Origin of the sequence: Mesorhizobium sp. M1396 (assembly GCF_040317725.1) — a bacterium.
Classification (GTDB): Bacteria; Pseudomonadota; Alphaproteobacteria; order Rhizobiales; family Rhizobiaceae; genus Mesorhizobium.
This window is the reverse complement of sequence record NZ_JAMYLA010000030.1, coordinates 1-83,593: the sequence shown is the minus strand read 5'-3', so window position 1 is coordinate 83,593 and position 83,593 is coordinate 1. Positions and strand designations below refer to the sequence as shown.

Annotated in this window: 79 protein-coding genes, 1 tRNA gene and 2 pseudogenes; 47 read left to right on the top strand and 35 right to left on the bottom strand. The window is 62.3% G+C overall.

The features are described from left to right. On the bottom strand, positions 1-210 hold a 210-nt coding region (locus NKH02_RS20260; protein ID WP_352880961.1), incomplete at its 3' end, for a transposase family protein. A 228-nt stretch (positions 211-438) separates the two neighbouring features. Between NKH02_RS20260 and NKH02_RS20255 the strand changes: the two genes are divergently transcribed. From NKH02_RS20255 to NKH02_RS20225, 7 genes are all read left to right on the top strand, one after another. Further along, the gene (locus NKH02_RS20255) at positions 439-1,527 is read left to right on the top strand and encodes a hypothetical protein (protein WP_352866031.1); all 1,089 of its coding nucleotides are present in this window, start codon (positions 439-441) and stop codon (positions 1,525-1,527) included. Positions 1,528-1,558: 31 nt separating this feature from the next. Then, positions 1,559-2,704 carry a hypothetical protein gene (locus tag NKH02_RS20250; RefSeq protein WP_352866029.1) on the top strand — a complete coding sequence of 382 codons (1,146 nt, stop codon included), beginning with the start codon at positions 1,559-1,561 and terminating at the stop codon, positions 2,702-2,704. A 24-nt stretch (positions 2,705-2,728) separates the two neighbouring features. Further along, positions 2,729-4,639, top strand: coding sequence for an AAA family ATPase (locus NKH02_RS20245; protein WP_352880960.1), 1,911 nt, complete (start codon positions 2,729-2,731; stop codon positions 4,637-4,639). 69 nt (positions 4,640-4,708) lie between these two features. After that, entirely contained in the window at positions 4,709-5,119 is a 411-nt protein-coding gene (locus NKH02_RS20240; protein ID WP_352880958.1) for an endonuclease domain-containing protein, read from the top strand. A 67-nt stretch (positions 5,120-5,186) separates the two neighbouring features. Beyond that, the gene (locus NKH02_RS20235; RefSeq protein WP_352880956.1) at positions 5,187-6,485 is read left to right on the top strand and encodes a DUF6638 family protein; all 1,299 of its coding nucleotides are present in this window, start codon (positions 5,187-5,189) and stop codon (positions 6,483-6,485) included. 105 nt (positions 6,486-6,590) lie between these two features. Further along, positions 6,591-7,715 (top strand): DUF2333 family protein, encoded by a 1,125-nt coding sequence (locus NKH02_RS20230; protein WP_352866021.1) that lies wholly within the window; start codon positions 6,591-6,593, stop codon positions 7,713-7,715. Between the two features lie 313 nt (positions 7,716-8,028). Next, complete coding sequence (locus NKH02_RS20225) at positions 8,029-9,708, top strand: formate--tetrahydrofolate ligase (protein WP_352866019.1); 1,680 nt, start codon at positions 8,029-8,031, stop codon at positions 9,706-9,708. Positions 9,709-9,774: 66 nt separating this feature from the next. Here the strand turns inward: NKH02_RS20225 and NKH02_RS20220 are convergent, their stop codons facing one another. Beyond that, the gene (locus NKH02_RS20220) at positions 9,775-10,419 is read right to left on the bottom strand and encodes a cysteine hydrolase family protein (protein ID WP_352880955.1); all 645 of its coding nucleotides are present in this window, start codon (positions 10,417-10,419) and stop codon (positions 9,775-9,777) included. 127 nt (positions 10,420-10,546) lie between these two features. Here NKH02_RS20220 and NKH02_RS20215 point away from each other — a divergent pair, with 127 nt between their 5' ends. Beyond that, on the top strand, positions 10,547-11,539 hold the full coding sequence (locus tag NKH02_RS20215; protein WP_352866013.1) for a GlxA family transcriptional regulator: 993 nt from the start codon (positions 10,547-10,549) through the stop codon (positions 11,537-11,539). Between the two features lie 15 nt (positions 11,540-11,554). Here the strand turns inward: NKH02_RS20215 and NKH02_RS20210 are convergent, their stop codons facing one another. Beyond that, the gene (locus NKH02_RS20210; protein WP_352880953.1) at positions 11,555-12,112 is read right to left on the bottom strand and encodes a sugar O-acetyltransferase; all 558 of its coding nucleotides are present in this window, start codon (positions 12,110-12,112) and stop codon (positions 11,555-11,557) included. Between the two features lie 185 nt (positions 12,113-12,297). Here NKH02_RS20210 and NKH02_RS20205 point away from each other — a divergent pair, with 185 nt between their 5' ends. From NKH02_RS20205 to NKH02_RS20190, 4 genes are all read left to right on the top strand, one after another. Then, entirely contained in the window at positions 12,298-12,759 is a 462-nt protein-coding gene (locus NKH02_RS20205; RefSeq protein WP_352866008.1) for a DUF4126 domain-containing protein, read from the top strand. Then, complete coding sequence (locus NKH02_RS20200) at positions 12,756-14,132, top strand: FAD-containing oxidoreductase (RefSeq protein WP_352880951.1); 1,377 nt, start codon at positions 12,756-12,758, stop codon at positions 14,130-14,132. The genes NKH02_RS20205 and NKH02_RS20200 overlap by 4 nt, the downstream gene beginning before the upstream one ends. A 124-nt stretch (positions 14,133-14,256) precedes the next feature. After that, positions 14,257-15,435, top strand: coding sequence for an MFS transporter (locus NKH02_RS20195; RefSeq protein ID WP_352880950.1), 1,179 nt, complete (start codon positions 14,257-14,259; stop codon positions 15,433-15,435). A gap of 88 nt (positions 15,436-15,523) precedes the next feature. Further along, complete coding sequence (locus NKH02_RS20190) at positions 15,524-16,579, top strand: M14 family metallopeptidase (RefSeq protein ID WP_352880948.1); 1,056 nt, start codon at positions 15,524-15,526, stop codon at positions 16,577-16,579. A 1-nt stretch (position 16,580) separates the two neighbouring features. Here NKH02_RS20190 and NKH02_RS20185 read toward each other — a convergent pair whose 3' ends face one another. Continuing rightward, complete coding sequence (locus NKH02_RS20185; protein ID WP_352880947.1) at positions 16,581-17,351, bottom strand: isocitrate lyase/PEP mutase family protein; 771 nt, start codon at positions 17,349-17,351, stop codon at positions 16,581-16,583. A 322-nt stretch (positions 17,352-17,673) separates the two neighbouring features. On the opposite strand from NKH02_RS20185, the gene NKH02_RS20180 reads away from it, so the two are divergent. Both NKH02_RS20180 and NKH02_RS20175 read left to right on the top strand, forming a co-directional pair. Further along, positions 17,674-19,863 carry an anthranilate synthase gene (locus NKH02_RS20180; RefSeq protein ID WP_352880946.1) on the top strand — a complete coding sequence of 730 codons (2,190 nt, stop codon included), beginning with the start codon at positions 17,674-17,676 and terminating at the stop codon, positions 19,861-19,863. Between the two features lie 5 nt (positions 19,864-19,868). Further along, complete coding sequence (locus NKH02_RS20175) at positions 19,869-20,816, top strand: cation diffusion facilitator family transporter (protein ID WP_352865993.1); 948 nt, start codon at positions 19,869-19,871, stop codon at positions 20,814-20,816. A gap of 6 nt (positions 20,817-20,822) precedes the next feature. Here the strand turns inward: NKH02_RS20175 and NKH02_RS20170 are convergent, their stop codons facing one another. From NKH02_RS20170 to NKH02_RS20160, 3 genes are all read right to left on the bottom strand, one after another. Beyond that, positions 20,823-21,209: a type II toxin-antitoxin system VapC family toxin gene (locus tag NKH02_RS20170; RefSeq protein ID WP_352865991.1), complete on the bottom strand. Its 387-nt coding sequence runs from the start codon at positions 21,207-21,209 to the stop codon at positions 20,823-20,825. Further along, complete coding sequence (locus NKH02_RS20165) at positions 21,206-21,451, bottom strand: antitoxin (RefSeq protein ID WP_352866090.1); 246 nt, start codon at positions 21,449-21,451, stop codon at positions 21,206-21,208. Before NKH02_RS20165 ends, NKH02_RS20170 begins: the two co-directional genes overlap by 4 nt. Before the next feature lie 66 nt (positions 21,452-21,517). Continuing rightward, on the bottom strand, positions 21,518-22,621 hold the full coding sequence (locus NKH02_RS20160) for a hypothetical protein (RefSeq protein ID WP_352880945.1): 1,104 nt from the start codon (positions 22,619-22,621) through the stop codon (positions 21,518-21,520). A gap of 102 nt (positions 22,622-22,723) precedes the next feature. On the opposite strand from NKH02_RS20160, the gene NKH02_RS20155 reads away from it, so the two are divergent. The 6 genes from NKH02_RS20155 to NKH02_RS20130 all read left to right on the top strand — a co-directional run bounded on the left by NKH02_RS20155 (position 22,724) and on the right by NKH02_RS20130 (position 27,097). Beyond that, positions 22,724-23,161, top strand: a complete 438-nt coding sequence (locus NKH02_RS20155; RefSeq protein ID WP_352880943.1) for a DsrE family protein — start codon at positions 22,724-22,726, stop codon at positions 23,159-23,161. A gap of 62 nt (positions 23,162-23,223) precedes the next feature. Beyond that, positions 23,224-24,006 (top strand): SDR family NAD(P)-dependent oxidoreductase, encoded by a 783-nt coding sequence (locus tag NKH02_RS20150; RefSeq protein ID WP_352865986.1) that lies wholly within the window; start codon positions 23,224-23,226, stop codon positions 24,004-24,006. A gap of 63 nt (positions 24,007-24,069) precedes the next feature. After that, positions 24,070-24,378: a putative quinol monooxygenase gene (locus tag NKH02_RS20145; RefSeq protein WP_352880941.1), complete on the top strand. Its 309-nt coding sequence runs from the start codon at positions 24,070-24,072 to the stop codon at positions 24,376-24,378. 38 nt (positions 24,379-24,416) lie between these two features. Beyond that, the gene (locus NKH02_RS20140) at positions 24,417-24,662 is read left to right on the top strand and encodes a type II toxin-antitoxin system Phd/YefM family antitoxin (RefSeq protein ID WP_352865982.1); all 246 of its coding nucleotides are present in this window, start codon (positions 24,417-24,419) and stop codon (positions 24,660-24,662) included. Positions 24,663-24,733: 71 nt separating this feature from the next. Continuing rightward, positions 24,734-24,928 carry a hypothetical protein gene (locus NKH02_RS20135; protein ID WP_352880939.1) on the top strand — a complete coding sequence of 65 codons (195 nt, stop codon included), beginning with the start codon at positions 24,734-24,736 and terminating at the stop codon, positions 24,926-24,928. A gap of 63 nt (positions 24,929-24,991) precedes the next feature. Beyond that, complete coding sequence (locus NKH02_RS20130; protein ID WP_352880937.1) at positions 24,992-27,097, top strand: TonB-dependent siderophore receptor; 2,106 nt, start codon at positions 24,992-24,994, stop codon at positions 27,095-27,097. Between the two features lie 8 nt (positions 27,098-27,105). Here NKH02_RS20130 and NKH02_RS20125 read toward each other — a convergent pair whose 3' ends face one another. The 5 genes from NKH02_RS20125 to NKH02_RS20105 form a co-directional block, all read right to left on the bottom strand. Further along, positions 27,106-28,089, bottom strand: a complete 984-nt coding sequence (locus NKH02_RS20125; RefSeq protein WP_352880935.1) for an ABC transporter ATP-binding protein — start codon at positions 28,087-28,089, stop codon at positions 27,106-27,108. Continuing rightward, a complete protein-coding gene (locus NKH02_RS20120) occupies positions 28,086-29,105 on the bottom strand; it encodes an ABC transporter ATP-binding protein (protein WP_352880933.1) in 1,020 nt (339 codons plus the stop codon). Before NKH02_RS20120 ends, NKH02_RS20125 begins: the two co-directional genes overlap by 4 nt. Beyond that, positions 29,095-30,069 carry an ABC transporter permease gene (locus tag NKH02_RS20115; RefSeq protein ID WP_352880931.1) on the bottom strand — a complete coding sequence of 325 codons (975 nt, stop codon included), beginning with the start codon at positions 30,067-30,069 and terminating at the stop codon, positions 29,095-29,097. The genes NKH02_RS20120 and NKH02_RS20115 overlap by 11 nt, the downstream gene beginning before the upstream one ends. Continuing rightward, entirely contained in the window at positions 30,069-31,097 is a 1,029-nt protein-coding gene (locus tag NKH02_RS20110; protein ID WP_352880964.1) for an ABC transporter permease, read from the bottom strand. The genes NKH02_RS20115 and NKH02_RS20110 overlap by 1 nt, the downstream gene beginning before the upstream one ends. 100 nt (positions 31,098-31,197) lie before the next feature. After that, positions 31,198-32,871, bottom strand: coding sequence for an ABC transporter substrate-binding protein (locus NKH02_RS20105; RefSeq protein ID WP_352880929.1), 1,674 nt, complete (start codon positions 32,869-32,871; stop codon positions 31,198-31,200). A gap of 291 nt (positions 32,872-33,162) precedes the next feature. Between NKH02_RS20105 and NKH02_RS20100 the strand changes: the two genes are divergently transcribed. Beyond that, positions 33,163-33,924 (top strand): helix-turn-helix transcriptional regulator, encoded by a 762-nt coding sequence (locus NKH02_RS20100; protein WP_352865966.1) that lies wholly within the window; start codon positions 33,163-33,165, stop codon positions 33,922-33,924. Between the two features lie 111 nt (positions 33,925-34,035). Next, positions 34,036-34,935: a proline iminopeptidase-family hydrolase gene (locus NKH02_RS20095; RefSeq protein WP_352880928.1), complete on the top strand. Its 900-nt coding sequence runs from the start codon at positions 34,036-34,038 to the stop codon at positions 34,933-34,935. A gap of 43 nt (positions 34,936-34,978) precedes the next feature. On the opposite strand, the gene NKH02_RS20090 is transcribed toward NKH02_RS20095, so the two are convergent. From NKH02_RS20090 to NKH02_RS20080, 3 genes are all read right to left on the bottom strand, one after another. Further along, entirely contained in the window at positions 34,979-36,052 is a 1,074-nt protein-coding gene (locus NKH02_RS20090) for a siderophore-interacting protein (RefSeq protein ID WP_352865963.1), read from the bottom strand. Between the two features lie 332 nt (positions 36,053-36,384). Then, positions 36,385-37,161 (bottom strand): esterase family protein, encoded by a 777-nt coding sequence (locus NKH02_RS20085; RefSeq protein ID WP_352865962.1) that lies wholly within the window; start codon positions 37,159-37,161, stop codon positions 36,385-36,387. A gap of 4 nt (positions 37,162-37,165) precedes the next feature. Continuing rightward, positions 37,166-38,332: an ATP-grasp domain-containing protein gene (locus NKH02_RS20080; RefSeq protein ID WP_352865960.1), complete on the bottom strand. Its 1,167-nt coding sequence runs from the start codon at positions 38,330-38,332 to the stop codon at positions 37,166-37,168. 677 nt (positions 38,333-39,009) lie between these two features. Here NKH02_RS20080 and leuA point away from each other — a divergent pair. The 4 genes from leuA to NKH02_RS20060 all read left to right on the top strand — a co-directional run bounded on the left by leuA (position 39,010) and on the right by NKH02_RS20060 (position 44,417). Continuing rightward, a complete protein-coding gene (gene leuA / locus NKH02_RS20075) occupies positions 39,010-40,764 on the top strand; it encodes a 2-isopropylmalate synthase (protein WP_502910977.1) in 1,755 nt (584 codons plus the stop codon). 184 nt (positions 40,765-40,948) lie between these two features. Next, positions 40,949-42,697, top strand: a complete 1,749-nt coding sequence (locus NKH02_RS20070) for a tetratricopeptide repeat protein (RefSeq protein WP_352880927.1) — start codon at positions 40,949-40,951, stop codon at positions 42,695-42,697. 183 nt (positions 42,698-42,880) lie between these two features. After that, on the top strand, positions 42,881-43,684 hold the full coding sequence (locus NKH02_RS20065; RefSeq protein WP_352880926.1) for an alpha/beta fold hydrolase: 804 nt from the start codon (positions 42,881-42,883) through the stop codon (positions 43,682-43,684). A 115-nt stretch (positions 43,685-43,799) separates the two neighbouring features. Then, positions 43,800-44,417: a hypothetical protein gene (locus tag NKH02_RS20060; protein WP_352880924.1), complete on the top strand. Its 618-nt coding sequence runs from the start codon at positions 43,800-43,802 to the stop codon at positions 44,415-44,417. On the opposite strand, the gene NKH02_RS20055 is transcribed toward NKH02_RS20060, so the two are convergent. After that, positions 44,401-45,330 (bottom strand): metallophosphoesterase family protein, encoded by a 930-nt coding sequence (locus NKH02_RS20055; protein WP_352880923.1) that lies wholly within the window; start codon positions 45,328-45,330, stop codon positions 44,401-44,403. The genes NKH02_RS20060 and NKH02_RS20055 overlap by 17 nt on opposite strands. Positions 45,331-45,383: 53 nt before the next feature. Between NKH02_RS20055 and NKH02_RS20050 the strand changes: the two genes are divergently transcribed. Then, positions 45,384-45,878: an NUDIX domain-containing protein gene (locus tag NKH02_RS20050; RefSeq protein WP_352880921.1), complete on the top strand. Its 495-nt coding sequence runs from the start codon at positions 45,384-45,386 to the stop codon at positions 45,876-45,878. A gap of 1 nt (position 45,879) precedes the next feature. On the opposite strand, the gene NKH02_RS20045 is transcribed toward NKH02_RS20050, so the two are convergent. Next, positions 45,880-46,872 (bottom strand): glutathione S-transferase family protein, encoded by a 993-nt coding sequence (locus NKH02_RS20045; RefSeq protein ID WP_352880919.1) that lies wholly within the window; start codon positions 46,870-46,872, stop codon positions 45,880-45,882. Between the two features lie 268 nt (positions 46,873-47,140). On the opposite strand from NKH02_RS20045, the gene NKH02_RS20040 reads away from it, so the two are divergent. The 6 genes from NKH02_RS20040 (at position 47,141) to NKH02_RS20015 (ending at position 51,967) form a co-directional block, all read left to right on the top strand. Next, the gene (locus tag NKH02_RS20040; protein ID WP_352880917.1) at positions 47,141-47,674 is read left to right on the top strand and encodes a GNAT family N-acetyltransferase; all 534 of its coding nucleotides are present in this window, start codon (positions 47,141-47,143) and stop codon (positions 47,672-47,674) included. Between the two features lie 62 nt (positions 47,675-47,736). Continuing rightward, positions 47,737-48,498, top strand: a complete 762-nt coding sequence (locus tag NKH02_RS20035; protein ID WP_352627527.1) for a 3-hydroxyacyl-CoA dehydrogenase — start codon at positions 47,737-47,739, stop codon at positions 48,496-48,498. 6 nt (positions 48,499-48,504) lie between these two features. Continuing rightward, the gene (locus tag NKH02_RS20030) at positions 48,505-49,680 is read left to right on the top strand and encodes a CaiB/BaiF CoA transferase family protein (RefSeq protein ID WP_352880915.1); all 1,176 of its coding nucleotides are present in this window, start codon (positions 48,505-48,507) and stop codon (positions 49,678-49,680) included. A 35-nt stretch (positions 49,681-49,715) separates the two neighbouring features. After that, positions 49,716-50,495, top strand: coding sequence for a HugZ family pyridoxamine 5'-phosphate oxidase (locus NKH02_RS20025; protein ID WP_352880913.1), 780 nt, complete (start codon positions 49,716-49,718; stop codon positions 50,493-50,495). 155 nt (positions 50,496-50,650) lie between these two features. Continuing rightward, on the top strand, positions 50,651-50,995 hold the full coding sequence (locus tag NKH02_RS20020; protein WP_023760638.1) for an ArsR/SmtB family transcription factor: 345 nt from the start codon (positions 50,651-50,653) through the stop codon (positions 50,993-50,995). A 168-nt stretch (positions 50,996-51,163) separates the two neighbouring features. Next, positions 51,164-51,967 (top strand): TrmH family RNA methyltransferase, encoded by an 804-nt coding sequence (locus tag NKH02_RS20015; protein WP_352880911.1) that lies wholly within the window; start codon positions 51,164-51,166, stop codon positions 51,965-51,967. 2 nt (positions 51,968-51,969) lie between these two features. On the opposite strand, the gene NKH02_RS20010 is transcribed toward NKH02_RS20015, so the two are convergent. After that, the gene (locus NKH02_RS20010; protein WP_352880909.1) at positions 51,970-53,100 is read right to left on the bottom strand and encodes a coiled-coil domain-containing protein; all 1,131 of its coding nucleotides are present in this window, start codon (positions 53,098-53,100) and stop codon (positions 51,970-51,972) included. Between the two features lie 252 nt (positions 53,101-53,352). Further along, positions 53,353-53,889: a DUF1134 domain-containing protein gene (locus NKH02_RS20005; RefSeq protein WP_352880907.1), complete on the bottom strand. Its 537-nt coding sequence runs from the start codon at positions 53,887-53,889 to the stop codon at positions 53,353-53,355. Positions 53,890-54,302: 413 nt separating this feature from the next. On the opposite strand from NKH02_RS20005, the gene chpT reads away from it, so the two are divergent. Beyond that, on the top strand, positions 54,303-54,932 hold the full coding sequence (gene chpT, locus NKH02_RS20000) for a histidine phosphotransferase ChpT (RefSeq protein WP_352865932.1): 630 nt from the start codon (positions 54,303-54,305) through the stop codon (positions 54,930-54,932). A 79-nt stretch (positions 54,933-55,011) separates the two neighbouring features. Here chpT and NKH02_RS19995 read toward each other — a convergent pair whose 3' ends face one another. Then, positions 55,012-55,251 (bottom strand): hypothetical protein, encoded by a 240-nt coding sequence (locus tag NKH02_RS19995; RefSeq protein WP_352880967.1) that lies wholly within the window; start codon positions 55,249-55,251, stop codon positions 55,012-55,014. On the opposite strand from NKH02_RS19995, the gene NKH02_RS19990 reads away from it, so the two are divergent. Beyond that, positions 55,166-55,570 (top strand): response regulator, encoded by a 405-nt coding sequence (locus NKH02_RS19990; protein WP_352880905.1) that lies wholly within the window; start codon positions 55,166-55,168, stop codon positions 55,568-55,570. The two genes, NKH02_RS19995 and NKH02_RS19990, sit on opposite strands and share 86 nt — an antisense overlap. A gap of 106 nt (positions 55,571-55,676) precedes the next feature. On the opposite strand, the gene ctrA is transcribed toward NKH02_RS19990, so the two are convergent. After that, positions 55,677-56,372, bottom strand: a complete 696-nt coding sequence (gene ctrA / locus NKH02_RS19985) for a response regulator transcription factor CtrA (RefSeq protein WP_006203583.1) — start codon at positions 56,370-56,372, stop codon at positions 55,677-55,679. A gap of 451 nt (positions 56,373-56,823) precedes the next feature. Between ctrA and NKH02_RS19980 the strand changes: the two genes are divergently transcribed. Continuing rightward, positions 56,824-57,201, top strand: coding sequence for a hypothetical protein (locus tag NKH02_RS19980; protein WP_056595903.1), 378 nt, complete (start codon positions 56,824-56,826; stop codon positions 57,199-57,201). Here the strand turns inward: NKH02_RS19980 and NKH02_RS34555 are convergent. Then, positions 57,094-57,885 (bottom strand): winged helix-turn-helix transcriptional regulator, encoded by a 792-nt coding sequence (locus NKH02_RS34555; protein ID WP_502913838.1) that lies wholly within the window; start codon positions 57,883-57,885, stop codon positions 57,094-57,096. The two genes, NKH02_RS19980 and NKH02_RS34555, sit on opposite strands and share 108 nt — an antisense overlap. Here NKH02_RS34555 and NKH02_RS19970 point away from each other — a divergent pair. Next, complete coding sequence (locus tag NKH02_RS19970; protein ID WP_352880965.1) at positions 57,812-58,216, top strand: hypothetical protein; 405 nt, start codon at positions 57,812-57,814, stop codon at positions 58,214-58,216. The genes NKH02_RS34555 and NKH02_RS19970 overlap by 74 nt on opposite strands. A 183-nt stretch (positions 58,217-58,399) precedes the next feature. On the opposite strand, the gene sciP is transcribed toward NKH02_RS19970, so the two are convergent. Continuing rightward, positions 58,400-58,675 carry a CtrA inhibitor SciP gene (gene sciP / locus NKH02_RS19965; protein WP_013529904.1) on the bottom strand — a complete coding sequence of 92 codons (276 nt, stop codon included), beginning with the start codon at positions 58,673-58,675 and terminating at the stop codon, positions 58,400-58,402. Positions 58,676-58,984: 309 nt separating this feature from the next. Between sciP and mnmA the strand changes: the two genes are divergently transcribed. Continuing rightward, positions 58,985-60,175, top strand: a complete 1,191-nt coding sequence (gene mnmA, locus NKH02_RS19960; RefSeq protein WP_352880904.1) for a tRNA 2-thiouridine(34) synthase MnmA — start codon at positions 58,985-58,987, stop codon at positions 60,173-60,175. 185 nt (positions 60,176-60,360) lie between these two features. On the opposite strand, the gene NKH02_RS19955 is transcribed toward mnmA, so the two are convergent. Then, positions 60,361-61,320, bottom strand: coding sequence for a Gfo/Idh/MocA family protein (locus tag NKH02_RS19955; protein ID WP_352880903.1), 960 nt, complete (start codon positions 61,318-61,320; stop codon positions 60,361-60,363). A gap of 239 nt (positions 61,321-61,559) precedes the next feature. On the opposite strand from NKH02_RS19955, the gene NKH02_RS19950 reads away from it, so the two are divergent. Continuing rightward, positions 61,560-61,636, top strand: a tRNA-Met gene (locus NKH02_RS19950). Positions 61,637-61,681: 45 nt separating this feature from the next. Here NKH02_RS19950 and NKH02_RS19945 read toward each other — a convergent pair. The 10 genes and pseudogenes from NKH02_RS19945 to NKH02_RS19900 all read right to left on the bottom strand — a co-directional run bounded on the left by NKH02_RS19945 (position 61,682) and on the right by NKH02_RS19900 (position 68,679). Further along, positions 61,682-62,908, bottom strand: coding sequence for an MFS transporter (locus NKH02_RS19945; RefSeq protein WP_352880901.1), 1,227 nt, complete (start codon positions 62,906-62,908; stop codon positions 61,682-61,684). Further along, a complete protein-coding gene (locus NKH02_RS19940; RefSeq protein ID WP_352865624.1) occupies positions 62,905-64,293 on the bottom strand; it encodes an FAD-dependent oxidoreductase in 1,389 nt (462 codons plus the stop codon). Before NKH02_RS19940 ends, NKH02_RS19945 begins: the two co-directional genes overlap by 4 nt. 45 nt (positions 64,294-64,338) lie before the next feature. After that, complete coding sequence (locus tag NKH02_RS19935) at positions 64,339-64,659, bottom strand: ArsR/SmtB family transcription factor (protein ID WP_352865621.1); 321 nt, start codon at positions 64,657-64,659, stop codon at positions 64,339-64,341. 57 nt (positions 64,660-64,716) lie between these two features. After that, positions 64,717-64,896: pseudogene (locus tag NKH02_RS19930) on the bottom strand (arsenical resistance protein ArsH); the annotation flags it as partial. A gap of 8 nt (positions 64,897-64,904) precedes the next feature. Further along, positions 64,905-65,315, bottom strand: coding sequence for an arsenate reductase (glutaredoxin) (gene arsC / locus NKH02_RS19925; RefSeq protein WP_352865619.1), 411 nt, complete (start codon positions 65,313-65,315; stop codon positions 64,905-64,907). Continuing rightward, positions 65,312-66,421, bottom strand: coding sequence for an ACR3 family arsenite efflux transporter (gene arsB, locus NKH02_RS19920; RefSeq protein ID WP_502910976.1), 1,110 nt, complete (start codon positions 66,419-66,421; stop codon positions 65,312-65,314). The genes arsC and arsB overlap by 4 nt, the downstream gene beginning before the upstream one ends. Before the next feature lie 103 nt (positions 66,422-66,524). Further along, positions 66,525-66,650 (bottom strand): annotated as a pseudogene (locus NKH02_RS19915) (arsenate reductase/protein-tyrosine-phosphatase family protein); the annotation flags it as partial. 16 nt (positions 66,651-66,666) lie between these two features. After that, complete coding sequence (locus NKH02_RS19910) at positions 66,667-66,999, bottom strand: ArsR/SmtB family transcription factor (protein WP_352880899.1); 333 nt, start codon at positions 66,997-66,999, stop codon at positions 66,667-66,669. An 85-nt stretch (positions 67,000-67,084) separates the two neighbouring features. After that, the gene (gene chrA / locus NKH02_RS19905; RefSeq protein ID WP_352880963.1) at positions 67,085-68,251 is read right to left on the bottom strand and encodes a chromate efflux transporter; all 1,167 of its coding nucleotides are present in this window, start codon (positions 68,249-68,251) and stop codon (positions 67,085-67,087) included. Positions 68,252-68,337: 86 nt separating this feature from the next. Continuing rightward, a complete protein-coding gene (locus NKH02_RS19900; RefSeq protein ID WP_352880897.1) occupies positions 68,338-68,679 on the bottom strand; it encodes a PadR family transcriptional regulator in 342 nt (113 codons plus the stop codon). Between the two features lie 198 nt (positions 68,680-68,877). On the opposite strand from NKH02_RS19900, the gene NKH02_RS19895 reads away from it, so the two are divergent. The 3 genes from NKH02_RS19895 to NKH02_RS19885 all read left to right on the top strand — a co-directional run bounded on the left by NKH02_RS19895 (position 68,878) and on the right by NKH02_RS19885 (position 71,614). Next, the gene (locus tag NKH02_RS19895) at positions 68,878-70,095 is read left to right on the top strand and encodes an MFS transporter (RefSeq protein ID WP_352880895.1); all 1,218 of its coding nucleotides are present in this window, start codon (positions 68,878-68,880) and stop codon (positions 70,093-70,095) included. Between the two features lie 243 nt (positions 70,096-70,338). Beyond that, on the top strand, positions 70,339-70,986 hold the full coding sequence (locus NKH02_RS19890) for a helix-turn-helix domain-containing protein (protein ID WP_352865615.1): 648 nt from the start codon (positions 70,339-70,341) through the stop codon (positions 70,984-70,986). A gap of 106 nt (positions 70,987-71,092) precedes the next feature. Continuing rightward, complete coding sequence (locus NKH02_RS19885; protein WP_352880893.1) at positions 71,093-71,614, top strand: GNAT family N-acetyltransferase; 522 nt, start codon at positions 71,093-71,095, stop codon at positions 71,612-71,614. Between the two features lie 276 nt (positions 71,615-71,890). On the opposite strand, the gene eglC is transcribed toward NKH02_RS19885, so the two are convergent. Beyond that, entirely contained in the window at positions 71,891-73,282 is a 1,392-nt protein-coding gene (eglC, locus tag NKH02_RS19880; protein ID WP_352880891.1) for an endo-1,3-1,4-beta-glycanase EglC, read from the bottom strand. Positions 73,283-73,831: 549 nt separating this feature from the next. Between eglC and NKH02_RS19875 the strand changes: the two genes are divergently transcribed. From NKH02_RS19875 to NKH02_RS19855, 5 genes are all read left to right on the top strand, one after another. Further along, the gene (locus tag NKH02_RS19875; protein ID WP_352865610.1) at positions 73,832-74,479 is read left to right on the top strand and encodes a response regulator transcription factor; all 648 of its coding nucleotides are present in this window, start codon (positions 73,832-73,834) and stop codon (positions 74,477-74,479) included. 299 nt (positions 74,480-74,778) lie between these two features. Continuing rightward, entirely contained in the window at positions 74,779-78,411 is a 3,633-nt protein-coding gene (locus NKH02_RS19870; protein ID WP_352880889.1) for a DUF5801 repeats-in-toxin domain-containing protein, read from the top strand. Positions 78,412-78,489: 78 nt separating this feature from the next. After that, positions 78,490-80,268, top strand: coding sequence for a type I secretion system permease/ATPase (locus NKH02_RS19865; RefSeq protein WP_352880887.1), 1,779 nt, complete (start codon positions 78,490-78,492; stop codon positions 80,266-80,268). Beyond that, positions 80,265-81,614, top strand: a complete 1,350-nt coding sequence (locus NKH02_RS19860; RefSeq protein ID WP_352880885.1) for an HlyD family type I secretion periplasmic adaptor subunit — start codon at positions 80,265-80,267, stop codon at positions 81,612-81,614. Before NKH02_RS19865 ends, NKH02_RS19860 begins: the two co-directional genes overlap by 4 nt. Before the next feature lie 327 nt (positions 81,615-81,941). Next, positions 81,942-83,593, top strand: a 1,652-nt coding sequence (locus tag NKH02_RS19855; RefSeq protein ID WP_352880883.1) for a hypothetical protein, incomplete at its 3' end; no start/stop codon positions are given.

The window sequence follows — 83,593 nt, the reverse complement described above, 5'->3', positions numbered from 1 at the left end:
GCGCAAGAGATCAAGCTTCCTGTCACCAAAGCGGGCGATGTCGGTGATGGTTTCCGCCCCGGCGATCACCGCCACAAGACACAGCAGCAGCACCTCATCCAGCGGATATCTTACCTTCGCACTCTGCCGACCATCAGGCAGATCCTTGAAATGACTCAGAAAAACAACCGTTTCCGCCAACGCACCGGCATCGCAAGCCACATCGTCCATCCAGTGCATCCTCCAAAGAATCAGATGCTCTCGACAGATTCAGCTCCCAAACCCCTTGTCACGCGTTAACTCACCCGATTGCCCTGCGCCTCCATTGCCTTTCAAGACCGTGACCGAATATTTTGTTTTCGGGGCGGGTCTTGTCTTGCGTCTTTCAATCCCCGGATGCCCCACATATATTCGCCGCTGTTCGCGACCAGCGACGTGATGCCGAAGCGGGAGGCCCCAATGGCGACATTGCAGAATTTCGACGCCGAAATTGCCAAGACCAAGCAGGTCGTGCAGGACATGCGCACCAAGATCGAGCAGTCCGGCACCGTGCTTGATACGCTCGCCACCGCCGACAAGAAGATCGGCGACGCCAATTTCGACATCGAGAACGCCCGCATCGAGGATGTGCTGAAGCAGCAGAAGGTGATGGAAGGCAACATCGCCGACCTGATCATCGGGCTGGAGGACGCCACCAACGTCTTCGGCGCCGAGTTCGAGAGCATGAAGAACTACACCGGCTGGGAAAAATTCATCGGCGTCTTCTCCAGCCAGAGCAAGCAGCGCATGCGCACCGACCGCGTCCGCAACATGTCGCTGGCCGGCAATCTGCAGGAACTGCTGGTCAAGTCCGACACCATCGTCGGCATCCTGAAGGCGCAGAAAGGGGTCCTCGACCAGCGCTACAAGACCTCCGAGACCAGCCTGTCACAGGTCATCGAGCGCCGTAAGACCACCATGACCAACCTCGAAGCCGTGCAGAAGCGCATCGAGGAACTCAACCCGATGCTGCTCGACATCGAAAACAAGATCGCCGCTTCGACCAGCCAGAAGGAGCGCACGCAGCTCGAAGGCGAGCGCTCCAAGCTGGCGACGGAATACAATGAAAAGCAGGCCAAGGAACAGGAGCTGCTGGCCGAGAGCCAGACGCTCGAGCGCTACACCTCGATGTTCCAGACCTTCGTCGATTCGCTCAACAACCAGATCGCCGCGCAGTCGACGCTGATCAACAAGCTGACCATCGACACCGAGCAACGCATCGTCCTCTACAAGGCGCTCGAAGATTCGCTGAAGACCGCCGCCCAGCAGGACGTCGCCCACAAGATCAACACGCTGGGCAGCCAGGTCGACAACACCGCCGAGGAAACCATGGCCGGCATCGGTGCCGCCTCGCAAAAGCACATCGGCGACCTGCTCGAGATGCACGAGAAGAACATGGTCGCCACTGCCGACATCCAGCGCCGCAAGAAGCTGGCCGACGATGCCTTTGCCCGCCGCTTCGACGAGGTGCTGAAGAAGCACAATTCGGCGAACTACGTGCAGTCTTAGGAGTGACAGGACTGCCCGCGAGCACACAAGCATGACCCGCGAAAACGAAGCGGCGGCACGGTATTTCTCCGCCATCACGGCCGCGCTCAGTGGCCTTGAAGTGTTCATGCGCGACGATCGCTCGCCGCTGTACCGGCATGGCATCGTCGCCAAGATCGTCGCCGAATACATCGCCCGGCTCGACAAGTCATTCGCCTGCTGGCGCAACCGGCTGGGCTTCATGGACACGTTCCGCATTTCGCGGGCCGAAAGCGGCTTCCCGGTCTTCCAGAACCTGCTCGAACTGGAAAATGACCGCCGCCAGGCCGATGCGCGGCTGGCCAACATTCCGCTGGCCGGCGAGTTGCGCGAGGAGATGGCCGACTTCATCCTGCGCCACAAGGAATTCCCCGAGGCGCTGCAGAAGTCGATGGCCGAGAGGCTCTATCTCGAGGACGTGAAGAGCGAAAACACGTTCGGCCCGTTCACCCTGGCGCAAACGGCCAAGGTCTCGGTCAACCCGAAGACGGGGCGTCCCTACTATCTCGTCCACTGGGCGACGTTCGACGGCAGCGCCAACCTGCCTCTGGTCTACATGGTGACGGTGGAGGATTCTTCCGAAGACATGGTCCGACAGCTTGTCGACAGAAACGGCAAACTGAACGAGACGATCGACATTCCGCTGCCGGTCGACGGCCTGCTCAATCCCGAGCTCGCCCACCGTTTCGACGATTTCACCGAGAAGAACTCCGCCTATACCCTGTCGCCGGCGACCATCGCGGTCAACCTCGACAAGGATTTCGAGCCGCTGCATCCCAAGCAGCTGCGCCGCGTCGTGCTCGGACCATTCTATTCGGCTGGCATTACCGACAACAATTCGACGGTGACCGAGGTGCTCGCCAAGGTGCGCAAGCCCGAAAATGCCTGGCTGCTCACCTGGACCATCCAGGAGGTCTATTCCAAGGCTGAGAAGCCGGGCCGCAAGGGGCTGTTTTCAAGCGAGAAGACAACGCAGGAATTCTTCATCAACACCGACGATCTGGAAGCCGCCCGCCAGGGCGTGTCGAGCTACGAAAACCACGCGCTGATCCCGCACGAGGCCTATCAGGCGCTCTATGCCGTCGGCGAGGCGCAGAAGATTTTTGCCGGCTACAAGGTTCACATCCTGTCCAACGGGCAGGTCATCTCAGACGTCTGACCGTCACACCACGGAGCAACCTTCATGGATACCGGCCTGACCACCATACCGGAAGCTGCGATCGAAAAGCACCGCGCAACCGCGCAAAGCTTCATCACCCGCATCGTCGTGCTGGAGGATCCGTCACGCGAATCGGGCACGGCACTTGCCGGCACCAACCGCCGCTTCGTCTCGACCGTCTCGGTCGGTTCGGTGCGCCGCACGCGCGAAGTCGAGCTAGCCAAGACCGTCGGCGCCGTCCATCCCGACGACCAGTTGCTGACCATCCCGCAGCACACGCTCCTGTTCCGCGCCCGGCGCGGCACGGCGATCGCGCTCGCAATATCTGATGTTTTCGCCGAAGGCTCGGACCTCGAAAGCCTGCAGGCCAAGAACACCCGCGCCCCGCTCGAAGGCGACGAGGCGTCCACCTTCAAGAAGCTTCTGTCGGCCTCGGCTTACATCTCCGCCTTCAGCCTCGCCTCCTATCTGTTCCAGCTGATCGACAGCGACGGCGAGGCGCCCAACGATATCCCCGAGCCCGACTTCCTGTTCGACACGCCGCAGGATGCGGTGAAGTCGATCCTCGCTGGCCTCGACAAGGCGATCTCAGGATCGTCCGACGACGCCGACTTGATGACCCGGGCGCGCGCCTTTGCCCGCGTCGCCATCGACGGGCTTCTGGCGCGCAAGGGCCGCTTCGACGGCATCGGCCCGTTCGAGAACGCCCATATCCGTATCGATGCCGACGACTTCACCCTCGATGGTTTCGACGTCGCGCCGGGCAAGCGCTCCAAGCCGCTGGTGATGACCTTCAAGAAGCCGGAGGAGGTCGTCGGCAACCACATTGCCAAGTACCAGTCGGTCAAGCTCGCCAAGATGCTGATGGCCTACGACTTCGAGCGCGAGATGAACCCGTTCGTCGAGCTCGGCGGCTTCCTGTTCACCTTCATCGGCGACGGCGCGCCCGGCACCGGCAAGACGACGCTGATCCAGATGATCGCCGGCCTCGTCAACGGCTATTGCCAGGTCGCCGGCTATCCCTTCGCCTATGAGAATTTCGGCGTTGACCAGATCTCGTCCTATCAGGGCAAATCCGGCCAGAACTGCCGCCAGTTCATCAACAATGTCTTGAACCCGCGCGTCATCGGCTTCGGCACCATCGACGACATCGACCAGGTGGCGGCGCGCCGCTCCGACGACCGCGCCTCGGCCGGCCAGCAGGAGATAACCGGCGTTTTGATGGACGCCTTCGCGGGCGCCGCCACCGTGGTGCGGGGCAACTGCTCGTTCGGCATGTTCTCCAACTATCCCGAGAACGTCGACGACGCGCTGCGCCAGCGCGCCGGCGCCCGCTGGCTGGTCGACGGACCGCAGAGCCGCGACGACTACATCGACATCTTCGTGCTGCTTGCCGGCAAGAACCACAAGATCCCGCTCGGCGACCATAAGCTCTACGCCGCGCAGGAAATCCAGCGCGCCGTGACCGAGGCCTATGAGGAGCACGAGAAGCCGCGGGAAGACGGGCTGATGAAGGTCTACGAACGCTACATGAAGGAGAACGGCGCGCCGAAATCGATGGCCGACATCGGCACCTATCTGCACCTGATCAAGGATGCCGAACCGCGCTTCACCGGCCGCGCCATCAAGAACGTCACCGATGCCATCAAGATGCGCGCCATGGACATCGAGCTGCCCGACGACTGGTTCGAGAAGCCGGAAGTCTTCATGCACAAGGGCTACGACGAGAAGAAAACGATGATCGAGGAACTGCGCGGTCCGTTCTCGATGGACATGGTCATGCAGGAAATCAACCGCTACGCCGACTCTGAGTTCCGCTATTCCGACAAGTCCGACGACTCCGCCGTGGAAAAGCTGCTGCGCGACGCGCGCCTGCGCGAACGGGCTGCGCGGGAGATGGAAGAGATGAAGAAGAAGGGGCTTTGGAATGCGTGAGCTTGACGCCTCTTCCTTCTCCCCGTTCACGGGGAGAAGGTGCCCGAAGGGCGGATGAGGGGCAGCGCTATGCGAGGCAGTAATGAGCCAAAGGTAGCAAGAGCCCGTCAGCTCCGAAAAGTCGAGCATGATGCCGAGGAATGGCTGTGGCACGAACTGCGTGGGCGACGATTGAATGGTCACAAATTTATTCGCCAACTGCCGATCGGACCCTACTTCGCCGATTTCGCCTGCCGAGAAACCAATCTTGTTGTGGAAGTCGATGGAAGCCAGCACGCAAATCGATCTCATGATCGATACAGGGACGAAACCATGAACAGGAATGGCTGGTCGGTGTTGAGGGTCTGGAACGCTGATGTCCTCACTGACCGCAGGAGCGTGCTGGAGACGATTGTTGCAGCCCTGGACGGTCGGTTGGATGAAAAAATGATCGGTATCGACGCGAAATTTCTGCCGTCAGCCACGCCAGAGGAAAGATGATGAGCGTTTGCGCCGCCCCTCATCCGCCCTTCGGGCACCTTCTCCCCGTAAACGGGGAGAAGGGAAGATGATCAAGAAACCCGACCTTTTGCGCGACAATGAGCTGATTTATGGCCGGCTGCTGACGGTCGACGAGTCGCACCTGATCCAGCGCTACAACAAGGCGCTCGCCGCGTTCGGCCTGAACCCCACCAAGCTGAAAAGCTTTCAGATCGACCGCACCGGCTTCTCGCCCGAAGTGGCCGAGGAATGCGGCGACTACGATTATCTCGATCCCAACGAGGTCAACCGCCGCTTCATCATCCTGACGCCGTCGCAGATCGACCTGCCGGTGGTGCACACGGCCTTCTCCAACACCTCGCAGCTGATGTTCGAGTTCATGTCCAAGAACCAGCGCGCCATCGACGCGCTGACCATCAAGGACGTGATCTACGGCGAGATCGAGGATTCCATTCCCAAGGTCAACGACATCGAGGATCTGCTGTCGATCAGCCAGGTCGAGTTCAAGGTGCTGTCGGCCGAGAATGTGCTGGGCAAGGCCGCCGAACTCGGCAAGCTCGTCGACCGGCTGAAGCAGGAGCCCGACGCCTGGCGCGACAACGCCATGCTGACCCGCATGGTAGAGCTCGCCAAGATCTGCGGCGACATCCGCGAGAACGCGCTGGTGCCCGACCAGGTGATCTTCCGCCACAACGCCTACTGGACCAGCCATTTCGGCGGCCTCTACGTGTTCGTCGACCCTGATATGACGACCGTGATCAGCGATCCGGCGGCTCCCGGTTTCCGCCGTTCGCGACCGTGGCAAGTGAGCTATATCTCGATCAGCGATGCCGACAAGGTGTTCAAATTCCTCGCCACCACCGGGCGCATCGAGCTGCCGCGCGCCTCCTGGGTCGAGACATCGGGTTATCTCGAGCATCGCGCCGAGATGGTGGTGCGCGCGCTGATCCGGGACGCCGACCCGAACCGCAACCTGACCGACGTCGACAAGGTCTGGCTGCAGACCTGGATCCAGAGCCATGCCGACATGATCACCAAAGACGGCAACTTTCCCTTTCTCAACGCCGCCAAGCGCGAGATCGCCCAGCTCGGCCACCTCAAGATCGAGGATGTCTTCCCGCAGCAGCGCTTCCTGGTGATCCGCGCCAAGCCCGATCATCCCGACGCCTGGCTGACCAACCGGCTGATCTCGGATTTCGTGCCGTCGGACTTCGTCTCGCGCTACATCTTCAACAAGCAGGGCTTCTACAAGGACTATGACGGCTTCAGCGACGCCTGGCGATCGCATGTTGTGGACGTTCTCAAAACCACATATTTGAAGGACAAGGTGGCGTTTCGCACACGCCTTTACGGTCTGACTGACTAGAACGAAATGAACCGTCACTTCGTTCTAACTTACTGTTTTGGCGCATGATGTTATCCAAAAAGTCTGCAACTTTTTGGCATCGTGCTTTGAGGGGATGACATTGCCATGCTCGATCCGATCGTGAACTTCTTCACCCGGATTTTCCAGTGGATCGGCCGCGGCATTGGGCTTGTGATCGGCGCGATCCTGTGGCCGTTCCTGTGGGCCGGGCGCTGGTACACGCAGCGCGGCTGGATCCTCAAGGCGGCGCTCGGCCTGGCTTTGCTGGTGCTGATCGGCCTCTACGCCAATTTCTTCTACGCCACCCAGTGGTGGAACAATTTCAACCCGAACTACCCCGACACATACACTTTCGAGAAACGTAACGTCTCCGCCGGCGAACAGCTCTCTGCGGGCTCCGGCACCGACACGGCCAAGACCTGCGGCAACTCCGGCATCGCCCAGGTGGCGGCCGACCTGACCGATTTCAACGTCAACCAGAATGCCTGGATCTCGTCGATGATCCTCTACAAGCTCGGCCTGTTCGGCATCGACTGGGACAACACGCCGTGGATGGATAACAAGGCCTCGTTCCAGCGCGGCATCAACCAGGCAGTGCGGCGCACCGCGACCGAACTCGCCGACAATCTCGGCCGTGTGCGCACCACCTCGCAGATCGACAGCGATCTGCAGAATGCCCGCGGCAATCTGCAGTTCGACGAGGAGACCTGGTATTTCGGCCTGAACCCGTTCGGCCCCAAGACGCCGACGCCAAGCTACTATCGCGATGCCGTCCGCATGCTGCGTTCCTTCAACGCTCGCCTTGCCACCTGCCAGGCGACGTTCGACGCCCGCGCCGACAATTTGAAACAATATATCGACCGTATCTCGTCCGACATCGGCTCGACCTCGGCGATCCTCAAGGAACGAGCTGAAAACCACAACAATGGCTGGTTCGATTTCCGCGCCGACGACCGCTTCTGGTTCGCCTATGGCCAGCTCTACGGCTATTACGGCCTGATGAAGGGCGCCCAGGCGGACTTCGACGACGTCATCAAGGAAAAGCATCTGCAGAACCTGTGGGACACGATGGACTCGCAGTTCGTCTCGGCGCTGCGCATCCAGCCCTTCATCATCGCCAACGGCCGCGAGGACGGCTGGATCCTGCCGACGCACCTGACGACAATGGGCTTCTACGTGCTCAGGGTGCGCTCCAACATGGTCGAAATCAGCAACGTGCTGACTCAGTAACGCTGTTCCATTGGGCACCACGCGATGGCGAATTTGCGCCGTCGCCTCTGTCGCATTCCGTGCATTGTGCGGCTGTTTTGAGACGGCGGAACGACGCGTCCTCTGGCTTCTATACGGCGCGGCAACGGAGCTAGGAAGAACCGATGACAGGTCGGCCGGTCCGCAGAGGAATTTTCTCTATAGGAAACTTAGTTGCATACAAGTTGACGCCGCGGCAGCGACAGGGTTAGAACATGCCCGCGCCCGGTTCCAACCTGCTTGCGAGTGACATCAAACCCGTCCCCTCCACCGTCCAATCCAGAGGAAAGCCGTCATGGCCGAAGTGAAGTCCGACATCGAGATCGCGCGCGGCGCCAGGAAAAAGCAGATCCAGGAGATCGGCCAGAAGATCGGCATCCCGACCGAGCATCTGCTGCCCTATGGCCACGACAAGGCCAAGATCTCCGCCGAGTTCATCAAGTCGGTGAAGGGCAACAAGGACGGCAAGCTGATCCTCGTCACCGCCATCAACCCGACGCCGGCCGGCGAAGGCAAGACGACGACCACGGTCGGCCTCGGCGACGGCCTGAACCGCATCGGCAAGAAGGCGATCGTCTGCATCCGCGAGGCCTCGCTCGGCCCGAACTTCGGCGTCAAGGGCGGTGCTGCCGGCGGCGGCTACGCGCAGGTCGTGCCGATGGAGGACATGAACCTCCACTTCACCGGCGACTTCCACGCCATCACCACCGCGCATAACCTTTTGTCGGCGCTGATCGACAACCACATCTACTGGGGTAATGAGCTCGGTATCGACAACCGCCGCGTGGTCTGGCGCCGCGTCATGGACATGAACGACCGTGCGCTGCGCGAAATCATCTGCTCGCTCGGCGGCGTCGCCAACGGCTTTCCGCGCGAGGGCGGCTTCGACATCACCGTCGCCTCGGAAGTCATGGCCATCCTGTGCCTGGCCACCGATCTGAAGGACCTGGAAAGGCGCCTCGGCGACATCATCGTCGCCTACCGTCGCGACAAGTCTGCGGTCTATGCCCGCGACCTCAAGGCAGACGGCGCCATGGCCGTACTGCTGAAGGACGCCATGCAGCCGAACCTGGTGCAGACGCTGGAGAACAACCCGGCCTTCGTGCATGGCGGCCCGTTCGCCAACATCGCGCATGGCTGTAACTCGGTCGTCGCCACCACGACGGCGCTCAAGCTTGCCGACTATGTCGTCACCGAAGCCGGCTTCGGCGCCGATCTCGGTGCGGAAAAGTTCTTCGACATCAAGTGCCGCAAGGCTGGGCTGAAGCCAGCGGCCGCCGTCATCGTCGCCACCGTGCGCGCCATGAAGATGAATGGCGGCGTCAAGAAGGAAGACCTCGGCAAGGAAAACGTCGAAGCGGTGAAGAAGGGCTGCGCCAACCTTGGCCGCCACATCGAGAACATCCGCCAGTTCGGCGTGCCGGCGGTGGTGGCCATCAACCATTTCTATTCCGATACCGACGCCGAGATCCAGGCGATGAAGGACTATGTCGCTTCGATGGGTGAGGAAGCCATCCTGTGCAAGCACTGGGCCCATGGCTCGGCCGGCATCGAGGACCTCGCCAACAAGGTGGTGGCGCTGGCCGAATCCGGCGCCTCGCAGTTCGCGCCGCTCTATCCCGATGCCATGCCGCTGTTCGAGAAGATCAACACCATCGTCCAGCGCATCTATCGCGGCTCGGAGGCGATTGCCGACAAGTCGGTGCGCGACCAGTTGCACGCCTGGGAGCAGGCCGGCTACGGCCACCTCCCAGTCTGCATGGCCAAGACCCAGTATTCGTTCTCGACCGACCCGAATTTGCGCGGCGCGCCGACCGGCCACACCGTTCCGGTGCGCGAAGTCAGGCTTTCGGCTGGTGCCGGCTTCGTCGTCATCATCTGTGGCGAGGTCATGACCATGCCAGGGCTACCCAGGGCGCCGTCCTCGGAGAAGATCTTCCTCAACGAAATGGGTCAGATCGAAGGCCTGTTCTGAGATTTTGCAGTTTCGACAAAAAGGGCGCCGCAGCGATGCGGCGCCCTTTTCTCTTTTCGGACAGTCCTAAGCAGCACTGCGCGACAGCGCCCGCTGGTTGGAGCCGAAGATGGTATCGCGTTCCGGCAGAGCGCCGGTCTTCAGGCACTCGACCCATTCGGCGGTCTTGAGCACGGCGGCGAAGCGCGACTGCAGGATGATCGTGACCACGCGGTGGATCTCTTCGGCCGAGGCGTAGCCGGCGCTGTTGGCGTAAGGCACCGAGCCGGTGGCGTCGGACAGGAACTCGACGGCAAAGCCCATATGCACGGCGTGTATGATGGTCGACAGGTCGCAATTGTGCGTCATGTAGCCGACCACCGTGATCGTATCGATGGCGTTGGCACGCAACCAGTCCTCGAGATCGGTGCCGGTGAAGGCGCTGGGCAGGTTCTTTTCGACATAGTGGTCGCGCTCGCGCCTGGCGATCTCGGGATGCAGTTCGCCGCCATGGCTGCCCTTGGCGAAGATCGGCGATGTCTCCGGCGCCATCTGCTTGATGACCACCACCTTGATGCCGGCCGCTGCCGCCGCATCCATCGCCCGCGCCACATTGACGACGCTGTCGCGGAATGGCGGATGCTGGATGGCGAGATTGCCGCCGTCATAGTCGTTCTGCACATCCACGACGATCAGCGCCCGTCGTGGCGTGGTGTTGGCTGGGTCAGACATTGTGTTTTCCTTTCCTGCTTGAATGCGATGGGCCGAAAATAGGCGGACCGCCGGGCCGCTAAAAGTGGCCCGATTTACATCATCCGAAAGAATTGGGACAATCCACGCTCACTCGCTGGAGGCACCCATGACCGACCCGATCATTGCCGTCCTCGCCTTCGACGGCATCAGCCCATTCCATCTTTCCGTGCCGTGCCTGGTGTTCGGTGAGGACAGGACGGCGCTTGGTCTGCCGCGCTTCGACTTCCGCATCTGCGCGGTCAAGGCCGGCCCGATCCACACCGAGGCTGGCTTGACCGTTGCCGCCCCACATGGGCTCGAAGGGCTTGATGGCGCCGACATCGTCATTATCCCAAGCTGGCATCATCTCGGCGAGCCGGCGTCGCCGCTGCTGATGGAGGCGCTGCGCCAGGCACACCGGCGCGGCGCTTTGATTGTCGGGCTGTGCCTCGGAACCTTTGCCATCGCCGCAGCCGGGTTGCTGTCGGGCCGCCGTGCCGCCACGCACTGGGCTTATTCCGAACAGTTGCAAACACTCCACCCCGACATCACCGTCGATGCCACGGTGCTTTATGTCGACAATGGCGATGTCGTGACATCGGCCGGCGTCGCCGCTGGTCTCGACTGCTGTCTCCACATCGTGCGCGCCCGCTATGGCGCGGAAGCCGCCCTGCGGCTCGCCCGTCAGATCGTGCTTTCCCCGCATCGGCAGGGCGGGCAGGCACAGTTCATCGAGCATCCGGTGGCGAGGAGCGCGGATGCCGACCGTTTCGCCCAAGCCCTCGACGCGGTTCGCGCGACGCTCGGAGAGAGGCACAGCCTGGACAGCGTCGCCGATGCCGCCGGTCTGACAAGGCGCACCTTCACCCGCCGCTTCCAGAAATCGATCGGCACCAGTTTCGGCGAATGGCTGACCGGTCAGCGGATAGAACTGGCGCAGCGGCTGCTGGAGGCGACGGAAAAGTCGATGGACATGGTGGCCTTCGAGGCCGGCTTCGGCAGCGCCACCTCGCTGCGCCAGCATTTCGCCGCGCGGCTCAAGACATCGCCGGCGCAATACCGGCGCGAATTCTCCAGGCGGCCCGATCAGAGGGACGAGCGCATGGCACTTTCCTGCTGATCTGTTCAATCCTGCTCAATCCCGCTTGACCGCCCGCGCGGGGTTGCCGACCATCGTGGTGTTGGCGGCCACGTCGCGGGTCACCACCGCACCGGCACCGACGATCGCGCCGTCACCGATGCCGACGCCGCCGAGGATGACGGCACTACCGCCGATCCAGGCATTGGCGCCGATCTCGACCGACCTGGCGATCTCCAGTCCGGCTTGCCGCCCGCTGGCCTCCTTGTGATGCTCGGCGCAGTAGATCTGAACATTGGGACCAAGCAGCGTTCCCTTGCCGATGCGCACGCTCGCCGTATCGAGGATGGTGCAGCCGGCATTGAGAAAGACGCCGTCGCCGAGAAAGATGTTGAAACCGTAGGCGCAATGGAACGGCGCCTCGATACGGGCGCCCTCGCCGGCTTTGCCGAGCAGCACCTTCAAGCCCGGTCCGAGGTTGCCGCGCTGACGCGGCGGCAGGCAATTATGCTCGAACACCGCGTCGCGCGCTATCGCCCGCAAAGCCTCCAGTTCGTCGTCGAGGCACGTATACCATTCGCCGGCCGCCATCCTTGCGCGCTCGCTTCCAGCCATGACGATGTCTCCATGTGACGTCACTGCCAAAGCACAATTGCAGTGAACGGGGAAGTGCCAGCGCCCCGGCAGCACCAGCGCAAATCCATTCGGATTTTTCGCAGTCATGCGCTGGTCAAATGCCGGACCTATGCTAGCCTGCTCTTGCCGGACTGTCCTGGCCCGGCGATCGAGGGGGATCGACGATGCTTTACATTCTCGCACTTCTGATCGGTATCATTGCCGGTCTTCGCGCCATGACCGCGCCGGCCGCGGTTGCCTGGGGCGCTTGGCTCGGCTGGCTGTCGGTTGCTGGCACCTGGGCGAGCTTCATGAGCCATTGGGCAGCCGTCGGCATCTTCACCATACTGGCCATCGTCGAGCTGGTCACCGACCAATTGCCGTCTACGCCAAGCCGGAAAGTGCCGCAGCAATTCGGCGCCCGCATCATTTTGGGTGCCTTCGCTGGCGCGGTGATCGGCGCGACAGGCGGCGCCACCATCGGCGGCCTGATCGCCGGCGCCATCGGCGCTGTCATCGGCACGCTGGGCGGCGCCGAAGCACGCGGACGGCTGGCGGCAGCCTTCGGCAAGGATCGGCCCGCCGCCTTCATCGAGGACGCGGTGGCGATCCTCGGCGGCTTGCTGATCGTAGCGGCGGTGGCATGACAACGAAAACCTTCGACGCCATCGTCATCGGCGCCGGACAGGCCGGCCCTTCGCTGGCCGGCCGGCTGAATGCGGCAGGCATGAGCGTGGCGCTGATCGAACGCAAGCTGGTTGGCGGCACTTGCGTCAACACCGGCTGCATGCCGACCAAGACCATGGTCGCCAGCGCCTATGCCGCGCACTTGGCGCGGCGTGCGGCCGACTATGGCGTCACGCTCGGCGGCCCAGTCGGCATCGACTATGCCAGGATCAAGGCGCGCAAGGACAAGGTGACGATCGACGCCCGCACCAATCTGGAGACCTGGATCGCAGGCATGGACAAATGCACGCTCTACCGTGGCCATGCTCGGTTCGAATCCGCCAACACGGTCCGCGTCGGCGACGACCTTCTGACCGCCGAGAAAATCTTTCTCAACACCGGCGGCCGAGCCACGGTGCCCGACCTGCCCGGCATCCACGACATCGACTATTTGACCAATTCCTCGATGATGGATCTCGACGTGCTGCCGCGCCATCTCATCGTCGTCGGCGGCAGCTATGTCTCGCTCGAATTCGCGCAAATGTTCCGCCGCTTCGGCTCGGAAGTCACCGTCATCGAGAAGCGCCTCCGCCTGACCGGCCGCGAGGACGAGGACGTCTCGGCCGCCATCCTGTCGATCCTCGAAAACGAAGGCATCACAGTCCATGTCGGTGCCGACGACATCAGCTTCGCCAAACAGGGCGGGGATATTGCCGTGACCTTCTCGGCCGGCAAACCGCCGGCGGTCGGCTCGCATTTGCTGCTGGCCCTGGGGCGGACGCCCAACACCGACGACCTCGGCCTGGAAAAGGCCGGCGTCGAGGTCGACCGGCGCGGCTTCGTCATTGTCGACGACCAGCTGCGCACCAGCGTGCCCGGCATCTGGGCGATGGGCGACTGCAACGGCAAGGGCGCCTTCACCCACACCTCCTACAACGACTACGAGATTGTCGCCGCCAACCTGCTCGACAACGATCCGCGTAAGGTCAGCGATCGCATCGAAGCCTATGCGCTCTACATCGACCCGCCGCTCGGCCGCTGCGGCATGACCGAGGCTGCGGTGAGGAAATCCGGCCGTCGCGCACTCGTCGGCCAGCGGCCGATGACCCGCGTCGGCCGCGCCATCGAAAAGGGCGAGACGCAAGGCTTCATGAAGATCCTGGTCGATGCCGACACCAGGCAGATCCTCGGCTGCTCGGTGCTCGGCCCCGGTGGCGACGAGGCGGTGCATTGCGTGCTCGACCTGATGTACGCCAAAGCGCCCGTCGACACGCTCGCGCGCGCCGTGCACATCCATCCCAATGTCTCGGAATTGCTGCCGACCATTGCCCAGGAGCTGAAGCCGCTGGTTTGAGAGCAGCGGCGACCTATTTCAAAGCCCTTTCTTTTCTGCATTGCTGCAATGCAGCAATGCAGCTTGCGAACGGTGGCGTCCTTCGCGCAGTCTCAATTTTGAACCGATTCAGTCTGGACGCCCCATGCCCTTGCCGATCCTTGCGCTTGCTATTGCGTCCTTCTGCATCGGCACCACCGAATTCGTCATCATGGGCCTGCTGCCGGAGGTCGCCGCCGATCTCGGCGTGTCCATCCCTTCCGCGGGCCTGCTGGTCACCGGCTATGCGTTAGGCGTCGTCTTCGGCGCCCCGATTGTCGCCATGGCCACCGCGCATTTGCCGCGCAAGCCGGTGCTGGTTGGCCTCGCCGTGCTGTTCGTCGTCGGCAATTTGTTTTGCGCCATCTCGCCCAATTACTGGACGCTTATGGCCGCGCGCGTCTTCACTGCCTTCGGCCATGGCGCCTTCTTCGGCATCGGCTCGGTCGTTGCCGCCAGCCTGGTGCCGCGCAACAAGCGCGCCAGCGCCATCGCGCTCATGTTCGCCGGACTGACGCTGGCCAACATCCTTGGCGTTCCGGCTGGCACCGCGCTTGGCGAAGCCCTCGGCTGGCGCGCCACCTTCCTGGCCGTGGTCGGCATCGGCCTGATCTCGGTCGCGGCGATCGCCTGGCTGGTGCCATCCGATGTCACTGAACCGAGCGGCGGCGGCCTGCGTGGCGAATTGCGCGTGCTGGGCAAACTGCAGGTCTGGCTGGCGATGCTGATCGCCGCCCTGGCCTCGGCCAGCCTGTTTGCCGTCTTCACCTACATCAAACCCTATTTGACCGACGTATCCGGCCTGTCCACCTCCGCGTTCACCTGGGTGCTGCTGCTGTTCGGAGCCGGCATGACCATCGGCAACATCATCGGCGGCAGGCTGGCCGACTGGAAACTGATGCCGACGGTCATCGGCACCCTGCTGTTGCTGGCGTTGCTGTTTGTCGGCTTCATGCAGTTCGGCGCCATAGCCAGCGTTGCCATCGGCATCGTCTTCCTTTGGGGTCTGCTCATCTTCGTCGTCGTGCCGCCGCTGCAGATCCGCGTCGTCGAGGCGGCCTCCGAGGGGCCGAACCTGGCCGCCACGCTGAACCAGGGCGCCTTCAATGTCGGTAATGCCAGCGGCGCCTGGATCGGCGGCGTGGCCCTTTCCACCGGTGTCTCCTATGCCAATTTGCCGCTGGTCGGCGCGGCACTTGCCCTGCTGGCGGTCACCGTCGCTGTGCTGTCGCAGGCGCTGGATCGCCCCGCGCCCGTCATCCCTCTCCAGGCTCCCGCGGAGTAGCCGCTTGCGCCCATAGCGCGGCAGTCTGGACCAATCGACATCGGCACCTTCAAATGGGCATGTCTTGTCGCTCTTGATGGAGGACGTCATGCAGAAATCGATCGAGCGCATCGCCGGCGAAAGCGAAGGTGTTTCCTACGAATTCCCGCTGTTCCGCTTTGCGGGTGCGGACAAGGCCGCCCCATCCGCCTATCTGCAGGCAGCGCTCCATGCCGGCGAATTGCCGGGCGTCGTCGCCATCGACGCGCTGATGCCGATGCTCAACAAGGCCGAAGCCGAAGGCCGCATCAAGGGCAACCTCACCATCGTGCCCTGGGCCAACCCGGTCGGCCGGGCGCAATATCATTTCGGCGAACATCAGGGCCGCTTCCATCTGGGCACCCGCACCAATTTCAACCGCGGCTTTCCGCTACTGGCCGCGCCCGACACAGCCCTCTTGCACGACACCGCACTTGGCACGGTCGACCAGCGGCTGAAGAGCCGGCTGGTGCAGTTGTCGCTTGGCCATGACATCGTGCTCGACCTGCACTGCGACGACGAGGGCCTCGCCTATCTCTACGTCCACACCAGCCTGTGGCCGGCGATGGCCGATTGCGCCGCCGCCATGGGCGTCGATGCGGTCGTGCTGTGGAGCGAGGACACCGACGGCACCTTCGAAGGCGCCGCGATCATGCCCTACCAGAACGTTCCCGCCGATGTGGCGAAGCTCGACCGCCGCGTCGCCACCACGGTCGAATATCGTGGCATCCTCGATGTCGACGGCGCCTTGGCCGCCGCCGACGCCGAAGGGCTCTACCGGCTGCTGGTGGGGCGCGGCGTGATCGCCGATAACACCCTGTCCGCGCCCGGTCCCTTCACCGGCACCGTCGCGCCCCTGGAGAACATCGACATGATGCCCGCACCCCGGGCAGGCGCGGTGCTCTACGACGTGAAGCCCGGCGACCGCGTCGCCAAAGGCGCAAGGCTGGTCACCATCGTCCATGCGCCGGGCGAAGCCGATGGCCGCACCGAAGTCTTCGCGCCGCAGGGCGGCGTCATCCTGACCCGCCGCTCGCGCCGCATCATCCGCGCCGGCGAGGATCTGCTGAAGCTGGTCGGCGACAGGAAGAGCGCGGACGCCAGGTCGGGCACGCTGGAAGATTGATCTAGCCAGAAATGGCCTGCCGCGCCTTCGCCTCCAGCCATTCCGCCATCTGCCGGTAGGGCACCGGTCCGTGGCTGATGCGGGCGACGCCGAGTTCGGCCAGCCGCTGGCGCGGCGGCACATGCGCCAGCGCGATGATGTTGACCGGCAACGCGATTGCCTTGCAGAGCGCCTCGATGAGGCCCTCATCGCCAAGGCCCGGCGCGAAAAAGCCGTTCGCTCCGGCCTTTTCATAGGCCCGCGCCCGTTCGATCGCCTGATCGAGCAGCGCCTTGTCATGCGCATCCGGCTTCGCCTTGAGAAAGATGTCGGTCCGGGCGTTGAGGAAAACCGGTATACCCGATTGCCTGACGGCGGCCGCCGCGGCCTCGATGCGTTTCACCTGCACGGTGATGTCATGCAGGCCGGTGCCGCCGACGATCTGATCCTCGAAATTCAAGCCGATGGCCCCGGCCTGCAAGGCGAGCGTCACCGTGCGGGCGACGATGTCCGGGGCGACGCCGTAGCCGCCCTCGAGGTCCATCGTCACCGGCAGGTCGACCGACCCGACGATGCGCCTGATGTTGTCGATCGCCAGTTCCAGCGGGATCTTCTCGCCATCGGCATATCCGAAGGCGGCCGCCACCGGCCAGCTTCCGGTGGCGATGGCCTTGGCTCCTGCTTTCTCGACGATCTTGGCCGAGCCGGGATCCCATGCATTGTAGAGAACGATCGGGTTTCCCTTGACGTGGAGGGAATGGAACGTGCGCGCGCGCTCGATCTGCTCGGTCATTGGTATTTTCCCATGTTCCTGCTGTTTGGATGAACAATCTAGGCCGCACTGTCGGCTCTGGCGATCTGCCATGAGATGCAGAAGCGGCGGCCACCGGACAGGCTTTTCAAACCAGTTGCGTATCCTCCCTTTCGCAGCTATGGATTTCGCCATGAATATGCGTTCGACCAAGACCATTTGGTGGTGGGCCTGCTGACAGCGGCCTGTTCGAACGCGCGTGCGCGAAAAGAGAGGGTGGCCGCAACGGAAAGTCCGGGCGGCCATTTGTTTTTTCCAAGCCATTCCCGGGTCCGTTGCCCCAAAGAAGCTGATGGAGACGGCAATGACGATGAAGGTTCTGGATAACGGGGCGGAAAGTTTCGTGACCGCGGGTGGCGTGACCATCACTCGCGAGCGCCACGACCGGCCCTATGCGGGCGCGATCGACGCTTACGTCGACGGCCTGAATTCGCGCCGGGGCGCCGTGTTTTCCTCGAACTATGAATATCCCGGCCGCTACACGCGCTGGGACACCGCCATCATCGACCCGCCGCTGGTCATCTCGGCACGTGGCCGCGCCATGCGCATCGAGGCGCTGAACCGCCGCGGCGAGGCGCTGTTGCCGGTCATCGGCAAGGCGCTGGGCGGCCTCGCCGACGTCACAATCGCCGAGACATCGAATAAGCTCATCCGCCTCGACGTCGCCAAACCCGGCCGTGTGTTCACCGAGGAGGAGCGCAGCCGCGTTCCTTCGGTGTTTACTGTCCTGCGCGCCATCACCGCGCTGTTCAAGACCGAGGAAGACGCCAATCTCGGTCTCTATGGCGCCTTCGGCTACGACCTCGCCTTCCAGTTCGACCCGGTCGACTACAAGCTCGAGCGCAAGCAAAGCCAGCGCGACCTGGTGCTGTTCCTGCCCGACGAGATCCTCGTCGTCGACCATTATTCGGCCAAGGCCTGGACCGACCGCTACGACTATGCCGGCGACGGGTTTTCGACGGAAGGGTTGCCGCGCGACGAAATCGCCGAGCCGTTCAAGGGCCCTGACCGCATCCCGCCGCGCGGCGACCATGAACCTGGCGAATACGCCAATCTGGTACGCAAGGCGATGGATTCGTTCAAGCGCGGCGACCTGTTCGAGGTCGTCCCCGGCCAGATGTTCTATGAGCGCTGCGAGACGCAGCCATCCGAGATTTCGCGCAAGCTGAAGTCGATCAACCCCTCGCCCTATTCCTTCTTCATCAATCTGGGCGAAGGCGAATATCTGATCGGCGCCTCGCCCGAAATGTTCGTGCGCGTCAACGGCCGCCGCGTCGAGACCTGCCCGATCTCGGGCACCATCAAGCGCGGCGACGACGCCATTTCGGACTCCGAGCAGATCCTGAAACTGCTCAACTCCAAGAAGGACGAATCCGAGCTGACCATGTGCTCGGACGTCGATCGCAACGACAAGTCGCGGGTCTGCGAGCCGGGTTCGGTGCGCGTCATCGGCCGCCGCCAGATCGAGATGTATTCGCGCCTGATCCACACCGTCGACCACATCGAAGGCCGGCTGCGCGAAGGCATGGATGCCTTCGACGCCTTCCTGTCTCATGCCTGGGCGGTTACCGTTACCGGCGCTCCGAAACTGTGGGCCATGCGCTTCATCGAACAGAACGAGAAGAGCCCGCGCGCCTGGTATGGCGGCGCGATCGGCATGGTCAACTTCAACGGCGACATGAACACCGGCCTCACCCTGCGCACCATCCGCATCAAGGACGGCATTGCCGAAGTGCGCGCCGGCGCCACATTGCTCTTCGACAGCATTCCTGAGGAAGAAGAAGCCGAAACCGAACTGAAGGCATCCGCCATGCTCTCCGCCATCCGCGACGCCAAGACAGGCAATTCCGCCAGTACCGAGCGCACCACCGCGCGCGTCGGCGACGGCGTCAACATCCTGCTCGTCGACCACGAGGATTCGTTCGTCCACACGCTGGCCAATTATTTCCGCCAGACCGGAGCCAATGTCTCGACCGTGCGCACGCCGGTGCCGGAGGAAGTGTTCGACCGGCTGAAGCCCGACCTCGTCGTGCTGTCGCCCGGCCCCGGCACGCCGAAGGACTTCGATTGCGCCGCGACCATCAGACGAGCGCGCGCCCGCGACCTGCCGATCTTCGGCGTCTGCCTTGGCCTGCAGGCGTTGGCCGAAGCCTACGGCGGCGAGCTCAGGCAGTTGCATGTGCCGATGCACGGCAAGCCGTCGCGCATCCGCGTCTCGAAGCCGGGCATCATCTTCTCCGGCCTGCCCAAGGAGGTCACCGTCGGCCGCTACCACTCGATCTTTGCCGACCCGGTGCGGTTGCCCGATGACTTCATCGTCACGGCCGAGACCGAGGACGGCGTCATCATGGCCTTCGAGCACCGCAAGGAGCCGATCGCCGCGGTGCAGTTCCACCCGGAATCGATCATGACGCTCGGCCACAATGCCGGCATGCGCATCATCGAGAACATCGTCGCCCACCTGCCGCGCAAGGCCAAGGAAAAGGCCGCCTGACAATCATGGCCGAAGCCGAGAACACAATGGCGATCGCGGCCAAGGCGGCCGCGAAGCGCAAGGTCGCCAACCTTGCCTTCTGGTCGATCATCATTGCGGCAATCGTGCTAGGTCTGAAGCTCGTCGCCTGGTACGTCACCGGCTCCGTCGCGCTCTATTCGGACGCGCTGGAATCGATCGTCAACGTCATCGCCTCGGTCGCCGCCTTCTGGGCGATCCAGGTCAGCTACAAGCCGGCCGACCAGGATCACCCCTTCGGCCATCACAAGGCGGAGTATTTCTCGGCGGTGCTTGAGGGCGTGCTGATCGTGCTCGCCGCGCTTTTGATCCTCAACGAGGTCTGGCGGTCCTGGCAGAGTCCCGCGCCACTCGAACAGCCCTGGGAAGGTCTTGCCGTCAACGGCGTCGCCACGGTGATCAATGCTTTCTGGGCCTGGACGCTGATCCGTGCCGGCAGGGCCGAGAAGTCACCGGCGCTGGTCGCCGACGGCAACCACATCATGACCGACGTGGTGACCTCGATCGGCGTCTTCGGCGGTCTCGTCGGAGCGATCCTGACCGGCTGGCAGATCCTCGATCCGGCGCTTGCCGTCCTCGTGGCGCTGAACATCCTGTGGCAGGGCTGGCATGTCATCGGCTCGTCGATGAACGGCCTGATGGACCGCGCCGTCGACACGCAGGAGCACATGCGCATCCGCGACGTCATCTCGGCCAACTGCAAGGGCGCGCTCGAGGTGCATGACCTCAAGACACGCATCGCCGGCCGCGCCACCTTCATCGAGTTCCATCTGGTCGTCGATGCCGACATGTCGGTCGGCGCCAGCCATGTCATCTGCGACCGCATCGAGGACGCCCTGAAGGCCGAGATCCCCTCGGTGCGCGTCACCATCCATGTCGAGCCCGACGACGAGGCCAAGCTGCCGAAGGGCACGACGGCCGTGCCGTTCGCTTGAGGCGGTTCACCAGGTCTCGATTGAAAGATTTTTGATCCGCTCGAATTCCCGGACATTACGGGTCATCAGCGTAAGGTTCCGAGCGCGCGCCTGCCCGCCGATCAACGCATCGTAGGGACCGATTGGAGTTCCCAACGTCGCAAGCGTTGCCCGAATCTCGCCGGCATGTCTCGCGTCTTCCCGGTCAAATTCGAGGACGGGGAACTGCAGAGCTTCGATGCGTGCCAAATTTTCGGGCCTTCGCTGGCTCTTTTCAGCACCATAGTACAATTCGTGTACCACTATCGCCGAGAGGGCAAAATCCTGCGGCGTGCGCTGTTTGAGTAGTGTCAGCAGACCATCATCGCCCTTGATGACCGCAATAACGGCATTGGTGTCGAGCAGGTAGATCACTTGAAGACGTCATCCAAGGCGGGTCTATCCTGGCCGTCCTGACGTTCCAGTGCTGCCTCGGCGAAATCGTTATCAAGTGGTCCGATCACTTGGTCGAGCCACGCCCAATCCTGCGCAACCGGTTCCAGGATAACGGTCTGTCCGTGACGGCGGATCGAAACCTCGTCTGTTTCGAAACGGAATTCCTTGGGCAGGCGTACAGCTTGTGACCTCCCCGACCAGAACACTTTTGCTTTTTCCATCATGCTATCCTCAGATGAGATATAGCAAAGATATATTCCTTCATGGCGATGTAGACAAGTCCGGGCTCATGGCGCGCAGGCCGATTGCGGCATCGGCTGCAGCCGATAGACCTTGTCGTCGGATTTGGTCTTGCCGTCGGCGGCCTTCGAACACAGGTCGACGATCGCGAGAGCGCTGTTGGGATTGGCCAGCATCATCGTGCCGTCGGCGCCGCGCTTGAGGAAAATCTCTTTCCGCGCGATGTCGCAGGAGAAATCGCTCATCTTCGAGCTCGCCGCGCAGCGCCACTGGTCGGCCTCGCCCTGGCAGGAATAGGTCTGCGTCACCTCAGCCGATTTACGCCGTGTGGTGACGGCAACGGCAATATCGGCACCGTCTGGCCAGTTGGCGGCGTCGCCGCCCGAGGCAAAGGACGCCAGTTCGACCGATCCGCGGAAAACCCGGATCGACTGCGTCAGCTGGTCGGGATGCGAGGCAAGGTGCGATCCGTCATAGTCGCGGCCATAGCAGAACGCCTGGTCCGGCTTCAGCCGCTCGCGCAGCGGCGGACCGAGTGCCGGGTCGATCGGATCGATGCGCGCGAACTCCGCCTTGCAGGTCGCGGCCGGCATCGGGTCGAGGCGGAAATTGTCGTCCTCCGAGCCGAGCGCCTGCCTGTCATACTCAGCCTCGCCAAGTTCGTCTTCCGATCCCGCATCGAGATAAAGATCGGGGGACACACCGGTGACAATCAGGCGGCCATTCTCGTCGAGCTTCAGCGAGGCCATGGTGCGGTCGCAGTCCATGCCGCAACGGATCGGGCCGGACGTGTCATCCTCGGACTCGTGATTGCACCAGCCGCCGGCCCATTCCGGCGCCTTGGCGCCGCGCACGGTGGTGGCGATGAAGCCGTTATAGGACGAGTCGGAACTTGCGGCGGGCTGCTCATTGGGACGGCTCACCGGATCATGACCATAGAGGAAGAAGATCCGCCCCACCTTCTGCTTCGGATGCGCCTTGAGGTGCGCCGCGTCATAGACGCGGCCGAAACAGGCGTCAGTGCCGTCGGGACTGAGTTCGGCGAGCTTGAGCGCATCATCGGCGAAGGCCGAGCCGGCAAACGTGGCAAGCAGCGCCACACCAAACCCGGCGCCGGCAATTGTCTTCCATTCCCCCACCCCGAACGCCATGTGATCTCTCCTCCGCATCGACAGGACGCAACGTCAATTTATGCTAGTATTGTGGCCGCGGCCACGCAATTCGCGGTGGGCCGCCAAGCCGAGGAGGATGCCATGCGCCGGCGCGAAATGTTCCGCGCGGTTCTTGCCGGAACCGGAACGCTTCTTGGCCTGGGGTCGGGGCAGGCAGCCACCATCGAGCCTGCCAGGCAGAAGGTCGCCTATCACTTGAGCGACGTCGAAAAGGTCAACTTCGTGCTCGGCAACATCAAGAACCACTATGATGGTACCGGCGGCGATGTCGACATCGTGCTGGTCGTGCACGGTCCTGCCTTGGCGGCCTTCAAGTCGAAAGGCATATCGGCAGCGATTTCCGGGCGCTTCGCCGGTCTGGTGCGGCAGGGGCTGGAATCCCATGCCTGCGCCAACACCATGCAAGGCATGGATATTACGCTCGCCGACCTGCTCGCCGGTTTCCATGCCGCCGACAAGGGCGGCGTCGTCAAACTCGCCGAACTGCAAGGCCAGGGCTACGCCTATCTGCGCCCGTGAGGCTTGAACACCGGGGCGGCAAGGGCCTACGAAGGACGGGCCGACATCCCGGAGGAAGAACCGTGCCAGCCACAACCACACTCAGCATACCCGATCTTGCCGGCAAGGCGGTGCTGGTCACCGGTGCGTCGACCGGCATCGGCGCGGCGCTCGCGCTGGCTTATGCCGCGCAGAAATGCAAGGTGGCGCTGCATTATAACTCGAGCCGCGACGCCGCCGAAAAGGTCGGCTTGGCGATCGCCGACAAGGGCGGCGAGGTGTTTCTCGTCCAGGGCGATTTCTCCGTTGCCGCCGATGTCGAACGCGTCGTCGAGGACAGCGCGCGGTATTTCGGCCGCCTCGACGGGCTGGTCAACAATGCCGGCGGCATGCTTGGCCGCGTGCCCTATGCCGAGCAGACCGAAGCGCATTACGACGCGGTGATGGATCTCAACGCGCGCTCGGTGCTGACCGCCTCGCGCAAGGCGATCCCATGGCTGAAGAAACAGGGCGGCTTCATCGTCAACACCTCGTCGATCGCCGCGCGCAATGGTGCCGGCGGCGGCGCCGGGCTTTACGGCTCGGCCAAGGCCTTCGTCTCCAATGTGACGCGCGGCATGGCCAAGGAGCTGATCGGCTTCGGCATCCGCGTCAACGCGGTGGCGCCCGGCACCATTCTCACCCCTTTCCACGAGCGCTATTCGACCGACGAGCAGATGAAAGGCATGATCGCCACGATTCCGCAGGGGCGTGCGGGCACGGCGCAGGACTGCGTCGGCGCCTATCTGTTCCTCTCTTCCGATCTTTTGAGCGGCTACATCACCGGCCAGGTGATCGAGGTGAATGGCGGCCAGTTGATGCCTTGAGCGGCTATCTGCATACTGGCGATCTGCATGTTCTTGTCGAAAACCTCAAAGGGAGACAACGGAATGTACGGACTGATCGGCAAGATGCGGGCGGCGCGCGGCCAGCGTGACGCGGTCATCGAACTTCTGCGCGCCAGCACCGGCGCCCTGCCGGGTTGTCTGAGCTACATCATCGCCCGCGACCCCGCGGATGCCGATGCGATCTGGGTGACCGAAGTGTGGATCGACGCCGAAAGCCATAAGACGTCGCTGCAGCTTCCGGAAGTCCAGGCGACGATCGCCAAGGCGCGGCCGTTCATCGCCGGCTTTGAATTCCAGGTCGAAACCCACCCAGTCGGCGGCTTCGGCCTGGTTGACGGCAAGACCGGCTGACCAGGACAGACGGCGCCATGCCAACGGAGCCAACTGCGATGCAGACCGTGAACATTCACAATGCAAAGGCCAATCTTTCACGTCTCGTTGACCAGGCCGCCAAAGGTGAGCCGTTCATCATCGCCAAGGCGGGCAAACCATTGGTCAAAGTCGTGCCGATCGACCAGCCTGCATCGGCGCAGGCACGACGGATCGGTTTTATGGCCGGCCAGCTTTCCGTCCCCGACGATTTCGATCGCATGGGCGACGGAGAGGTCGAGCAACTGTTCGGCACCAACGCGTGAAACTATCACTCGACACCCACTTGCTGTCGCTCGGGCAATCGTGGAAGACGTCCTTTTGCTGAGGACGGACTATGGTCGCTGCAATCGGCACGATTTCTGATCGTGCTGCTGGTCGGCCCGAGCGTCGCACGCCTGGTGGCGAGAAGCGTCAGGCATTAGTCAAAGCCGCCGCCCCAGAAACTCAAAACCGATCGGTCGAATCCGTTAGCAGTGCCGCTCAGCAACAGCCCATGACAGCCTGGGCCGATGCGGAGAAAAATACTTGACTCCTATACTCATATTTGAGAACGCGGGAACGCAATCAAGCATGAGACGGTGGAGACGGGTTGATGCGAACAAGGCCGATGACATGGCGCCAGGGGATCTCATTGTTGGGCGGCGCGGCAATGCTCGGCCAGTCCGGCGCCGCGCATGCCCAGGACGGCGAAACGGCCACCATGCTCGGCAAGATCGAGGTCACCGCGCAGAGCAACGAGATCCTGAAGCAGGATGGCTACGTCGCCAAGAAGGACCGCATCGGCACCAAGACCGACACGCCGCTCGCCAGGATTCCGCAGGCCGTTTCGGTCGTTACGCAGAAGCAGATCGAAGACCAGAAGCCGCGCACGCTGAACGAAACGCTCGGCTACACGGCTAGCGCCAATCCCAACAGCTTCGGCTTCGACACCCGCTACGACGCGTTTTTCCTGCGCGGCTTCCAGGCCTTCTATAATGGCATGTTCCGCGACGGGCTGCGCCAGTACAACGGCCCCTCGGCCTGGTTCAGGACCGAGCCCTACGGCATCGAGGGCGTCACCATCCTGAAAGGCCCGGCATCGTCGCTTTACGGCGTCAGCGGCCCGGGCGGCATCGTCAATGTCGTCACCAAGCGCCCCAAGGATGAGCCGTTCCGCGAGATCGAACTGCTTGCCGGCGAGCACAACCGGTTTCAGGCAGCCCTTGACGCTTCCGGACCCGTGAACGAGGATGGCAGCATCCTCTATCGCTTCACCAGCCTCGGCCGCAAAAGCGATACCGAATTGTCGGGCTATCCCGACGACAAGATCTACCTGGCGCCGGCCGTCACCTTCAAGCCGGACGAGGACACCAAGCTCACCATTCTTGGGGAATATTCGAAATCGGTCACCGGTGGCACGGCGGCCTTCTACAATTCAGGCTATGGCGTGCTGTCCAACCTCTATGAGGGCGATCCGGCCTGGAACGATTTTGCCCAGAGCCAGGGCCGCATCGGCTACGAGTTCGAGCATCGTTTCAACGACCTGCTGACGGTGCGCCAGAACCTGCGCTACAACGCCGTCGACAGCGACATCGAGTACAGCGGCCACTATCCGGACGGCGCCGACTTGAGGCGCTACTGGGGCCACTACACCGAGACCATGAAGAACTTCGTCGTCGACAACATGGCGCAGTTCGAGTTCGACACGGGACCGGTCAAGCACACCGCCGTCGGCGGCATCGACTACGCCTGGTCGGACTATGATGCCGCCAGCGGCCTGTCCTATATCTCTGTCGATGACATCAAGGCGATGCCGGTTCCCCACTCCGGCGGACAGCAGATGAACCAGCTCGGCGTCTACCTGCACGACCAGATGGAGTGGAACGACTTCACCCTGTTCACCAGCGGCCGCTACGACTGGGTCGACACCACCTCCACAGCGGCCGACGACAGCACGTCGAAGCAGAAGGACAGCGCCTTTTCAGGCCGTCTCGGCCTGTCCTACCAGACCGAATGGGGCATCACGCCCTATGTCAACTATTCGACCTCGTTCTCACCCAACATCGGCTTCGTCTATGACGACGTTGCCAGCCCTGTCGGCCGCGTCGCCCGCCCGACCATCGCGACGCAGAAGGAGATCGGCGTCAAATACGAGATCCCGAACTACAATGCGACCGTCAGCGCCGCGCTGTTCGACATCGACCAGAAGGACGGTGTCGTCTTCGATGCCTCGACCGGCATCAACAAGCAGCGCCAGCTCGACCTGAATTCGCGCGGTATCGAACTGGAAGCCAGTGCCTCGCTCGACAATGGCTTCAGCTTCATCGCTTCCTATACGTATCTTCGCGTGAGGATCGAGCAGGGCGCCGAAGGAACCGATGGCAAGGAGCTATCAGCGACGCCGAACCACATCTTGTCGCTGTGGGGCCACTATCAGTTCGAGAACGGCACGCTGGAAGGGCTGGGGCTCGGCACGGGCGTGCGCTTCGCCGGTTCGAGCTATGGCGACGACACCAACACGTTCAAGAACAGCGCCCGCGCCTTCGTCGACGCCTCGCTCTCCTATGATTTCGGCAACCGCAATCCGAAGCTCGAAGGCGTCAAGCTGCAGGTCAACGCCAAGAACCTGTTCGACAGCCAGAAGACCATCTGCTCCGCCGGCTATTGCTACCGCGACGAAGGCCGCTCGCTGTTCGCCAGCCTGCGCTACCGCTTCTGACGGAGAGCCTAGCCCGCCCTCGGATGATGGCAGGCGACGAAGTGGTTCTTGTCGACGAGCGAAAGTACCGGACGCTCGTGGCGGCAGACCGAAGTCGCCGCCACGCAACGCGTATGGAAACGGCAGCCTGACGGCGGGTCGAGCGGGCTCGGCAGATCACCCTTGAGCATGATCCGCTGGCCTGGCCGGTTGTCGACGTCGGGTACCGGCACCGCCGAGCGAAGCGCTATGGTGTAGTGATGCCGCGGCGCTGAAAAGACAGCGTCGACGGGCCCTGTTTCGACGATCGAACCCATATACATGACCGCCACCCGCGACGAGAACTGCCTGACCACCGAGAGGTCGTGGGCGATGAACACATAGGTCAGGTTGAATTCGTCACGCAGGTCGCAAAGCAGGTTGATGATCTGCGCCTGGATCGACACGTCCAGCGCCGACACCGGCTCATCGGCAACGATCAGCCGCGGCCGCAGCGCCAAGGCGCGTGCGATGCCGATCCGCTGGCGCTGTCCGCCCGAGAATTCATGCGGGAAACGCTGGGCATGCTCGGGAAGCAGTTCGACGCGGACCAGCAATTCCTCGACGCGATCCGCCATTTCCGATCGCGACAGTCTTTCATGCACGCGGAAAGGGTCCGCCAGCAGGTCGCCGACGCGGCGGCGCGGGTTGAGCGAAGCGGCGGGATCCTGAAACACCATCTGCATCTGGCGCCGTATCGGCCGAAGCTGCCGCTGCGAGGCTCTGGTGATATCGAGGCCTTCGAATTCCAGTGACCCGGAGGTGATTTCCGTGAGACGGACGAGGCAGCGCCCCAGTGTCGATTTTCCGCAGCCCGACTCGCCGACGATACCAAGCGTCTCGCCCGGGAAGATGTCGAGCGAGATCTGCTCCACGGCATGGACGATCCGCCGTTGAAAGGGCGGGCGCCCGACCGGATAGTGTTTCGACAGATCGCTGGTCCGCACCAGCGGTTTCGGCCTGGTTTCGCTCATGCCGGCACGGCCCTGCCAGCCAGCGTCCGGCGCAGATCCTGGCGGCCGTCCTGCGGAAGAAAGCAAGCCGACCGATGCCCGCCCGCTCCACCGAGCGCAGGCTGGGCGGCACAGGCTTCATGGCGGAATGTGCAACGCGGCCCGAAAGCGCAGCCCTGCGGCATCTGGCTCAGTTTCGGCGGGCTGCCGGGAATGGCCGTCAGCCGTGCGGGCCGCGGACCGTGCATCGGCGGGATCGACCCGAAAAGCCCCCACGCGTAGGGGTGAAGCGGCTCGCGGAAAAGCTGCCCCTTGCCGCCCTCCTCGACAACGCGCCCGGCATACATCACCAGCACGCGGTCGGCGACTTCGGCGACCACGCCGAGGTCATGGGTGACCAGGATGACGGCGGATCCGAACTCATTGCGCAATCGGCCGATCAGTTCCAGGATCTGCGCCTGCACCGTCACGTCGAGCGCCGTCGTCGGCTCATCGGCGATCAGCAATGCCGGATTGCATGACAGCGCCATCGCGATCACGGCGCGCTGACGCATGCCGCCTGACAGCTGGTGGGGGTAGCGGTCGACGGCGCTGTCGGGGCTCGGCAATCCAACCGCGTCGAGCAAGTCCACCGCCCGCTTGCGCGCGGCGGCGCGCGACACCCGCTCATGCGCGCGGATCTGCTCGATGATCTGGTCGCCGATCGTATGTACCGGCGTCAGCGCCGTCATCGGATCCTGGAAGATCATCCCGATCTGCCGGCCGCGAATGGCGTCGAGGGCCCGGCGCTTGAGCCCAAGCAACTCCTGGCCGAGAAAACGCACCGACCCGGTGACGACGGCGTTGGGACTGCTGATCAAGCCCAGAATGGCGAGCAAGGTCTGGCTCTTGCCCGAACCGCTTTCACCGACGACGCCTAGGATCTCGCGCTGCGCGAGCGAGAACGAGACGCCGCTGACGGCAGGCACCGCACCGCCCTCGGTGCGGAACGAGACGCACAGATTCTCGACGACCAGCAGCGGCTTGTCAGTGGGCATCTCTAACCCTCGGATCGATGAAGACAAAGACAACGTCGACAATGAAATTGGCCATCACCACGAAGAACGAGGCGTAGATGACCGTCGCCAGGATCATCGGCAGATCGAGCGTCTGCAAGGCCCCGTAGGTGAGCTTGCCGACCCCTTGCAGGCCGAACACCACCTCCGTCAGCAAGGCGCCGCCGCCGACCAAGGCGCCAAAATCGAGCCCGAACATGGTGACGAAGGCGACGAGCGAGGTTCTTAAGCCGTGATGCAGCAGCACCCGCCGCTCGCCGATGCCCTTGGCGCGCGCGGTGCGGATGAAATCCTCCTGCATGGTCTCGATGATCGAGGCCCGCAGCACGCGGCCGTAAAGTCCGATATAAAGCGTGGCGAGCGTGAACCAGGGAATGACAAGCGCCTTGAACCAGCCCCAGGGATCCTCGGTGAAGGGGATATAGCCGAGCGGCGGCACCCACGAGAACAGCCAGCTGTCATGCCAGCGGCTCTGCGTGACCAGATTGGCGACCTCGCCCAGCCAGAAGACCGGTATCGACACGCCGATCAGGCTGAGGATCATCAGCGTCCGGTCGAGCCACGTGCCGCGCGTCGCGCCGGCGACAACGCCGACGATCAGCCCGCCGAGAACCCAGAAGACGGCGGCGCCAAGCACCAGCGACAGAGTGATCGGGATCGCCTCGAGCACCGTTGGAACGACCTTCTGCCCGCGATTGACGAAGGAGGTGAGATCGCGGCTGATGAACAGCCGCTTCATCATCAGCGCGTATTGTACGGGCAGCGGCCTGTCGAGGCCGAAATCGTGCCGCACTTGGACCAGCGTCTCCTGCGATGCGTTGCGCCCAGCGATGCGCGCCGACGGATCGGCGCCCGGGGTAGCGAAAAAGATCAAGAAGGCGACGACGCTGATGCCGAACATCACCAGCACCATTTGGCCGAGCCTGGAAATGAGCGCCGTCAGCATCAGACGACCCTGATCGACGACTTCGGGTCGAGCGCATCGCGCACACCATCGCCCAATATGTTCAGCGCCAGCACCGTGATGACGATCGCCAGTCCCGGCGCCAGGGCGACGATCGGGCGTGAATAGAGAAGCCCCTGCCCGTCCTGGATGATGGTACCCCAGCTCGCATCGGGCGGCTGCACGCCGATGGACAGGAAGGAAAGCGAGGATTCCGTCATCATGTTCAGCGCCAGGATGAGCGGCACGAAAACGATGACCCGGGTGATCACATTGGGGAGGATATCATAGAGCAGGATACGCCACGGCGACGCGCCAATGCCGATCGCGGCCGTGACGAACTCGGCCTGCATCAACGACAGGACATGACCGCGGATGGGCCTGGCGACGTAAGGCACATAGACGATGCCGATGATGAAGGTCGGCAGCCAGAGACTGCCGGAGCGGATTTCGATCGGGCCGATGGTGATGCTTTGCGTGATCAGGACGATCGACAGCGAAATCGCCAGCAGGAAGATGGGAAACGCCCATAGCACGTCGAGAATGCGCGACAGCAAGGTGTCGACAAGACCGCCGAAAAAGCCGGAGACGACGCCGAGCAATGTCGCCAGGCCAAGGCATATCAGCGCCGCGGCGCCGGCAATCAGCAGCGAATTGCGACCGCCGTAAAGCAGGCGCGCTGCGACGTCACGACCCTGATTGTCGGCGCCCAGCATATAGGGTCCGAAATCCCAGGTCGGGCCAAGCGGCGTGAATCCGAGGCCAAGGCCCTCGGTCGAAGGCTCCAGCACCTGCCGGATCTGGCCGTCTATGACGATCTCGCCATTGAGGTTGGTGGCGAAAGGATCGCTCTGCGCCACATGGCGGGCATAAAGCGGGGCTGCCAGCGAAGCGGCGGTGATCAGCACCAGCACGCCGAACGCCATGATGGCAGCCCGGTCGGCCCTGAGCTTGCGCCACGCCGTCCGCCATGGCCCCTCGGCGCCCCGGCGGCTCCGAACCAGCGCTTGCCCACCACTCGAATTGTCCATGATGGGTATGAATTTCAGATCGGCGGGAAAAGCAACCGCGGCGGAGGATTGCGCATCGTTCCGCCGCGGATCGGACTTGGCCTGATCACTCAACCCCCGGTCACTCGACCCATGACTGGCTCATGATCCAGTAGAATTGCGGGCTGAAGACGAAATTCTTCAGCCGCGGCGAGATCAGGTCGACGCGCTTCGGCGTGAACAGCACGGCCACCGGCGCTGCGTCGGTGACCGCCTTGTCGACGGCGGTCCACAGTTGCGCGCCCTTGGCAGGATCGGCGATCGTGGCGGTCTGAGCCTCGCCCATCTTCTGGTCGATCGACTTGTCGCAGAAGCCGGAAATGTTGACCGAGGCGTCCGAGCCGGGTGTGAACGAGGCACAGCTGAACAGCACCTGCAGGAAATCCGATGGCGCGGGATAGTCCTGGAACCACTGCGAGACGGAAATCTGCACCTTGTTGTTGGTGTTCTGGATATAGGTGAACTGGATGTTCTGCGAGATCGGCTTGATCGAGGTCTTGTAGCCCAGCCCGTTCAGCACATCCTGCAGATACACGCCGATCGACTTCGACACTTCGGTGTCCTCGGTGATGATCGTCACCTCCTGTCCAGCCGTGCCAGAGGCGGCGACCAGCGCTTTGGCTTTCTCCAGGTCAGGCGCCGACCACTTTTCGCCGGGATTGGCCGTGAACGGGCAATAAGGAGCGTAGGACGGGAAATCCGGCGGCAGGATCTGGCAGGAAGGCTGCGCCAGATTGCTGCCGCCGAACAGCTTGACGATGGCCGACCGGTCGATGGCGTAGTTGACCGCCTGCCGCACGCGGATGTCGTTGAACGGCGCGAGATTGGTATTCATCGGCGCATACCACATCGCCGTCAGCGGATGCACGGACACCTGCTTGGCGTATTTCGTGCCCAGTTCCGCCAACCGGTCCGCCGGCGGCGGATCGAACATCCAGTCGGCCTGGCCATTCTCCACGGCGGTGACCGCCGCCTCGTCGGTGAGACCGAAGCCATAGTCTATCTCGTCGGGATAGCCTGCCGGCTGCGCCTCCTTGCTCCATTCCTTGAAATGCGGGTTGCGCACCATCTTGAGCAGGCTGTTGGGATCGTAGGTGGCGATCATGTAGGGCCCGGTGCCGGGAATGGGCGCGGTCCCCGAATCCTTGAGAGGCGCCTCGGCGGGCAGGATCGCGGCGTGCGGGATCGAGATCTTCTGCAGGAAGTCCGGATCGGGCGCCACCAGATTGAAGGTGACGGTGCTTGCCGCCTCATCGGCGACGACGCCGCCGTCGAGCCTGCAGGTCGCCGGCGTCTTGAGACATGTGTCGACGCCGACGATGCCATTGTAGAGCGTACCCGTCGTGGGACCGCTGATCTTGAACATGCGCTGGAACGACGCCACGACATCGGCCGTCGTCAGGTCCGATCCGTCGGCGAACTTGATGCCCTTGCGCAGCTTGAAGACGTATTTCTTGCCGCCGTCTTCCGGCTTGGGCAAGCTCTCGGCCAGGTCCGCCACCACCTCGAAACCGGTCTTGTCGCCGGTCTTGCGGAAGGTCACCAGCCCATCATAGAGGACGTAGTTGATCTGGAAATATTGCAGCGTGTAGTTGATTTGCGGATCGATCGTGCCGGCAGCGGCGTTGGCGAGAAGCTTCAGCGTCCCGCCAGCCTTGCCTTCTTGCGCGGCCGCACCTGTCACGGGCGCCATCAGCATCAGGCCAGCCAGGCCGACACCGGCCATCATTGCGCTAAAAACATTCCGGGACCGCATCGTCTTGCTCCTCTGGGGAAGTGGGTGATTGCAAACCACGATGTGCGCCGTGGCACACGCCGGACCGCGATCCATTGTACACAGCGTATGGCGCACGAAACCCGCCGGGATAGCTGTGAATTAAGATAGTTTTGTCCCTCCAGACGCGTCGCGGACAACAAGCCGTGATCGTGCTGTGCTCATTTGTTGAGCATTTTACGAACATGCCTGTTTGACAAACATTGGCTGGCGAGTAAGCTTTTGCTCATGCAAGGCGTGTCCGGCGATTTCGAGAGCGAATTTCACACAGGCATGGGAATCGACGCCGCGATGGCGGCGGCGATGCGCGTGCTTGCGCCCGCAGGTTTTACCTCGCTGATTTATGACTATACGCCGGTCCCGGTCAGTCATGAAGGCGAGTTGATCACGCCTTCGCTGATGGCCCTCGCCAACGTGCCGTCCGACATGCAGGACCTGTGGTGCAAGGGTGGTTACTATCAGCTCGATCCGGTGCAGGAGGCGGCACTCGCGGTGTCACGACCATTTCTGTGGTCGCATAAGGGCTCGCAGAGCCCGGTCATGCGACGCATTCTGCAACGCAAGCATGACCCGGTGATAGGCTATCTGCTGGACACCAAGATGACATGCGGCGTGACGGTGCCGATCCGCTTCGACGGCGGCGATCTCGCCACCTTCACCGCCATCCGCCTCGATCCGGAGCCGAATTTCGAAGCCGAGGCACAAGGGATGCTGCCCGGCATTGGCGACCTCGGTCACCTGTTCCACGATTGCGTCTATGCCGGTTTCGATCAGCGCACCCGGACAAGTCAGTATTTCCACCTGACGTCACGGGAACGCCAGTGTCTGAGCCTCGCCGCTTGCGGGTTGACGGCCAAGCAGATCGCCCATGAAATCTGCCGCAGCGTGCCGACCGCGACGCTGCATCTCAACGCCGCCAGCCGCAAACTCGGCGCCCGCAACCGCTTCCACGCCATCGCTTTGGCGGCCCACTACCGGTTGCTCGGGCCGATCAGCCAGGACCAGGACCTGTCCCGCCGGCGCCATCAAAACTAACGTTATTGCTAGCTGGTCGCTTGCCGGTCCGCCTCTGTACCCTTTGCCGCGAACACCGTCGGAGACCGTTGATGAGCGGCCGCCGATGAGCCAGCCAGGCGGAGGGACACGATGGACGACCTTGCAATATCGGAAGGGTTCAGCGCCCACGGGCCATACAGGACCTGGTACCGCGTGACGGGAGACCTGGGGTCGGGCAGGCTGCCGCTGGTCGTTGCCCATGGTGGACCCGGCTGCACCCACGACTATGTCGACAGCTTCAAGGACATTGCCGGCTTCGGCCGCGCGGTGGTCCACTACGACCAGATCGGCAACGGACGATCCACCCATCTGCCGCACAAGTGCGGCGACTTCTGGACGGTCGAATTCTTCCTTGGCGAACTGGATGCGCTGCTCGCCCATCTCGGCATCCAGCAGCGTTACGCCCTGCTCGGGCAATCCTGGGGCGGCATGCTCGGCGCCGAGCATGCGGTGCGCCGGCCAGCGGGCCTCAAGGCACTGGTGCTCGCCAACTCGCTCGCCTCGATGAAGCTGTGGGTCGAAGGCGCGGGGCAACTGCGCGCGCAGCTGCCGGCAGCAGTGAGACAGGCGCTCGATCGCCACGAAGCGGACGGGACGACGGACCATCCTGATTACCTCGCGGCGACGCAGGCGTTCTACGACCGGCACGTCTGCCGCGTCGTGCCTTGGCCGGTCGAGGTGGCGCGTACCTTTGCCGCCATCGACGCCGATCCCACCGTCTATCACACGATGAACGGCCCCAATGAATTCCACGTTGTTGGCACCATGCGCGACTGGTCGATCATCGACCGCCTGCCGCTGATCGAAGCGCCGACACTGGCCTTTCGCGGCCTTTTCGATGAAGCCACGGCCGCCTGTGTCCAGCCCTTCCTCGACCACATTCCCACGGTCGAAGGCCATGTCTTCCCACTCTCGAGCCACATGCCGCATGTCGAGGAAAGGCAGGATTGCATCGCGGTCACCGAGGCGTTTCTGGCCCGCCATGACTGACCGCCGCTTCGCGCGGTAGCGAACGTCGACAGGAGATCGACGGTTACTCGCCGTCGCCCTCGCTGTGCGCGTCCCGGCGCCAGTAGGCCGTGACCAGGTGTTGGTCGCGCGACAGGTTCCATTGCTTGCGCACGATCTTGCGGATCTCCCGGAAATCGCCGAATTCGCATCCGGCCCAGACATAAAGGCCGTCGGCAAGCGCGATGTGACTGCGCTCCCGCAAGGCGGCCGGCAACAGGCCGGCGGTGCCGGCTTCACGGCCATGCCGGTAAAGCCAGGTGATGTCGATATTTTCCCCTTGCGCCAGCGCGATCCGGTCATCCGGGCCATCGACCTCGATGAGTACCTCGGCGCGGGTTGACGGCGGCAGATGCTCGAGGATCCTGGCCATGGCGGGCAATGCGGTGTCGTCGCCGAGCAGAAGCAGGGTCCGCGCCACCGGGGTGTCGCCGCCGCCGGGTCCGATCATACCGATGACGTCTCCCGTCCGTGCGTTTTGCGCGAAGGTGGCGGCGGGCGTGTTCTGGCCAGGGTGCAGGACGAAATCGACATCGAGCCAGCCGTGTGCGGCATCCACCGCCCGGATCGTGTAGACCCGCACGGTAAGGACATCGTCGCCCGAGGGCCAGACAAGCAGCCCGTCGGCACCCATCGACGGCCAGACCGGCCGTCGCCCATGCGGCGGCAACAGCAACCGCATGTGCAGGCCGCCATGGGTGAACCGGCCGAGATCCTTGCCGGCGAAGCGCAGGCGCTGCATATGCGCCGAGATCCGCGTCGACGCCATCACCATGATCTCGCGAAAGAAGACCGGCGTGCCGGCGTCAACGCCGTCGCCTTGCCAGCGCAGCCCGCTGGCCGTGCCAAGATGTTCGGCGACATGGCCGGCGACCGTCATCTTCATGTAGGACAGGCAGGTTTCGTCCATTGCCGCGACACGGATCAGCATGCCGTCATCCTCGAGCGTGGCGATCAGCGACCCATAATGCAGGCGAAGCTCCCATCGGTCGGCGACGCCGGTGTCGATCTCGAATTCGCCGTGTTCGGCACGCAGCCTGTCCATCGCCGACCTGATCGCCTCGTCGCGGATACGGGTTTGCGCGCTCAGTTGGTCCATCACTCAAGTCCTTCGAAACGGTTCGGGACAAGACGCCACGCGGCGCCATCGCCGCCACCGCCATGCCACAGCCGCTCCGGTGTTTCCACAGAAACATGATTAGAATAGTCATATTTTTCTGGACGGCGCTCTACGAGCCGCTTGCCGCCGCCGCAAGCCGTTCAGGAAGGAAATCGACGAACACGCGCACCTTCAGCGACAAATGGCGATGGAGGGCCACAGCATCCTGAACTGGACACGGCCAAGTCGGATGTGCTCATTCGTCCGCGCCCGAGGTGTGTTGAGATTCAGGCCGAGCCGTCTTTCGCAGGCCGGCTGAATATCAACGCACGTCAGTCCAGCCTGTGCATCAGGTCTTCATCCAGCCAGCGGCCGAAGAAATAGACCAGTTGCTTGTGCCACCACGGCCAGTCATGGCTGACATCGCCGCCCCAATAATCGACCCAGGCGGGAATGGATTTGTCGCGCAGGATCTGTTCCAGCTTGCGTGTTTCGACCAGCATCCGCTCTTCCCAGGCGCCCTGCCCGCAGCAGAAGATCAGCCGCAACGCCTTCAGGCGGGCAAGCAGCTTGGGGTCGACGATGCCGGGCAGATAGTCGAGCGGCGAATTGTAGAAGATGTCGCCTTCCAACGCCTTGCCGAAGAAGTCGCGGGCCGAATAGACGCCCGAGAGCGCAATGACGCCGCTGGCCAGTTCGGGAAAGCGGAAGACGAAGTTCGACGAGTGGTAGCCGCCCATCGAACAGCCCGAAAACAGCGGCTTCAGCTTGCGTCCGCCATTGGCTTGCTCGGCTGCCGACAGGAATTCCGGCAGCGCCTCCTCGCGCACATAGCGGAAATAGGCCTCGTGGCGGGCGATGCGGTGCGCGGCGTCCGCATGCTTGTCGAAGAAGGATTCCGAATCGACGCCATCGACCGTGAACAGCTGGATGCGGCCGGTGTCGATGAACTCGGCCAGTGCAGCCACCCCGCCGGAATCCTCGAACTGGTAGAACCGTCCCTGCGAGGTCGGGAACACCACCACCGGCCGGCCGGCGTGGCCGTAGCGCTTGTACTCCATGTCGCGGCCGAGCTTGCCCGAGGAACTCTTGTGATAGGAGATGTCCATCGCCTCACACCTTTTCCGCGTGGATATAGGCGACCGCCTCGCGCAGCGCTGCTTCGTCCTTCGAGCGCATCTGGTAGGCGTAATTTCCCATGGCGCGGCTGAAAACCTCTTCGATGGCCTGATGATGGACGATCTTGTCGCCATGGGCGGCTAACACGTCCTCATGGCTGTGCAAATAGTGGAGGCGTCGCTTGCGGCTGGCGTAGGCGGTGAAATACTTGCCCTCATAGGGACCGCCGGCGGCATCCCTGACCACCATGTCGGCCCATGCCGCATAGACGTCGATGTCGAAGGTGTAGTTGATGGCATCGGTCATCCAGGCGCCGGGCGGGCGCATGTTGACCTCCAGCGCGATGACCCGGTCGTCCTTGGTCTCGAACAACTCGATATGGAAGAAGCGCTCGCGCACGTCGAATGCCTTCAGGATCTTGCGGCCGGCCTCCTCGACCGCCGGGCTGATCCTGGGAAAACAAAGGTAGCTCATGTGGCGATCCTTGTTGACCACCTCCATGACGCTCTGGTCGTAACGATGGCTCGCCGCCAGCACCACCTCGCCGTCGCGATTGACCAGCCCGTCGAAGGTCACCACCAGCCCCTCGATGAACTGCTCCATGACGAACGTCACGTCCTCGGGCTTGTCCCTGAAGAACTGGTCGAGCTCCTTGGCGTTGGAGATCTTGAAGGTGTTCGAGGCGCCCGAGCCGCTGTCTGGCTTGACCACCACCGGGTAGCCGACGCGGCGGATAAAGGTCATGGCCCCAGCGCGGTCGGAGCATTTGCGCTGCGCGATGGTGTCGACACCGCTCTTGCGGAAGAAGGCGCGCATGCGGCTCTTGCGCTTCAAATTCTTCACGAAATCGAGCTTGGTGCCATAGATGTTGAAGTCGGTGCGGATGTTGGCTTCGAGTTCCAGCCAGTGTTCGTTGAGCGATTCGAAACGATCGATCCGGCCCCATTTGTGTATGAAATACCCCATCGCCCGGAACACCGGATCGTAGTCCTCCATGTCGGCGACACGGTAATATTCCGAAAGCGCCGCCTTCAGCTTGGCGTCGAGCGCGTCATAGGGTGCGTCGCCGATGCCGAGCACCCTGGCTCCGGCCTTCTTCAAACGGTCGCAGAAATCCACGCCATTGGCGGGAAAATGCGGCGAGAAGAACACGAAATTCATGGACGACTCCCTCCCGGCGACAGGACATCGCAACCCTGTCGACGCCCAAGTCTGGCGCATTTGCCGCGCCTGGGGAAGAGCACGTGCGGTAGGGATAATATCCAGCAGATCCGGCCAGCAATGCCAGGGCAACGAACTCGGGTTAACGGGTTCCTTCGCCGGCGCGTTGGCTGACGGAGCGTCAAATGAAAAACCCGCCTGTGCGGCGGGTCACTGGCGCAAATCAGCACCATGGACGAACATGTACCATAGCTGAGGTCACGGAATCAAGAAAAAATTCCTATCGTGAAAAGCTGCCGGCACAAAAACTGCCAACACCGCCGAACTGGCTGTCGTCAGGTCTTTTGTTAGCCTGAGTTCGGAGCCCTACCCGCCATGGGCCCCACTTGCCTCCCACAAGCCGCTCCTATATGAGATCAGCCATGAGCACGCGCGCCACCAACGCTTCCCGTCCGACCGGTTTTTCCGGCGAGACCGTGCGCGCGCTGACTTCGACCCTGCTTCTTCTCGGCCTTATCGGCGATCGCCGGGTTCGCTGAAGGAGCGCCCGGCGGTCGAACCGCCGCGCAAGCGCATGCTCCTTGGCAATCACATCAAGCGAACGAAATTCTGGTAAAGGCGCCGCTCGCCATCAATCCACCCGAGGGTGGATCCATGAGCCGCCGGGAGAAAAGACGATGAACGCACGAGAAGAGATCCGCTCCGATGCCGAGATAGCTGGCAAGGGTGTGGAAAGAAGCATCCAGAACAGGGGCATGCCTGACGCGGCCCGCAAATATCAGCCCTATCCGACCGTCGGCCTCACCGACCGCACCTGGCCCTCGAAGGTCATCGACAAGGCGCCGATCTGGTGTTCGGTCGACCTGCGCGACGGCAACCAGGCGCTGATCGACCCGATGGGCCACGAGCGCAAGGCGCGCATGTTCGGCCTGCTGCTCGACATGGGCTTCAAGGAGATCGAGATCGGTTTCCCCTCGGCCTCGCAGACCGATTTCGATTTTGCCCGCTGGTGCATCGAGCAGGGCAACGTGCCCGCCGACGTCTCGCTGCAGGTGCTGGTTCAGTGCCGGCCGGAGCTGATCACCCGCACCTTCGAGGCGCTCAAGGGCGCCACCAACCCGATCGTGCATTTCTACAATTCGACCAGCGAATTGCAGCGCCGCGTCGTCTTCGAAAAGGACGTCGGCGGCATCAAGCGCATCGCCACCGATGCGGCCAAGATGATCACCGACATGGCGGCCAAGGCCGGCGGCGGCTTTCGCTTCGAGTATTCGCCGGAGAGTTTTACCGGCACCGAGCTCGAAGTGGCGCTGGAGATCTGCAACGCCGTCACCGAGATCGTCAGGCCGACGCCGGACAACAAGCTGATCGTCAACCTGCCGTCGACGGTCGAGATGTCGACACCCAACATCTATGCCGACCGCATCGAATGGATGTGCCGCAACCTCGACAACAGGGAGAACCTGCTGGTCTCGCTGCATCCGCACAATGACCGCGGCACCGGCATCGCCACCACCGAACTCGGCCTGATGGCCGGCGCCGACCGCGTCGAGGGCACGCTGTTCGGCAATGGCGAGCGCACCGGCAATGTCGACATCGTCACGCTGGCGCTCAACATGTACACGCAAGGTGTCGATCCCGGGATCGACTGCTCCGACATCAACCGGATGAAGGACGTCTACGAGTATTCGAACCAGTTGAAGATCCCCGAGCGGCACCCCTATGTCGGCGAACTCGTCTACACCGCATTTTCCGGCTCGCATCAGGATGCCATCAACAAGGGCATGAAGGCGCTGAAGAAGGCCAATACGAGCCTGTGGGAAGTGCCGTATCTGCCGATCGATCCGGCTGATGTCGGGCGCAGCTACGAAGCCATCATCCGCATCAACTCGCAGTCCGGCAAGGGCGGCATCGCCTATGTGCTGCAGGCCGATTACGGCCTCAACCTGCCGCGCAATCTGCAGATCGAATTCAGCCAGGAAATCCAGGCGATCACCGATGCCGAGGGCAAGGAAGTGCCGGTAAGGCGCATCTACGAGCGCTTTCTCGATACTTATGTCGATCAGCCTGCCGCGCGGCTGAAATTCCTCGACCACCACACCTATCCCAGCACCGAAATCAAGGGCCGGCGCATTGTCGAGGCGGTCATCCTCGACAATGGCAAGGAAGTGACGATATCGGGCACCGGCACCGGTCCGATCGACGGCTTCGTCGATGCGCTGTCGCGCCATCTCGGCGTCGAGATGTCGGTGCTCGACTATTCCGAGCACTCGTTGCAGCGCGGCTCGAACGCGTCGGCCATTTCCTATGTCGAGATGGAATATCCTGACGGCAAGCTGTTCGGCGCCGGCATCAACACCAACATCGTCGCTGCCTCGCTGGAAGCGGTGATGTCTGCCGCCAACCGGATCGTTGGCAAAAAAGCCGGCTGACGCACGACCAGAGCGAAGATCGGGACTGCCGCAACCTGGTGATCGGTTCCGATCTTTCGGGACATTAACCACCGAAGAATTATCCGGTGGGGTATGTGATCGCATAATGGGTGTATACTTGTGTGGCGGTGCGGGACCTATATGATCGCGCCTCAACCTGTGCCGACTTCGAGAGGATCGACACTTGCAGCATGCCACGCCTGCCGCCCCCGCAGTGCGCGAGACACTGGAGCGACTGCTTGCCAGCCAAACGTTCGGACGATCCGAACGCGCGCGCAAGTTGCTCCGTTATCTTGTCGAACGTGAACAAGCCGGAGAAGCCGACAGGCTCAAGGGCTTCTCCATCGCCATGGATGTTTTCGGCAAGGATGGCGATTTCGATCCGTCCACCGATGCCGTGGTGCGGGTGCAGGCAGGCAGGCTGCGCGAGCTTCTGCAGCACTATTTTGCCAATGAGGGCGTTGCCGAGCCTGTCCGCATCGCCATTCCGCGCGGCGGCTATGTTCCTGCCTATGAATTGAACGCCATAAGGCTGCCGGACCTGAAGCTGGACGGCGCTGCATCCGCCGATCGACCCGACGACGCCAGTGTGCCGGATGCGGCGCTGCTGACTTCCGCGACGCCCTCGCCCACGCCCTCGGTGGTGCGCCATCTCCGTTTCTTCTGGATGGCGATCGCCCTGGTCATCGCCATGCTGGGTGTACTGATCCTTCGTCAGGGCGGGAGTGCCTTGCTGACGGGCGGCGATATGTCGGCAACGCTCGAGACCGCCCGCGCGACCGGAAGCATCGCGTCATCGGCAATGGCTGACGACCTGCCGCAAGTCTATATCGGCCTCAAGGCCGAGGGCACGTACGCCAGCCGTGTCGCCGCGTCGCTGCGCGCCGGCTTGAGCGGCTTCGATACGATCGACTTCATCGGCCGCGACACCGTGGCCGATCCGGCCGAAGATGCCACAAACTTCATATTCGACATCCTGCCCGGGCCGGACACGGGCGACATCACGATCGAACTGCAAAGCATGGCGTCCGGACGGGTGCTTCTTTCGCGCAATCTGACCGCTGCCGACAGCGCTCCTGCCGCGATCGAAGACCGTATCGCCGACATGCTGAGTTCAGCGCTTCCCGCCTCGGGCACGATCTACAACTATATCGAGCAGACCGGTGCGCCAAATGGTCTGACGCAATGCCTGCTGCTCAACGACAAATATTATCTCGATCAGAACGCCAGAACCCATGAGGCTGCCTATCGGTGCCTTGAGAAGCTGGCCAATGGCGGCACGAAATCCTCGCTCGTCTATTCGGAACTGGCCTCCCTGCATCTCGAGGCGGTCTCCGATCACTATACCTATCCGCCCAATGCGACGATCGAGAAGGCGGTGGAGTTTGCCCATCGCGGCGTGCAGATGGGGCCGACCAGCCCTTATGCGCATCGCGCCTACGGCTACGTCAGTTCGCGCCTCGGCAATACGGACGAAGCGATCCGCTGGATGCGCAAGGCCTACGAACTCAATCCCTACGACCTCGGCATGGCCGCTGCTTACGGCTATGGGCTGATCTTCGCCGGCCGATACGCGGAGGGAACGCCGATCCTTGACCATGCAGCGGAGACCTTCAGCGGGCACTCGACATGGTGGGATTACGGGGTGTTCGTCGGTGAGTTCATGCTCGGCGACATGAACAAAGCCATCGCGGCCAGCATGGCGTTGAGAACGACGGCAACGAAATCGCACTATCTGGCGGCGCGGCTGATCGGCGCCAAGGCTGCCGGACAGGACCATCTGGTGAGCACGCTGCTGAACCAACTGACCACCGAGTTCCCTAAATTTGCCGCCGATCCACGTGCGACCTTCGTCGAGCGGAAATATCCAGCCGACCTGACCGACCGGCTGGTCCAGGCGCTGCGCGCGGCCGGGCTCGGCAACCCAGGCTGACACCAATCGACATCCGCGGATTGGGCGCCACGTTCCGGTGGATTTGATCGCCACTACCGGCTGGTCGCCGAGTTCTGTCCGCAACCGTACAAATCGCGAAAATTTTACTGGCCATCACGCTAGACTCGGAGCAATTCAGCACAATTAGTGTCGCGCATCCCGCAATAACAAAAATCAGTTTTCATGACCGCATCGCTTTTTGCCGCCGAACAAGGTGTTGGCTCGAAGGCCATCGTCCTGCTGCATGGTTTCGGCGGTTGCCACGATGTCTGGCGCGAGGTGATTTCCTCCCTGGCGCCTGCAACGCACACGCTGGCCTATGATCTGCCGGGGCATGGGCTATCGCTCGATTTTCCCGCCGCTGGTCCGGCCAAGGTGGCGGCAAGGGCCGTGCTCGCCGATCTCTCGGAGCGACGCCTGAGGCGCGTTCATCTCGTGGGCCACTCGATGGGCGGTGCGGTGGCAACGCTGATGGCGTTGGCCGAGCCCGGAAAAGTCGCTTCGCTGACGCTTCTGGCGCCGGGGGGCATTGGCCAGGAGATCAACGGACCCCTGTTGCGCCGCTATGCCGGTGCAGCGGATCGGTCCGAGATACGGTTCTGCCTCGCCGCCATGTCGGGACCATCAGCCCGGCCGCTCGATCACACCGTGGACATCCTCTGGGAAATGCGCGGGCGGCCCGGCCAGCTGGAAAAACTCGTCGAGATCGCAGCCGCCATGACCAAGGACGACCGGCAAGGCGTCATCCCGCATGATCGCCTCGATGGGCTGAACATACCCGTGATGGTGGCGTGGGGAACCGACGACGCGGTGCTGCCCTTTACCCAGGCGCATGATCTGCCGGCGCATTTTCATGTGCACCATGTGCTGGAGGCCGGCCATATGCTGGCCGAGGAAGCACCCGGCCTCGTCGCCGAGATCATTCGCCGCAACACCAACCGCCGCGCCAGGCTGCATCGCCAGAAATTCGCGGCGGCGGCCAGCTGACCTTTTTTCGCGCACAACAACCTTCGTGCGCGCCTCGATCCCGTCCATCTCGCCAGTGCATTTTGCCGGCGGCTGTGTTAACGCCATGTTAACCAAACCCGCGAGGCAAACGCCGATGAAGGAAGCAGGCGAGAAGACCATCGACCAGTCGAACAAGCTGTCCGATGCCATCCGTGATGTGAAGAATGCCTTCGCCGACCGCGATGACGTCGTCGTCGATATGCGCGAGGCGCATCGCATGCGCCTCGATCTGCTCGCCGCCGATCTGGCGCCGGTTTTTGCCGATGTTCCGGCCGACATGGACAATTTCGACTTTGTCGTCTCGTCCGGCTTGCAGCCGCGCCTGTGGATCGACGCCGTCAGCCATGTCGCCATGGGACGCGACCGCCGCACCTATCGCTTCCTCAAGGACACCCGCATCGGCCGGGTGGTGCTTGCCGAATCCACCGAAATGAAGTCGGTTGCCGATTCCGTGACGCGCTATGTCGCCGAGCGCATCGTCGAGCGTCAGAGGATGATGGAAGGCGGGGTCGAGCCGGCTGTCGCCGGCATGAAACGCGCCGATGTAGTGGAAGCTGAACCGCCGCTGCGCCCAGTGACGAGCAGCAACGGCTGGTCGGCCTTTCTGTCCGGGCTTGGCCTGATCGCCGCCGGTGCCCTGGTCGGACTGGTTGTGTCGGTCGTCTTGTTCTGGGACCGTATCGCCGCCATGATTATCAGCTTGCGGCCATAACGGCTCCGGGCTCCGTACCAAGCTCCAGCGTCTGCAGGTCGGATGGCGGTATGGACGGCCCGGTCAGGCCGCGCCGCGTCAGCCGTATCCGCCAATTGCCCTTTTCGCCGTCGATGTCGAACAGATTGTACTGCGCCGCCGGGTGCTTGCCGCCCGGTGCCTGGCCCGCGGCAGCAACACCGACCGCCGGGATCCTGACGCCTCTACCGCCGACGAAGAACAGCGACGGCAGATGCGAATGGCCATGCAGGACAAGTTCGGCACCATGACGCCGAATGATCTTGTGAAAGCGGGCGATACCGAACAGCCGCTTGTGCTGCGGGACCGCGCCGCGCACCGGCGGATGGTGGATCATGATCGCCCGAAACAGCCCTTGTTTGGCCGTTGCGTCGAGCAGCTTGCCGAGCCGGGCCGCCTGACCTTCCATGAAGAAACCGTTGGCCATGAAGGGTGCCGTGGCGCGTGCCGTCGAGACGCCGATCAGGGCGACTTCGCCGCGCACCCGCAGATAGGGGAACGCGTTGCGGTCGACCGGCGTGTTGACGCCGTCGCCGCTCATCCACGCCGCCCAGGATCGGCAGACCTTGTCGAAGGCCCCGGGCACATAGGCATCGTGGTTGCCCGGAACGACCGAAACATCATGCGGCGGTCCCAGCGTCTCCAGCCAATGCCTGGCCATCTCGATCTCGCCGTCGAGCGCCAGATTGACCAGGTCGCCGGTGACGGCAAGATGGTCAGGCGTGTTCGCCTTGATGTCGGCGACGATCGTGTCGATGACGGCGTCATGCATATGGCGGCGGCGGTTGCGCTGCCAGTTGACGTAGCCGAGCACGCGCTTGGAGGCGAGATCACGATAGGATACATCGGGGAGCGGCCCAAGATGGACATCGGAAATATGCGCGAGCCTGAACATGCATCCTTCATAGGCGACCCGCGCTTGGCTTTCCAGCCACGGTTTCGGGCCTGATGGTGAAGCCTGAAGATGCCTTCCGCCAGACCGGCTGGGCGGGTCTGAGGGCCAGGCTGTTCCATCTCCATTTCGTGCTGCGGCGGCCGATGACGCTCGGCGTGCGCGGTCTGATCCACGACATGGCGTCCAATTCCATCTTCCTCATTCGCCACACCTATGTGCCGGGCTGGCAGCTTCCCGGCGGCGGTGTCGAAGTCGGCGAGACGCTGGCCGAGGCGCTGGCACGCGAACTGGCCGAGGAAGGCAACATCGCACTGACATCACCGCCGATGCTCAAATCGATGCATTTCAACCGCCGCGCCAGCCGGCGCGACCACGTCGGCTTCTACGTGATCGAGCACTTCAGCCAGACGGCGCCAAAACTCCCGGACCACGAGATCGCCGAAGCCGGCTTCTTCCCCCTCGACCGCTTGCCCGAGAAAACGACGCCGGCGACGCTGCGGCGGATCGCCGAGGTTTTTGACGGCGAGCAGCCCTCGCCTTACTGGTAGATCAGGCCGCTGCCCTGCTGAACCGCGCCCGGTCATGCCGTGCGCCATAATCCAGTTTCGGCCCGACGGGCACGATCCGCGTCGGATTGATCGTTTCGTGGCTGCCGTAATAATGCGCCTTGATGTGGTGCAGGTTCACGGTCTCGGCGACACCAGGCACCTGGTAGAGATCGCGCAGATAGTTGGACAGGTTCGGGTAATCGGCGATGCGGCGCAGATTGCATTTGAAATGGCCGACATAGACCGGATCGAAGCGCACCAGCGTGGTGAACAGGCGCCAGTCGGCTTCCGTGAGGCGATCGCCGACGAGATAGCGTTGCTTCGACAGCCGGCCTTCCAGCGCATCGAGCGCGGAGAACAGCTCTCCGAATGCTTCTTCATAAGCGACCTGCGTGGTGGCGAAGCCGGCGCGATAGACCCCGTTGTTGACTGCGGGATAGACCAGTGCGTTGACCTTGTCGATTTCGCCGCGCAGCGCGTGCGGATAGAAATCGAGGCCGGCATCACCCCATTCGTCGAAGGCTGAATTCAGCATCCGGATGATTTCGGAAGATTCGTTGGAGACGATGGTCTGCTCCCTCTTGTCCCACAACACCGGCACCGTCACCCGGCCTGAATAGGTAGGATCGGCCTTGGCGTAGATCTGGTGCAGGAAGTCGAGGCCGTAAAGCGTGTCGCCGGTGGCGCCGTCCTCCGCCACGAACGTCCAGCCGTTGGCGCCCATGAAATGATGCACCACCGACACCGATATGATGCCTTCCAGCTTCTTCAATACGCGAAAAATCAACGTCCGGTGCGCCCACGGACAGGCAAGCGAGACATAGAGATGATAGCGGCCGGGCTCGGCCTTGAAGCCGCGCGTTCGGCCTTCGGCCGCCGCCCCGTCAACGGTGATCCAGTCGCGCCATTGCGACTGCGTCCGCACGAACCTGCCGCCGTTGTCCGCGGTATCATACCAGCGATCCTGCCACCTGCCTTCAACCAGCAATCCCATGCAAATCTCCTTGCGTCCTATTGGCCTATTTAAGCGCAACATTGGCCTGCCGAAGACGTCAGGTGCTGAACAGACCGTCACTTGGCCGAAACGACGCACAAAAACGGCCGATTGCAGCGGCGGAAAATTGATGCTAGCGGACAATCCGCATGTTCGACTTTGCTTTGATCCGGTTTGACCGACGACGAAAGGGCGCCCGCGCTTAGCGCTGACTGGCGAATGCTGCCGTTTGCAGCAAACCTTTCCTCCTTACCGGAACGCAAAGACCATGAGCCTTGCCGACGTAAAATACCTGCCGGAAACCCCGGCGCACGACCTCCAGATCGAAGCCATCAACGACGAAGCCTTCGGGCCCGGCCGCTTTGTGCTGGCCGCCTACAAGATCCGCGAAGCCGGAGGGCACGAACGCTCGTTGTCTTTTGTCGCCGTCGAGGGCGACATGGTCGTCGCCTCGGTGCGCATGACCCGCATCGCCGCCGGCGCCGGTCGCGCGCTGATGCTCGGGCCGCTTGCGGTGCGGCCGGCCTTCAAGAATCTCGGCATCGGCCGCCGGCTGGTGGCGATCGCGCTGGAGGCCGCCGCCAAGACCGGTGCGCCCGCTATCATGCTGGTCGGTGATGAACCCTATTACGGTCCGCTCGGTTTCAAACGGATCCCGCGCGGCCAGATTTCGATGCCGCGCCCTGTCGATCTCGACCGGTTGCTGTCGCACGAGATCGTGTCGGGCGCGGTCGCCAGGCTCTCGGGCGAGGTCTGTCACGCCGATCAGGCCAGGGTTGCCGCGATCGCGGCGATGGCTTGACCTTCCCCATCGATCTGGCGCCTGATCCGTCCCACTGTTCCTGAGATCAAAAGGATGACGCCATGAACCCGAACGGCCAGATCGCGATCGTTACCGGCGGCGGCTCCGGTCTTGGCGAGGCAACGGCGCGGGCGCTGGCCGCCAAGGGCGCCCGCGTCGCCATCTTCGACGTCGGTATTGACCGCGCGGCCAAGGTCGCGGCCGAGATCGGCGGCATTGCCGTCCAGTGCGACGTCAGCAGCGCCGACAGTGGGACAGCTGCACTCGCCGACGTCGCCGACAAGCTTGGCGAGCCGCGGATCCTGGTCAATTGCGCCGGCATCGCCATAGGCGTGAAGACGATCGGCAAGGATGGCCCCCATCCTCTCGATCAGTACCGCAAGGTGATCGAGGTCAATCTGATCGGCACGTTCAACATGATCCGCCTTGTCGCCGAGCGCGCTTCAAAGCTCGAGCCGCTGCAAGGTGGCGAGCGCGGCGTCATCGTCAACACCGCCTCTGTCGCCGCCTATGACGGCCAGATCGGCCAGGCCGCCTATGCGGCGTCCAAGGGCGGCGTCGTCGGCATGACGCTGCCGGTGGCGCGCGACCTTGCCCGTTCAGGCATCCGCGTCTGCACCATCGCGCCCGGCATCTTCAAGACGCCGATGATGGCCGGCATGCCGCAAGAGGTGCAGGATTCGCTGGGCGCCGCCGTCCCCTTCCCGTCGCGCCTGGGCGAACCATCCGAATATGCCGCTCTCGCCCTGCACATCATCGAGAACCAGATGCTGAACGGCGAGACCATCCGCCTTGACGGCGCCATCCGCATGGCGCCGAAATAGACGGACATGAGCACCGGCCCGTCCGCTGCCGGCAAGACCGGCCCGCTTGCCGGGCTGAAGGTGATCGAGATGGCCGGGCTGGGCCCCGTGCCGCTGGCCGGCCTGATGCTGTCGGAGACGGGCGCCGAAGTGCTGCGCATCGAACGGACGGGGACCAGCCAGCCGCCCTTGCCGCTCCCGGATGAGTACAACATCGACCGCCACGGCCGCGCCATCCTGCGTCTTGACCTGAAGCGCCGGGAAGGCGCCGATCTGCTGCTGCGCCTTGCCGAAAACGCGGACATGTTGCTCGAAGGGTTTCGCCCCGGTGTCATGGAGCGGCTTGGCCTCGGCCCGGAGGCGGTGCTGACGCGCAACCCGGCGCTGATCTACGGCCGCATGACCGGCTTCGGCCAGGACGGCCCGCTCTCCGGCCGCGCCGGTCACGACATCACCTACCTCGCCTATTGCGGCGTGCTGCACGCAATCGGCCACTTGGACGACCGACCTGTCCCGCCGCTCAACCTCGTCGCCGACCATGGTGGTGGCGCCATGATGCTGGTAGCCGGCCTGCTGGCGGCGCTGTTCCAACGCTCGCGCACGGGCAAGGGCGAGGTCGTCGACGCCGCGATGGTCGAAGGCGCCTCGATGCTGGCGGCGCCCCTGCACGCCTTCATGGCTGCCGGGTTGTGGAGCGACAAGCGCGGCGCGAACCTGCTCGATTCCGGCGCCCCCTTCTACGACACCTATGAGACATTGGACGCACGCCATATCGCCATCGGCTGCCTCGAGCCGCAATTCTTCGCCGAATTCGCCAGACTGCTGCCGCTCGACGAGCGCTTTGTGTCCGGCCAGTACGACAAGGCGCTGTGGCCGCTGATGCGCGCGGCGATTGCCGATCGGGTCCGGCGGAAATCACGCGACGACTGGGACCTGCTGTTTACCCAAACCGATGCCTGCGTTGCTCCTGTCCTGTCGCTGCGTGAGGCGAAGCAGCATCCGCACAGTCGGGCGCGCAACGCCTTCGTGATGGCGGGCGCACTTGAGCGCCCTGCCCCGGCGCCGCGTTTCTCCGGCTCACAGCCGACACCGGCGACCAGGCCCGCCGACAACGATCTCGCCCCGTCGAAGGTGCTGGCACGTTTCGGATTTTCGAAAAACGAGATCGACGACCTTGCCAAATCCGGTTTGTTTGACAGATAATTGGAGAAAGAAAATCCACTTATTGCGGTGATGCCTTGGACGAGCCGAAGAAGGACGTGATCCGCGAGACGGATGCCGAAGCGATCCGGCTGGCGAAGGCGCTTCTGCGCAACGCCCGCTTTGGCGCGCTGGCGGTGATCGAACCGCAAACCGGCTCACCGCTGGCCAGCAGGGTCGGTGTGGCCACCGACATCGACGGCGCGCCGCTGATCCTGGTGTCGATGCTCTCGGCGCACACCGGCGCCCTGCTTGCCGATCCGCGCTGCTCCCTTTTGCTTGGCGAACCCGGCAAGGGCGACCCGCTTGCGCACCCGCGCCTGACACTGGTCTGCCGGGCGGCACGGCTCGATCGCGGATCAAGCGAACACGCCCGCGCCGAGCGCCGTTATCTCAACCACAATCCCAAGGCGAAACTTTACGCCAGTCTCGGCGACTTTTCGATCTTTCGCCTCGAGCCGCAACGCGCCAGCCTCAATGGAGGTTTCGGCAAGGCCTATCATCTCGATCGGTCGGATCTGCTCACCAGCGGGCCGATCGTCGAGGAGCTTGCGGCGAGCGAGCAATCCGCCATCGATCACATGAACGCCGACCATCTTGACGCAATCGCCGTGTATGCCCGGCATTTCGCGACAGCATCCGCCAACGGCTGGACCATTACCGGCTTCGATGCCGATGGCATGGATCTGGTATCGGGTGATGACACTTGCCGGGTTTTCTTCCCGCAACCCCTGGTGGCAGCGCGCGAATTGCGACACGTTCTGGTTGAGATGGCCAAGAGCGGCCGGGCCTCGGTCGACGCCGGAGACTGGACTTAATTATGTTTGATCAAAAGCAACACTTGAGATTTAAATGAAATGCTCTACCTTTTGCTGGTGGCGCTGAATCGCCAGCGCCGGTTGACAAGTGAGTTTATGGAATCAGACGCCATTGCCCCCATGGCGTCGGGATGAACAAGAAGCATGGGGCATCAATGGTCTCGACAAAGCTAATCGTCAACGCCGAATCCGCGGCCGAATTTCTCATGCTGATGGGCAATGAGAAGCGGCTGTTGATCATGAGCTATCTCGCCGACGGTGAAATGTCGGTCGGCGCCATCGCCGAGAAGGTGATGCTCAGTCAATCGGCATTATCCCAGCATCTGGCCAAGTTGCGTGCGCTCGACCTCGTCGACACCCGCCGTGACAGGCAGATGATTTACTATTCCTGCAAATCTGACGCCGTGCGCGAACTGCTTGTCATGCTGGACGGCATTTTCGGCAGCGGCAAGGATGACTTGTCCCAGATGGCGCACCGTTTGCGCCGTGCCGGAACCTGACCGTCCTGTAGCCGCCTCGCCGGCGATTTCAGAGCGACATGCGCCCATCCGGGTCGCATGGAGCTAGCTGACCGTCCCGAATTGTCGCATCGTGCTTTCCGAACCCAAAGGTGAGCGCCGGGAAATCGGCCCGGATTTTCGAGCCGATGCGACGGCGGCGAGGAACGCATGGACCCTATTCGCATCGACGACCCGCAAGATCCGCGCGTCGCTGCCTATCTCGACATCCGTGAGCGCGATCTCGCCGGCCGGCAAGGTCGCTTCGTCGCCGAAGGCAAGGTGGTGCTGGACCTGCTGTTCTCGGCCGGACGCTTTGGCGCCGAATCGGTTCTGGTTCTGGAGAACCGGCTCTCCGGCCTCGAGAGCATCCTGCGCAAGGCGCCGGCCAACCTTCCGGTCTATGTCGCCACCAGCGCGGTGATGGACGCAATCGCCGGGTTTCACATGCATCGCGGCATCCTGGCCATGGGCCGCAAGGGGACGCCGCGGTCCGCCGAGGCCCTGATCGATGCCTTGCCGGCCGGGGCACTGGTCGTGGTGCTCGTCGGCATCGCCAATCATGACAATATGGGTTCGATCTTCCGCAACGCCGCCGCCTTTGGTGCCGACGCCATACTGCTGGACGCGACATGCTGCGATCCGCTCTACCGCAAGGCGATCCGCGTTTCAGTCGGCGCCGCGCTCAAGATCCCTTTCGCGTCGTTCACCGACGCCGCCGGCTTCATGGCAATGCTTGGCCGGCGGAACTTCGAACAATTCGCACTGACGCCACGCGGGCGGACCGACATCCGCGATGCGCAAAGGAGCGAACGCCTGGCACTCTATCTCGGCACTGAGGGCGAAGGTTTGCCGGACAGCCTGCTCGCGCGCTTGCACACCGTGCGGATCACCATGTCGAAAGGTTTCGACAGCCTGAATGTCGCAGCCGCATCAGCCATCGCCCTGCATCATTTTTCGGCCAAAGAGACCTGATTTCAACTTGTCGCGTCAGCCTTCTGCAGCGCCCGCACGCGGTCGGCAAGACTGCGGTTGCCGGAGCGTACATCCGAAGGGGCCGCCAAGGCCTTGTCGATCGGCGAACCAGGCCCGTCGAGCTTGGCCGTCAGGTGGACAACCTCCGCCGCCAGTTCGTTCATCTGCTCGCGCAGGACGGAACTGACCTCCGCGGGATTGGACGCGGCCAGCGCTGTGAGATCCGCCTTCAGCCGCTTGTTCTCGAGCGCCAGCGCCGTCAGCCTCGCCTCTAGCCGCTCACGATCGCTGTCGAGCTTGGCGATCGCTTTGTCGAGGTCGTCGCTCCTGGCGGTTTCGCCGGCCTTGCCGACCGGCCGCAAGTCCGGTGCGCTGTCTTCGCCTTTCGATTTTTCTCGCATGCGCGCCAGTTCCTTTTCGCGGCGTTCAAGCTTGTCCTCGCGGTCGGCAAGCGTCGCCAGCAGCCGTTCGACCTTCTTGTCGAGCTCAGCGGTCCTTTTCTTCTCGGCTTTCAGCGCTTCGCGTGCTGCCTTGCTTTCGGCCGCGATCTCCTGGCCGCGCCTGTCCGCCTCCTTGCGCTGGCCCCGCAGCAGCGCAATGTCGCTGGCGAGTTTCTGCATTTCGGATTCGCGCGCGACGAGCTCGATCTGCCGGCTGCTGGAGGAAAAACTGGCGTCGTCATACATGCGCTCCAGCTTTTCCAGCTCGAGCGCGCGTTTTTCCAGCTTGCGTTCGGTTTCCTTGAGTCGCTCCGAAAGCTGCCGCAATTCGCTCTCGCGTTGATGCAACGCCTCGGTCGTGACGCCGAGCTCGGTCAGCGCCTGGCTTTTGTCCATGCGCTCGACCGCCAGCCCTTTCAGGGCCTCGCGACCGCGATTGATCTCCACGAGTTGCTCAGCTGCCTTCTCGCGCAACGCCTTGACGATGATTTCGAGGCGGCGCGTCGACATGGCGTACTCGGCGCGGATGCGATCCTTGTCCGCTTGGATTTCGGTTTGCGTCAGGGGGATCGAGCCTTCGATACGTCGACGCGTCAGGGTGACGGCGCGACGCCATATGGCCGGAGCCACCATAAGCGCCAGAAAGCCGGCGCAGAGAAAGCCGAGAACGAAGAACAGGACCGACTGGACCAAGTGACTACCCGTTGTGGACGGCAACCATCAAACCAATGCATGTCGTCCAAAAAATGAGAACCGGTTTGGCGCAACGACATGCAACAAGATAAAACCAAAAACGCGTCGAGCGCCTTTGACCGTGCCACGTTGACATGGCGGAAATCCAGCGTTGCGGCAAGGGCTTGCCGCAACTTGACGGGTTTAACGCTTGTCGCCCAAAAGTGGCCCGGTTTTGGGCTAGCGACATGCATAAAGTCAAAGACCTTTAGCTCAGAACGGATTCCACGTCGCGCGCTCGGTAAGCTTCAAATAGCCGAGATTGACGCCGAGCCGGGCACCGACGCCGGTACGGATCGGCACCAAAATCACATTATCGTTCTTCAGCACGTTGAAGCCGACACCTGCCACCACATAGGCCGAGCCGGCGACGCCGCCATAGCGATTGTAGAGGCTGCCCACATCATCGAGATTGTAGACCAGCATCATCACCCGTGAGCCCTCGCCGCCGAAGTCCCAGCCGAGCGACGGGCCTTGCCAGAACACTTTGTGATCGCCGGCATTCTTGGTGTAGAGCGTGCCTTCGCCATAGGTCAGACCGCCGATCAGCGCGCCCGAGCCCTCTTCGCCCAGCAGATAGCCGTTGGGCAGGCCGTAGGAAGCAAAGATCTTCTCGACGACCGTGGCGAGCCCGCCCGATGTCGCGCCGAAGAACTTGTGACCGGAATCGACAATCTCCTGAGCGGTGTATTCCTGGGCCCGTAGGGCTGAAGTCGAGAAGGCGAGAACGCCCATGAGCGCAATCGCCATTGAGATGACACGAACAACCGTCCGGTCTGGGACACGGAAAAAAGTCCGGCCATAGAATCGGGAAAACATGCTTCCAATCTCCGTCAGGGAGCACCTTCGCCGACGCCTCGCACCCCGTACGGCTCTTTTAGCCGGCCGTTAAGGGTAACTGTTACGGGCAAACTATGCCGTAATCCTTTTTCAACCATTAAGCTCCCACATGAACATGGCGGTTCAAAGGCTGTTTAGGGTCGCTCAAGTGGGGTCGGCAGCCTTCGTGAACGCCATTTGCCATAGCCACAATTTGGATTTGTTGCTGCACGCACGGACGCTGTGTATTCAGAAAGTCCGAGGAGAGAGAGCGTGATTCGTGTGGGCAGGCGACGATCGATCGCTCGGCCATGAATTGTAAAATTTTGCTGGGATTTTCGCCGATGGCCGATCTGTTCACCCTTTCCGCACCCGATCTGGCGGCGCTTTTGTGCAGCCGGGTCTGCCACGACATCATCTCGCCGGTCGGCGCGATCAACAATGGGCTCGAACTGCTCGATGAAGGCGGCGCCGACGAAGACGCCATGAAGCTGATCCGTCAGAGCGCCCGCAACGCTTCGGCCCGCCTGCAGTTCGCCCGCATCGCCTTCGGCGCCGCCGGCTCGGCCGGCATGCTGATCGATACCGGCGATGCCGAAGCGGTCGCCATCGCCTTCCTCAAGAACGAGAAGCCGGAACTGACCTGGAACGGGACCCGCGCGCTGCTGCCAAAGAACAAGGTCAAGCTGCTGCTCAACCTGATCCTCGTCGCCAACGCCGCCATTCCGCGCGGTGGCAAGCTCTCGGTGACCCTGGAAAACCTCGAGACCGAGCCGCGTTTCGCGCTCGCCGCGGCTGGCCCGATGCTGCGTGTGCCGCCGAAATTCCTCGAACTGCATTCCGGCCACAAGCCGGAAGAACCGATCGACGCGCATTCCGTGCAACCCTATTACACGCTGCTTCTGGCGCGCGAAGCCGGTATGACGATATCGATCCACGCGACGCCTGAAGAAATCGTGTTTGCGGCGGTCTGATAGCGCGGTCGAGAAGCCAAAGTACTTTTACATCGAAATCTGTAATTCCGGCTGATTGGCATGAAATTCGTTTAGTTGCCTAGGCGGCATTGAAGCATTCGCGAATAAAAGCAGCCGCCATCTTTGCAAAAATTTTACCTAACGCCTTTTCGGCTTCTTTACCAGATTGGCCTATGGTGCCTCTCGATGCCCCCGACGCTGCCGGATTGCCAGACGGCAAAGAGGACCCGGAAATGAAACGCTGCATGTTCGTCGACGATTCAAGCGTCATCAGGAAGGTTGCAAAACGTATCCTGGGCGGCTCCGAAATGGTTATCATCGAGGCCGCCAGCGGACTTGACGCGCTGGAGATGTGCGCCGCCGATATGCCCGACATCATCGTCGTCGACGGCGCCTTGCCTGACGTGGCGGCGGTCGATCTCATCCGTCGCGTGCGCGCCATGGAGAGCCCGATAAAGCCGCAGATCCTGGTTTCACTGGTCGAGCTCGATATCGCTTCGATCATGCGGGCCAAGCGCGCCGGCGCCCAGGGCTACCTCTTGAAGCCGTTCAACCGGTCGCAATTGCTTGAGCGTTTTCGCGCCTTGAGGATCGCGCCTGATTCGGCGGTAGTGAGCAATTCCAGGAAAAGTGCGTGACGGTTTTCTGCTCGTAATTGCGTAAAGCGGATGCTTATCAGCCCATCACGCAAAAAACCCGGCAGAGCCGGATTTTTTATTGAATAAGTCGGAACGTGTTCTTCGCTCAGGCGCTGACGCGGATGTCTTCGGGTTCGCGCAGCACATAGCCGCGACCCCAGACCGTCTCGATGTAATTCTGGCCGCCGGATGCCGCATCGAGCTTTTTGCGCAGCTTACAGATGAAGACGTCGATGATCTTCAGCTCAGGCTCGTCCATTCCGCCATAAAGGTGGTTGAGGAACATTTCCTTGGTCAGTGTCGTGCCCTTGCGCAGCGAGAGCAGCTCCAGCATCTGGTATTCCTTGCCGGTCAGGTGCACGCGCTGGCCGCCGACTTCGACGGTCTTGGCATCGAGGTTGACCACGAGGTCGCCGGTGGTGATGACCGACTGGGCGTGCCCCTTGGAGCGCCGCACGATGGCATGAATGCGGGCGACCAGCTCATCCTTGTGGAACGGCTTGGTCATATAGTCGTCGGCGCCGAAGCCGAGGCCGCGTACCTTGTCCTCGATACCGGCCATGCCGGAGAGGATGAGGATCGGCGTCTTTACCTTGGAAAGGCGAAGCGTCCTCAAAACCTCGTAGCCCGACATGTCAGGCAGGTTGAGATCGAGAAGGATGATGTCGTAATCGTAGAGCTTGCCTAGATCGACGCCCTCTTCACCGAGATCGGTCGTGTAGACGTTGAAACTTTCCGATTTCAGCATCAACTCGATGCTTTGTGCGGTTGCACTGTCATCTTCTATCAGCAGAACACGCATTTCATTCCCCTTTTCTGCTGCCGGACCATTTCACGACCCGTCCGGACCCGGAGCAGTGGTTGCCTTGTGCAGAGGCTGCCATTAAATGGTTAACAAAACCTAATTTCCCGTCCATGACGGTACCAGATTTTTTAACCTCTTTCTACACCCTCTTGAATCTAATAACGAATCTCAGAACCAAATCCTAATGCAACACATCAACAATCTGGACTAAGTGACTCCAGGGACTCATCGACATCGCTTCCGCATCGGCGGCCGGAATTTTTACCCGGCCTTAAGTCCTGACCCGTATGATTAACAATGCCCGTAAACGAATGGTTACCGCCGGCAAAAAACTTTAGGGTTTTGTTTCCCATAGTTCGGGGAAAGGCGGTGGACACGGGTGCGGCCTGGGCCCTTCCAGGTGGTTTGGACGATAAGTGCGGGTGTGCGTTTCCGGGAGTACCGAATCATGAAGTCACGTGAAAACCTCGTTCGGCTGAAACAGTTTCAGGTGAATGAGAAGCGGCGGCAGCTGCTGCAGCTCGACATGATGATCGCCGAGTTCGAACGCATGGCCGTCGAGCTGGAGCTTCAGATCACCGCTGAAGAAAAGAAGGCCGGCATCACCGACATCAACCATTTCGCCTATCCGACCTTCGCCAAGGCGGCGCGTTTGCGCCGCGACAACCTCAGAAATTCGCAAAGTGACCTCGCTCAGCAGCGAAGCACTGCCGAATCATTACTCGGCGAAGCTGAAGCGGAGCTTTCCAAGGCGGAAATGCTGGAATCGCGTGACACCAAGATCCGCGAAGCCGAAGTCGGCGGCCGCAGCGCCATGATCGGCTGAAGCCCGGCCCGCACGCGACTCCGGCGCTTGCCAACCCGGCGGGCGCATGACCTCGGCCAGCCTTGGCGGCAAGGTCGCCAAGAGAACTGGAAGCCACCTAGGCGGCCAAATCGCCTTCATATTCGGCAGCCGCCCGCGCCCTGGCATCTTGATGTCCGGTGCATGCTGTTCCGCCCATGACCGTATCTGGGTAAGCAGCATCTGGCTAAGCAGCCCCGCCAGGCTCTGGCCGAGATCCGTCAATTCATATTCGACGCGCGGCGGGATCCCCGGGAAGATCTCGCGCCGCACCAGTCCGTCACGATCGAGAACGCGCAGCGTCTGCGTCAGCATCTTCGGCGTGATGCCTTCGAGCTTGCGGGCAAGCTCGCCATTGCGCAGCCGGCCTTTGCGCAGCGCGCAAACCACCAGATAGACACCCGCAGCGCGATCGTCTCGCTCGACCGTGAAGCGAGATCGGCGATGTTGAAGAAGCGGATACGCGCTCGCGAAGTCATACGGGAAGAACCAATTCGAGCAGAACCGCTTATCGGTCCTTAAGGTTTCTAACCCAAGATACCGAAGTAAGAGCCGAGGAATACTTGGATTCTTAGATATTGGAACAGAACTCGTGGAACATTCTGGCGGCGTCGAGGAAAAGCGCAGATGGGTTCGAAGGAACGTCAATTTCCTTGTTCGCCTCATCTTTCCATCACATGGCCTGCGCGAAGTACAGGGCAACAATTTTCGCATGCTGGACCTGTCCGAAGGTGGAGCGGCGCTGTATGTCGGCAGCTTTTCCGGCAGTCCGGATTACTTTTACCTGCAATTTGGTGATGATAAATCCGAACTGGTAAGCTGCTATCTGGTCCAAAGAACACAGCACGCGCTGAGTTGCCGATTCGCCAGTCCCCTCCCAACCGCACAGATCGACGCTATTATCGCTCAAAAAGAGATGGACCTCACCATCGAAAGTCTTTTTTTGGAGACGAAAGAGGATTTGGTCGACAACTTTCTTGGCTCGTTTGTGAAATAGATTCCCGATCGCTGGGTGCGGCCTTCATCTCGCAGTTTTTAAGAAGAGGGGCGCGATCATGTCTCGCCCTCCGCGGGTCGGCGAGCATGTCCATGTAGCGAAGATCGCGATGGGGTAGGCGAGCGAAGAGAAGCGGTTGCGCCGCCCCTTAACTCGCGATCGCCGTTCCTGAAGCGAATTTTGCTAGTGCCGGTATTGCTGGATGCGCGTCGTGCGCAGCCCGGCAAGGCCATATTCGTCGATCGACGCCTGCCAGGACAGGAATTCCTCGGTGGTGAGCTTGTAGCGTTGGCATGCCTCGTCCAGGCTCAAAAGCCCGCCGCGCACTGCCGCAACCACTTCCGCCTTACGCCGGATAACCCAGCGACGGGTATTCGTCGGCGGCAGATCGGCAATCGTAAGAGGACTGCCGTCAGGCCCAATAACATACTTGACTCTCGGTCTAACCAGATCGGTCATCGTACTCTCTACAAAAAACTCAAAGACCCAATCCCCGCCACGTTACCGCCACAGCTTTAAAAATTGCCTAAGCAGACCCTAATGACTAGGTAAGGATCATGAACGCCGCGTTAGTCTTTTCACCGGCATTTGAACCATCTGCCCGCAAACCCTGGTTTGCCGGGGAAGAAACCCCGGTTGGCCCGGGAAATTGCATCCCCTCACGCGGATCGATCGCCCCCATGAATCGCCCTGCCCGCTGGCGCGCCGGTAAAGCTTGACCTATATTCTCGACATTGGCATTGAGACGCCGCGTAGAACGAAAGCATCATGAACAGTCTCGATCTTCCCGGACGTCCCGAAACCAACCGCATCGTCGTCGCCATGTCGGGCGGTGTCGATTCATCGGTCGTCGCTGGCCTGCTGAAGCGCGAAGGCTACGATGTCGTCGGCGTCACCTTGCAGCTCTACGACCATGGCGCGGCGACGCACCGGGCCGGCTCATGCTGCGCCGGGCAGGACATCGACGATGCCCGCCGCGTCTCCGAGACGCTCGGCATCCCCCATTATGTGCTCGACTACGAGGAGCGCTTCCGCAAGGCGGTCATCGATCCCTTTGCCGAAAGCTATGTCGCCGGCGAGACGCCGATCCCGTGCGTTTCCTGCAATCAGACGGTGAAGTTCGCCGACCTTTTGGCCACCGCCAAGGAGCTTGGCGCCGACGCGCTGGCCACCGGCCACTACATCCGCTCCGGCGCCAACGGTGCCCACCGCGCGCTCTACCGACCGGTCGATGCCGACCGCGACCAGAGCTATTTCCTGTTCGCCACCACGCAGGCGCAGATCGATTATCTGCGCTTTCCCCTAGGCGGCCTGTCAAAGCCGCAGGTTCGCGCCATTGCCGAGGAGATGGGGCTGACGGTCGCGGCCAAACAGGACAGCCAGGACATTTGCTTCGTGCCGCAGGGCAAGTATTCCGACATCATCGCCAAGCTGAAGCCGACCGCCGCCAATCCGGGCGACATCGTCCATATCGACGGCCGCGTGCTCGGCCGCCATGAGGGCATCCTGCGCTACACGATCGGCCAGCGCCGCGGCATCGGCATCGCTTCCGGCGAGCCGCTCTACGTCGTCCACCTCGATGCCGACCGCGCCCGCGTCGTGGTCGGCCCGCGCGAGGCGCTGGAGACGCACAAGATCTATCTGCGCAACATGAACTGGTTGGGCGACGGACCGCTCACAGACGTCCCCAGCGGCGGCCTGGAGCTATTCGCCAAGGTTCGCTCGACGCGGCCGCCGCGCCCGGCCGTGCTGCATCATCGTGCAGGCGCCACATGGGTGGAACTAGTCGACGGCGAGTCCGGCATCGCGCCGGGCCAGGCCTGCGTGCTCTACTCCGACGACGGCAATGAGGCCCGCGTGTTCGGCGGCGGCTTCATCGAGCGTTCGGAGCGCGGCGCCGAGGCCGAGGCCATGCTGACCCGTCTTGCCGCCAGGCCGGCGCAGATTCCCGCTGAATAGGGGCTCCGTCCTCTCGGAGACCGTTTCGAAATTCGCTCTGGCGAGTCATATAGTGGTGTTTTTGAGAACCGGCGCGGAGCGGACATTTGGGTCCGTGAGCACAGTTCTACTGCGTCGACGTAGTAGAACGGGGAAGCGCAGAAAACGCCACCAGATGGCCGCCGGAGTAGAATTTCCAAACGGTCTCAGGACTTGGTGTGGGTGACTGTGCCGGCGGTCAGGATGCGCAGCACCCTGATCGCTTCCTCGCCGCTGGTGCGCGGCTCGGCCCGCGTCTCGATGCAGTGGATGAAATGCTCCAGCTCGCGCGTCAGCGGCATGCCCTGGGCAACCGCGACATAGGATGGCTCATTGGTGGTGAAGGCCCATTGGCCGCTGTCCTGCCACACCGCGTGGCGGTAGACGGCAAGCTTGCGTTCCCATGGCTCGACATCGTCGAACACCGCCATCGCCTTGGTGCCGACCACGGTCAGCCGCCGCTCGCGATAGGGATTGAGCCGCGAGGTGAAGAGATGGCTGCGCAGGCCGTTGGGAAAGCGCATGTGCAGATGCGCGAAGTCGCTGAGATTGTCGAGGAGCGCTGCGCCCTCGCCGCGCACCTCGATCGGCTCGGTGCCGGTGATCGCCAGGATCATCGACAAATCGTGCGGCGCCAGGTCCCACAGCGCGTCGTTCTCGGTGTGGAACTTGCCGAGCCCGAGCCGGTGCGAGTGAATGTAGCGGACTTCGCCGAGCTCGCCCTTGTCGATCAGCCCTTTCAGCGTCTCGAAAGCGGGATGGAATCGCAGGACATGGCCGACCATGAAGACGCGGCCATTGTCCTTGGCCGCCTGCACCGCACGCTCGGCGTCCGGTACCGTCAGAGCGATCGGCTTTTCCACCAGCACGTCCTTGCCGCTCTCGACGGCACGCACGGCAAGGTCGGCATGGAATTGCGGCGGCAGTGCCATGACGATAGCGTCGATATCGTCACGGACGAACAGCTGGTCCGGCTCGATCGCCAGGCAATCTTGCTCGCTGGCAAAGCCTTCGGCACGGGCCCGGTTGGTGTCGGAGACCGCGTGCAGCGCGCCGAGCGCCTTGAGGGTGCGGATATGGTTGCTGCCCCAGTATCCGCAACCGAGGACTGCAATGCGCGGCTTCATCTGTTTCAAACTCTTAAACTCGTGGCCGAGACATAGCGACGTGCCACCGCGAACTCAACCCCGGCGGCGGCAACCAAATCTCCGGGCGACAAAGCTTTTCGATAATGACGATAAGCCGGCAAGCTGGTTGCTTCGAAGCTTGACAGGCTCACCCTCCCAACCTTATATCCGCGCGACCTTGGCGAACGCCCCCGACATGCCTTTCGATTTGAGGCGGATTTCGGGCCTTTCGCCGCCCTGGCGGGGTAGCTCAGTTGGTTAGAGCACGGGAATCATAATCCTGGGGTCGGGGGTTCAAGTCCCTCTCCCGCTACCAGTCGCTAATAATAAGTTAAGTGGGCAACCGCTACCGTCAGCCACACTATTGCGGCTGCACCTGAATATCCCTTCGACTGAAAAACAGCCAACCCAAGCCGCATGCCAGGGCGACGTTAATCAGCGCAAGGCCGGAAAGCGTCGCCAGTGTGCCGTAAGCGCCGAAGCGCTCCAGCAGCAGCGCGCCAAGGGACGGCGCCGCCGCCTGAGCAATCAGGCTCGGCATGGCAAGGCGACCCATCAGCTTGGCGTAGCCATTGGAGCCGAAGATCGCGAGCGGCAGAGTGCCCCGCGCAATGGATTCCAGCCCGATGCCCGCGCCGTAGAACGCGAGTGCTAGCGGGATGATCGGCATGCCGAGCCAGAGCGCCGAGACCCCGATAGCGACGAAGGTAACCGACGCGAACTTGGTCCAGATCGGGTGATGGAGGCGCGCGATCACCATCTCGACCGTCCGGGCAGCCACCTGGGAGGGGCCGACGAGGGCTCCAAGCCCAACGGCTGCGGCAAGCGTCATGCCGCTCCGTTGCAGGATCGTAAGCAGATGCACTGACAGCATCGAAGAGATTACCGCCGCAAGCGTGAGGGTCGCGGCCAGGACGATCATGATCGTGAGATTGGAGCCGGTTTGCAGGGCAGGCGTCACCGCCCTACTCGACGCGGCTTTGGCAGCCGGTTGCGGCAGGCCACGAGGCAAGATCACAAGGTAAAGCGGCAAGGCAAGGCAGAGCTGGACCGCGGCGTAGGCCAGGCACGTGCCGCGCCATCCAATCTCCCCCAGCAAAAAAGCCGAGATCGGCCAGCATATCGTGCTCGCAAAGCCCCCGAACAGGGTGAGCGTGGTGATGGCGGAGCGAGCCCCATGGCCGTAGAGCCGGCCAAGGGTGCCGAACGCGGCGTCGTAGAGCCCTGCCCCCATGCCGAGGCCGATAACGAGCCACGCGATGATGTAGGCGGCCAGATTGGGCGCTACCGCAAGTCCGATCTGGCCAAGCCCAATGCAACCCGCGCTGAAGGCCAGAACGTTGCGGCCACCGTGCCGCTCGATCGAAGACCCGACATGCGGCGAGATAACTCCCGCTGTGAGCAATCCGAGAGACAGGCCCCCAACGACCCAGGCCAGAGGCCAGCCTGTGCCTAAGGCGACTGCCGGCGCAATGACCGCGGGGAGATAATACGATGATCCCCACGCCATGATCTGTGTCACGCCGAGCGTCGTGATGATCGTGCGACGACCACGCACGACGGCGGCCGACGGGGGCGACATGGTCATGCTGCGGCGCTGCAGCCGCAGCCGGCCTTGCCCTTGTCCTTGGCTTGCGCGTCCGCAACACAGCAGGCGTCAACGGCCACAGGCGCCGGGCCACCGCAGCAGCCTTTGGCTGCTGAGCCGGAAAACGATGCCGGCACCGTGCAAACGCCGGTCTCCGGCAGCACCAGATGCACGGCATCGGCCGCCGCCATATCACCGGCGATCACTGCTGCGACGGAGCGGACCTGTTCATAGCCGGTCAGCAGCAGGAATGTCGGCGCACGCCCATAGCTCTTGATTCCGACCGTATAGAACCCCGGTTCCGGATGGCTGAGTTCACGGTGGCCATGCGGGGGGACGTCCCCGCAAGAGTGCTCGTTAGGATCGATGAGAGGACCGAGCGCCTTTACGCTTTCAAGCCATGGATCGAGATCGAGCCGCAGTTCGCGGGTCAGGGCGAGGTCCGGCCGCTGGCCGGTGGCCGCGATAATCCTGTCGACGGGCCCGATGGTTTGAAGACCGTCTTTGGTTTGCCCGTCCACAAGCAGGCGGCCGTCCACCTCACTGATGGCTGTGGTGGCAAAGCCGGTGACAAGGCGGACGCGCCCGCTTTCGGCAAGGTCCCTGACTTCGGAGCCGAGTTCACCGCGTGCCGGCAACGCGTCAGCATCGCCGCCCCCATAGATCCGCACCAGGTCGGTGCCGCGCGTCGTCCAGATTGCAGAGGTGCCTGGAGCGCTTTCTGACAGCTTGGCCAGTTCCAGCAAGGCATTGGCAGCCGAATGACCGGCCCCCGCCACGAGCGTCGTACGGCCCGCATAGAGATGGCGGTCCCGGCCGAGGACATCGGGTATGCCGTAGGCGATCCGGTCGCCGAACTCGCTCTCGCCTTCAGCGGACAAGCCGCCTGCGCCAAGCGGGTTCGGTGTTTGCCATGTGCCCGAAGCGTCGATGACGGCGCGGGCCGTATCCCGGCGCCGGCCGCTTGCGGTTTCGACCATCAGCATGAAGGGCCTCTGTTCACGCCCCTTGCTGAGGACCTTGTCGGCACCCCAGCGGGATACGGCGATGACGCGAGCATTGGTCTCGATCGACGGTGCCAGTTCCGGAAGCTGCGCGAGCGGGCCGATGTATTGATCGACGATCTCATCGGCGGTGGGAAATGCCTCAAGCTCCGGCATTGTCCAGCCATGGCCCTCGAGCAGCCGGCGGGCAACCGCATCGACGCAATAGCGCCACGGCGTGAAAACGCGAACGTGCCCCCAGTCCAACAGGTTCGAACCTGCATGCGAGCCGGCCTCGTACACCTTCACCTTCAGTCCACGGCTGATCAGTTGAGCGGCCGCGGCGAGGCCCACGGGCCCCGCGCCGATGACGGCCACCGGGAGATTTGCGATGTCGCTCATTTGTTCGATCCTTCCAGTATCTTCGAATTATTCGCGCAAAAAAAATCAGGCGACAGCTTTGCTGGCCGCTGGCGCACATTTTGCGTCGGCACAGCACTCGTCAGCCAGATAGCCAATCAACGCATTCATGCCGGGATAGTTGGCGCGGCAGATCAGAGTTGTTGCCTGGCGTTCCTGGGTCACGAGGCCAGTGTCGACAAGCCGCTTGAGGTGATGCGACAGTGTCGAGGACGGAATCTCCAGTTTCTCCTGGATACTGCCAACCGGAAGCCCTTCGTCCCCCGCCCTAACCAGGACACGGTAGAGCTGAAGCCGGGTGGGGTTCCCGAGAGCTTCGAGTTGCGATGCTGCTTGTTCGAGTTTCATGGAAATATGTATAAGCGCGATTGGGAAGTCGGTCAATGAATTTCGGCGATTCTCGAAATATGAATTTTCTGGCTCAGATCGACCGCCGGCTTCGTCGAACTCGGCGAACGCCTTGGCTACCGACGACTGGTTGGGAATCGTGACCATCCGCATCCAGCGGCCGAGAATACGCAGCTGGTTGACGGCGCTGAAGCTCCGCGAGCCGCCTGACACCTGCATCACCGCGACGGTGCGCCCCTATGTCGTCATGTCGTCCTGTCGACCACGACTTCGCCATCCTCTTTGACGAATGGCCCGATATGCGGATTTGGCAGGACGTCGAGAACCGCTTCCGAAGGCCGGGCAAGGACGACGCCGAGACGTGTGACCACGATCGGCCGGTTGATCAGGATGGGATGCGCCAGCATGAAATCGAGGATCTCGTCGTCGGTCCACTTGGGGTCGCCGAGGCCGAGTTCGGCATAGGGCGTGCCCTTCTCGCGCAGCAAGTCACGGGGCTTCATCCTCATCGCCGCAATCAGTTCGACCAGTCGTTCCCGCGACGGCGGCGTTTTCAGATACTCGATCACTTCCGGTTCCTCGCCCGATTGGCGGATGATCGCGAGGGTATTGCGGGACGTACCGCAATCGGGATTGTGGTAGATGGTGACGGTCATTGCGCGGGCCTCTCTGTCGACATTGTGGTTTTGACGGCGGCACCCTCTTCGTACCAGCCCCGGCTGCGGTTCACGATCCACACCACGGACAGCATGACCGGGACCTCGATGAGGACGCCGACCACGGTGGCGAGGGCGGCGCCCGAATTCAGCCCGAACAACGCAATCGCGGCTGCCACCGCCAACTCGAAGAAGTTCGACGCGCCGATCAACGCCGATGGCCCGGCCACGCAATGCCGCTCGCCGGAGATGCGGTTGAGCAGATAGGCAAGGCCGGAATTGAAATAGACCTGGATCAGGATCGGCACCGCCAGCAGCGCGATCACCAGCGGCTGGGCAATGATCTGCTCGCCCTGGAAGCCGAACAGCAGCACCAGCGTTGCCAGCAGGGCAAACAGCGACAGCGGCTGCATGGCAGCCAGCAGCGCGTCGAGCGCCGCTTGCCCCTTCGCCGCCAGCAACCGGGCGCGAACCAGTTGCGCGACGATCACCGGCAGGACGATGTAGAGCACCACCGACAACACCAGCGTGCTCCACGGCACGGCAATGGCCGACAGGCCGAGCAACAGACCGACGATGGGTGCGAAGGCGACGATCATGATCGCGTCGTTGAGCGCCACTTGCGACAGTGTGAAGTTCGGTTCGCCGCGCGTCAGGTTCGACCACACGAACACCATCGCCGTGCACGGTGCCGCGGCAAGGATGATCAGCCCTGCAATGTAGGAATCGATCTGCACGGCGGGCAGCCAAGGCCGAAACAGCCAGCCGATGAAGAGCCAGCCCAGCAGCGCCATCGAGAACGGCTTCACCGCCCAGTTGATGAACAACGTCACGCCGATGCCGCGCCAGTAGGTGCCGACCCTGGCCAGCGAGGCGAAATCGACGCGCAACAGCATCGGCACGATCATCAGCCAGATCAGCACCGCGACGGGAATGTTGACCCTGGCGATCTCGGCTGAAGCAATGGCGCCGAACGCGCCGGGCAGCAGATGACCGAGCACCACACCCGCAACGATGCACAGCGCTACCCATACCGTCAGGTATTTCTCAACGAAGCCAATCCTGGGCCGCGTCGCCTCGCCCGCGTTCAAAGCATGATCAGTCATGGTGGGTTCCTTGACTCAGCCGGCCTTCGGCGGGTTGCGGCCGATCTCGTCCAGCTGCTTCTGCAGGGCAAGTTTGTCGACCATGTTCATCGGCAGGCTGATTGGGGTGCGATCCGGCGGAATAGGCCTTGAACTTGCCGACACCGACACGGTTCAGGACCGCCTCGGCGATGATCGAACGGGCCGAATTGCCGGTGCGGAGAAACAGAACGTTGTACGGCTCGCTCATCGCGTACGCCTCCCTTCTAGCATTTGCAGGTCACAGCTTGAATGACGGGCTGGCACAATTCCGGTGCGCCGTTGCAACAATCTTCCATCAGATAGGCGAGTAGATCGCGGAAGCCGGTCATGTCCGCGACGTAGCGGATTGTGCGGCCGTCGCGCTCGGCTCGAACCAGGCCGGCATGATCTAGAATCTTCAGGTGCGCCGACATGGTGTTCTGAACGGTATCGAGCCGTGCGGCGATCTCACCTGCGGGAACTCCCTCGCCGCCAGCCTGAACGAGCATGCGGAAAACCTCGAGCCGGGTATCCTGGCCGAGCGCCGCTAAGGCAAGGAGAGCTAGTTTTTTATCCATGTATCTGTAAATCCAGATTTAACGGTATGTAGCGCCAACGTATGACCGCGGGATGACAATAGAGCATCGAGGTTGATCATCGTCTTCAAATCAGATGCAGGGTCATTCCAGCCGCAGCCAGAAGGGCGACCACTATCCAAGGTGGTGCTTTCCAAACGGTGAGCAGCAGGAAGCCCGTGAGGGCGAGCGCAAAATCACGCGGAGTAAGGACGGCGCTCGTCCAGACCGGGCTGTATAGCGCGGCGCCGAGAATGCCAACGACGGCGGCGTTCGCGCCACGCATGGCGGCCTGAGCGACAGGGCGCGAACGCAGCGCATCCCAGAAGGGCAGCATGCCATAGACCAACAGGATGCCCGGCAGGAGCAGTGCCACGAGCGCTATGGCAGCGCCGGCCAGGCCATTCGGCGCAGGGCTCATCACGGCTCCAAGGTAGGCTGCGAAGGTAAAGAGCGGCCCGGGAACGGCCTGCGCCAGTCCATATCCGGCAAGGAAGGCTTCGTTGTCGACCCACCCCGGTTGGACGACTTGCGCCTGGAGCAACGGCAGCACAACGTGGCCACCGCCGAAGACGAATGCACCCGAGCGATAAAAGGCGTCAAACAAAGCGAACCCTTGAGAGCCGGTCGCAGTGACGACAAGCGGCGGCAGCAGGAGAAACGCCACGAACAGAACCAGCGCGACGCCGCCGCTTCGCCGGCTGACCGGAAAGCTCAGATGTCCGGAGATCGGTGCGTCTTCTCCACGGCAGAGCCACAAGCCCGCGCATGCGCCGAGCCCGATCGCCGCGATCTGCCCGAGCGATCCCGAAAAGAAGACGACGACCGCGACCGCGAAAAGGGCGATGCCGGCGCGCGCTCGATCGGGCGTGAGGGTTCGCGCCATGCCCCAGATGGCTTGAGCGACGACCGCGACGGCGACCAGCTTAAGGCCGTGGACGAACCCTTCGGCAACCGGTCCTGTGAACGCGGCCGCACCGAGGGCAAAGGCGAACAGGATGATCGCCGACGGCATGGTAAAGGCGAACCAGGCGGCGAGGCCGCCGAGAAGGCCGTTGCCGCGCAAGACCCCGAGCGAGAAGCCGACTTGGCTGGAAGCAGGTCCCGGCAAGAACTGGCAGAGCGCGACCAAGTCGGCGTAAGCAGCCTCATCGAGCCATTGGCGCCGCACGACCAATTCGTTGCGGAAATAGCCGAGATGGGCGATCGGCCCGCCAAAGGAGGTCAGGCCGAGCTTGAGAAAGGCCCAAAACACCTCGGCGGGCGAGCCCCGGTTGAGGCCATGTCCGGGCGCAGGCTCGCTCCCCGCGGTGTCGGCGTCCGCATGCGACAACGTATCGTTCACCGACCTGCCTCCTGGTCATTTTTTACCGGGATTGACACACCCGGCATGATTTCGCCGAACAGCTCCCTGGCCTTGGCTCTCGCCACGGCCAGGGCGTCCAGACCGAAGGGCGTGGCACGATAGAACTTGCGCGCCGTGCGTCCATCGCGCTCTTCACGCGAAACGAGATATCCCTTTTTCTCCAACCCATGCAGCAACGGGTAGAGGGTGCCGGGGCTTAGTCGGTAGCCATGACGGGCCAACTCTTCAATCATCCACAGACCATACAGCTCACCTTCGGCGGCGTGATGCAGGATGTGGAGGCGGACAAAACCGCTCAGAAGCTCGCGATGCTCCATGTCCGTTGTGATGCCTCACTCATGTGAATTTCACCTTCACTATCGCAATTCGATAACGAACTTCAATGGCCTTAAACATTGACTCCAGGCGGATCGGCGATGGTAGTGGATCATCGTGCTTCTGAAGCTCGGCGCCCCTGCGGTGGCGGTCATCGCGTTTCAGCGAAGCGGATCGATACTGCCGAACCGGGCTGAGCGATGACAAAAGCAGCGCCAAAGAAAACCTTCGGCTGGATTTCCCGAAACACGGTGCTTCTGGCGCTGGCGAGCCTCTTTGCCGACATCTCGACGGAGATGCTTTATCCGATCCTGCCGATCTTCCTGACACAAACTCTGCACGCAAGCGGAAGCGTCGTCGGTCTGGTCGACGGAATCGCCCAGGCGACGCAGAACATCGTGCAAGGCTTTTCCGGCTGGCTCTCGGACAGGCTTCAGAAACGGAAACCGATAGCCCTCATTGGCTATTTCCTTGCCGCCATCGCTAAGCCGCTGATCGGTGTCGCCACGGTGTGGCCGATGGTGCTGGGTGCCCGCTTTGTGGATCGGCTCGGGGCAGGCTTCCGATCCGCTCCGCGCGACGCGCTCATTGCCTCGTCCGTCGCGGAGGAGCACAGAGGCAAGGCATTCGGCCTCGAAGGCATTGGCGATAATCTGGGAGCGTTTCTGGGGCCACTGCTAGCGGTACTGCTTCTCATTGTGCTCAAGGTCGATATCCGCTGGATCTTCTACCTTGCGTTCATTCCCGGTCTCCTCGCCTTCCTCATGGTGCTGCTGGTGCGCGAGCAGGCACTGGCCGTGTCCGCAAAGGCCAAGATCGACGTCAATCTGCGGCAGTTCCCCAAAGCCTACTGGACTTATCTCCTGGTGACGGCTCTCTTCGGCATCGGCAATTCGAGCAATGCATTTCTGATCTTGCAAACACAGAATATCGGCGCCTCTTTGGAGGCGACCATTCTTATCTACGCAAGCTTCAATCTCGTCGCGGCCTTGATTTCCTACCCGGCCGGGTTCTTAGCGGATCGCTTCGGCCGCAAGGGCGTGTTGCTGTCGTCCTTCGTCATCTTCCTGATCGCCTATCTTGGCTTCGCTCTGACGCGAAACATCTATCTGATTGGGCTCCTCTTTGCCTTTTATGGGCTCTATCAAGGCATCTTCCGCACAGTCGGCAAGGCATTCGCGTCCGACTTCGTGCCGCAGCAGCTACGAGCCAGCGGCATTGGCTGGTACAGCACCACCGTCGGCTTGCTGCAGTTGGTGGCAAGCGTTGTCGCCGGACTGCTTTGGGATCGCGTAGGCCATGAAGCGGTCTTCGTCTACGGTGCAATCTTCGCCGCCGTCGGCAGTGTCGGCCTGCTCGGCCTGATCCCTTGGCAAACCAATGGTCACGGTGGCGTGCCGGACAGCGAAATGAAATAGGTCTGCCCGAAGCTTGAAAGCGTATGGGCGGTCCGATGGGCTACGGCTCAGACCAGATGCTCGATCGGCTCCGGCAGGCACCCCCGACCTCGCCCGAGCAGATCGGGCATGCACCGGCCATCATCAACGGCTCCCGTGCTGCCACGGTCGAATCCTAGGTAGTTTCCCGTAGGGATATAACCGAATTTCGCGACCCGCGGATTCGCGCGATTGCTGTGTCACGGAACAACCGGGAAAACAGCCATGCACGCCTACACGAGCTCCAGAATTTCACTGCCGTCGCATTCTGTCCAGCCAAGCCTGCCGGCGGTATTCGACCCGGCACCATTGCAGCCGGTTAGTTTCTTTCCCGCTGGTTCGGAGATCTATGCCCAGGGCGAGAAGGCCTTAGCCCTCTATCAGGTCGAGTTCGGCGCCGTGCGCATCTACCGCCTGCTTGCCGACGGCCGCCGGCAGATCAGCGCCTTCCACCTCGCCGGCGAGACATTCGGCTTCGAGGCTGACACGACACATCATTTCTTCGCGGAAGCAATCAACGCCACCGCTGTGCGCGTCTTGCGGCTCAATGCCGGGGCGGACATGTCCCACCAGTTGCTGCCCCTGGCGCTCAAGGGTTTGACCCGCGCGCAGGAACACCTGCTGGTCCTGGGTCGCCAGAACGCCATCGAACGCGTCGCCGCTTTCCTGGTCGACATCGCGGAACGGCAGGGCGGCTTGCGACAGGTGGAACTGCCCATGTCTCGTATGGACATCGGCGACTATCTCGGCCTCACCATCGAGACCGTTTCACGGGTCTTCACCCGGCTGAAGGACAAGGGCGTCATCCGCCTGCTCAGCCTGCGCAGCATCGAAATCGTCAAGCGCGACGCGCTCCACTGCATGAGCGAATGACCCGGATATCGTCGAACGGCGGCATGGAGATACTGAGCAAAGCCATATCCCTTTGGCTCCGCAGCATCCGGCCGCTTCAGAACAATCCAGGATTAGAGATCCGCATATGACCACGAATAGCTCAATCACCACACGCACCGGCTTTCGCTTCGAGATACGCCTTGCGCATCCCCAAGACGAACCGACCTTGGCGGAGTTCTTCACCCATGTGACGCCGGACGACCTGCGCTTCCGCTTTCTCGGCGCCGTGAAGGAAGTCTCCCATGAACGGCTGGTCGCGATGACGCGTTCAGACGACGCCCATATCCATAATTTTCTTGCGTTCTCGGCGGACGGAATGCTGATCGCGGTTGCGACGCTGGCAAGCGATCCAGCCGACCGAAACGGTGAGGTCGCGATCTGCATTCGCGCCGATCGCAAGCATCTGGGCGTCGGCTGGGAGCTGCTCGCCTATATTGCGAAATATGCCGAAGACCTCGGCCTCGAAGCGATCGAAGCGATCGAGAGCCGTGAAAACCGTGCCGCGATCGAGGTCGAGCGCGACATGGGTTTCACCATCACCACCGATCCCGACGATGCGACGCTTGTCGTGGTTCGGCGGGAGCTGGGGGCGCGATCAGCCGCTTAGCTGCCGCGCTCCCTCCCGGGCCGTTTCGGGCGCGGCAGGTCGAAAGATGATGAGCATATCCGTGCCCGCCCGAGCGCGCCGCAACGCGTGCTCACTAGACCGTCAAGGGTCGAAGAAAGGCGGTAGCGCTCTCCCAAAATTCGCTAAGCATTGAAATAACTAAAATCTATGCTGGCGGCGGTGCTGCCGGCTGAAATTGATCGATGATTTCAATGCAGCGCTCTCGTACGCATACCCTGCGGGTTGTGCCTTCGGCGTGCGCCGGGTTTGTGCCACCTAGATAACCCAATCGTTCAACGAATAGGCATGGATGTAGTCGATCTGCATTTCCGCGGGCGTCGCGAGCCCGTCGGCGGGCGCTCCCGCGATGCCGCCCACTGCCAGATCGACCAGCATATACATCGGCTCGTGCATGTCGGCGGGCGTCGCGGCATGGGCAACTTCGACGTCGTCGAAATACCAGACGAGTTCGTCTTCCGTCCACAGCACCCCGTATGTGTGGAACCCTCCGGTATCCGAGACAAAGGGCGTCGAGGCCACGGTCGTATGTGTTCCCGTCTCGTTCGAGTGGCTTGTCATAAGAAGCTTGTTTGGATCCTGACCGGTCATCTCTATGACGTCCAGTTCCGGTGGCCAGGAGCCGTCCTCCGGAAGAAGCCAGAAGGCCGGCCATGCGCCTTGTTTTTCGGGCATGTCGGCCCGAATTTCGAAATAGCCGTAGGTCTGCGCGAAGGATTCGTGAGTCGTCAGCAAACCCGACGTGTATTGGTAGTTGTTTATGTAGGGCTTGATAGCCTCGGGGGCTCGGGCGGCGGTAATCGTGAGAACACCGTCCTCGACGCTGAACGGGTTGACTGAACTCGTCGGGGCGTAGCTGGTATCGATATACCATTGAAGCTCGTTGTTGCTCGTGAGCGTGCTGCCGTTCGCGGCTCCCCACCAGAAGTTCGAGTCCCAGGTACCGCTCGAGCCATTCCACAGGTTCAGCGTGTTGAACTCGTCCGAGAAGGTGAGTTGCAGATGCGACCTGTCCAGGGCCAGATCGAACTGGCTTGCGGTGAACTGGTCGATTGTCTTGTTGGCGAAGACGAGGAACTCGGTGTCGGATAGATCAAGTCGGACGTTCGCGCCCGACTGGACCATGTTGGCGTGCACCTGCTCGAAGGAGGTGAAGCCGTAGCTCCCGACGCGCACCGTATCCTCGGCGCTGAAGTCCAGGATCAGGTCGCTGCCGTTGCCGGGGGCCACGACGAAAATGTCCGCCCCGGATCCGCCCTTGAGAACGTCGTCGCCCTTTAAGCCGTCGAGCGTCTGTTGGCCGGAGCCGCCGGTAATGATGTTGTTCAGTTCGTTCCCGAAAGCGTAGTGTTTGTCGCCGGTGACCGTCAGGTTCTCGAAATTCGCCGGGAGCCTGTAGCTCATCCAGGTCGAGATGGTGTCGACACCCTCGTTGGCCAGTTCGACCGCCTTGTTTTTCGTGGAATACAGATAGTAGATGTCATCGCCCTTGCCGCCATACATCGTGACGCTGACGCTGCTGTCGCCGTAGAGCGAGTCGTTGTATATGCTGCCATAAAGTGCCGGGCCGGAATTCGTCGCCGAGTACCACCTGGTCGAGGACCCGCTATAGGGGAGTGGAACGCCCTTGGCGTTGAGGACGGTGGCCATGCTGGTCTCTGCTCCTTGGACTCGCCTCGATATCAGCCGCAGCATCCATGCAGGGCACGAGAAGCCAATGCCTTTTTTGGCCTTCGAGTTGTGTTCGACTTGTGAGGGTTACCAATAACTTAACACGCGGGCGATTCGGCCCGCCTCGTTGCCTCGAATGCACTAATGCATGTCGCCCAAAAGTGACCTCGGTTTTGGGAGGACGACATGCATAAAAACAAGGACCTAAAGCGTCGCCTGAATCCGTTCAAACGCGACGCGCTTTAGGGTTGGGCTGCCAGCACTTTTTTTGGTCACAAGTCGCCGCAATCTGGGGGCGAGATTTGACATCGCCGTCAGCGGGGAGAAAACGCGCGTCGCTCCATCGTAAGGCGGTCCGCCGGGAAAACATGGTGACGGCGTGTGGGATTCCGCGCTGGTCTGAAAGCCTCGGATCGTTATTATAGCAATCACTATATTAGTGTTTACTTGACAATACGCATGAGCTCTGGTTTCGTGCTTTAACGGGTGTTTAACCAAGTTTGTTGCGTTTTTTCGGACGGTGTTGGTATGTCGACTTTGGTTGTCGCCGACCCGCGGGGGGTGTATCTCGCCGGTCTTGAGTGGGTGTTGCAGAAGGCTGGACACGATGTTGTCGCCCAGTGCCGCCGCCCTGTCGACGTGGTCCCTCATGTGGAGCGCCATCGGCCAGACATCGTCATCGTCGGCCTGGACATCGCGGATCCGCAGACGACCGGTCTCTCAGCCCGGCTGAAGGCCTGCAACAGCGCTCTCGGCATCATCTTCATCGTCCAGCCAGCCGGCAGGATCGACATCAAGGAAATACAGGCGCTCGACAGCGACGGTCTGCTGCTGGACGGCATCAGCCACCGCTATCTCGTCGAATGCGTGAGCGCGGTGGCGGCGGGCAAGAAGTGGATCGACAACAAGATCGTCCAGCAACTGCTGATGCCGGAAACGCAGTCCCAGCCGATGTCCAAGCTGACCGGACGGGAGACTGAAGTCGCCGATCTCGTCTCGCGCGGGCTGCGCAACAAGACCATCGCGCAGCGGCTGCATGTATCCGAAGGCACGGTGAAGATGCACCTGCATCACGTCTACGAGAAGCTGCACCTCGGCAGCCGGGCGGAACTGGCCTGGGTGGCGCATGGCAAAGACGCCGAGCGCCCGGGAACGGGACGAACCGGCCTCATCTGACCATCGCTTTCAACTGACATCGACATGATGCCGTCAACGGGCAGGAAAGCCGCCTGACGGCATCGGCCGTGCAACCGCCGGCACCGGCCACTATCGAAGGATATATATCGTTCGATCAGGTACGGCCATTGACCCCAATACTACCTAAGCGGGAATGGACGCGTCCTCCGCGTCGGCGGCACATTGAGGCATGGGGACGAAATCCATCACGCGACCGGATGCGCTGGGGTAGGTGCATTTCCGGCATCCGGGAGCTGGTTCCCTTTTCTTGAAGCGTTTTTCAACCAAGGAGAACCTCCATGGCACTCGACATCACAGCTCAAGACATCATCATTGACGAAACCACTGGTCCTCAGGACGATGATATTGTCGTTCCGCCGCCGCCGCTCGACCCCACGCTGCAATATCTCCTAAGTCTCGACGATCCGGGCGGGCTGACCTCACCGGAGGTCGCTTTCCAGGCCAACTTCGTAGTGGCCTCGGCGAGCGCAGGCGAAACCATCACCTCGGTCGTTCTCACCCAGGACTCCTCCGGGACACCGTTTTCCACCACCAACGGCGTGCTCACCGACATACGGACGGTCGATGGCAATTATGTCTGGCTGTTCCAGGACCCAACGCATCCAAACGTCGTGATCGGCGTCATTGGTACCTCTGACCCGCTCGTCGAGCCCGATGAGAGCGGGCCGCTCGCCTTCTCGTTTGGGCTCGACCCCACCAGCTCCACCAATGCGGATTTGTACTTGGTTCAGTATGTGCCGTTGTTCCATCCGCTCGGCGGGGATAGCAACCCAGATGACCGCATCGATTTGACCGATATGGTGTTCGCCTCGATCGCGGGGACCTCCGAGATCAGTTTCTCAGGCCAGGACGCCGCTCCCGGCCATCACGAATTCTACCTGATCAATTCGCCCGATGACGCTGCCAAGCAGCTTCTGGTGATTGGTTTGGACGGAACTGCCAATGTGAGTGCACAAGGCTTCGGCATCGACAACCAGAGCATCAATCCGAACGAAACGCTGCAGGTCGATTTTGTGACCGGCGGCGACTTGAACGCAGGTACTGCTTCGCAAATCCAGTACGACAACCATCTCAATGATATCACGGAGGCCGGGTTTACGATCAACCAGATCACGCCTTCCACTCCGGATAAGCGGGTGGACATCACGATCAAGGCCTTCGACAATACGGACGACGAGCAAGGCTCGGATTTCTTTGACGGCACTGCGACCAACGCTGTTGATATCGTCAGCATCGAGTTGACGGGCGCATCGGGGCTTGCCGCCACCATCACCGCCGATGGCGACTATGTCACGGCGAGCGGCACGATCCACGTCTCAGGACTTGACGGCACCGGGAACGCCGTCACCATCACCGGCCTGGATAACGTCACAACCGTCGATATCACCACCGCCAGCCAAATGGATCGGCTGACCGTTACGGGGGTCGATGCGAATGAAGGGTGCGACATCACCGAGTTCCATTTCTCGGCAACGACCACCAACGCCCACACCGAAGAGGTCGGCTCCCTTATCAACTTCGACGACGACGGGCCGGCGGTGACCGCCGAAGGTACCGTTCCGACGCTGACCACCGACGACACCAACATCCCCGATACCTCATCAGCAAGCTTCTCGGGCATCTTCGACGTCGCGTTCGGTACTGACGATTTCAAGGACAGCGACAACAACGACGTCCAGGACGCCGATGCTGTCACTTATGAACTCGGGGTCAAGAGCGCAGGTATCGACAGCGGCCTCGACGACACGCTCAGCGGCGACAACATTCTGTTGCGCCTCAACCTCAACGGCGAAGTCGAAGGCTATCTGGCCAACCACACAACCACGGTCGCCTTCCTGATCAGCGTCGATGAGAACACCGGCGAGGTGACGCTGACCCAGAACCGCGCGATCGTCCATGACGATCCGGCAGATTCGGTGGAGAGCGGTGCTTCGGCGGCGGCACTTGCCGCGGCCGACCTCGTGACACTGACCGCGACTGCCACCGATGGTGACGGCGACACCGACGCTGCAACCGCCAATATCGGCGACGCCTTCCACTTCGAGGATGACGGGCCGACCGTGACCGCTGACGGCACGATTCCGACGCTGACTACCGACGATAGCGACCTTTCCGATACCACATCGGCAGGGTTTGCTTCTGCCTTTAACACCGATCTCGGCGCCGACGGCGGCGGCGTCACCTATGAACTTGACGTTAAGATCGCAGCCGCCGACAGCGGCCTCGACGACACACTTAGTGGCGATAACATCCTACTGCGCGTCAATCTCAACGGCCAAGTGGAAGGCTATCTGGAGAACGACACGGCTAAGGTCGCCTTCCTGATCAGCGTCGATGAGAACACCGGCGAGGTGACGCTGACCCAGAACCGCGCGATCATCCATAACGATCCGGCAGATCCCGTGGAGAGCGGCGCTTCGGCGGCGGTACTTGCCGCGGCCGATCTGGTGACGTTGACTGCCATCGCCACCGATGGTGACGGCGACAGCACCCAGGCAACAGCCAACATCGGGACGGCCTTCACCTTTGAGGACGATGGCCCGACAATTACGACTGCAGGGACCGACGTGACTCTGGCTAACACACTCAACGCGTTCGCCGTTGGAGCCTTCGGGTACGACATCGGTGCGGACAGCCGCCCGGCTTCGTTCTACAACGCCACGCACTCTGACTTCGTCGACGCCAATCTTGGCCTCGCCGGCGTCCAGATCGCACTCACCGGCACGATTACCGGCGGCGGCGGAGGCAGTATCATCTCTCCGATCGTGACGCTCACGTCGGAGACTTCCGACATCGCGACGTTCAACTTCACCTTCGACTACGACAAGGACCCAGCGGTTGGCACCCAGACGGGCACGGCGGCCGGCACCTTGGTCTTCGACAAGGTTCACGACACTTACACCATCACCCTGACCGACCCGCTCGAAGGCTTCAGCTTCGACCTCATCCATACCAGTGAGCTCTTGGCGAAGCAGCCGACGAGCAACGTGGGCCATCCGCCGATCGTGGTGGAAAAGTTGCAGGCGGATGACACGAACACGGGGCCTGACGAAGACTTCTACGTGCAGTTCACGGGCAATCTGATCAATAAAGCCAACCCGTTCAGCCTGACGAGCGATGGCGAGGGGAAATCCAGCGACACCACGTTCAACGCGGAACCGCCATCGCCAGCCGGCACCCACGATATGGTGAGCAACAACAATGAAACATGGGTCTCCGCGACGCAGAGCACCAACGGCGTCGCCGGCGACACGATTCAGAAAGGCGAACTGCTCACCTTGCGGTTCTACAACGACAACCCGGGTATCCTCACTGAGGACGTCAACTCGGGTACCCCTGGTGTGCAGACGACCCCGTCACAGACTGCCGCCACCATGGCCATCAAGTTCGACGGCATCGGCAACAGCGAGGACCTGATGCTGATCCTCGACCTGATCGACAAGAACGGCGCCGACAACGTTGCCGGCACCACCGACGACAACACCACGATCACAAGGGCTGTGTACGTGTCGAACTCCGACATCTTCAGGATGGGTCAGGATCTTGGCTCGTACGGCAGCGAATTCAAGCTCGACAACAACGATGGCCTACTGGTCATCGAGAGGAACGACTACAACACAAGCACTGAAGACTACCTGCTGCAGGGTGTACAGATCATGCAGTCGGGCAACGGGATCAGCGGCGCGGCGATCAACCTGATCGGGGCGATCGGAGCTGACGGCGGCAGCAACGCGACCGGCAGTCTGGTGAACTTCGACGCCGTCGACAACGACGTGCTAAAGATCACGGACATCGCCTTCAGCACGACCGTGACCGAGACGCCGTCAGCCGACCTCCAGTTCGCCTTCCAGGTGGCGGACGCGGACGGGGATATGACGACGACGCAGTTCATAAATGTCGACGTCGGCTGACACTTGACCAATGGGGGCAGCCACTGCTGCCCCCCACGTCTTGCACGAAATGTCATTCCGCACACCAGAGAAATAACGATGAAAACCAAGCAACAGCCACCTGCCCTGCAGGTGGTGATGAAAGAGGCCAGACGCGCCATCCGGCCGCTAATCTGGTTCAGCGGCGGCATCAACGTGCTGATGCTGACCGGGGCGTTTTATATGCTTCAGGTCTACCACCGCGTACTCGGAAGCCATAGCCTGGAGACGCTGGTGATGCTGTCGCTGATGGCGGCGACGGCACTCGGGACGCTGGCGGGGCTGGAAGTTGTGCGCGGGCGTCTGTTGGCCAAGGTCGGATCATGGATGAACGCACGGTTGGGCCCAGTTCTCCTGACCGCATCGGTGGAATACGCCGCTTCTGCCCCAGGCCAGGTTAACGCGCGACCACTGCGCGACCTCGACCAGGTACGAAATTTCTTGACCAGCCCGAGCATCTTCCCGATCCTCGACGCGCCTTGGGCACCGATCTTCTTCGCCGCCATCTTCCTCATGCACCCTTGGCTGGGCTGGCTGGCACTCTGCGGCGGGCTCGTGCTGTTCGCACTCGCTTTGCTGAACGAATACATCACCCGCAAGCCATTGACCGAGGCCACAAGCGCTCAGTCGCGGGCATACGTGCAGGCTGAGGCGGCGATCCGCAACGCCGAAGTCGTCCAGGCGATGGGCATGTTGAAGCCCCTGTTGGAGGGTTGGAAGGCGCATCAGGACGAGGCAAATAAAGGACAGGTTCTTGCCGCCAACCGGGGCGGCGTCATTGCGGCCATCGCACGTTGCCACCGCCTGGCCCTGCAGATGGCCATCCTCGGCCTCGGCGCTTATCTGGTACTTCGCAACGAGGCTTCGCCCGGCATCATGATCTCCGCCTCGATCCTGATGGGCCGCGCGTTGGCCCCGGTCGAGCAAGCGATCGCCACATGGAAAGCGACTGTCGGAGCGCGTGCCGCTTACCGGCGTCTCACCGCGGTCGCCGGTAAGCACCTGGAGGCCACGCCGGTTCTGCCGCTGCCACGACCCAAAGGCAGGTTCGAGGCCGATAACCTTGTGCTTGCCCGTCAGGGTGGCGAGCACATCCTGAAAGGCGTCAGCTTCCAGCTCAAGCCTGGCGAAGCGATGGCGTTGATCGGCCCGAGCGGCGCCGGCAAGACAAGCCTGGCGCGAATCCTGGCCGGAGCCTGGCGCCCATCCGGAGGGCGTGCGTTGCTTGACGGCATGAGCATTGTCGAATGGGCGGCCGAGGACCGGGGTCGACACGTCGGCTATTTGCCACAGGACATCGAGCTCTTCGCCGGCACCGTCTCCGAGAACATCGCCCGTTTCGCGTCGCTCAACCCGGCGGTCTTCAACAATGTGGTCAAGGCCGCGCAGTTGGCCGGCGTCCACGAACTGATCAAGGGGTTGCCGAAGGGCTACGCCACCGAGATCGGTGAAGGTGGTGCGGCACTGTCCGGCGGGCAACGCCAGCGCATCGGGCTGGCGCGGGCGCTCTACGGCGAACCGGCCCTCCTTATCCTCGATGAACCCAACTCCAATCTCGACCACGAGGGAGAGCAAGCACTGGCTACAGTCATCGGCGGGCTCAAGGCGGCAGGTACGACCCTGATCCTGATTTCGCACCGGCCAAGCATTTTGGAGAAGGTTGACAAGGTGCTGGTCCTTAGCCACGGCGCACAGGACCTTTTCGGGCCTCGCGACTATGTCTTCAACGAACTCGCCAACCGCGCCCGCAAGGTAACCCAGATGCCAAAGGCAGCCCAGCTGCCAACCCTCGAAGTGGTCAAGGAAGTCGACGACAACAAAGAGGTCAAGGAAGCATGACCCGTTCCCCAGCATTGAACGTCGTGCCATTACCCGTCGCGCCGCCCTCCCTCTTGGAACCGGTACCCCTGCGTCTGGCCGGCGTGACGTTCACCGGGTTCGCGATCATGTTTCTGTTCTTCGGCGTGGCCGGCGGCTGGGCAGCGCTGGCACCGTTGGACAGCGCCGCAGTGGCACCGGGCGTTGTCAAGGTCGCCGGCGACCGCAAGCTCATCCAGCATCTCGAGGGCGGAATCATCGCGGAGTTAAACGCCGCCAACGGTGATATCGTCAAGGCGGGCAAGGTCCTCATCCGCCTCGATGACACGCAGGCGAAGGCGCAGCTTGACCTGGTCCAGAACCGGATAGCAACGCGTGAAGCGCTGGCTGCGCGTCTCAGGGCCGAGCGCGACGGCAAGGCCGAGATCGGGTTTGACCCGGCGTTGCTCGCAAACCCCGCCAAGGCCGTGAAGGACTCGGTGGCCGCACAGCGTGACGTGTTCGCGGCAAAGCACCACAACTTGACGGACGAGCGGGAAATTCTCGGCCAGCGCCGTCACCAGACCGAGGATGAGGTAAAGGGGCTGGAGGAGCTCATCGTCACCGAAGACAAGCAGATCGAGGCGATCGAGGGTGAAAGCAAGGACCTTGAGAGCCTGCTCAAGAAGGGGCTGACCACCCGCGAACGGAACCTGTTGCTCAGACGACAACAGCGGGCAGTCGAGGGTGAGCGCGCCACCAACGTCGCGGCAATCGCTCGTGCCAGAAGCGCCATGGCCGAGATCGACATGCAAGTCTTGAACCTCGACACGGTGCGGCTGAACGAGGCCGTCGATGAGTTGAGCAAGGTCGAGGCGGAGTTGTTCGACCTCGGACAGCAGGAGCGCTCCGCCAAGGACGTGCTTAACCGCACCAATGTCGTCGCACCGGTTGACGGCATCGTCATGGATCTGAAGGTCCATACGGCAGGCGGTGTCGTGAAACCCGGCGAGACATTGATGACGGTCGTGCCGCTCGGACAGCAACTCGTGGTCGAGGCCATGGTCAAACCAGAGGACGTCGAGACGATCGCCCCCGGGCAGCCCGCGCGCGTCAGCTTCCCGGCCTTTGCCCGCTACAACCTGCCGCCACTCGAGGGCGTCGTGGAGATCGTGTCGGCCGACCGCATGGTGGAGGAGCGCAGCGGGGCACCGTATTTCGCCGCGACCGTTTTGATCGACAAGAGCGAACTCGCCAAGCTGGAGGGCCGCAAGCTGCTGCCTGGCATGTCGAGCGAGACGATGATCCGGACAGGTGCCCGCACCGTGCTTTCCTACCTCGCCGAGCCGATCACGCAGAACTTCCGCCGAGCAATGCGGGAAAAATAGCCATAAGTCGCCCAGGGCCGGGCTCCAGGCTGAGTGCCCGGCCGGGCACACGCAGCCAAGACCGCGCCGGAAGCATATCACAACCAGCGCGGCCACCCCGAGCCCCTCTCGCGGCTCGACCTATCGAACGATGTACATCGTTCGATCAGGTACGGGCATTGATCCCAATACTATCGAACTGAGAATGGACGCGTCCTCTTCGCTGGCGACATAATGGCGTATGAGGGCCGCTCATCCAGGACGCGACCGGAGTGCACACTGGCAGGTGCACTCCGGGGCTATCGGATGTGTGGATCGTTAGAATCTAACCCCAAGGGGACAACGATCATGGCAATTACCATCACCGATTCCGTCACGCTGGACGAATCTTCCGGACTGCAGAACACCAACATTGCAATCCCCGGCATCGAAGACAACAACGACAACGATATCCTTGTGGCGTCATTGGATGTCACATTCTCCACCCGTCTCTTCACAGACCTCGGGCTGAGCAGCAGTTTCTCCACCACGAACGGTGCGGCGACCAATACCGTGGCCACGCTGAGCGGCGGCTCCACCCTGGAGGGATTCGTCAAGGATGACGGCAGTGCGCTGCCGGTCTACGTCGTGGGCAGCGGTGCCCCACCCACCACGGTCGCGACCAGTTTCACGACGCTCGACGGCGAGGCGATCTATCTCTGCATCGACAGCGCCAGCGGGCTCGGCGACAACCTGGTGTTTGGCGTCGACGCGTCGGGAGACGTGGTCTTTGCCGCCTACATCACGACCAGTGGATCGGACGTCAACATCTCCATGGTGCAGTTCGAAGCCATCGACAACCCCGATGCGAACAATCCCGATGACCCCGTCGATCTCAGCGGCCTTATCGATGTCGCGATAACTTCGCCGAAGGTGTTCAACTTCGACACTCTGCCCTCGGGGCAAAACCTGTTCGGCACGGTCGGCGACGCCGACGCCGCCATCGTGGTCATCGGTCGCGATATCGACCTGAAGGCCGACAACACCTTCACCAATGCCAGCGACACGATCAACACGTCGCAAGGCGGCGGCTCAGTCACGATCGGCATCAACAACCAGATGTTCGATGCAGGTGAAGGCGCCTACTTCACTTATGTCACCAATCCGGACCCCAACTATCTGTCCGGCGTTGTCGGCGGTCTCGACCAGAATGAAGCGGACGACCTCGACAACGTGCAGTTCGGCGGGACGCTGGATGTCACCGGTGGCTTCCTCGTCATTTCGCAAATCCAGGGCAACACGGACGCAACGCTGACGATCGAAGCCTTTCTGGCTCCCAACGCCGACGGCGCCGATTTCGACACCGCGCTCGGAACCGGCAGCGTGATCGACATCACGTCCATCACGGTGACCGCCGACGGGACCGTTTACACCTTCAGCGCCGACGGCACTCAGGACGGCATCACGGTTTCGAACCTGGCCGGCGTCCACGACAAGGTCGAGATCGCGGGCCTCGGCGCCGGCGACAAGGTCGAATGGACGACCGCGAGCGATCACAACCAGGTCCTCGTCGAGGACGTCGAGGGCAAATTCGACATCGGCCAGTTCGGATTGACGCAAGGCGTGGTCGAGCATCTCGATATCGGCGACAAGATTCGTTTCGAGGACGACGGCCCGACGGCGACGGAAGAGACGGTATCGGCAATTGTGCAGGAGGACGACCTCAAGGTCGCGGACGGCGATTCCTCCAACGGCATCGACGAGGACGCCACGCCCAACCAGGACGAGGCCAGCGGATCGGTGGCGTCACTGGTGACGTCCGGCACCGACGCGCCGGTGACCTTCAGCCTGTCGGCCGACACGTCCGGCTTGCCGACATTGACCTCGAACGGCGACGCGGTCACCTACAGCGTCGTGGGGGGGGGGGGGGCCGCCCCCCCCCCGTTGGGGGGGGGGTACCGGCCGCTGGGGGTGTGGGCGGGGGTGGGGGCGCCCGCGGGGGGCGCCAGGCGCCGGCGGGG

What these genes read in the sequence shown, in the direction of transcription:
- NKH02_RS19980 (WP_056595903.1), top strand. Translation starts at nt 56,824, where the DNA reads ATGAAGTCACGTGAAAACCTCGTTCGGCTGAAACAGTTTCAGGTGAAT.
- leuA (WP_502910977.1), top strand. Translation starts at nt 39,010, where the DNA reads ATGAACGCACGAGAAGAGATCCGCTCCGATGCCGAGATAGCTGGCAAG.
- NKH02_RS19895 (WP_352880895.1), top strand. Translation starts at nt 68,878, where the DNA reads ATGACAAAAGCAGCGCCAAAGAAAACCTTCGGCTGGATTTCCCGAAAC.
- NKH02_RS20020 (WP_023760638.1), top strand. Translation starts at nt 50,651, where the DNA reads ATGGTCTCGACAAAGCTAATCGTCAACGCCGAATCCGCGGCCGAATTT.
- sciP (WP_013529904.1), bottom strand. Translation starts at nt 58,675, where the DNA reads ATGACCGATCTGGTTAGACCGAGAGTCAAGTATGTTATTGGGCCTGAC.
- NKH02_RS20120 (WP_352880933.1), bottom strand. Translation starts at nt 29,105, where the DNA reads ATGCCCACTGACAAGCCGCTGCTGGTCGTCGAGAATCTGTGCGTCTCG.
- NKH02_RS20225 (WP_352866019.1), top strand. Translation starts at nt 8,029, where the DNA reads ATGGCCGAAGTGAAGTCCGACATCGAGATCGCGCGCGGCGCCAGGAAA.
- ctrA (WP_006203583.1), bottom strand. Translation starts at nt 56,372, where the DNA reads ATGCGTGTTCTGCTGATAGAAGATGACAGTGCAACCGCACAAAGCATC.
- NKH02_RS20065 (WP_352880926.1), top strand. Translation starts at nt 42,881, where the DNA reads ATGACCGCATCGCTTTTTGCCGCCGAACAAGGTGTTGGCTCGAAGGCC.
- NKH02_RS20240 (WP_352880958.1), top strand. Translation starts at nt 4,709, where the DNA reads ATGCGAGGCAGTAATGAGCCAAAGGTAGCAAGAGCCCGTCAGCTCCGA.
- NKH02_RS20060 (WP_352880924.1), top strand. Translation starts at nt 43,800, where the DNA reads ATGAAGGAAGCAGGCGAGAAGACCATCGACCAGTCGAACAAGCTGTCC.
- eglC (WP_352880891.1), bottom strand. Translation starts at nt 73,282, where the DNA reads ATGGCCACCGTCCTCAACGCCAAGGGCGTTCCACTCCCCTATAGCGGG.
- NKH02_RS20160 (WP_352880945.1), bottom strand. Translation starts at nt 22,621, where the DNA reads ATGGCGTTCGGGGTGGGGGAATGGAAGACAATTGCCGGCGCCGGGTTT.
- NKH02_RS34555 (WP_502913838.1), bottom strand. Translation starts at nt 57,885, where the DNA reads ATGAGGCGAACAAGGAAATTGACGTTCCTTCGAACCCATCTGCGCTTT.
- NKH02_RS20115 (WP_352880931.1), bottom strand. Translation starts at nt 30,069, where the DNA reads ATGCTGACGGCGCTCATTTCCAGGCTCGGCCAAATGGTGCTGGTGATG.
- NKH02_RS20110 (WP_352880964.1), bottom strand. Translation starts at nt 31,097, where the DNA reads ATGGACAATTCGAGTGGTGGGCAAGCGCTGGTTCGGAGCCGCCGGGGC.
- NKH02_RS20130 (WP_352880937.1), top strand. Translation starts at nt 24,992, where the DNA reads ATGCGAACAAGGCCGATGACATGGCGCCAGGGGATCTCATTGTTGGGC.
- NKH02_RS19910 (WP_352880899.1), bottom strand. Translation starts at nt 66,999, where the DNA reads ATGGATAAAAAACTAGCTCTCCTTGCCTTAGCGGCGCTCGGCCAGGAT.
- NKH02_RS20040 (WP_352880917.1), top strand. Translation starts at nt 47,141, where the DNA reads ATGAGCCTTGCCGACGTAAAATACCTGCCGGAAACCCCGGCGCACGAC.
- NKH02_RS20220 (WP_352880955.1), bottom strand. Translation starts at nt 10,419, where the DNA reads ATGTCTGACCCAGCCAACACCACGCCACGACGGGCGCTGATCGTCGTG.
- NKH02_RS20215 (WP_352866013.1), top strand. Translation starts at nt 10,547, where the DNA reads ATGACCGACCCGATCATTGCCGTCCTCGCCTTCGACGGCATCAGCCCA.
- NKH02_RS19885 (WP_352880893.1), top strand. Translation starts at nt 71,093, where the DNA reads ATGACCACGAATAGCTCAATCACCACACGCACCGGCTTTCGCTTCGAG.
- NKH02_RS19890 (WP_352865615.1), top strand. Translation starts at nt 70,339, where the DNA reads ATGCACGCCTACACGAGCTCCAGAATTTCACTGCCGTCGCATTCTGTC.
- NKH02_RS19870 (WP_352880889.1), top strand. Translation starts at nt 74,779, where the DNA reads ATGGCACTCGACATCACAGCTCAAGACATCATCATTGACGAAACCACT.
- NKH02_RS19955 (WP_352880903.1), bottom strand. Translation starts at nt 61,320, where the DNA reads ATGAAGCCGCGCATTGCAGTCCTCGGTTGCGGATACTGGGGCAGCAAC.
- NKH02_RS20050 (WP_352880921.1), top strand. Translation starts at nt 45,384, where the DNA reads ATGGTGAAGCCTGAAGATGCCTTCCGCCAGACCGGCTGGGCGGGTCTG.
- NKH02_RS20080 (WP_352865960.1), bottom strand. Translation starts at nt 38,332, where the DNA reads ATGAATTTCGTGTTCTTCTCGCCGCATTTTCCCGCCAATGGCGTGGAT.
- NKH02_RS19935 (WP_352865621.1), bottom strand. Translation starts at nt 64,659, where the DNA reads ATGAAACTCGAACAAGCAGCATCGCAACTCGAAGCTCTCGGGAACCCC.
- NKH02_RS20105 (WP_352880929.1), bottom strand. Translation starts at nt 32,871, where the DNA reads ATGCGGTCCCGGAATGTTTTTAGCGCAATGATGGCCGGTGTCGGCCTG.
- NKH02_RS20165 (WP_352866090.1), bottom strand. Translation starts at nt 21,451, where the DNA reads ATGGAAAAAGCAAAAGTGTTCTGGTCGGGGAGGTCACAAGCTGTACGC.
- NKH02_RS20230 (WP_352866021.1), top strand. Translation starts at nt 6,591, where the DNA reads ATGCTCGATCCGATCGTGAACTTCTTCACCCGGATTTTCCAGTGGATC.
- NKH02_RS20030 (WP_352880915.1), top strand. Translation starts at nt 48,505, where the DNA reads ATGAGCACCGGCCCGTCCGCTGCCGGCAAGACCGGCCCGCTTGCCGGG.
- NKH02_RS20055 (WP_352880923.1), bottom strand. Translation starts at nt 45,330, where the DNA reads ATGTTCAGGCTCGCGCATATTTCCGATGTCCATCTTGGGCCGCTCCCC.
- NKH02_RS20185 (WP_352880947.1), bottom strand. Translation starts at nt 17,351, where the DNA reads ATGACCGAGCAGATCGAGCGCGCGCGCACGTTCCATTCCCTCCACGTC.
- NKH02_RS20250 (WP_352866029.1), top strand. Translation starts at nt 1,559, where the DNA reads ATGACCCGCGAAAACGAAGCGGCGGCACGGTATTTCTCCGCCATCACG.
- NKH02_RS20085 (WP_352865962.1), bottom strand. Translation starts at nt 37,161, where the DNA reads ATGGACATCTCCTATCACAAGAGTTCCTCGGGCAAGCTCGGCCGCGAC.
- NKH02_RS20090 (WP_352865963.1), bottom strand. Translation starts at nt 36,052, where the DNA reads ATGGACCAACTGAGCGCGCAAACCCGTATCCGCGACGAGGCGATCAGG.
- NKH02_RS19865 (WP_352880887.1), top strand. Translation starts at nt 78,490, where the DNA reads ATGAAAACCAAGCAACAGCCACCTGCCCTGCAGGTGGTGATGAAAGAG.
- NKH02_RS20125 (WP_352880935.1), bottom strand. Translation starts at nt 28,089, where the DNA reads ATGAGCGAAACCAGGCCGAAACCGCTGGTGCGGACCAGCGATCTGTCG.
- NKH02_RS20235 (WP_352880956.1), top strand. Translation starts at nt 5,187, where the DNA reads ATGATCAAGAAACCCGACCTTTTGCGCGACAATGAGCTGATTTATGGC.
- arsB (WP_502910976.1), bottom strand. Translation starts at nt 66,421, where the DNA reads ATGACTGATCATGCTTTGAACGCGGGCGAGGCGACGCGGCCCAGGATT.
- chpT (WP_352865932.1), top strand. Translation starts at nt 54,303, where the DNA reads ATGGCCGATCTGTTCACCCTTTCCGCACCCGATCTGGCGGCGCTTTTG.
- NKH02_RS20045 (WP_352880919.1), bottom strand. Translation starts at nt 46,872, where the DNA reads ATGGGATTGCTGGTTGAAGGCAGGTGGCAGGATCGCTGGTATGATACC.
- NKH02_RS20195 (WP_352880950.1), top strand. Translation starts at nt 14,257, where the DNA reads ATGCCCTTGCCGATCCTTGCGCTTGCTATTGCGTCCTTCTGCATCGGC.
- NKH02_RS20145 (WP_352880941.1), top strand. Translation starts at nt 24,070, where the DNA reads ATGTACGGACTGATCGGCAAGATGCGGGCGGCGCGCGGCCAGCGTGAC.
- NKH02_RS20205 (WP_352866008.1), top strand. Translation starts at nt 12,298, where the DNA reads ATGCTTTACATTCTCGCACTTCTGATCGGTATCATTGCCGGTCTTCGC.
- NKH02_RS19945 (WP_352880901.1), bottom strand. Translation starts at nt 62,908, where the DNA reads ATGACCATGTCGCCCCCGTCGGCCGCCGTCGTGCGTGGTCGTCGCACG.
- NKH02_RS20200 (WP_352880951.1), top strand. Translation starts at nt 12,756, where the DNA reads ATGACAACGAAAACCTTCGACGCCATCGTCATCGGCGCCGGACAGGCC.
- NKH02_RS20140 (WP_352865982.1), top strand. Translation starts at nt 24,417, where the DNA reads ATGCAGACCGTGAACATTCACAATGCAAAGGCCAATCTTTCACGTCTC.
- mnmA (WP_352880904.1), top strand. Translation starts at nt 58,985, where the DNA reads ATGAACAGTCTCGATCTTCCCGGACGTCCCGAAACCAACCGCATCGTC.
- NKH02_RS19995 (WP_352880967.1), bottom strand. Translation starts at nt 55,251, where the DNA reads ATGATAACCATTTCGGAGCCGCCCAGGATACGTTTTGCAACCTTCCTG.
- NKH02_RS20180 (WP_352880946.1), top strand. Translation starts at nt 17,674, where the DNA reads ATGACGATGAAGGTTCTGGATAACGGGGCGGAAAGTTTCGTGACCGCG.
- NKH02_RS19875 (WP_352865610.1), top strand. Translation starts at nt 73,832, where the DNA reads ATGTCGACTTTGGTTGTCGCCGACCCGCGGGGGGTGTATCTCGCCGGT.
- NKH02_RS20015 (WP_352880911.1), top strand. Translation starts at nt 51,164, where the DNA reads ATGGACCCTATTCGCATCGACGACCCGCAAGATCCGCGCGTCGCTGCC.
- NKH02_RS20005 (WP_352880907.1), bottom strand. Translation starts at nt 53,889, where the DNA reads ATGGCGATTGCGCTCATGGGCGTTCTCGCCTTCTCGACTTCAGCCCTA.
- NKH02_RS20245 (WP_352880960.1), top strand. Translation starts at nt 2,729, where the DNA reads ATGGATACCGGCCTGACCACCATACCGGAAGCTGCGATCGAAAAGCAC.
- NKH02_RS19990 (WP_352880905.1), top strand. Translation starts at nt 55,166, where the DNA reads ATGAAACGCTGCATGTTCGTCGACGATTCAAGCGTCATCAGGAAGGTT.
- NKH02_RS20210 (WP_352880953.1), bottom strand. Translation starts at nt 12,112, where the DNA reads ATGGCTGGAAGCGAGCGCGCAAGGATGGCGGCCGGCGAATGGTATACG.
- NKH02_RS20035 (WP_352627527.1), top strand. Translation starts at nt 47,737, where the DNA reads ATGAACCCGAACGGCCAGATCGCGATCGTTACCGGCGGCGGCTCCGGT.
- NKH02_RS20095 (WP_352880928.1), top strand. Translation starts at nt 34,036, where the DNA reads ATGGACGACCTTGCAATATCGGAAGGGTTCAGCGCCCACGGGCCATAC.
- NKH02_RS20100 (WP_352865966.1), top strand. Translation starts at nt 33,163, where the DNA reads ATGGGAATCGACGCCGCGATGGCGGCGGCGATGCGCGTGCTTGCGCCC.
- NKH02_RS19900 (WP_352880897.1), bottom strand. Translation starts at nt 68,679, where the DNA reads ATGGAGCATCGCGAGCTTCTGAGCGGTTTTGTCCGCCTCCACATCCTG.
- NKH02_RS20135 (WP_352880939.1), top strand. Translation starts at nt 24,734, where the DNA reads ATGGTCGCTGCAATCGGCACGATTTCTGATCGTGCTGCTGGTCGGCCC.
- arsC (WP_352865619.1), bottom strand. Translation starts at nt 65,315, where the DNA reads ATGACCGTCACCATCTACCACAATCCCGATTGCGGTACGTCCCGCAAT.
- NKH02_RS19940 (WP_352865624.1), bottom strand. Translation starts at nt 64,293, where the DNA reads ATGAGCGACATCGCAAATCTCCCGGTGGCCGTCATCGGCGCGGGGCCC.
- NKH02_RS20175 (WP_352865993.1), top strand. Translation starts at nt 19,869, where the DNA reads ATGGCCGAAGCCGAGAACACAATGGCGATCGCGGCCAAGGCGGCCGCG.
- NKH02_RS20190 (WP_352880948.1), top strand. Translation starts at nt 15,524, where the DNA reads ATGCAGAAATCGATCGAGCGCATCGCCGGCGAAAGCGAAGGTGTTTCC.
- NKH02_RS19860 (WP_352880885.1), top strand. Translation starts at nt 80,265, where the DNA reads ATGACCCGTTCCCCAGCATTGAACGTCGTGCCATTACCCGTCGCGCCG.
- NKH02_RS20155 (WP_352880943.1), top strand. Translation starts at nt 22,724, where the DNA reads ATGCGCCGGCGCGAAATGTTCCGCGCGGTTCTTGCCGGAACCGGAACG.
- NKH02_RS20255 (WP_352866031.1), top strand. Translation starts at nt 439, where the DNA reads ATGGCGACATTGCAGAATTTCGACGCCGAAATTGCCAAGACCAAGCAG.